Here is a 93,993-nt window from a genome sequence, read left to right as displayed (position 1 = left end):
ATCATAACAAGTAACACATGGGTAAGCCGTATGCCTTAGTAGGGCACGTACGGTTTGATGAGGGAGTAACCTCGAAAGAGGTTACTCTACTCTATACTCATACAAAAAGTTCCAAACTAAAACAACCATGTTCTCGTAGTACTTGAGTGGACTGTTTTTCGAACGATGTATCGCTAAAGTTTTCTTCGTTGCGCCCGAACAAACTAGATAAATGCTATATTTATCCCATCAAAATTTCCCTCGACTATGCTAAGCGGTAAAATTTTTCGAAGCAGATGATTAAATAAACGAAAATCCTCCTATACTTGAAAAATGGGAGGTGAAATATAATGGCTGGAACTATTTTTTTATGGTGTATGTGGGCTGTCTGGATCATAGCAACTTTTTTATTGCCAAAACAAACGCAGCCTCGTTTATTTCTAGCGATTTTTTCTTTATTGCTCATCATATTTGTTCCTTTTACTTTTTCTATTTTATTTTTAAAAATCCAATTGACAGCAGTTGTGCTTTTACTCCTTGCTTATTTAGCCATTTCGCGCTTTGATATAAGAAAAAGATTGTATAACTTCATTTCGATTTGCATTGTTTCACTAGGATATACAGGCTTTTTATTGTTTGAAATCATTGATCCCGTCTGGTTGATGCTAGATCGCCGCATCCTTATATGCGCTTATATGTTTTTGCTTATTTGGCTATTAGAAAACAAGGATATATTTTCTCAACTTAGTATGATGACTGCTGGAATGATTCATGGCGAAATCCTTTTTGCAATGATTTTATCAAAATGGGGAATGCCTTATTTAGCAGGATCCCCAGAATTTTTAGATACGCTTATGATTTCAAGTTTTCCTTTCCTCAGTTTTTATTTTTTTCGGAGACTTCCACGCATCATTTTACAAAAAATAACATTAAACAACATGAAGGGCATGAGGCATTAACTTAAAAAATAATCATGCTATTTCGCTGTTTTCGGCAATGAATACAGCATAAAATTGCTTGCAGAAAAAATAACTGTTAAAATGAAAGAGCTTCCCCTTTTCTCTAAAAGGGTTTTTCTATTTGATTCGCATTTTTTAATAAATCACTTAGGGATGCTAATCACATCATATAAATATTCTCATCATAAAATATTTAAAAATCAGTAAACAAAAGCAAATTCAGATAAAGTAGCAGGTGAAGGATGATGACAAAACCGGTAATTGCAATTGTCGGGAGACCGAATGTAGGGAAATCGACGATTTTTAACCGTATAGTAGGAGAACGAATCTCGATTGTTGAAGATATTCCAGGAGTAACGAGAGATAGAATTTATAGCTCTGCCGAATGGTTGACTCATGAATTTAATCTCATCGATACTGGTGGAATTGATATTGGTGATGAACCATTCTTGGAACAAATTCGACAACAAGCGGAAATAGCAATTGAAGAAGCAGATGTGATCATCTTTATCACAAATGGCCGTGAAGGAGTAACAACAGCAGATGAGCAGGTGGCAAAAATATTATATAGATCTAAAAAGCCCGTTGTCTTGGCTGTTAATAAAGTAGACAATCCAGAAATGCGTGATCAGATTTATGATTTTTATGCTTTGGGCTTTGGCGAACCATTTCCAATTTCAGGTGCACATGGACTAGGTTTAGGCGACCTGCTTGATGAAGCAGTAAAACATTTTCCGAATGAAGAGGCAATTGATTATAACGAAGATGTTATTAAGTTTTGTCTAATTGGACGTCCAAATGTTGGGAAGTCTTCGTTGGTGAATGCTATTTTGGGGGAAGAGCGTGTCATCGTTAGTGATATTGCCGGCACAACAAGAGATGCAATTGATTCACCTTATACATATGGAGAAAAGGAATATGTGATTATTGATACCGCTGGAATGAGAAAAAAAGGAAAAGTATATGAGAGTACAGAGAAATATAGTGTACTTCGAGCGTTAAGAGCGATTGAACGTTCAGATGTTGTACTTGTTGTATTAAACGCTGAAGAAGGAATAAGAGAACAGGATAAGAAGATAGCCGGCTATGCCGATGAAGCTGGCCGTGCTGTGATTATTGTCGTTAATAAGTGGGATACGATTGAAAAAGATGATAGAACAATGAAATTATTTGAAGAGCAGATTCGTGATCATTTTCAATTTTTAAGCTATGCACCAATCGTGTTTTTATCTGCAGTGACAAAAAAAAGATTGAAGACACTCTTGCCTGTCATTAATACTGTTAGTGAAAATCATGCAATGCGGATACAATCAAGTGTATTAAATGAAGTAATTCAAGATGCGGTCGCCATGAATCCTACACCAACTGACCGTGGAAGACGGTTGCGCATTTATTACGCTACACAGGTAGCAGTGAAGCCGCCTACGTTTGTCATTTTTGTCAATGATACCGAGCTGATGCATTTTTCCTATCAAAGGTTTTTAGAAAATCGAATACGAGATGCTTTTATGTTTGAAGGCACTCCTATTCGTATTATTGCTAGAAAAAGAAGCTAAATGTTTGTAATGAGATTTTGATGATAAATAAAGCAGGTGAAATAGTTGACGAAGCAAAAAAAAACCTTAACTGTTATCGGAGCTGGAAGCTGGGGAACAGCATTAGCGATCGTACTAGCAGATAACGGGCATGATGTACGTCTATGGGGACATAAAAAGGACCAAATAGAGGAAATAAATAATAATCATACCAATGAACACTACTTGCCAGGCATTTCATTGCCAAAAACGATCAAAGGCTATCATGCTTTAGAGAAATCATTAGAGGGAATTGATACAATTGTGCTTGCAGTTCCGACAAAAGCGATTCGTGAAGTAACAGCCAACATTGCTGCTGTTCAACAAACCCCTTTAACAGTTGTCCATGTTAGTAAAGGCATTGAACCAGACACGCATTTGCGGATTTCGGAAATGATTGAGGAGACAATGCCTTTAGAATTACTGAAAGATATTGTTGTGCTGTCCGGACCCAGCCACGCTGAAGAAGTGAGTCTGAGACATCCAACTACAGTAACTGTAGCTTCAAAAAACAGAGAGGCTGCCGAGGCGATCCAGGATATATTTATGAATCAGCATTTTCGAGTCTACACGAATCCTGATATTGTCGGAGTGGAAATTGGGGGCGCTTTGAAAAATATCATTGCATTAGCTGCAGGAGTTTCAGATGGGATTGGTTATGGGGATAATGCAAAAGCAGCACTCATGACACGTGGACTAGCCGAAATTGCACGACTCGGAATAAAAATGGGAGCTAATCCTTTTACTTTTTCAGGTCTTACTGGAATTGGAGATCTAATTGTTACTTGCACAAGTGTACATTCGCGAAATTGGCGGGCGGGGAATATGCTTGGTAAAGGAAAAACGCTTGATGAAGTGTTGAATAGTATGGGCATGGTAGTAGAAGGCGTTCGGACAACAAAGGCTGCCTACCAGCTCAGTAAGAAATATGGCGCAACAATGCCAATTACAGATGCACTCTATCATATCTTATTCAAAGACACACATCCAAAAGACGCTGTAGATCAACTCATGGGCAGAATTAAAACGCATGAAATGGAAGATTTAATGGATTTGCGGCAAGCATTTACAGATTGCAGTTCTTAACATCAATCCAGCGTCTTTGCTGGATTCTGATGAGAAGAGACTGACTTTGATGGGGGTTGTTGCCGCTATTAAATAGCGATGTATTTATGTGAGAACAAAACAGAACAAATTACTTATCTTCTTTTCATATGCTATAATATTGTTGCCTATTAATAGGCATGAACAATAGACAGATTGGGGGTTTTTAAATGTCTTTATCCATGTTCAATATGTGGGTTTCCATCTTAGGAATGGCCCTATTGTTTATTGCCTTTGTAACGATTTATGTCAGTAGATTTAAGCTTAAAAATCGAGTCTTAAAATTTTTTACAACATTTATAGCTTATATATGTTTGATTTCTGGAAGTGTAATGATGATTTATATCGTTTTTTCTGGCCCCACAAGCTAAAACTAAGCAGGCAGCGACGAGAAGAGATGGAATTGTCTAGCGGAAGTCTGTTGCTTATTAGATTAGATTGTATGACTGTTTAGAAAGGAATTTTAATAGATGGCAAGGAAAAAACATACATTAAGACGGACTTTTTTTACTTTTTTGTTTATGATTATTGTTAGCTTATTAAGCGGTTGTTTGTATCCTCAAGAGAAAAGAGTAGAAAATCAGATTCCATATGAAACACAGATTTTGTCAGTCCAAACAGCTGTTGAGGCATTTCAAAAAGACAAAGGCGGCATCCTTCCCATTAAGACGAAAGATAATGATACGTCTATCTACATGAAGTACGTAATTGATTTTCAAAAACTTGTCCCCGCCTATTTGCCGGATTACCCAGGGAACGCATATGAAAATGGCGGCCCCTTTCAATATGTTTTAATTGATGTCGAAACAGAGCCGAAAGTAAAATTATTAGATTTAAGAATAACTGAGGAGATTCGTGAATTAAGATTGCGTCTTCATACGCAAGGGTATCCTCCATTTAAGGAACAGGTAGCCAATAATGTCTATACATTAGACTACTCGCGTCTTGGCTATGAAGAGGAGCCTTATGTTGTTTCTCCATATACGAACCATCACCTGCCGTTATTAATAACGGGTTCTGGTGAAGTGCAAGTGGACTATAGCAGCGATCTTTATCTAACTTTACAAGAAAAGAACTATTCCTATCAGCCTGGTGATGATATTCGACCAATCTTGACAGATAATTCGTTCTTTGTTCCTGCTTATTCTTTGCCGTATACAATAGATGAAAAAAATGAGCCTGTCTTTATGACTAAATAAGCATAACGCTTCTTCTATTAAATATACTTATAGAAGAAGCGTTTTTTTAATTAAAACGTCTCCAATCAAATAGATTGCTTTTTTATTTCACATGACTGAAAATAAAGTGCTTTTTTAGATGAGAAAATTTTCAACTAGTCACAATTTAGATTGGTTTTAAGGCTGACTAAAATAAGATGTCGGCTGCAAGGAGACGCTGCAACAAATAAGGAACGCTTCACTATATATTCATCGCACGAAGAAAAAAGTGAACAACGATGACCCAAGACTTTGTTCTACTTCTCATTAGTCAAGGACGAATGAAAACACCTGCTAATGAAAGTTTCACTTTAAAATTTGTATGAATGAATAAAATTTTGTGGCATAACGGAATAGGACAACATCATAACATATATTGTCCAATCATTTACGGATGATGTGCCCGAGGAACTTAATGATGGGAGGGTATGCATTGGAGAAGGTGGATATTTTTAAAGATATTGCCGAGAGAACAGGCGGCGATATTTATTTAGGAGTTGTTGGTGCAGTCCGCACTGGTAAATCAACTTTTATTAAAAAGTTCATGGAACTCGTCGTATTGCCTAATATTAGCAATGAGGGAGAGCGGGTAAGAGCACAGGATGAACTACCGCAAAGTGCGGCCGGCAAAACAATTATGACGACCGAACCTAAATTCGTCCCAAATCAAGCTGCTACTGTTCAAGTGGACGAAGGCTTAGAAGTGAATGTTCGTCTCGTGGACTGTGTAGGTTATACAGTGCCAGGAGCTAAGGGATATGAAGATGAAAACGGACCACGAATGATTCATACTCCTTGGTATGAAGAACCTATTTCTTTTCATGAAGCGGCTGAAATAGGAACGAGAAAAGTGATTCAAGAACATTCGGTTTTAGGAGTTGTTGTGACAACGGATGGAACAATTGGAGAGATTCCTCGCCAGGATTATGTAGAGGCAGAGGAAAGAGTAATTGCTGAATTAAAGGAAGTAGGCAAGCCATTTATCGTAGTAATTAATTCTGCGCGGCCTCATCATTCCGAAACAGAAATGCTTCGTAATGAATTAACTGAAAAATATGATATTCCTGTTTTAGCAATGTCTGTGGAAAATATGCGGGAAGCGGATGTACTTAATGTACTGCGGGAAGCTCTCTACGAATTTCCAGTCGTTGAGGTGAATGTCAATTTGCCGAGCTGGGTGATGGTTCTCCGCGAAAATCATTGGCTGCAAGTTCATTATCAAGATGCAGTAAAGGAAACAGTAAAAGATATTAAAAGACTTCGTGATGTCGACCGTGTAGTTCATCATTTTAATGATTTTGATTTTATCGAAGATGCAGGGTTAGCTGGTGTTGACATGGGGCAAGGAATTGCAGAAATAGATCTCCACGCTCCTGACGAACTATATGATCAAGTCTTAAAAGAAATTGTTGGGGTTGAAATTCGGGGCAAGGATCATTTACTAGAGCTGATGCAAGAATTTGCACACGCAAAAGGAGAATATGATCACATTTCAGATGCAATTAAAATGGTGAGGCAAACGGGATATGGCATTGCCGCACCATCATTGGAAGATATGAGTCTTGATGAGCCTGAAATCATACGCCAAGGGGCTCGATTCGGTGTTAGACTGCGGGCTGTTGCTCCATCTATTCACATGATCAAGGTCGATGTCGAGTCAGAGTTTGCTCCAATCATTGGAACAGAAAAACAAAGTGAAGAGCTCGTTCGCTATTTGATGCAAGATTTCGAAGATGATCCGCTGTCAATTTGGAATTCTGATATATTCGGTAGAAGTTTGAGCTCCATTGTTCGCGAAGGCATCCAGGCAAAACTAGCGTTGATGCCAGAAAACGCTAGATATAAGCTAAAGGAGACGCTGGAACGAATTATTAACGAAGGATCGGGTGGGTTAATTGCAATTATTCTGTAGAAAAAATGCCAAGCATAGAGGTGCTTGGCATTTTTTTTTCGCGAACAATAGAAAACTTATGAATAAATCATGAATTAATCTTGCTAAGCGAATTTTAATATGATAATCTTTTAAACAGAAATGCTGTTAAGACAATGTTTTTCTGCATTTCATGCCTATTTTTGAGTTCAAATGTATAGAAACCGACAGAAATGTTTACAAATGTTAATAACGGAAATAGGTTAAGTAACCACACTTTCTTTGGGAGGAGGTGAATGGCATGAACAAGACAGACCTAATTAATGGTGTTGCTGAGGCAACTGAACTATCTAAGAAGGATGCAACAAAAGCAGTTGATGCTGTTTTTGATACAATTCAAAAAGCCCTATCAAATGGAGATAAAGTACAACTAATTGGTTTTGGCAACTTCGAAGTTCGCGAGCGTGCTGCAAGAAAAGGACGCAACCCGCAAACTGGAGAAGAAATTGATATCGCAGCTAGCAAGGTACCTGCATTTAAACCAGGTAAGGCGCTTAAAGACGCTGTAAAGTAGTACATACTTTTAGCGTATGGGAGGACTGTCTCAATCAGGCAGTCCTCTTCTTTTGCCCACTAATAGTACATGTGCTAAGATTAGAAATGTTATTATCTTTTTTTTATATAAAAAGTAATGAGACCCTACATCTGATAATAGAGTATATGAAAAATAACATGCTTAACGAAAAAATGTTATATTTATAAGCTTCTATAAAATAAACCACGATTTCATCAACAGTCTTAGGGGCTGAGTTAAATTCAGCAAGACATGAGACATGATTAGGAGGAAGTAGGATGTTAGAAGTGAATCGCATACAAATAGAACAAGCGGTGCGCTTAATTTTAGAAGCAATAGGAGAGGACCCAAATCGCGAAGGCTTAGTGGATACTCCTAAACGTGTCGCCAAAATGTATGAAGAAGTTTTTTCTGGATTAAAGCAAGATCCTGGGGAATATTTTGAAACAATTTTTGGTGAAGAACATGAAGAGCTTGTCTTAGTAAAGGACATTCCATTTTTCTCGATGTGTGAGCATCACCTTGTTCCTTTTTTCGGAAAGGCACATGTTGCCTACATTCCGAGAAATGGAAGAGTAACAGGCCTTAGTAAATTAGCTCGAGCTGTTGAAGCGGTTTCACGCCGTCCTCAACTACAAGAACGGATTACGTCAGTAATTGCAGATACAATCATGGAAAAATTAGATCCGCACGGCACAATGGTTGTTGTAGAAGCTGAACATATGTGTATGACTATGAGAGGCGTTAAAAAGCCAGGCGCCAAAACAGTTACTACTGCTGTTAGAGGAATATTGTCAGATAATCATCTGATGCGATCAGAAGTGCTTGCATTTATTAAAGCTTAATTTGTATGATGAGATAGAAGAGAATGAATACCAGCAAGATTATTAAGAATATTGATAGAAAAAAACGAGAAATGCAGATAACAACGATAATTAATGTTATAATGTTCACTATGCTCTTTTATCGTTTATTCAAGAAGCCGCTATCAAAAAAAATCGACATTCATTTGTCGGTATTGCCTGAAAAACTTTGCTCATGCTTGCCGGTTTTTCAGGCGATGGATAAGGTTGCGACACTGTTTGATACAACAAAGAGTAATAAATAAAGAAATGGGGATTAAGGGTCATGACTTTGCAAGCAAGCAGACAGCAAATTAGCTCAATTAAGAAAATCATCAAACAGAAAATCTCTCATGACTATATAAACAAGTTTATCAAAGCTCCTATTATAGATGAGGATTTGATCCTGTTATTCATTAATAGTCTGAATGAGCAAGAGGTTTCAAAGAAAGATGCTGAAACCTTAATTGCAACAGCCATGTTTGTTAATATTGCCCTTGATACTCATGAGCAAGTGTCGAATCATCATGGGATATTAAAGCAACGCCAGCTTACTGTTTTAGCAGGCGACTATTTTAGTGGACTTTATTATAAAATTTTAGCCGAAACAGAAAATATCCCTTTGATTCGCACGCTAGCGAAAGGCATTAAAGCTGTTAATGAGCACAAGGTTGCTGTCTATCAGCTTCAAAGTAAAGATTTGGATTGTTTTTTTCACAGTCTGCAGGAAATAGAATCTGCAATACTACGTCAATTTTGTTTGTTTTTTAATGCTTCAACAACCTACCTGCTAGGAAAAGAAATGCTATTTTTAAAAAGATTGCAGACCGAAAAAACACTTTTTATGAGAGGGGAAACGTCCATCCTATTTGAAGCGTTTAAAAAATTTGCCGTACATGCATTGCCAAGACCAAGGAAGGAAGAGCCATGGGATCAAAAACGGCTGCTGGATATCTGCGAACAGTATATTAAACATGCTAAAACCAGAGTGGATGAAGCCATGAGACATATACCCCTTCCACATCTATTACTGGTGAATCGAGTTTCTGAATTGCTTGATGATCGGCATGTAGGAAGAACGAAACTCTACGTAGAAGAGGGATAAATATGCCATCGAAAGAGGAACGTGTACATAACGTATTTGAAAAGATTTCAACTGATTACGATAAGATGAACGCTGTCATCAGCTTTCAACAACATATAAAATGGCGAAAAGATACGATGAACAGGATGTCTGTTAAAGAGGGGGCATCTGCTTTAGATGTCTGTTGCGGGACAGCTGATTGGACGATTGCTTTAGCTGAAACTGTCGGCGCTGAAGGCAAAGTAATTGGACTCGATTTTAGCAGCAACATGCTTGAGGTGGGAAAACAAAAGGTGCACCAATTAGGGCTGCAGCAAGTAGAATTAATCCAAGGAAATGCCATGGATATACCTTTTGACGATAATACCTTCGATTATGTAACGATCGGTTTTGGACTTCGAAATGTGCCTGATTATATGCATGTGCTAAAAGAAATGCACCGTGTATTAAAACCGGGGGGGATGGCTGTTTGTTTAGAAACATCTCAACCAACTTTAATAGGATATCGCCAGCTTTTTTATTTTTATTTTCGTTTTATTATGCCGATTTTTGGGAAGCTCTTTGCTAAAAGCTATAATGAATATTCATGGCTGCAAGAATCTGCACGCGAATTCCCAGACATGAAAGAGTTGGCTGGCATGTTTGAAGCCGTTGGATTTCAGCAAGTTCGCTACAAATCGTATAGTGGTGGTGCTGCGGCCACACATATTGGGATGAAGAAGAAACAACACTAGGCTGGGTGGATATGATGATGAAACTAAAAAGAATGTATTCGTATTTAAAGGCGGATATTGATTTAATAGAAAAGGAATTAAAAGCAGCTACTGAATCGGAATCAAGGCTATTGGAAGAAGCGTCGCAGCATTTACTTCAAGCTGGGGGAAAAAGAATTCGTCCAGTTTTTGTCCTCTTAGCCGCTAAATTTGGCGACTATAATATTCAAGTAATCAAACAAGTTGCGGTGGCATTAGAACTCATTCATATGGCTTCTTTAGTACACGATGATGTTATTGATGATTCCGAGCTTCGCCGCGGCCAACCAACAATTAAGGCGAAATGGGACAACAAAATAGCGATGTATGCAGGAGACTATATTTTTGCTCGTTCTTTAGAATATATAACAAAAATTGAGAATCCAACAGCACACAAGATTTTATCTAGTACGATTGTAGAGGTTTGTATTGGAGAAATTGAACAAATTAAAGATAAGTATCGATTCGATCAACATTATCGTGATTATTTGCGAAGAATAAAAAGGAAAACAGCGTTATTAATTGCCGTAAGCTGTCAACTCGGGGCAATCGCAGCAGGGGCAAGCGCAAACATACATAAAAAATTATTTGAATTCGGTTATTATGTTGGTCTATCTTATCAAATTACGGACGATATTCTTGATTTTACATCGACAGAAAAAGAGTTGGGAAAGCCGGCTGGCGATGACTTATTGCAAGGAAATATCACATTGCCCGCTTTATTTGCGATGAGAACTCCTGCTGTTAAATGTGTAATCGAACAGGTGCATGAAAAAACAACAAAAGAAGAAATGACTCATATTATTAAGTTGATTAAAGAAACGGGAGCCATTGAAAAATCCCATCAAATAAGTCAACGATATTTACAGAAAGCATTGCTTGCTTTACAAACTTTACCAGACAGGCGAGAAAAAAAGTCACTTATTGATATTGCAAATTATATCGGGAAACGTAAATACTAGCATTCTAAAAAAGAGCAGTATGATATTCATTGCCAAATATTAAAATAAGTGGTAATATTCTCGGTGGATTAATGGCAAACTTTAGATAGATATAGTAGGAGTGGTTGAAAATGGAGAAAACTTTTTTGATGGTAAAGCCAGATGGCGTACAAAGAGAATTAATTGGAGAGATTGTCTCCCGTTTTGAAAAAAAAGGTTTTCAGCTCGTCGGAGCAAAATTGATGGCGATTCCAACTGCACTAGCTGAAAAGCATTATGCAGAACATAAAGAACGTCCTTTCTTTGGAGAACTAGTTGATTTCATTACATCTGGCCCTGTTTTTGCGATGGTTTGGCAAGGTGAAAACGTGATTAGTACTGCTCGTCAAATGATGGGGGCAACAAACCCGAAAGATGCTGCAACTGGCACAGTAAGAGGGGATTTTGGAGTGACAGTTGGAAAAAATATTATCCACGGTTCAGATTCACTAGAAAGCGCTGAAAGAGAAATTGGGCTGTTCTTTAAAACCGACGAACTTGTTGATTATTCAAAATTAAACAATCAATGGATTTATTAAGAAAAATGTCTGCAAATGCAGACATTTTTTTACGTGCGCCCAGCATGGGCGCACGTATATTTATCCAAACCATAACAAAGAGAGCAGGAAGCGGGGGTATGGATTCCATCATTCATATTTAGAAGGAAAACTTATAAGTTGCTATATCCAAATTTAAGCGCTTTCCATATTGAAATTAATAAGGCTACCTCTTCTCGGTTGAGAAGCACTTTTTCGTCTATTTCGCCAAATCGAAAAGCTTGAGAATTAGCTTAGATGTTCCTTCTTTGTGAAATACCCTCATCATCATTAAAAATCCTCTCATTGGGTCTATTTGATCATTTTTTTCAAGCATTCTTTTCCTACTTTCGTTATACTTAATATATATAAATTGTGAGTCCAAATGGAGAAGGATTTCTGTCATCCCTCAAAGAAGCAAATACACTTTTTTCCGAGAATTTTTTTGTAATTGATTTGAGTAAGTTTTTTCACTATTTATCCCACATCTAACTAGCGAGTCAAGTCCCCCACCTCGGGGAGTAAGAGGAATCAGAAACGCTAGGTGTGGAATAACTGAAAATCAAATGTCCGATTGGCTCGGGTCTCAGCAGTGAGATATCGCACGAAAGATTTCGAGGACGCGCGCGATCTTAGCCTTAGTAGGGGATGAGAGAACCCCCACTAATGGAAGTTTCACTTAATCATTTATTATTGGTAGATGGAGGAACGGAAATGAATCAAGATTATGAACAATTTACGTTAAAAATAAAACAGAAAACGGGAATTGACTTGGCCTTCTATAAAGAAGCACAGATGAAACGAAGGCTCACTTCCTTATATGAGAAAAAAGGTTTTCATTCCTTCATGGACTTTTTTCAAGCAATAAATAAAGATGCACAATTAATGAATGAATTCTTAGATAGAATGACGATTAATGTTTCCGAGTTTTATCGCAATGCGAAAAGATGGGATGTGTTAGAGAAAAAAGTGCTTCCTCGTCTTTTAACGACCAAAAAAAAGTTGAAAATTTGGAGTGCAGCATCTTCAACGGGTGAAGAACCATATACGATTGCTATGATCTTATCTCATTTTATGCCATTATCAGCAATTTCAATTTTAGCGACAGATATCGATGAAAAAGCAATACAAAGAGCGAAGCTGGGCGTATATCCTGAACGGTCTCTAAATGAAGTGCCATTGGAAATAAAGAAAAAGTATTTCACAAAAGATGGCGACTTTTTTAAAGTAGATGAAAACATTCAGAAGACGGTCACTTTCCGAAAGCATAATTTGTTGGCTGATTCATACGGTTCGGGTTATGATTTAATCGTTTGTCGAAATGTGCTTATTTATTTTACAGAAGAGGCAAAGGAAGAAATTTATCATAAATTTAGTAGCGCCCTGACTTCAGGTGGTGTATTATTTGTAGGAAGTACAGAACAAATTTTTAATCCAACTGTCTATGGATTTGAAACAGAAGATACTTTTTTTTATAGAAAGATGTAAAAAAATGGAGAAAGGGACCGCTTAAGTTGTTAACCTGGTTTCTTTCTCTTTTCCATACTAATGAAAATTAGAAGAGAAAAGATTTTTTTGTCAGATAAACGATGAACCAAAAAAGAAATTATGTTATAGTGTTACATAAATCCTTTAAAGTACTGAAGGGGGAGGCAAAATGAGATACTTAACAGCAGGAGAGTCGCATGGCCCACAACTAACGACCATTATTGAGGGTTTGCCAGCTGGAATGCCATTAATAGCTGAGGATATAAATATCGAGCTTGCTAGACGACAAAAAGGCCATGGCCGGGGCCGAAGAATGCAAATTGAGAAAGATCAGGCCAACATATTAAGCGGTGTTCGACATGGATATACACTTGGATCACCGGTTACACTTGCAGTTGTAAATAACGACTGGAAACATTGGACAAAAATTATGGGAATCGAACCAATTGCCGAAGAAGCAGAGGAAGAGATAAAAAGGAAGGTCACTCGTCCTCGTCCAGGTCATGCAGATTTAATCGGGGGCATGAAATATGGGCATCGCGATATGAGGAATGTGCTTGAGCGTTCTTCCGCAAGAGAAACAACAGTTAGAGTGGCTGCAGGAGCTGTTGCCAAAAAACTGCTTAAATTATTGGGAATTGAAATTGCAGGCCATGTTACTGAAATCGGTGGCGTGCAATCAAAAGTCGATACCTATCCATCCATTAAAGAAATACAGCAAATAACAGAACAGTCGCCTGTCAGATGTTTGGATGATGAAGCAGGACAAAAAATGATGGACGCGATCGATCTTGCAAAGAAAAATGGCGACTCTATTGGTGGGATTGTAGAAGTTATTGTAGAAGGAATGCCGCCAGGAGTAGGAAGCTATGTCCATTATGATCGCAAATTAGATGCGAAGCTTGCACGGGCAATCGTTAGTATTAATGCATTTAAAGGAGTCGAATTTGGTTTAGGCTTTGAAATGGCACGAAAACCAGGCAGTGAAGTACATGATGAAATTGTTTGGAATAAAGATAACGGATACGAACGCAGTACGAATCGTTTAGGTGGATTAGAGGGAGGAATGTCAAACGGCATGCCAATCATCATCCGTGGTGTCATGAAGCCAATCCCTACTTTGTATAAACCATTAAAGAGTGTGGATATAGATTCTAAAGAAGCGTTTACTGCAAGTATCGAAAGGTCAGATAGCTGTGCTGTACCAGCTGCTAGTGTTGTTGCGGAGGCAGCAGTAGCTTGGGAACTAGCTGCTGCAATCGTCGAACAGTTCTACAGTGACCGCTTAGAAACGCTAAAAGCAACTATTGATGAATATCGCGAATATGCAGGGAAGTTTTAAGATGGAAAAAATAAAAATTAATACATTATCAAAACAATATCATGTTTATGTAGGAGCTGGCGCAATCCAGCAAGTCGACCAAGATTTACGTCACATGTTTAATCATTATTCGAAGCTCATGGTTATAACAGATGAAACAGTTCTAAGTCTGCATATAGAACAATTAAAACAAGCATTGCCTGCAAGCTTAGAGGTGCTTGTGTATGCAGTTCCAGCTAGTGAGCAAGCAAAGACATTTGCTATTTATGAGAAATGCATGACTTTTGCTTTGCAAAATGGATTGGATCGCAAATCTTGTGTTTTGGCCTTTGGCGGCGGAGTGGTCGGTGATCTTGCTGGTTTTGTTGCAGCAACATTTATGCGTGGGGTGCCATTTATACAAATTCCAACAACCATTTTAGCTCATGATAGTGCTGTTGGAGGCAAAGTGGCGATAAACCATCCACTTGGGAAAAATATGGTTGGAGCTTTTTACCAACCTGAAGCTGTTTTGTATGATACAAGCTTTTTGTCTACATTGCCGGAACGAGAAATCCGATCAGGTTTTGCAGAAGTAGTAAAGCATGCATTCATTGCTGATGAAGAGTTTTTGGAAAATTTAATGAACCAGATTACCTCTTTTGAGCAGCTTAGCGGCGAAAAACTCACGATGATTTTAAAGAGAGGAATCGAAATTAAACGCGACATTGTTAGCCAAGATGAGAAAGAGAATGGCATTCGAGCGTATTTAAATTTTGGACATACACTTGGACATGCACTTGAAACATATTTAGGCTATGGAAAAACTACCCATGGAGAAGCAGTGATGACCGGGATGATTTTCGCTTTATATCTAAGTATGAAACAATGTCAATTATCCTTTCCATTAAATAACTTTATTCAATGGATCGAAAAACTTGGCTATGACTGGAAAATTCCTTCTTCGATTGTATTTGATGAGATTATTGAGGTGATGAAAAGGGATAAAAAATCCGTTTCGCAGAAGCCTCAATTTGTTCTCTTGACCAATATTGGCCATCCGATATTGGTAGAAGTTGAGGAGCCCCTTTTAAAAGCAGCGTTCCATAACATATCCAGAACAGACTGCCAATAAGTACTCTCTTTCACTGTCCTGATTCATGCTTTCAGCAGGTGTTCCCCGTTTAAGAACGGGAAAGACAGCTAAGAAAAATAGCCAGGCGTCATGGAGTAATACATTTTTCAAAAAGTGAGAGAAAAATAGAGGAGCATTTCTTTTTTTTCTTAGTCTCTCCGTGTTGAGACTGTTCGTTTCTTGAAATTCTTTGCTTTTTTTCTCCTTTTTGAAAGCATACTAAACGAGATATAACAAAAGGGGAGATGACAATGATTCGAGGAATACGAGGGGCTACAACGGTCACTGATAATGATGAACAAGAAATTTTAAAGGCGTCAGAAGAACTAATAGGTGTATTGATTGAAAAAAATAATATTAGTCCTGATAATGTTGTTTCTGTTTTTATTTCATTAACACCAGGGCTTGACGCAGCTTTTCCAGCTAAAGCTTTAAGGATGTTCCCAAATTGGACATATGTTCCGGTTATGTGTATGCAGGAAATTCCAGTTAAGGGGAGTTTGCCTCATTGTATTAGAATCATGATGCATGTTCAGACAGAGACGAGCCAAGCTGATATTCAACATGTTTACTTGCGGGGAGCTATTTCATTACGCCCTGATTTAAGTATAAAATAACATGTTGCCTTCAAGTCTTTAGTTTTCATTTTGTGCCAAGTGGTTTAGTTTTAAGAAATTTGCGTCTTGGCTTGAAGGCAGGATAAAAGAAGCTTCCACTGATAGGAATTTCACTTTATCCCACATCTAACTGGCAGTAAGACCCCACCTCAATAGTGAGAGGAATCAGAAGTGCTAGGTGGGGGATAACTGAAAGTCAAATGTCCGATTGGTTCGGGCCGACAGGATAAGGAAAACTTCTTGAATCAACATCGCACGAAGAAAAAGTGCGCTTCTTTTTCGAGGATGTCGGTCACAAAGGCGTTGCAACAGGACAAGGAAAGCTTCGGCAGCGATACATCGCACGAAGAAAAGCGGGTTTCCTTTTCGAGGACGTTGCGACCTTAGCCTTTGTTCTACTTCCCATGAGTAGGGGATGAGAGAAAACCCCCACTCATGGAAGTTTCACTTTATAAAAAAACAGCGCAAAAAAGGAAATTGAGGTGAATAATTGTGAAATGGAAAGAACAAGTACTACCATTAAAACCTTACCAACCAGGAAAATCAATTGAAGAGGTTAGAAAAGAATTAGGGCTCGAACAAATCGTTAAGCTTGCTTCTAATGAAAATCCGTATGGACAATCACCAAAAGTACGAGAGGCATTAGCTAATATAATGTTTAATTATGCTATTTATCCTGATGGCTATGCTGCAGACTTTCGTCAAGCTTTGGCCTCTTTTTTACAGGTAGATAGTAAGCAGCTTATTTTTGGAAATGGAACGGATGAAGTAATTGAAATTATTTCCAGGTCCTTGTTAGAAGAGAATAAAAATACCGTCATGGCGGAAAGAACATTCCCGCAATATAAACATAATGCAATCTTAGATGGTGCAGAAATTAGAGAAGTTCCTATTGTAGACGGAGCACATGACCTTGAAGGAATGCTCGCTGCTATCGATGATAATACAGCAATTGTATGGTTGTGTAGTCCTAATAACCCGACAGGGACATATATTCCACAACAACAGCTGGAAGACTTTCTAGCAAAGGTGCCAAAGGATGTACTCGTTGTTTTGGATGAAGCATATCGTGAATATGTAACAGCAGATGATTATGGCGATACGATCGCATTGCTTGCACTTTATCCTAACTTAATGATTACAAGAACCTTCTCGAAAATATATGGACTTGCTGGATTCCGTGTTGGTTATGGCATTGCAGCTGAAGCTATTATAACGAAGCTCGAGTCAGTAAGGCAGCCATTTAATACAAATGTATTAGGACAACGCGCTGCTGCAATTGCACTTTCCGATCAGGATTTCGTTGCAGAATGCCGGCGCTTAAATCGAGAGGGAATGGAACGGCTCTATGCATTTTGTGATGAACATCAATTAAGCTATTATCCATCTCAAGGTAATTTTATTTTGATCGATTTTGGCTGTGATGGCGAAGTGGTCTTTCAATATTTATTAAAACAGGGCTATATTGTTCGCTCTGGTCCAGCTTTAGGTTTTCCTACGTGTGTTCGAATAACGGTAGGGAATGAAGAACAAATAACAGGGTTAATCGAAGCGATAACTCGATTTTTACAGGAAAATAAATAACGAATCTTCATTGAATTCATTTAGATCTTCACAGTGTTCAATTTCAGATGGAATGTTATGAAAGGATAAAGACCGCCATTTTTTGCGAAGTAAATTGCTTTTATAAAAATGAATTTGAAAATAACAAAAATTCCCGTATAGGAAAACTTTTATAAAGAAAGAGGAGATGGTTGCTCTTGCAAGGAAATGTTTTTATTGTTGGAATGGGGTTGATCGGAGGTTCATTAGCCCTGTCTATAAAGAGCAGGCATCCACATGCAGCCATTATCGGATATGATATTAATAATGAACAGCTTCAGTTAGCAAAAACTCTCGGTGTAATAGATGAGCAAGCTGCTTCTTTTCGAGACGCTGCTGAAAAAGCAGATGTGATCATATTAGCATGTCCTGTAAAAGAAACGGAGAAAATGATTAATCAACTTTGTCAACTCTCGTTAAAAAAAGATGTAATTGTAACAGATACTGGGAGTACGAAAGCGAAGATTATGAAAAAAGCAGTTTTGCTGAAAGAGAAAGGGATCACATTTATTGGCGGACATCCAATGGCAGGCTCCCATAAAAGCGGTGTTGCTGCTGCTAAAACGTTATTATTTGAAAATGCTTTTTATTTACTCACTCCATTTCAAGGAGAAGAAAAGGCGCAGATTGAGAAACTGAAAGTTTGGCTTGCTGGTACAAGAGCAAAAATATTAATGATAAGTCCTGAAGAACATGATCAAGTGACAGGAGTGATTAGTCATTTTCCTCACATTATCGCTGCATCCCTCGTTCATCAAGTAGAGCATGTGGAACATACTCTTCCACTGGTTACTAGGCTAGCGGCAGGAGGATTTGGAGATATTACAAGGATCGCATCTTCAAGTCCACAAATGTGGACGGAAATACTCTTACATAACCGAGAGACACTATTATCGCTTTTAGAGCATTGGAAAAAAGAGATGGGACGAGTTCGGCAGCTATTGATAGAGAAAAATGAAGCAGAGATTTCTGCTTATTTTACAAAAGCAAAAGTATTTCGCGATCAAATTCCAATTCACAAAAGAGGCGCTATTCCTTCTTTTTATGATTTATATGTCGATGTACCTGACTATCCAGGGGTGATTTCGGAAATCACAGGCTATTTAGCAGAAGAAAGGATTAGCATTACCAATATAAAAATTATCGAGACACGGGAAGATATATACGGTGTTTTAGTCATTAGTTTTCAAAATGAAAACGATCAGAGAAGAGCTATTGACTGCTTGAATCGTAATACAGACTATGAAACATTTTTACCGTAGAGAGGGTGTATTACTTTGACACAAAAGCTGTTATCGAACGTAAAAACTGCCTTGCAAGGAACGATTCCTATTCCTGGAGATAAATCCATTTCTCATCGTGCCATTATGTTTGGAGCGGCCGCACATGGAAAAACAGTCATCCACAATTTTTTAAAGGGAAATGACTGCTTAGACACGATTGCTTGTTTTCGCAAGCTTGGAGTAAAAATAGAGGATGCCGCGGATGAAATCATTGTTTATGGTAATGGATGGGAAGGACTAAAGGAACCAAAAGAAGTGTTGGATGTTGGAAACTCAGGTACATTAATTCGCCTGCTCTTGGGATATCTAGCTGGGTGTTCTTTCCATACGGTGGTAATAGGAGATGAAACGATTAGCAAGCGGCCTATGAGACGAGTTGTCAATCCGCTTCGAGAGATGGGAGCGAATATTGCTGGCCGAAATGATGGAGAGTTTACTCCGCTTTCGATTAGAGGAGGCTTGCTAAAAGGCATAGAATATGAACTGCCCGTTGCAAGTGCACAAGTTAAGTCGGCATTATTATTAGCAGGATTACAGGCACAAGGTAAAACAACGATCATAGAGCCTGAGGCAACTCGAGATCATACGGAGCATATGATTCGTCAATTCGGCGGTGCGATCGAGGTCAATGGCCAAAAGATATTAATAGAGGGTGGACAACAATTAAAAGGGACAACGGTACATGTTCCTGGAGATATTTCATCCGCAGCTTTCTTTATGGCAGCAGCCGCTGTTATGCCAAATAGTGAGATTGTGATGCCTCATGTCGGATTAAATGAGCGTAGAACAGGAATAATTGATGTTATGAGACAAATGGGAGCAAATGTAGAGGTAGTACCTGATGAAATAATTGCTTCAGAGCCGCAAGGGACAATTATCGTTCGTTCCTCTTCATTAAAGGGCATAGAAATTGGCGGTGCTATCATTCCACGCTTAATTGATGAAATTCCTATTATTGCTTTTTTGGCAACACAAGCAGAAGGAACGACTGTCATTAAAGATGCTGCAGAATTAAAAGTAAAGGAAACAAATCGAATTGACGCGGTTGTTCGTGAGCTAAAGACATTAGGTGCTCATATTGAAGCAACAGATGATGGAATGATTATTCATGGCAAAGCAGCTTTAAAAGGCGGGCATGTTCGAAGCCATCATGATCATCGAATTGGGATGATGCTAGGAATTGCAGCCCTTGCTTGTTCGGATCCTGTCTATTTAAAAGGAGCGGACGCTGTTACAATTTCTTATCCTAACTTTTTCGATCACCTTCAAAAAGTCGTACAGCCTAAGTAAGTAAAATACATTAAAAAGGCGGCTCAAAAGAATGTTACATCCTTTTGAACCGCCTTTTTACCTAACATCCCACTTTAAGTCTACTTTTACGTTGTTTTTGTCATGTTTGTTTCTTTTTCCACATAGCATGTCTTTAAAAAGATGATGTGGAGGGAGAAGCAATGACAGCATATATTATTGATAAAGCGCTGTTGCGTTCTGATAACAAAGAAAAATCGTTGCTAATACAGGACAATGTGATCCGTGAAATTAAAGACAGTTTAGCGAGATTCCCATATATACGAATGGATGTAGCAGGTTTTCGAATGGAAGCTGCTCATGTTATGTTGGATCTATCTATACCTATTGATGCCGGTGTACAAGTAATGAAAGATTACTTCATAAAACATTTTTTAAATAGTGGGTGCAGTACTCTTATAACTGCCTTCTCCATACAATATGAGTTCCAATGCAAAAGTGAATTCAAAAAAATGGAGCAAGCATTGCTGATGAGTCCAATTGATTATGTCATTGGCATAAAAATTCCAATCGAAAAACTTTCTCTTAATCTAATCCGTTTTTGCAACCGCAATAAGCTTCCGATTATTTTTGTCTGCATGAAGGATGATAGTCACTTATCTCAACTTCCATGGGGATGGATTCGAGAAGCGATGTTTCCTTATCAACCGATACTCTCACCAGTCATTGATTCAATGCTATCTGAGGAAGAAAAAAGCTTATTAATAAAAAAATGGCAAAAAATAATGCAAGTAGAAAAAATACCGCATTTATCTAACGAGCTTCCAGAACATCAGCCACTTGAGGATTCACACTTAAAAAAAATTGGATTGTATCCGAAAAGAGGAAAATTACATGTTGGTGGCGAAGTAAGTTATAATTTGTATCAGACAAACAGGAAAGTTGAAGATCAAAATAATTTTTTTTATGATAAGAAAAGATTAGCAATCATGGTTCACAAAGGAGAACTTATTAAAGTGAATCAGCATATTTGTTTCAAAGAAGGGTTTGGGGAGAAGCTATTAATTAAACGGCCTTCTCTTTTTGTTTAAGTCTACAGTGTATGTGGACAAGTCATTTCATTCAAACGAAGAAATGAATCGAAGATACCCTTTTTCCGAAGTCATTCTTCACACAGCGAATGACGCCATTTTGAATAATCTCTAAAGTACAAAGAAGGGACACTGTCAATGAATGACCATAAACGAATGATTGAATACCTTGAAATGGATCGGATCGAAGAGGCAGAGAAATGTTACAAAAGGATAAAAGAAACGGGATCCGCTGAAACCTTTTATCTGTTAGCAGCGGATTTGTCTCAATTAGGATTTCTATCATATGCAAAAGAACTATATGAACATATTCTCCACGCATACCCCGAGGAGAGTGAAATAAAAATATTGTTAGCAGAGCTTTTAGTAGAGATGGGGGAGGAAGAAAAAGCGATTCTTTATCTTGACTCCATTCAAGAAGAGGACGAATCATATCCACAGGCATTGTTGGTCTTAGCAGACCTTTATCAATTACAAGGTTTATTTGAGGTAAGTGAACAGAAGCTGTTAAAAGCAAATGAATTGCTCCCTCATGAGCCAATCATCTACTATGCACTTGGGGAATTTTATGCTTCGCAAGGCCGCTTGTTAGAAGCTGTTAGATACTATCAAAAACTCTTAGAAGAAGGACATACTTCCATCGCTGGAGCGGACTTACGTGAACGGTTAGCAGCAGCATACAGTGCAGGCGGCGCTTTTGAGGAAGCTATTCCATTTTTTGAACAGGCGCTGGAAGAAAAAACAAGTTTACAAACACTATTTGGTTTAGCAATAACAGCTTATCAGGCAAAGATGTATCCTAAGGCAATCGAAGCATTCGAGAAGCTGAAAGCTCTAGACCCTGAATATCACTCCCTTTATCGTTATTTAGCTGAAAGCTATGAACAGGAAGGAGCATTGGAAGCTTCATTAGCAGTTGTGGAGGAAGGCTTAGCAGCGGACTCATATCAAAAAGAATTATACCATTTAGGTGGAAAAATCGCGTTAAAGCTTGGCAAGAAAGAGCTTTCTGAAGATTATCATCGCCAAGCATTGGCGCTCGACCCGAGTTATTTGGAAGCCGCATTGCATCTAAATCAATTGCTTCTTTCACAAGAAAGATACGAAGAAGTGATAGAAATTATAGAGATATTAAAGCGTGAAGGAGAAACAGATCCTCAACTGCATTGGGATGCTGCTCATGCTTTTCGAATGATAGAACGTTATAAAGAGGCTTTGCAGCATTACGAATATGCGTACGAAGATTTACAGCATCATGTTGATTTTTTAATGGAATACGGATATTTTTTAAGAGAGGAAGGAGAACAGCAGAAATCATTTTACATTTTTAACCAAGTGTTAAAGCTAGATCCAGTTAATGATGAAGTGATATATTTAATACAAGAATGGGAGAATTGAGGCAATTTGAACGATTAACGAATGCGAAAACGTGCCTGCTTCAACAGTTCATTTTCATGTATGAGAAGGTCTGTATACTGCATATGTTACAGAAAGACGATAATATTTTCGAAGGCGGCATTGTGTTTTAAGTGATGACAAGGCTTGTGATCGATAATGGATTGCGAAGGAGGGATTTACTTGACCACCCCTGTGTCTGTCAACGAGAAAAAAGATTTTATCCGTTGGTTTTTGAATCATTTTCAACTAAAGAGAAGAGAATCTGTCTGGATTCTAAATTATTTAATGAGTCATGATCAGCTGATGAAAAAAGTTCATTTTGTTGAAGAAGCACAGTATTGTCCACGTGGCTTGATTATGTCTACTCATTGTGTCGACGATGTTCCATTTCGTTTTTATAAACAGCATATTATGACAACTGATGCAGAAAAATCCTTTCACGACATTCGCTTAAATCGGAATGAGGATATTTTTATTCAGTTAAACTTTCGGGGAGCATATCTTTCTCCTCACTATGTGGCAGTAATGGAGGAAAATCCCTATATGCCGGAGCGGATTGTGATCAGTGAACAAGATCGGGAGCTGGCAGAGAAGTTTTTACTAGAAAGCATGAAAAAATTTCAGAAAGAACGGCTTTTAGAAGCGATTGATCAAGCTTTAGAACGAGGAGACCGCCAAGCCTTTTATCATTTGACACAACAATTAAAGAAACTAGATTCGGAATAAACCACTTGAGATTGATGCAAGTGGTTTTTACATGCTAAAGATGAAGCACTAAAGAAGCTTTTTTCTCAACAATATAGTGTAAAACGTGTTATGATAGTAGCAATACATGTTGAGGGGTGCAAGAATGGATTGGAATAGCAAAGATATTGGTTTATATTTGCAAGAAAAGCAATATGTAGATACAGTAGTCATCCCATTATTGCCAGTGGCTTTCGGAGAAGACATGAAACAAACAGCAAGTCAGGGCGAGTTTATTCAGCTTTTGGGAAGTCACCTTGAGAGGCAATTTAAAGGCAGGCTGCTGCTGCTTCCACCTATTTCCTACTTATCGCATTTAGGAAGTGAAACGAATACAGCAGTTGTTCAACAATGGGAGACCGTTTTGAAAGCGGAAGGCTTTCAACATATTTTCTACTTAACCTCTGATGCAATGTGGAGAAATAACGAATCTGCTTTCAGGGGAAATGTTGTCTGGATGCCTGCAATTCCATTAGAACATGTGGAAGATAGCTATAAGCATTCGATAATGGAGGATCAAGTGAAGCAATTATTGAATATTTTTGTCCATCAGTGGCAAACTTCCAAATAATTCAGAAGATCGTCACATTCTTGACACGTTTGCAAACACTCTCATATTGCCTTTTATTAAAGATTGATATATCATAATAATGTCCTAGTTTGTAATTGTGCGAAAAAATGAATGTCCGATGGACTGACCTTACTGAAAGAGGGGGGAAAAGGATGAGCAAACAACCTGTAACAAGGCGGCAATTTCTTACCTATACGCTTACAGGTGTGGGGGGATTCATGGGGGCCGCTGCGTTAATGCCGATGGTCCGTTTCGCTGTTGATCCGGTGTTGAAAGGGAAGCCAAAGGGAGAATTTCGCCCAACAACGGAAAAAGTAGCAGATTTAAGCGAAGTTCCAAAGCGTGTTGACTTTTCATATGAGCAGGTCGATGCTTGGTACACATCACAGGTGACGGAGACAGCATGGGTGTACTTGAATAAAAACAAGGAAATCGTTGCACTTTCTCCAATTTGTAAGCACTTAGGCTGTGTCGTTAACTGGGAGAATAACGGTGAATTTCCAGATCAGTTCTATTGCCCTTGTCATGCAGGACTGTATACGAAAGATGGAAATAACGTACCCGGAACACCACCGCGAGGACCGTTAGATGCTTACAAGACGAAAGTAGTCGACGGTATCTTATATTTAGGGAAACCTGGGCCAAATCCATTTGTGAAGTAAAGGAGGCGTAATCATTGCTGAACAAACTGTATGACTGGGTTGACGAGCGTATTGACATTACGCCTATGTGGCGAGATATTGCTGATCACGAAGTCCCTGAGCATGTAAATCCTGCGCATCATTTTTCTGCGTTCGTTTATTGCTTTGGAGGGCTTACATTTTTTGTGACAGTAATTCAAATCCTTTCTGGAATGTTTTTAACGATGTATTACGTTCCGGATATTAAAAACGCTTGGGAATCTGTCTATTATTTACAAAATGAAGTGGCATTTGGGCAAATTGTCCGAGGAATGCACCATTGGGGCGCTAGTCTTGTTATTGTTATGATGTTTTTACATACGTTACGTGTATTTTTCCAAGGCGCATACAAGAAGCCTCGTGAACTGAATTGGATTGTTGGAGTACTTATATTCTTCGTTATGCTTGGTCTAGGCTTAACAGGGTATTTATTGCCATGGGATATGAAAGCGTTATTTGCAACAAAAGTTACGCTTAATATTGTGGAGTCTGTACCGCTAATTGGACCATATCTGAAAACACTAGTTGGCGGACACCCTGACATTATAGGAGCACAAACGATTACTCGTTTCTTTGCTATTCATGTCTTTTTCTTGCCTGCTGCATTATTAGGATTGATGGCAGCTCACTTTATCATGATTAGAAAACAAGGAATCTCTGGTCCATTGTAAAATAGTAGAATACTAAACAAAGAGAGTCATTTTATATAAAAGGAGGGGACCTAATGAAGCGCGGTAAGGGAATGAAATTTGTTGGGGACTCGCGTATTCCTGCTAAAGAGCTCCGGATGAAGAATGTTCCGAAAGATTACTCGGAATATCCAGGAAAAACAGAGGCATTCTGGCCGGACTACTTATTGAAGGAATGGATGGTTGGAGCAGTTTTCTTAATTGGCTATTTAATTTTAACAGCTGTTATTCCACCACCGCTTGAGCGGATGGCAGATCCAACGGATACGGGATATCAGGCCTTGCCTGACTGGTACTTTTTATTCCTATATCAACTGTTGAAATACTCATATGCGTCTGGTCCATATAATGTGATTGGAACGTTGGTTATTCCTGGGTTGGCATTCGGTGCCATGATGCTTGCGCCGTTTATTGATCGCGGACCTGAGCGTCATCCATTAAAGCGTCCTTTCGCAACAGGGTTTATGCTTTTGGCATTTGCTTCTATTTTTTATTTAACATGGGAAGCGGTGGATAAACATGACTGGGAGGCTGCAGCACAACAAGGGAAAATTGTAGACACAGTAGAGATTGATAAGGAAAATGAAGGCTATGAAATCTATGCAGGCCAGTCATGTATCAATTGTCATGGTGAGAATTTAGAAGGAACAGCTGCCCCAGCTCTAACTAATCTGGATTTAACAGTAGAAGAAATTGCTGATATTTCGAAGAATGGTACAGAGAGCGGAAAAATGCCTCCAGGACAATTTGAAGGGTCTGACGAAGACTTACAAAAGCTATCAGAGTTTATTGAAAGCTTAAAATCTAAATAAAATACAAAAAGCTGGCATATTTTGCCAGCTTTTTGTTCATCATTTCGTATAGAACCGTTTTTAAAACAATGACAGATTTTCTCACATTTTAAGCACATACGAAAATGTTCGTTTCTTACTAAAAAGGATGGTGAGTAGATGTATTGGATTTACACATTTTTTGGGAACAGAACGGTTTTATGGCTTCTGTTTCTTGGTAATGTTGGTGGGACGATTTATGGATATATTTGGTATAAGCCGCAATTAGCAGAAACACCAATTCACTTTATTCCATTTGTTCCAGATAGTCCTACTGCCAGTTTGTTTTTTGTCTTTGTACTTCTAGCATTTTTATTAAATAGAAATTGGCCTTTGATGGAAGCATTGGCAATCGTAACCTTATTTAAATATGGTATATGGGCAGTTGTGATGAATTTGCTGACGTTGAAAATGGCGGGATATTTGCCTTGGCAAGGTTATATGCTCATTGCTTCTCATGCAGGGATGGCTATTCAAGGATTACTGTATTCACCTTTTTATCGAATGAAGGTCAGACATTTGCTTTTTGCGGGAATTTGGACGTTACATAACGATGTCATTGACTATGTCTATATGCAATACCCTAAGTATGCAGAGCTTGACCAATTTGCCCGTGGTATTGGCTATTTCACTTTTTGGTTAAGCATTGCTTCATTAGCAGCGGCATATTACTTCTCCATTCGCAAACAGCGTGTCATTTGGAAGCTGCCGTTTCAATAAACATTTTAGGGCACACATAAGTACATAAATGATGAAATAATGGTTATACTCTTGTCTACCCTCTCATACATTTAAATCAAAGAGGTTGTCCATGTCCTTGTTGAAAAAGTATGAGAGGGGGTTATAAAGATTAAGAAATATTCGATCTTGCTTTTGGTGATAGTACTGTTGTTTGTACCATATATAGAAGTTCAAGCCGAATCCTCCCTTCAAAAGCTCGATCAGCTTGCAGATGAAGCGTTGCAAATGACGAAGATTGGACGCTATGAAGAAGCGAAAAAGCTATTAAAAATATTTGAAAAAGAATTTACAGATGCTGCCGTGAAGGAGCGGTCTTTTTCAATGGATGAACTCCGTGTTTTAACTGCGGTTCATAACCAAGCAGTTGAAGCTGTTACTAGCGTGGAAATGCTTCCAGATAAGCGAATTAATAGACTTACAACGTTTCGTCTCGTCATGGATGCATTTCTCTCAGAGTATCAGCCGCTTTGGACAGGAATGGAAGCTCCGGTTATGGAAGCATTTCAACAAATAAAAGCAGCGGCTTTGCATGATGATCAGGACGCCTATCATTTTTCTTTGAACCGTTTCTTGGAAAAATATGCGATTATTCAGCCAAGCTTAAAAATAGATCTCCCTGTAGAAAAAATGCAGCAGCTCGATGCAAAAATTATGTATATTGATCGCTATCGAGCGCAAATGTTAGAGAAAAACACTGCAGTCAAGGAACTGGAAAAATTAGAAACAGATCTTGTCAAGCTTTTCCAACAATCGGATGAAAACGAAACAGACCCATCTTTATTCCTTGTCATGATCACGACAGGCAGTATTATTTTTTTAACATTGTCTTATGTTAGTTGGCGCAAGTATAGAGGGCAGAAAGAAAAAAAAGAGCGTACAAAGCAAAAGGACGAACGATAGTGTACAGATGGAGAATGAAAAATATGCAAAAAGTCTCTCTTGAAACATATAGTTCGAATGATTTTGCCGATATAGAAAAAAGTAGTTGTCCATTGTAGTCAACTACTTTTTAGTCATGTAAAGGTTTCTTATCCTCATCTAATGTAAACCCCTCGCCAAGCACATCATGGACAACGGTGACAGAAACAAAAGCATGAGGATCGATTGCATGAATGATGTTTTTTAATCGAACAATTTCATTTTTTCCGACAACACAATACAGCACGTCTTTCTGTTGCTTAGTAAATGAACCATGTCCATGTAGGACAGTAATGCCCCTATTCATTTCTTCGAGAATTTTATCAGAAATTTCTTGGTGATATTCAGAAATAATCATTGCACCTCTTGCTGCATAAGCACCCTCCTGCATAAAGTCAATCACTCGTGCCCCAACAAAGACAGCTACAAGTGTGTACATAGCTTGGCGATAATCTAAGTAGGTGAGCAATGAAAGAAGAATCACACATGCATCAAAAAGAAACATCGTTCTTCCCATACTCCAGCCTCGATAACGATGGATAAGACGGGCGATAATATCTACTCCCCCTGTAGTACCGCCATAGCGAAAAATAATGCCCAACCCGATTCCAATAAAGATGCCCGCAAATAAAGCAGCAAGAAAAAGGTCATTTTCTAAAGGGATTGCTATTTCATAAATTTGAAAAATCCATAAGAAAATCGATACTGCTATCGTTCCAATCATCGTATACAGAAAAGCCTTAGTTCCTAAAATTTTCCACCCGACAAAAAATACAGGGATATTAAGTACAATGTTTGAAATGGCCGGATTTATTTGAAAAATAAAATACAAAAGCAGGTTAATCCCTGTAAATCCACCTTCTGCCAAATTATTTTGCATATTGAAATGGACAACTCCAAATGAAAAAATAGCTGCGCCTATTAAAATAAAGAGGATATTTTTTACCTTTAATTTAATGATTATTTTTTTCCTCCTCTCATTCATTTTATTACCTACATCAACTAGCGAGTTAAACCCCGACTTCAAGTTTTAAAGGAAGCAAAGAAGTCCAGTATTGGATGACTGAACTGAAAGTCAAATGTCTGATGGCTGCAGGATAAAGAAAGCGTATACAATGCGAGGCTTAGTTTAATCATTATATATAAACTAATTGCTTCACGCAATCTTCATGAAATTTGCAGGGCTGCTCTCACACTGGAAAATAACGCCATCCCTGTTGAGGTTTTAATTGTTTTATGCATTTATTCAAATGCTACCTGAACACTATCCTTTCATCTTATGATAATATTTTGTTAAGAAATTTGATGGTTAGACAAAAAGCTTGATTTTTTTAAATAAAATTATTTGTAAATAAAAATATAATTAGCTAACATGAAGAAGAGGAAAGAAGGGATGTTTCAATGGGATCACAAAAAACGATTCAGCAAATGCAGCAAGAAGTGGATGCATATATTAGCCAATTTAAAGAAGGTTATTTTAGTCCACTAGCAATGACTGCTCGTTTAACAGAAGAGTTAGGAGAGCTTGCAAGAGAAGTGAACCATTATTACGGAGAAAAACCAAAAAAGAAAACAGAGGCAGACGGCACTATCAAGGAAGAGCTAGGCGATCTCCTTTTTGTCCTCATTTGTATGGCCAATTCACTGCAAATTGACTTAGCTGATGCCCACCAGCAGGTGATGCAGAAATTTCAGACTAGAGATAAAGATCGCTGGACAAAGAAAGAAGGAGAGACTCACCATGAAAAAAATTAAAGTAATAATCGCAGGAGCTCGAGGCAGAATGGGAAGAGAAGCAGTAAAGCTTGTTCATGAGACGGAAAACTTTGAATTAGTCAGTGTATTGGACATTAAATATGATGGAAAAAGTTTATCTGATATTGAAGGCTTCTCACATATTGATGTTCCTATTTACACAGATGCTTTATCATGTATACATAATAGTCAAGCAGATGTTTTTGTCGACTTGACAACTCCGGCTGTCGGCTATTTTCATACAAAAATGGCGCTGGAAAATGGGGTGCGGCCTGTCGTTGGAACAACAGGCTTTACGATGGAACAGTTGGCAGAATTAAAGCACCTGGCAAATGAGAAAAAAATCGGCTGTATTATTGCGCCTAACTTTGCAATCGGGGCAGTATTAATGATGAAATTTGCCCAAATGGCAGCAAAATATTTTTCAGATGTCGAAATTATCGAAATGCACCATGATCAAAAGTTAGATGCTCCTTCTGGAACGGCAGTTAAGACAGCAGAAATGATTGCCGCAGTTCGGGAACAAAAACAGCAGGGCCATCCTGATGAAGAAGAAACACTAGCGGGAGCTCGAGGAGCCGACTACAATGGCATGCATATTCATAGTGTTCGGCTGCCAGGACTTGTTGCGCATCAGAAAGTATTATTTGGCTTGCCAGGCCAAACGCTGACAATTCGCCACGATTCCTTTAACCGAGCATCATTCATGTCTGGAGTGAAAATCTCCATTGAGACAGTTTTACATCTTGATACGCTTGTCTATGGATTAGAAAATATTTTAGATTAACAGGGAGGATAAAGATTGATGAATATTGCATTGATTGCCCATGATAAAAAGAAGGATGATATCATTCGTTTCGTACTTGCTTATCAGCATATTTTTCAAGCTCATTCTCTCTATGCTACAGGAACAACTGGCTCCTTGATTCAGGAGGCAACAGGTTTGCCTGTCCATCGCTTTCAATCTGGGCCGCTTGGAGGCGACCAAGAAATCGGTGCATTGATTGCAAAAAATGCTATTGATCTTGTGCTCTTTTTCCGTGATCCTTTAACAGCACAGCCTCATGAGCCAGATGTGTCGGCGCTCCTTCGTCTTTGCGATGTGTATTCAGTGCCATTAGCGACAAATATGGGAACAGCTGAAGTGCTAGTAAGGGGCATGGAGCGGGGCGATATTGATTGGAGAACACTGCAGCAAAGAAAGGATGGATAAAGTGAAGTCAGCAAGAATACTTGCAATTGGCGCTCATGCAGATGATGTTGAAATCGGAATGGGCGGCTCTATTTCGAAATGGACAGATGAAGGTGCGACTGTCATCATTTGCGACCTAACAGAAGCAGAATTATCTTCTAATGGCACCGTTCAACAAAGGAAAAAAGAAGCAAAAAAAGCGGCCGCAATACTTGGTGTTAAAGAACGAATTTCTTTATCAATTCCTGACCGCGGTTTATATTTACAAGAATCTTTTATAAAAGAAGTGACGGCTGTTATTCGAACATATCAGCCTCAAATCGTATTTGCACCTTACCATCTTGATCGGCATCCTGATCATGGGAATTGCAGCAGATTAGTCGAGGAAGCGTTTTTCAACGCTGGAATTCGTCATTATCAGACAGAGGGCGCACTTGATGCTTTTAAGCCCGAGCGTTTATTTTATTATATGATTAACGGCTTTCATCAGCCAGACTTTGTCATCGATATTACTGCATATATGGAGAAAAAAATTGCCGGTTTACATGCTTATGAAAGCCAATTTACAATCGGAGAACACGGTGTTACGACACCATTAACCGATGGTTATATTGAAGCGGTTTCCGCTCGTGAACGTTTATTTGGGAAAGAAGTAGGAGTGCGGTATGCAGAAGGCTTTAAGACGAAGAAACCACTGTTGCTGCGTAATCTCATAGGAGAGTCAACATGAAATTAAGAATTGGGATTATATGTTATCCTACCGTTGGGGGATCTGGGGTTGTTGCCACTGAACTAGGAAAAATGCTTGCAGAACGCGGCCACGATATTCATTTTATTACATCCAGTATGCCGTTTCGACTAAATAAGATGTATCATAATATTTTTTATCATCAAGTGGAAGTGAACCAATACTCCGTTTTTCAATATGCTCCTTATGATATTGCGTTAGCAAGCAAAATTGCAGAGGTAATTAAGAGAGAAAATTTACATATTCTTCATGCCCATTATGCAATGCCGCATGCTATTTGTGCAATCCTTGGCAAGCAAATGGCGGGAGAGAAGGTGAAAATAATTACAACTCTCCACGGTACAGATATTACAGTATTAGGATATGATCCAACGTTAACAAATGCAATCCGTTTTGGGATAGAACATTCTGATGCAGTGACTGCAGTGTCTAATGCACTAATTAATCAAACACATGCACTTATTGCACCAAATAAAAACATAGAAACAGTCTATAATTTTGTTGATGAACGTGTCTATCATCGGCGTCATGTTCAGCGTTTAAAATCGGAATATGAAATTGGAGACGACGAGAAGGTTATTATTCATGTGTCTAATTTCCGTTCTGTCAAAAGAGTACCAGATGTTGTGCGTGCGTTTTCACTAATTGCCGAACAGTTGTCCGCAAGGCTTTTACTTGTAGGGGATGGGCCTGAGATGACTATTGTTTGCCAACTAGTAAAGAAGCTGGGACTTCAAGACAAAGTACTCTTTTTAGGAAAGCAAGATAATCTTGAAGCGTTATATTCTATTAGTGATTTAATGCTGCTTTTATCTGAAAAGGAAAGCTTTGGCCTCGCTGCTTTAGAAGCGATGGCATGCGGGGTTCCTTGCATTGGTACAACGGTAGGAGGCATACCTGAAGTGATCGAGGATGGCTATAATGGCTTTCTTTGTCCTTTAGGTGATGTAGTGCAAGTGGCAGCAAAAGCGCTTATCCTATTTCAACAGCCCACCTTATTTCAAACCATTTCTAAAAACGCAATTGCCACTGTACAAGAACGGTTTCGCGGCGAAAAAATCGTTGGAAAATACGAAAGCATTTATTATAATGTGATGCAAGATTAATGTAAAGGACGTTTCTTTATGATAGCACCATTTAAGAAAGCAATACCAGTTATAGAACGTATAGAAAATGCTGGATTTGAAGCATATTTTGTTGGCGGTGCGATTCGAGATTATGTATTGAATCGCCCAATTGCAGATGTTGATATAGCAACATCTGCACTTCCAAGTGAATTGAAAGCAATCTTTTCCAAAACAGTAGATGTTGGTGTTGAACATGGAACCATTCTTATTCTCTATGACGGTGAAAGCTACGAGGCAACAACGTTTCGAACAGAATCGTCTTACCAAGATTACCGTCGGCCTACATCAGTTACTTTTGTACGGTCTTTACACGAGGATTTACAACGCCGCGATTTCACGATGAATGCTATTGCTATGACAAAGACGGGAACACTTATTGATCCATTCAATGGATATAAGGCAATTCAACAAAAGCTGATCCAAACAGTCGGCGCCCCCGAAGAGCGATTTCAAGAAGATGCACTTAGAATGATGCGGGCTATTCGTTTTGTCAGTCAGCTAGGATTTCAACTCCATGAAGAAACGAAAACAGCGTTAACTCACTTCGCACCATTATTACAGCATATTGCTGTTGAACGAATCGGGATGGAATTTTCCAAGTTGCTGGCAGGCGTCTATAAAAAAACGGCGTTTGAATTACTCATTCAGACCAAACTTTATCAGCAGCTTCCTGACTTGATAACGAAGGAAGAAGCTATAAAAAAATGTTACCAGCTCAATCTTGCTCCCCTTAATGAAATACAGATGTGGCTTTTGCTCCTGTACTTGCTAGAACTAAAAAATGCACAAGATTTTTTATGGAAATGGAAGCTTCCAGGGAAGAAAGTGAAATATCTTGTGCGTGCTTTGCTATTATTGCAGGAAAGAATGCAGCAAAATTGGTCGCTGACAAGTCTCTATTATGCTAAGGAAGAAACTGCTATTGATGTAGAAATTGTTTATCAAACTTTAAGTGGAAATTCAGTTGATCAGACAGCTAATAACATGAAAGCAAGCTTTAAGGATATGGTCATTACAGATCGAAACGAGCTCGCCGTGACAGGAAATGATGTAATGAAATGGCTTGGTAAAAGCGGAGGGCCTTGGCTAAAATCCATGCTTCAGCACATCGAAATCGCTGTCCTTCACAAACAATTAGAAAATAATAAAGATTCGATAAAGGAGTGGGTGCAGACATGCAATCTCCAATTAGAAAAAGACTGTTAGAAGCATTCACCGCCGCTGAAGGCGAATTTTTATCAGGACAAGCGTTAGCAGATATACTTCAGTGTTCACGAACAGCTGTATGGAAGCATATGGAGGAGCTTCGCAAGGAAGGATTTGAAATTGAAGCCATTCGAAAAAAAGGCTATCGCATCAATAAAATTACTGATAAAGTAACTGAAAATGAAATCCAGCTTGGCTTACATACAAATGTACTTGGGAAAGTGATTCATTATGTTGAAACAGTTGATTCAACACAAAAGGTAGCACATCAGCTTGCCCAGGATGGCTTTCCAGAAGGGACAATTGTTATTGCTGAAGAACAGAATCATGGAAGAGGAAGATTGATGAGGCAATGGCATTCTCCTAAAGCATCAGGCATTTGGATGAGTGTGATTCTACGGCCTAATCTACCACCTTTTAAAGCGCCCCAATTTACATTAATTACGGCTGCAGCTGTTGCCCAGGCAATAGCTGATACATGTTATGTAAAGCCAGAAATTAAATGGCCGAACGATATTTTGTTGAATGGCAAGAAAGTAACTGGCATCCTGACTGAACTGCAAGCAGAATCAGATAAAATTAATGCGATTATTATTGGCATAGGAATAAATGTAAATCATACAGTAGAAGATTTTCCTAAAAACCTTCGTTCAACAGCAACTTCTCTTGCAATTGCTACTGGCAAAAAGCAATTACGGGCGCAAATTGTTCAAGCAATCCTTGAAAGATTAGAAGCATACTATCAGCTTTATATAGAAAAAGGATTTGCCCCTTTAAAATTACTATGGGAAAACTTTGAAGTATCTATAGGGAAGAAAATTATCGCGCATACGATTGCTGGCAGTATTAGTGGAATTGCCAGAGGGATTTCTGAGGATGGCATCTTAAAGCTTGAGGATGAAGATGGAAAGATTCACGAAATTTATTCAGCAGATATAGAAGTTCAGTGATTTTGTTATCTTTTTGCCATATTGCATTTAACATCATCTCGTTGAAATTCAAACATTTGTTTTAACTGGATTTCCGAAAAGAATTCTCCCACTTCTAAATTGAAGGGCATAGCCCAATGAAAGTGGGAGATGAATTTTCGTGTGTAAGCCAAAATATTGTTCTATCATCAACCTATATACTATGGAAGGTTGATGACAGGAATGTGAATGCAAGTAAGAACTTGCTGAAACTAGCCATGTAGTTGGTATTTTCTCTAGGGGCAGGGACTGCCCTTATAGCTAGGTAAATATAGATAGCTAACAAAAGTAGCTAGTTCCCAAGAAGCTCCTACTTTAATCAGACCGTAAGGTCGATAAGTGGTGAGTAGTTCACAGTATAAAACAAAAAATGATAGGCAAGTGAATGCATTTTTGATATACTTTTGATGGGCGGTATCGAAAGAGCTGCACCTGTAATACAGCATATGAATAAGCATTATCTGCCTTGATCCAAATAAGGACTAGGACAGAGGACCGAAACAACTCTTAAAATGAATGTGTTCAAATGAAGGTTAAAAATAGCTCACTAATGGTGCAAAATACGTCAGAGCAATACATTTTTTTCCGAATTTTTTGAACGATCATTTAAACGAATGCTAAATCCAAAGCTTATTTGGAGTCCTTCTGTCTTTTCAGAAGGGCTCTTTTTAGCTTTTAGTACTTGTTTCGTCTCCTCTAAGAAGAAAGGGGAAAAGAAAAAATGAAGCAAACAACGGATTTTATACACATGAAAACAGCTGGTGAAAAAATCGCGATGCTTACAGCTTACGATTATCCAACAGCGAAATTAGCTGAGCAAGCAGGAGTGGACATGATTTTAGTTGGCGATTCATTAGGCATGGTCGTTCTCGGCTATGAATCAACGATTCCAGTGACGATTGATGACATGATCCACCATACTAAAGCCGTTAAAAGGGGCGCAAAAGACACATTCATTGTTACTGATATGCCATTTATGACGTATCATCTAAGTAGAGAACAAACATTGGAAGCAGCTGTTAAGCTGATGCAAATAGGCGGCGCTCATGCTGTAAAAGTAGAAGGCGGCGGTGAAGTAAATAAGATGATCAAAGCATTGACGACGGCTGGGGTCCCTGTAGTTGGACACTTAGGATTAACACCACAATCGGTCGGTGTACTTGGCGGCTATAAAGTACAAGGAAAAACTACGGCTGCAGCACAAGCACTTATAGATGATGCTTTACAGTGCCAAGAAGCAGGCGCATTTGCTTTAGTACTGGAATGCGTCCCATGGCAGCTTGCAGAACAAGTTCGCAAAATAGTAAAGATTCCAACGATTGGAATCGGTGCTGGTGCAGGTACTGACGGTCAGGTACTTGTTTTTCATGACGTAGTTTCCTATGGAGTAGAGAGAGTACCAAAGTTTGTAAAGCAATATGCTCAAGTAAACGATGAGATAAAGAAAGGAATTTCCCAGTATGTCCAGGATGTAAAAAATGGTGAATTTCCACAGCAGCAGCACACGTTTACGATGAAAACGGAGGAGCTGCAAGCTCTTTATGGAGGAGTATAAAAATGCGAGTAGTAACAACAAAGGCGGAATTACAACAGTTATTAAAAATTGAAAAAAAACAGCAAAAAACAATTGGCTTTGTACCAACAATGGGTTACCTTCATGAAGGACATCTTGCTCTCGTTAAGCATGCTTGTCAAGAAAATGACATTGTTGTCATGAGTATTTTTGTCAATCCTTTACAATTTGGGCCGAAAGAAGATTTTGATGCCTATCCTCGAAATCAAAAAAGAGATGAACAGCTTGCAGCCGATGCAGAAGTAGATTATCTTTTTGTTCCATCTGTTGAGGAAATGTATCCCTATCCGTTATCTATTAAGCTTTCAGTTGAGCAACGTGTAAATGTTCTTTGTGGTAATAACCGTCCTGGACATTTTGACGGTGTTGCTACAGTCTTAACAAAGCTTTTTCATATCATTATGCCTGATCGCGCCTACTTTGGACGTAAAGATGCTCAACAATTGGCTGTAGTGGATGGATTAATACAAGATTTAGATTTTCCAATCAAATTAGTAGGTGTCGAAACAGTCCGTGAAGCAGATGGATTGGCGAAGAGCTCACGTAATGTATATTTAACGGACACAGAAAGAAAAGAAGCTGCAGTACTTTACAAGAGCTTAAAGCAGGCCGAAAAGGCAATCTTAGAAGGTGAAAGGAAGCCTGCACAAATTATCCATCTTGTTAAAAATTGTTTGAACAAGCATACAAATGCACAAGTTGAATATGTTGAAATTTACCAATACCCAACATTGAAAGAAGCGGCTTCTCTTCACGGAATGATATTGATTGCAATTGCTGTCAGGTTCAAGAAAGCGCGATTAATCGATAACTTGATTTTGGAGATTCCATAAGCAGGCTGAATTAACTGCTGCTGTAAATAAAGATAATACAACCTTTCAAATACTATGAAGAGAGAGAAATTGGTCAAAAAGGAGAGACATACATGTTTCGAACGATGATGAATGGCAAAATCCATTGCGCAACAGTAACAGAAGCGAACTTGCATTATGTTGGCAGCATCACGATTGATGAAGATATATTAGATGCGGTGGATATGGCAGCTAACGAAAAAGTACAAGTTGTCAATAATAACAATGGTACCCGTTTTGAGACATATATCATACCTGGCGAACGAGGCAGTGGTGTTGTTTGTTTAAATGGTGCAGCTGCTAGATTAGTACAGGTGGGAGATATTGTTATTATCATCTCTTATGCATTAGTCGAAGCAGAAAAGGCTAAAGCACATCAACCAAAGATTGCACTCATGGATCAAAACAATCGTGTGAAAAAGATGATTGCTTTAGAGCCAGAAGCAACGGTTATTTAAAAAAATAAAAATCTTTATGAGACTGATGCAAAAAAGGAATCAGTCTCTTTTTTATCCCACATCTAACTGGCAGTAAGACCCTCCTCAAGAGTAAGAGGAATCAGAAGCGCTAGGTGGGGGGATAACTGAAAGTCAAATGTCCGATTGGTTCGGGCCAACAGGATAAGGAAAGCTTCTACCAGCATCGCACGAAGAAAAAGTGCTCTTCTTTTTCGAGGACGTCGCGCTTTTAGCTTAAGATCCTTTGTATAGGGGATAAGAGAAAACCCCCACTGATGGAAATTTCACTTTATCTTTTTAGGCTGTCAATACTAGCCTAACATTCTGAAAAAATATCAAGTAGAGTAATGAAGTTGCATAGTCACATAAAATATAGTTAAAAAATAGGATGCTAAGACAGTAAACGAAAAGAATGGGTTTAGAAGCAGTAGAAGAAAATGAATGTTCTATGATACACTGGAAAAGAAGAAAATTTGCATTTTTTGTCCCACATTTAACAGTTTTAAAGTCGAAGTGGCAAACAAATTCCCTGAAGTAACATTGTCCGGAAAACGTGTCCTTCTAAATCGAAGGAAACTCAATTGTTACAATAGGATAGGAAGCTTGTACGAGCAACAAATCGCACAGAAAAAACGGTTTTCTTTTTTGAGGATGTTGTGTTTTTATTTGAAATCCTATTTATAAGGATGAAAAAAATCACTACTAATGCAAGTAGACATTGCTTTTCATTGGAGGGCTGAGTATCCTCATTAGTAGAAGTGGACGAGGCAATAATCGTTCACTAATGGAAAAGGTGGAGAATGATGACACATCGCTTTGTCGTCGTTGATATAGAAACGACTGGAAATGCACCAGATAAAGGGGATCGTATTATTCAAATTTCTGCTGTCTTAATTGAAAATCAAACAATTGTGGATCAGTTTACTTCTTTTGTGAATCCGGAAATTCCAATCCCTATTTTCATTGAAGAGTTAACTGGTATTCATAGCGGCATGGTGAAAGATGCACCGCTATTTGCAGAAATTGCCCCACATCTATTTAAAATGCTCGAAAATGCAATCTTTGTAGCACATAATGTCAAGTTTGACTATTATTTTTTACAGAAAGAACTGAAGAATGCGGGTTTTGATCACTTTCAGCCTGCAAAGATGGATACAGTAGAATTAGCTTGGTTTGTTTTGCCGACTGCGGAAAGTTATAAATTGGTTGACTTGACAGAAGCATTTCAGTTTACCCATGAGCGTCCGCATCAAGCAGATAGCGACGCACTTGCTACAGCACAATTGTTCTTAATGTTTTGGCGTCAATTGGAAGAACTTCCATCCGTTACATTGGAAAAATTGTTAAAGCTATCTCATCATCTACAAAGTGATCTGTATTTATTATTACATCATATTTTACAGGAAAAAAAGACTAAAGTAGAACAAATTTCGGCAGATTTAGAAATATATCGCGGTATTGCCCTCAAAAGAAAAGGGATGACCCGCAAAACTGCTGCTGTAATAGAGACGAGCGAATATCCAAATACAAACGAAGCGAAAGAACAGCTGTTTAAAGAAAAGCTGCCGCAATTTGAATTGCGTGAAGGACAGTTTGAGATGATGGATGCTGTCTTTTCTTCCTTCGAGGACAAAAAACATGCGCTAATCGAGGCGGGAACAGGTATTGGAAAATCGTTGGGATATTTACTGCCAAGCATTTTTTATGCAATGAAACAAAAAACCCCTGTTATTGTAAGTACGCATACAATTTTATTGCAAGATCAGCTGCTGCAAAAAGAAATACAAACGCTGCACGCACTTGTTCCTTTTTCCTTTCGAACTGTGTTGTTAAAAGGACGATCCCATTATCTTCATCTGTTCAAATTTGAACAAACATTGTACGAGGCAGATGAACAGTATGATCATGTCGTAGCTAAAATGAAGATTCTTGTTTGGCTTACACAAACAACAACTGGAGATATTGACGAATTGCATTTATCAAGCGGAGGGAAATTGTTTTGGGAGCGTATTAAACATGAAGGTTGGCATGTTTCAAAGCAAAAAGACCCATGGCTTGCTTATGATTTTTATATGCATGCTCGCCAGGAGGCACAAGCGGCTGATTTAGTAATTACAAACCATGCAATGCTATTGCAAGATCTTGTGGAAAAAAATACATTTTTCCCGAACTATGATTATGCCATTATTGATGAAGCACATCATTTAGAACAAGCAGCACGCACACATTTTGCAAGCAAAATTGCTTATAGCAATAGCAAATACTTGCTTAGTCAAATAGGAATAATGGAAAAGCAGCAGTTGTTTGGCAAATTGCAATATTTATTGGATAAAAAAGGTATTTCGACTACTACGGAAGCACGAACGATCGATGAAGCAATTACTGCCTTAGAATTGGAAATGGATGATCTTTTTATGATCATGGCGCAAATAATGATGAGACATTCGAAACAGAAGCATCATAAATGCCAATTTCGGGTTGATTCTTTGTTTCGCAAAAGTAAAGAATGGCAGCCGCTCGTGGATTGTGCAGAACGTAATATAGCGTTCCTAAAACGGGTTTATACGGGAATAGCAGAAAGATTAAAAGTTGTAAAAGTAAAAGAACTAAAAGATCATGAAAAAGCATTGATAGCAGAGTGTTTCAGTTTTTTGGACCGCATTGAACAATTATCTGAACAAATATACTCCTTAATCATTTCTCCTCAGCTGACAGATGTCGTATGGGTAGAAGGAGATGCAAGGGCATTGCCAAACAGCATGGTCATTCAAGCATTGCCTGTAACGGTGAAGGAAAAATTAGAAAAGTCGTTTTTTGCCAAAAAAAAGAGTATTGTCATGACGTCTTCTACTTTAACGGTTCAGCATTCCTTTCGGTATATGCGGGAAGCAATAGGACTGCAATCATTTTCTATTCTGACAAAGCGAATTGCTTCTCCTTTTGAATATGATAAAATGGTTAAACTCCTGATTCCGAGTGAAGTGCCGGAAATTCGTGACGCTTCACAAGATGCCTACGTAGAATCACTCGCTAATCATTTAATTGGAATTGCTCAGGCAACGAAAGGGCGCATGCTCGTCCTTTTCACTTCTCATGAGATGCTGCGAAAAACATATTATTTAATTAAGGAAAGTGAGTTGCTGCATGATTTTATGCTAATTGCACAAGGCATTTCAAATGGAAGCCGTGCCCGCTTAACAAAAAACTTTCAACTATTTGAGAAAGCAATTTTATTCGGCACAAATAGTTTTTGGGAGGGGATAGATATTCCCGGAGATGATTTAAGTTGTTTGGTGATGGTTAGATTGCCTTTTACGCCCCCAGACGAGCCGATGACGGAGGCTAAACATGATTATTTAAGAAAACAAGGCGAAAATCCTTTCACAGCTAATGCACTTCCCGAAGCAATTATCCGCTTTAAACAAGGCTTTGGCCGTTTAATTAGAAGCAGTAAAGACCGGGGAATCGTGATTGTTTTTGACCGACGTATTGAAACAACGAGTTATGGCAAGGCTTTTCTCTATTCACTTCCAAAGTTAACAATTGAACGGGGATCACTAGAGGAAATGGTGGACAGCATTGAAAAATGGCTTTCTCTTTCAAGAGATTGAAAATAAAGTGAAACTTCCCTAAGTAGGGATTTTCTCTTATCTCCTATTACAAAGGATCTCAAGCTAAAAGCGCGACGTCCTCGAAAAAGAAGAGCACTTTTTCTTTATGCGATGTATCACTGCCGAAGCCTTCCTTGTCCTGTCGCAACGCTTGAGTGACCGACATCCTCGAAAAAGGAGAACACTTTTTCTTCGTGCGATGCTGATTCAAGAAGCTTTCCTTATCCTGTTGCCTCGAACCGATCGGACATTTGACTTTCAGTCATCTCCCACCTAGCGCGCTTCTGATTCTCTTACTCCTTGAGGTGGGGGTGTCTGCCCCAATTAGATGTGGGATAAAGCACGCCATGAGTGAGTGGCTTTTGCCCCCCACTCATGGTGGTGTACATGATGTGTGGACTAGAAAATATGGTCTTTTTCATCATTTTATCAGTCATTTCTTTAGTCAACTTTGTGACTTCTGAAGTTTTTGCGAAGTAAAAAGCATTCACCAGCTTTAAACCTTGCTATAATGATGTAGAAGGTTTTCTAGTACTTTTATTTTGACCATAAACAGCATCACTATGATTAACAATTTTTAGAGGAGGATTTACAGTGGAAAGTAAAGTGGAAGTTCTTTCCAGGTTGCGCATCCCACATAATGGGGATTTATACAAAGTGGTGGATGTGCTCAATCGAACGTTAAAAGAAAAAGATCTGATGTTTGGACTTGCATTAGATCCAGATGATAAAGAAACGGCTATTTTTACAATATATCGAACATAAATGAGTGATGATAGATGAAAAAATGGATCATTAGTATGATATTATTATTAGTGGTTTTAACAGGTTTTTCGATTTTTATTTACATAGAGGCAAGAAAACCAATCCAGGATGCGGAGATACTTGCCGTTCAAAAAGCGAAGGAGGTCGCTGGATTACAAACAACAGATAAGTTTTATTTATACCATGGTACCGAAACATATTTTGTTGTAATTGGGGACGATAAAAAGAAGGAAAAAAAAGTTGTGTGGATACCTGAAAAAGCAGATGAAGAAGTGATTGTGAAAAGCTATAATAAAGGTATTTCAGAAGAGCAAGCTCGGAAGAAATTGCAAGCAGAAAAAAAACCGAAAGAAATTTTAGGAATCCATTTGGGGATAGAAAAAAATATTCCGATTTGGGAAATTTCTTATTTAGATAAAAACGAGCGTTTAAATTATTATTACATTGATTTTGCTTCAGGAGACTGGTGGCGTAAAATTGAAAATTTGTAAAAGAAATGGAGGATACAATGATGGAAATCAGTTTAGCGAAAAAAATGCAATCTTTAACACCCTCTACAACGTTAGCCATTACTGCAAAAGCAAAAGAAATGAAAGCAAAAGGGATTGATGTGATCGGCTTAGGGGCGGGTGAACCTGATTTCAATACTCCAGACCATATTATTGAAGCAGCTTGTACATCTATGAAAGAAGGACAGACGAAATATACTGCATCTGGTGGATTGCCTGCACTAAAGGAGGCAATTATTGAAAAGTTCCAACACGACCAAGGTTTACAATATTCTCCTAAGGAAATAATCGTTACAAGTGGAGCGAAGCATGCCCTTTATACATTATTTCAAGTCCTGCTTAATGATGGAGATGAAGTCATCATTCCGACTCCATATTGGGTAAGCTACCCAGAGCAAGTAAAGTTAGCCGGTGGAACTCCTATCTATGTTGAAGGAAAAGAAGAAAATCAATTCAAAATCAATGCCGAACAATTAGAAAGAGCGATCACGGTCCGAACCAAAGCTGTCGTCATAAATTCTCCAAGCAACCCAACAGGAATGGTTTATACAAAGGATGAATTATATGAACTCGGTAAGGTTTGTTTGGCGCATAACATCCTCATTATTTCTGATGAAATTTATGAAAAACTTATTTATGATGAACATGTTCATTATTCAATTGCTCAACTATCTCCGGAGCTAAAAAAACAAACAGTCATTATAAATGGTGTGTCCAAATCACATTCGATGACTGGATGGCGGATTGGTTATGCAGCTGGTGAAGAGCAGATTATTAAGGCAATGACTGATTTAGCTAGTCATTCCACATCAAATCCAACAACACCTGCTCAATATGGTTCGATAGCAGCTTATCAGGGCTCACAGGAGCCGGTCGAAATAATGCGCAAAGCGTTTGAGCAAAGATTGCATCAAATATATGAAAAATTATTGGCAATCCCGGGTGTTACTTGCTTAAAGCCACAGGGAGCTTTTTATCTATTTGCAAATGTAAAAAACGCAGCAGCATTAAGTGGATTTGCATCTGTTGATCAATTCGCTGGGGCATTGTTAGAAGAAGCGAAGGTAGCCGTTATTCCAGGATCAGGCTTTGGTGCGCCAAATTATATTCGGCTTTCCTATGCAACATCCATGGAATTGTTGGAAAAAGCTGTGGAACGCATTCATTTATTTGTTGAGCAGCATAGATAAAAATAGATAGTTTTTATTTGTTATGAGGATGGAGCATGATTTCTCCATCTGCTTTTTTGAAAATGAGTTCATTGGAAGGAAGATGAAGATGAAAGTAACAATTGCAGAAGTAAAGGATTACGTAGGCAAGGAAGTGACAATAGGGGTTTGGTTAACAAATAAACGAGCAAGTGGAAAGATCGCTTTTCTTCAGCTGCGTGATGGTTCTGGATTTATGCAGGCGGTCGTAACGAAAAGTGATGTTGACGAAAGCGTCTTTCAGCAAGCGAAATCTCTTTCACAAGAAACAGCATTTTATGCTACTGGCATCATCCAAGAAGATGCACGTTCACCATTTGGCTATGAAATGCTTTTAACTAATCTTCAAGTCATTAAGGAAGCAGTAGATTTTCCGATTACTCCAAAACAGCATGGAACAGAATTTTTAATGGATCATCGTCATTTATGGCTGCGTTCTAGAAAGCAGCATGCTGTTATGAAAATTCGTAATGAAATCATTCGTGCTACTTACGAATTTTTTAATGAAAATGGTTTTGTAAAAATCGACCCTCCAATATTAACAAGTAGTGCTCCTGAAGGAACGACAGAGCTCTTTCATACGAAGTACTTTGATGAGCATGCTTATTTATCTCAAAGTGGACAGCTATACTTGGAAGCAGCGGCAATGGCCTTCGGAAAAGTATTTTCATTTGGACCAACTTTTCGTGCAGAAAAATCAAAAACTCGTCGGCATTTAATCGAATTTTGGATGATCGAACCGGAAATGGCTTTTTATGAGTTTGAAGACAGCTTAGTCGTTCAAGAACAATACGTGGCCCATATTGTGCAATCAGTCGTTAAAAATTGCCGCTTAGAGTTAGATCGTTTAGGTAGAGATGTTGCAAAACTGGAAAAAATAACGGCACCATTTCCACGTATTACATATGATGAAGCGATTGAGTTTTTACATGAAAAGGGCTTTGACGATATTCAATGGGGAGACGATTTTGGCGCTCCTCATGAAACCGCGATTGCTGAAAATAACGAGAAGCCAATTTTCATTACCCATTATCCAACTGCAATTAAGCCATTTTACATGCAGACAGCTAAAGATAGGCCAGAGGTTGCGTTATGCGCTGATCTAATTGCCCCTGAAGGCTATGGAGAGATCATTGGGGGATCTGAACGGATTCATGACTATAAGCTGATGAAACAACGCATGGAAGAACACAATTTGCCACTAGAAGCATATCAATGGTACTTAGATTTATCAAAATACGGATCAGTTCCACACTCAGGATTCGGACTTGGTTTAGAAAGAACTGTGGCATGGATTTCTGGTGTCGAACATGTTCGCGAGACAATTCCATTTCCTAGACTTTTAAATCGCCTCTACCCATAATGTTATAACGAGGCCGTTGCTAAGAACGCATTATCTTCGTGTGAGATAATGCGTTCTTCTTTCTGGAAGAGATGAATGGACGAATGTTTACAGTAATAAAGTGAGGATAGAAGTTTTATCCCACATCTAACTGGCAGTAGACCCCCACCTCGGGGAGTAAGAGGAATCAAAGAAGTCTAGGTAGGGGATAACTGCCAATAAATGTCCGATTGGTTCGGGCTGACAGAATAAGGAAAGCATCTTGAACATCGCACGAAGAAAAAGTAATCTTCTGTTTCGAGGACGCCTGCGATCTTAGCATTTGTTCTACTTCTTATCAGTGGGGGATGAAAGAAAACCCCACTGATAGAAGTGTCTCTTTATGATGTGACAAGCTGGAAGCTCCTTTTCAAAACGTCATCATGATATACTAGAGTGGAGGTGGACAAGATGAAAAAGGATATGATGGTAGCTTGGATGGAAGAAGGAATGCTAGTTGTTCCGCAAATGCTAATGGCTAATTATCATAAGCTCGGCTTAAATGAAACAGAGCTTGTCATATTGCTGCAAATATTTTCTTTCATTGAAGAAGGAAAACATTTCCCGACATTAGAGGAAATTTCAGGAAGAATGACGATATCTTCGAGTGAGTGCTCGGATATTTTACGAAGATTGATTCAGAAGCAGTGTCTGACGATTGAAGAGGGCTATTCATCAGATCATATTCGATTTGAGAGCTATTCTTTAAAACCTTTATGGCATAAATTAGTAGATGAAATGATGTTATCTAAAAAAGAAAAACAATTTGAAGAGCAGTTAAAAAATGAAGAAAACTTATATACTACATTTGAACAAGAATTTGGCAGGCCATTATCTCCACTAGAATGTGAAACGTTAGCGATGTGGGTTGACCAAGATTTCCATGATGCAGCAATGATAAAATCAGCATTAAGAGAAGCGGTAATTGCTGGAAAACTAAACTTTCGCTACATAGATAGAATTTTATTTGAATGGAAAAAGAACGGAATTAAAACGATTGAACAAGCAAGACAATACGGAAAAAAATTTCATCAACAGCGTGTAAAATCGTCTGAAGTGAAAAAAAGTTCCAATATGGTACCGTTCTACAATTGGTTGGAGCAATAGACACTTTTGTTTGAAAAGGTTGTACAAATGTTCCTTTTAAAGAACACCATAGTGTTTTTTGCACTTCGTTCTTATCGGATATTTGCACACCACGTATTTAAGAGGGGGAAATTAAGTTGCTGACGAAATCGCAAATTCGTTATTGCTTGGATGAAATGGGGAAAATGTTTCCTCATGCGCACTGTGAGCTGCATCATTCCAATCCATTCGAGCTAGTTGTTGCTGTCTCGCTTTCTGCGCAATGCACAGACGCTTTAGTCAACAAAGTAACAGCTGCATTGTTTCAAAAATATCAAAAGCCAGAAGATTATTTAGCTGTATCATTAGAGGAACTACAAAACGATATCCGTTCTATCGGACTTTTTCGCAATAAAGCCAAAAACATTCGCAATATGTCACAAATGCTTATTGAAGAATATGGCGGTATCGTGCCTAATGACCGCGATGAGTTAATGAAGCTGCCAGGGGTGGGGAGGAAAACGGCGAATGTTGTCGTGTCTGTAGCTTTTGGAACACCAGCAATTCCAGTTGATACTCATGTCGAAAGGGTAAGTAAAAGGCTGGGATTCTGTCGTTGGAAAGATAGCGTTCTTGAAGTAGAAAAAACATTAATGAAGAAAATTCCGAAAGATGAATGGTCGATCACCCATCATCGTATGATTTTTTTTGGACGTTATCATTGTAAAGCGCAAAATCCTCAATGCGAAATTTGCCCGTTATTAGAAGTTTGTCGAGAAGGAAAAAAAAGAATGAAAAGGAAAGGGTAAAATGCTGAAAAAACCGATCACAATAAATATACCTGTTGAACTACAGGATCGGTTGTTTTATAAGGAAAACCAAACAACGATTCATCATAAGGGTATCTTTGAACCTCCTTATTTTAAGGAGGAGCTGCTTTTTTATCAAGGTCTTGACCATGTGGATTATTGGAATGATTTTCACCAGGTGCTTCCACAGCTGACAGCTGAGTGGGACAAAATAGATTCAGCATTAACGGAGCTGTTTGCTTCAAGACATCCAAATAGTCAATTTCGAATGGTAGATGGCATCGCTTTATTTTTTATGTTTTTGTTCTGGAGCAATGAGGAACCAGTACACTTGCAGGGATGGATGGAAAAAACGAAGCATTATGCAGTGAAGCCTGTTAACTTAGAGGAAAGATTACAGTTTATTTTAGCCCGGCCATTTTCCTATCCTGCTTTTCGACAGCTTTCGGCTCTCATGCTTGAACAACAAAAACGCATCGCAGTGAAAAGAACAAAAGAGAAACATCTACTGAACAACAAAAAGCCGTAGCACTATTCAGTGTTTACGGCTTTTTGTATTCAATAAAGCTGCTATTCGTTGTTTTCTGTTTCTCCTGAAGGAGTATCTTCTATATTAGAAGAACCATCTTCTTGATCGCCATTATTTCCCTCATTATCATTACCAGTATTTTGTTCTTCTTCATCTTCAGGTCTAGTAATAGGCGGACCTTCAGGCACCTCTATTGTTTCATCATCTGTTTCTTCTTCTCCCTCATCATCTTCAATCAAAGGAATTGTAATACTTGTACTAGCTGGATCGCTTTGCATATCGCCATCAATAGCAGCAACTGTAAAGGTATAGGTACTGCCTCTTTCTATGCTAGTAAATACGATAGATGTATCGCTTGTTCTTCCTATTTCCGGCAATTCTGTACCATCAACGGTTCCACTAACTTCGAACTCAATATCGCCTTCATCTGGATGGCTCCATTCTAACGTAATTTCCTCACGTTCTTCATCAAAAGTAGCAGTGACATTTGACGGTGCTTCCAACGTTTCAAATGTTTCCGATACGGCTGTTGGTTCTGTTCCTTTTACAAATAGTTCGGTAGAAATGCGGTCTTTTGGTGTATAGTCACTTGGTTTTTTAGGTGGATCAGTTCCAATTTCAATAGGGACTTCAACAACACTTTTTGGCATTTTAAAATCACGTGTTTCGATATTTTGTGAAATGTGACTAAATAAATTTTTAAAGAGTTGCTGAGCAATTTTTTGATCCTTTGATTTTATTGGTGTTGCTTTCTTATCATACCCAGTCCAAATCGCTGCTGTATAGTTTGTATTATAGCCTGCAAACCATGAATCAGGAACATCTCCATTTTGAATATTGTATTCTTTTTTTTCTTTTGTAGTGTAATTAGTCGTTCCCGTTTTGCCTGCAATATGGAGTCCAGGTACATTCGCTGTTTTACCTGTACCTTTTGTTAAAACATCTTTTAACATGTCGGTAACCATATAAGCTGTATAATCTTTCATAGCACTTTTTGCTTCTGGCGCTGTTTTAATTTCTGTTTCACCATCTCGAAGAACAATTTTTACAACCGCATGCGGCTCTGTATAAATCCCATTATTTCCGAATGCTGCATATGCCCCTGCCAACTCTAGCGGCGAAGCGCCTTCTCCACCACCAATGGAATAGGATTCATACATGTTTTTAAAGTGAATACCAATGTTGGCAGCAAAATCTTTCGCTTTTTCAGGCCCAACTTCTTGAAACGCCTTTAAGGCAGGAATATTTCTTGATTTATATAATGCTTCACGAATTGACATTGGACCTTGAGACTTGTTGTCATGGTTATTGATCTTAGTCCCATCAGAATAAGTATACGGTTCATCTACGATCCGCTGGCCTGTAGACCATTTTAAATGTTCAATTGCTGGCCCATAGTCTAACAATGGCTTCACTGTCGAACCAAGCTGACGGCTTTTTAGATCAGTTGCATAATTAAACCCTCTTTTTACTTCTTGATTTCGTCCGCCCCCTAGAGCGCGAATTTCTCCTGTTCCCGTTTCGATGAGCGCAATACCCGCCTGAAATTCATCGTCAGGGAATGCCACGATCTCATTAGAGTTCAGCATTTCTTCGGTATATTGTTGGGCATTCTGATCAAGCGTTGTATAAATTTTTAATCCATCACTATAAACATTATATTTCCCTGATTTTTCTACTTCGTGAATAACATGATCGACGAAGGAGTCATATTTGTATGGAGTCCCTTTTCGTTGATCTTCACTTAATAGTGTTTGTTCTACAGGAATTTGTTTCGCTTTTTCCATCTCTTCTTTTGTGATCTTTTTATGCTTATACATTAATGACAGTACAATATTCCTGCGTTTTTCAGCATTCTCTGGATTTTTAAAAGGGTTATATCTATTTGGACTTTGCGGCATTCCGGCTATTTGGGCAATCTCATGAAGTTCTAGATCTTTCAGTTCCCTTCCATAAAAATACTTGGCAGCAGTCTCCATTCCATATATATTACCGGACATCAATATTTTGTTAACGTACATTTCAAAAATTTCTTCCTTCGTATATTTCCTCTCTAATTGAAATGCCAGCCATGCTTCCTGGGCTTTGCGTTTCAATGTTTTTTCTGGATCCAAGAAAGAATTTTTTATTACTTGTTGCGTTAGTGTACTAGCACCTTCAGATCCGTATCCGCGTGTAATATTAGCAAGCACAGCCCCGGCAAAACGAATGATATCGAGGCCGTTATGTTTGTAAAAACGAGAATCTTCAGTAGCAAGCACTGCATCCTCAAGTAATTTCGGAATTTGATCATATTCAATATAGTCGCGGTTTTCAATTGCTAGGACAGTGAACAATTCTCCGTCTTTATCGTAAAGCTCAGAAGAGACAGGATCTATCAGTAGTGCATCGTCTAGTTTAGGTGCACTGCTTGCGTAATAAGCGAACAATCCAATTCCAGAAAGAAAGCACGCTAATCCAAGAAAAAAAACGGTTAGAAAAATTCTTTTAAAAATTGTTCCTGCCTTCGTTCTTTTTTTCTTTTTTGATTTCCCTGCTTGTTGTTGGCGTCTGCGTTCTTCACGACTTTTATAATTACTAGCCATCTCGCATTCCTCTCTTTCAAAAAATCAAATCAAGGTCTCATCACCACTTTAAGTGGTTCACAATTATTTGAAACCCTCGATGTCTTCGCTCGTTATCAGAGATGAATTGCAATCTTCATAATGAGCATTCTAATCAAGAAACATTTTGGTCGCTAAGGTTTTTCTAAACGAATGAAAACCAACTACCTTTCTTGTTGACTGGTCTAGAAAAGTGTTATCTATACCCAGCCTCTTTACAGCTGTGTTTCATATGCACGTGCTCATCCATTACTTTTTTGAACGTATAAAAGTACCGAATCTAACGATATTGTCCTCTAGTATTCTCCCATTATCAATGAATAACTACTTCTACAAGCGTTAGCCTTTAGTGACATTCTATTAATTTTACTAGCCTAAAAGAATATCAAAAATTATTTTAAGCGAAAAGTTTCTGCTTGACAATTTTTAAATAATCTAAACGGGGGTGGAATCCAATCGGAATGAGATGCCCTAATGTTTCTATCTCTGTTTTTTTTATAGATTTTCGTCCACCCATCTGCATTCTTTCCCAAAAAGCAATGACATGTTTGCCTTCCAGTAAATAAATTTCTTCCAACATCACAAACCTGACAATGACGAAGCAAATGCCATCTTGTTTTATTACTTGTTTCATATGCTCCATTTGGTGTGCATGAAAATTTTTTAAAGGAAAAGATGTCTTGTTTTTTGTTTCTTTTGCTTCAAAATCAATATATTTACCTTGATACACGCCATTATAGTCTGTTGTAGAAGGCTGCTTAAAATAAGCTTCTTTTATTACCGCACTGCTTCTTTGCGGGTAATCAACATGGACAATTTGTACAGGCGTTGGTTTCTTGTAAATAACAGCAATCCCATGTTGCAAATAATACTGATTTGTTTCATTTAAATCATCCTCTAATATCATGCCGCGATTACTGTAGGACATGTTTCTAGCTGTGGAAGATATTGTTTTGTTTTCCCTTGTTGGAATGTATTTTTTCCCATTGGGATAATGTAAGCTCATGAATGATCCACCTCACAAGCTAAATTATATCATAGCAGAAAAAAAGCAAGTTAGGTGATTAAAAAATTTCCATGAAGTTTACATCAATTATTTGGACGAATAATCGTTTTGTGAAGTTTCATTTCCTTTCTTGGAAAGTAGTTCGCTTAACGTTTAAAGATTGTCGAAACAATTAGGAGCGTCACTTTCTTTGGCGAATTGCTTCTAGTTTTGTCAAGCAAGCAGGTTGTACAAAAAGAAAAGCGAATATGTATGTTGAGATATAGTGAAACTTTTATCTTTTTCTATTAAAGAATCTCAAACTAAGAACACAACGTCCTTGAAAAACAAGTACTTTCTCTTCGTGAAATGTCTTCAATGAAGCTTTTCTTGTTTTATTGCAGTGATTAATGGATTAACTTTTAATCGACCTTGCCATTGGAAACTTATTTGCAGTTGGTAGCTAGCTGAAAAATAAGGAGGAGAGTTTATTGATTTCTAAAGAAGAAATGCTTTGTAGATTGACAAACATGCAGTTGCAGATAGGAGAAGTGGAGGCAAAAATGAAAACTTTGAGCACTGGCAGGAGGGAGAGTAGACAAATAAACGAATGGAAAAGGTATTATGTAATGGAGAAGCAAATTTCTGCCTTGGAGAAAGCGCTGTTGCAAAGTTCTTTTATGACAAAACGTTCGGAAATTGTAAGAAGAAGGGATGTTAGACTTGAAGTTAGCACCTAATATTTTTAAACTATAGAAGAATACAACTTTAAAGTGGCTTGACCAGCTACTTTTTTTTGTGCGAGAAAGGATGAGGCGATTGAAGAGTAAGGAGCCATTATATCACTATACATTGGCGCTCATACAATATAATCAAGATGCGATAAGCAAAAATAAAGTCGTTAGGGAAACGAAGGAAAAGGCTGATTTCTATAAGGAGGTGCATCCTTTTGTTACCGAAGTGAGAGAAGTATGTAGGAAATGGGAACCAATGGCAATAACGTGGGTGGAAAAATATCAACCAAAGCATTTACATCCAATCCAATTAAAAAATACAGCGGAAAATATGCAATTGATTGCTGTTCAAAGTTTTTTCCCGGAAACAAGCTTAAAAAGATTTCAAAATTATGTACGATCTGTCGATTACGTTCTTAAGCGCTTATTAGAAGAATTGCATAAGGAAAAGTAGCCCCACTTCTTGATGGAGGCAGGGCAAAAGTCTGTCTTTTATGTTTCTAACATTAACATAGTAAAAATAAAAATTATTCCGCTGATGTGATAGACTTTTGTGATTCAAGCTCACGAACAATACTGCGATATTCGTTTACATTGATTTCGTTACGAATATAAGCCTGTTTTGCAAACACCAATAATTCATTCAAACTTTCAACAGCATATTGTTTTTTTTGCATAAATTTTTCTTTAAGTTCGTGAACATTCATTTCTTTTTCCCCCTTTGCCTTTTTCCTATGTTAACATAAAAATACTTATTTTCTTTTTTTAAGAAAAGTTAGACTTTCGTCACAATTATGGGTTGATTTTTCAGGGAAATTACGTTAATGGTGTTCCTTAAATAAAGTAGAGAAAGATAAAACAACATCTAAAGGGATGAATATTTAATATTTTCAATGTAAAGCTACATAGAACTTTCTCTTTAGATGTTTTTTACTCTTAGGCTTTCACCCTTTTTTTCATGGAACATATTTTAGTAGTAGTGATATTTATAGTGAAGGAGTTGAGGAAGTGAATAATCTGCCCATAAATTATCAGCAATGGAATTGGCGCCCACCTTTGGATCGATGGCCTCAGGAAGCAGCGATTGTTCATCCCCATACACCATATTATCCATCACAATTTCCGATCCACCCCCCTTACCAAGGCTATCTAGCACCTGGGCAGCCACCTAATAACGGTCAATTTTACCAACCTAATCCGTCGCCTTATCATTATGGTCATCTATCTGCACCTGACATTTTTCAAAACCCGCTTCAACAAACAAAAAAACTGCCAATGGATAAGGGGGGAAATGAGCAGCTCTATCATCCGCAAATAAATCCGTATCCAAAACCGAACTATCCTCCGAAGCCAGCATTAAGTGGATGGAGCAGTGTGATGAATTCATTTAAAACACAAGATGGGACAATTGATTTTAATAAAATGGCTAATACTGCAGGCCAAATGATGAATGCTGTTACACAGGTTTCCTCAGTATTTAAAGGGATAGGCGGACTTTTTAAAACGTAGAGGCTGCCCGAAACGTATGTGTTATATAAGGGTCTACCTTCTCTTTTTACAATGGCACTGTATGAATCGATGGAGCTGTTTTCAATCAGCAGCACAATATTTAATGGCTGGAGTAATGAAAGTGGCCAGGGAGAATGTAAACATACTTAAAAGAGTGTCCCAATTTTATTTAGGGACACCCTTCTTTTAGCAAGGTGTTTAATAAATGTCAATACTTTTTCCTTTTAACTTTGGCAACACCAAAGTAAGCAGTCCATTTGTATAGTTCGCTTTTGCACGATTTTCATCAACAGGCACGTGGAGGGGAATCGTACGAGAAGTTTTTTGATAAGACTGTTTTTTTGCAAGGGTAGTATCTGTTTGATCCTTTTTCGTCATTATTTCACGATGTTGGACGGTAATGGCTACGGATCTTTGAAAAATGTCTATTTTAATTTGGTCTTTATTGATGCCTGGCAATTTTGCTGTAATAATATATTTTTCGTCAAGATTCTGCACATCGACGGGAAATCCATTAAGGAATGGAGCATGAAAAAAATCATCGATACTTTCCATAAAACCTCGTATCGGAGGCTCCGCAAAAAAATGCTGGATGGATTCCTTCCATTGTTGAAACAGATCATGTTCGGAAGGGGGGTGTCTTTTTTCTGGCAAGTTCTCTGACATTGCCCATCACTCCTTTTCTGTTATTTATCCCACTTCAAGCTACCTCAAGAGTGAAAGTAACTTGGAATGATATGAACAATTAGGAATAAACTTCATTCACATTTCTAATTTCTCATATCGTTACTCTTTCTCTAGTAAATAACCGACTATTCGGGAATACGACAAAGAAATACGAAGAAAAAGTGCACTTCTGTTCAATGACGCTGGATTTTTATCCTTGATACGCTTTTCATTAATAAGAAAAATCGCTGCTGATGAAAGTTTAAGCTTCTACCTATTTACTCGTACTGATTTCACACTATTCGCCATTCTAATCATGATTGTCCGGGCAATGCTTGATAAGACACAGGATGGGAAAGCATCGCTAGATTTTTAAGAACGCTTGTGTCAGCTGCAATTCTCTCCATATTGCATTGATGGTAGTGTCACTTTATTCTATGTAAAATAGAAAAATAAGTATCTTGTCTATATATAATATATAGTTTGTGCTATCTTCTTTAAACAATTGAAACGTTTGTTTCTGTAAGGTTGCTAGTATCATTAGATTAGAAATAGACTTGTAAGCATCGTTGCACTGCGAACATATGTTTATTATACTAATGTTATAGAGAGGAACGGAAATAATCCTGACGATTTAACATATCTAACTGGCGAGTCAAGACCCCCATCTCGGGGAGTAAGAGGAATCAGAAGCGCTAGGTGTGGGATAACTGAAAGTCAAATGTCCGATTGTATCGGGCTGACAGGATAAGGAAAACTTCTTGAATTAGCATCGCACGAAGAAAAAGCGGTTTTCTCTTTTTTCGAGGACGTTTTGATCTTAGCCTTTGTTCTACTTCTTATCAGTAGGGTATGAGAGATCTCCACTGATGGAAGTTTCACTTTATCGTTCATGTAGGATAAATGAGGTTGGTGGTGTTCTTATGCATAAGAGGGATCGAATAGATACATTAATAGAGAGGTTAAAGCAAGATGAACATGTCGTTTACTGGAGAGAAATTGCACCTGTAGCTGCAAATACAGTTCCATTTCCAGATGATCTTGACGAAAGGATAAAAGCAGCTCTACATAAAAAGGGGGTAGAAGCGCTTTATACACATCAGTTTAGCGCCTATAAAGCTGCAACATCAGGGAAACATGTTACAGCTGTTACCCCAACAGCTTCTGGAAAAACGCTTTGTTACCATTTACCTGTTCTGAATGAAATCACTCAGGACGAGACAAGCCGTGCACTGTATCTATTTCCTACAAAAGCATTGGCCCAAGATCAGAAATCAGACTTGAATGAGTTAATTAATGAGATGGGGATTTCCATCAAAAGTTATACGTACGATGGCGATACTTCTCCTAATATACGGCAAATTGTACGTAAAGCTGGCCATGTTGTGATTACAAATCCTGATATGCTTCATACAGCGATTTTGCCTCATCATACAAAATGGATATCACTCTTTGAGAATTTAAAATACATTGTAATTGATGAACTGCATACATATCGAGGAGTATTTGGAAGCCATGTTGCAAATGTAATAAGAAGATTAAAAAGAATTTGTGCATTTTATGGCAGTAAACCAACATTTATATGCACTTCAGCAACGATTGCAAATCCTAAAGAGCTTGCAGAACAATTAACTGGTGAAGAAATCACGCTTATTTCTAATAATGGTGCTCCTAGAGGCAAAAAGCATTTTGTATTTTATAATCCGCCTCTTGTCAATCGCGCTCTGAACATAAGGAAGAGTGCAACTGTAGAGGTTAATCGTTTAGCAAAAGAATTTCTCCGTAACAATATTCAAACGATTGTTTTTGCCCGCAGTCGTGTTCGAGTAGAGGTGATTTTAAGCCATTTGCAGGATTTGATCAAAAAAGATATTGGAAATGCAACGATTCGTGGATACCGAGGAGGCTATTTACCAAAACAAAGGCGAGAAATTGAAAAAGGACTGCGAGAAGGTTCGATAATTGGTGTCGTCAGTACAAATGCCTTAGAATTAGGGGTTGATATCGGCCAATTACAAGTTTGCATCATGACAGGATACCCTGGCACAATTGCAAGTACATGGCAGCAAGCAGGAAGAGCAGGACGCAGACAAGAGGAGTCTTTAACGATCATGGTCGCATCCTCAACACCAATTGATCAGTATATTGTCCAACATCCGGCTTACTTTTTTGATAAAAATCCAGAGTCTGCCCGCATCAATCCCGATAATTTAATTATCTTAGTGGATCACGTGAAATGTGCTGCATATGAACTGCCGTTTCAAGCTGGGGATCAATTCGGAAATGAACCCGTCGAAGAAATTCTTACTTTTTTAACGGAAGAAAAGGTGCTGCATCGTAAAAGTGATAGATGGTTTTGGGCAAACGAATCTTTTCCTGCACATCAAATCAGCTTGCGGTCAGCTTCTCAAGAAAACGTTGTAATCATTGATCAAACAATTACTGGCAGCCATCAGGTGATTGGAGAAATGGATCGTTTTAGTGCAATGACCCTGCTGCATAAAGAAGCGATTTATTTACATGAGGGAACGCAATATCAAGTTGAGTTGCTTGATTGGGAAGAGAAAAAAGCGTTTGTCCGCAAAGTAAATGTCGATTATTTTACAGATGCTAACCTTGCTGTCCAATTAAAAGTGCTAGAAATCGATAAATCACTGGAAAAAGAAACGGTGGCGGTTCATTATGGAGACGTTACTGTAAATGCACTTGCCACTATTTTTAAAAAAATAAAATTATCTACATTCGAGAATATTGGCTCCGGTCCCATACATTTGCCTGAAGAAGAACTGCATACGAGCAGTACTTGGCTTACTATTAAAGTACAAGAATTTGAACTTAAAAAACTTGAACAATTACTTGGCGGCATTTCCAACCTATTTAGAAATGTGATTCCACTTATTGTGATGTGTGATCGAAATGACGTACATGTAGTCCCACAAGTAAAAGCTGTTCATCATGGGCTGCCTACGATTTTTATGTATGACCGATATCCTGGTGGAATTGGCCTCGCAAAAGAAATATTTCATCGTATAGATGAAGTAGTCGCTATGGCAAATGACCTTGTCGTACATTGTCCATGTGAAGATGGCTGCCCATCTTGTATCGGCACAGAAATAGATATACCCGAGGCCAAAAAAACATGCACCTCACTTTTGCAAAACTTCTTTGCTTGTTAGCATAATTGAATGAGAAGAAAGATATAAAGTTTTTCCCACAACTTATATACATATGTTCAAGCTAAGAATGCAATGTCCTCAAAAACTTGTGATGTACGGCTGCTGAAGCTTTGGTTATCCTGTCGTCTCGAATGAATAGAAGTGAGAGGCGAAAAAGAATCTCATTTCTAGTAAAATGAGAATGTGAAACACAGATAAAAAGTGGCTTTTATCTTTGTACAGGTTAATTGTTTTCATTTTTGCTGTATGAAAAAATGAGGTGAATCGTGATGTCACTTAAACATAAATTGAATCGTTTTAAACAGCATATTATTCCTAAAAAACAAGAACTTTTATCGGAAATGGAGATTCCCCTGCAAGAAACAAATGATATTCCATTTCTAGAAGTGTGGCAAGAAGCGAATGTTATACCTTATTATGTCGGTCATGATTATTGTTTTATTCGGGAAAAACGCTACCATATCTCAGAACAGTATGGAAAATACAGCTTTCAAGACTATATACATGTCATGCAGCAATGGGATGATTTTGTAGGAGATCACCCACTATCAGCAAAAGGATTTGCATCAAGTGATTTATTTTTTTTTGATATTGAAACAACAGGACTAGGAGGCGGGGCAGGCAATACAATTTTTTTATTAGGGTATGCTAGGTGCGTTGATCAAGAAATCATTGTGAGACAGCACTTGCTGCCAGAGCCAGGACTAGAAATTCCGCTTTACGCAAGCTTTTTAGAACAAGTTGATTATACCACCCTCGTTACTTATAATGGGAAAAGTTTTGATTGGCCGCAAGTAAAGACGCAGCATACGCTAATTCGTGAACATGTACCAAAGCTGCCTGCTTTTGGACATTTTGACTTATATCATGCAGCAAGACGATTATGGAAACACCAGCTTTCATCAGTAAAACTTGCACATGTTGAAAAAGAGATTCTTGGCATTACTAGAAAAGACGATGTTCCTGGATATTTAGCACCGATGATCTATTTTGATTTTGTAGACAGAAAAAATCCTGAAGGAATCTTAAAGATAATGGAACATAATGAAAAGGACATTTTGGCTTTAATGACTCTATACACACATTTGTCCTTACAAATTCAGCAAACTGATCCTCAGCAAACGACAGAACAAAAAGTGTTAATTGGCAAATGGTTTCAAGCGATCGGAGAGAATAAAACGGCGATTTATACTTTTCAGGAAGCCGCCAAAGCAGAAAATATCGAAGCAAAGCATCAGCTGGCTTTTTATTATAAACAGAATAAAAGATATGAAGAAGCGCGAAGACTATGGGAAGAAGTTGCGGAAAAAGGAAGTTTGTCTTTCCAAAAGCAGGCAAGCATAGAACTTGCTAAACTAATGGAACACCAATTTAAGCAAATTGATCTTGCAATTAAATGGACAGAAAAAGGAATAGCTATTGAGAAATTATCCCCAATGAAAACAAGAAAGCAGCAAGAACGTTTTATCCAGCAAGCATCTAAACGTTTAAACAGATTACAAAAAAAGTCTGCCAAAAGGGGATGAATCATTATCAATGCTAGGAATGTCAAGTTTTTTAGTCTCTCCATTAGGAAAGAAAATATGAAGTAAAGTATCGTAAAAGAAAGCCACTTTTTTTTGCGATCTACGTTAAGAAGATATCCTTATGATGTAGACCAAGCAATGAGAAAGTTAGAGGGTGAAAAAGCTTATTTCCTTTTCGAAGTGAAAGTGGGAAATAGACAAATTGATTATTTCCTGGGCAAGCGCAAAAAGCGACGATTTCTTTCTCTATTTTAAAAAAGAGTGTCGACTCTTGAAAAAACAGAAGGAGAAAATACGATAGCGTATGTCTGGTTAAAATACATCAATAGTTGGGTTCAAAAATAGGTTTTTTCATTAGTACATGTTGTATAGAAAAGTCATAGGCTATTATTGAATCTGATAAATCTGTCATGAAAGGAGAACAAAATAATGTATTCTCACTGTGGACCGACTGTTCTGCCTGCTGTTGTACATCCAACTAAATGCTGTGTTAATAATACGTATCAAAAATTTATTGTTCCACATATACATCCAAGCCATACAACAAATGTAAATCACACTCTTTATCAACATCAACATTATTTCCCTCATACAGAATCTGCTGTAAGTGATGTGAAGAGTCAACATTTGCTGTGTGGGCCTAGACCGAAGTGTCCTCCGTATGGATGGGGCAGGTAAAAAAAGGTTGTCGTATTAAATGTCATGCAAGGGTGAATAGTTTATATCACCCTTGTTTTATTTTAAACTGCCACTAATGATGAGGAAGTGTTTATGTGAAAAAAGTCGCCTTCGTTACAGGATATAAACCTTATGAGATCGGTATATTTAAAAATACACAACCGGAAGTTTATTATATTAAAAAAGCAATTGAAAAGGAATTAAAACAATTATGCGAAGAAGGTTTGGAATGGGTTATTATTTCTGGTCAATTAGGTACAGAGCTTTGGGCTGCAGAAGTTGTAATGGAGCTTCAAGCGGAGTATAGACAGCTCAAGCTAGCTGTGTTAACCCCATTTCTAGACCAAGAAAAGAGATGGAATGAGGACAACCAATCACTGTATGAAACCGTTATTGCCCATGCTGATTATGTGGATGCTATTTCAAAACGCCCTTACGAAGGGCCGCAGCAATTTCGCAACAAAAATAATTTTTTACTGCAAAAAAGCGATTGTCTTGTTATTGTCTATGATGAGGAGCATGAGGGACATGTAAAATACTTATTAGAAAGCGCTAAAAAACAACAGTATCATGCTGATTATACAATTCATATGATTGATTTTTATAGCTTGCAAATGATTGCTGAGGAAGAAGCATGGATGAAGGAGCTTCAACAAGATACAAGTATGTGAGCATTTTGTGAACAATTTATCCCACATCTAACTGGCAAAATCAAGCCCCCCATTTTGGTAGTAAGAGAAATAAAAGAAGTCTAAGTAGGGGTAACTGAAAGCTAAATGTCCGATTGGTTCGAGCCGACAGGATAAGGAAAGCTTCGGCAGTGTTTCATCGCACGAAGAAAAAGGAAGAAAAAGCGGGTTTCCTTTTTCGAGGACGACGCGCTTTTAGCTTGAGATCCTTTGTATAGGGGATGAAGAAAACCCCCACTCATGGAAGCTTCAATTTATTTTTTAAACAATACGGCAGAAAATCATTTGAAAAATGGAGATGAAAATTGACAAAACAACGTTTTTTTGAAAGAATACTATATAAGGTTTTGTAAATGTTGAGGTGATGTCTTGGATGTTATCTGATAAAATAAATTTAACAGCAAAAGATATTTTGGAAAAAGAATTTAAAACAAGTATGCGTGGGTATAATCAAGAAGAAGTGGATAAGTATTTAGATCTTATCATTCAGGATTATGAAAGTTTTTATCAAATAGTTGAAGAACTAAAACAGGAAAATGCTCGTTTAAAAAAATCAGCGGAAGAAACAGTGCGCCGCCAGCCTCCACAGCCGGCAGGTACAACAAATTTTGATATTTTAAAACGGTTATCAAATTTAGAGAAGCATGTTTTCGGCAATAAATTGTATGAGTGAGGAATCCTCTATTTTTAAATGGAGGAGTATGAGTTCTGTCTAATTTTGTTAAAGAAGTTAAATGATTACCCTTGATATATTGAATGCTTTTGCATATAATAGATCTTTGGGAAGTGAAAATAACGTTTGGGTAATCGCTGCGGCAGCAATGCCGTAGAGGAAAGTCCATGCTCGCACGGTGCTGAGATGCCCGTAGTGTTCGTGCCTAGCCAAATCATAAGCTAGGGCAGTCTGGTTTTATTACTGGATTGACGGCAGAAAAAACACCTAAGTTCTTTGGAATATGGTGTCAGTATCTTGAAAGTGCCACAGTGACGAAGCTTTGAAAGAAATTTCAAAGGTGGAACGAGGTAAACCCCGCGAGCGAGAAACTCAAATAATGGTAGAGGCATTCTTCCTGAGGAATTCAACAATGGAAGAGACAGGCTGACTTTTCAACCTGTAGATAGATGATTACCGCCGGAGTACGAGATTATCCTATATCGCTTGAAGTACAATGGAACAGAACATGGCTTATAAAACGTTATTTTAGGACAAACTAACAACAAATGCTCTCCTTAAAAAAAGGAGAGCATTTGTTGTTAGATTTCTACATATATAAAACGGTTAGCATTAGGCTTGCTATTTACTGGGCACGTGAGGGCACATGGAAGCATTACTTACATAAATAGAAAAATATATCATTCGAAAGACAAATGCATGTACCGTTCAACGGATTTCTCATATATACTGTTCAATTTTTTTTGCCAATCAGAAGATTGAGAAAAATGTTATCTCTTATCTTCATAAATACTTATTGCTTTTGATTTCACTTGAATTCAGGTTTATAATCGTCGATTAAATATGGGATATAGGGAGGTAAAGATGGGAAATTATACAATAGTCGCAACTGCTGCGATGGGGCTAGAAGCATTGGTTGCAAAGGAAGTAAGGGATCTTGGCTATGAATGTCAAGTGGATAATGGAAAGATTGTTTTTCAAGGAGATGAAAAAGCAATTGCCCGCTGTAATTTATGGCTGCGAACAGCGGATAGAGTGAAAATCATCATAGGTTCATTTAAGGCCACTACTTTTGATCAGCTTTTTGAACAGACAAAGGCGTTGGCTTGGGAAAATTTTTTACCTGAAAATGCAACTTTTCCTGTGCAGGGTAAATCTGTGAAATCAACGCTTTATAGCGTATCTGATTGCCAAGGCATTGTGAAGAAAGCGATTGTCAACCGTTTACAATCAAGCTATCGGCGACATACTTGGCTAGAGGAAACGGGGCCGCTTTTTAAAATTGAAGTAGCTCTTTTAAAGGACATTGTTACTTTAACACTAGATACGAGTGGTGCTGGGCTGCATAAACGCGGTTATCGGGTTGGACAAGGGGAGGCGCCAATCAAGGAAACATTAGCTGCTGCTCTAGTTCAGCTTACGAATTGGCATCCTGATCGACCTTTTATTGATCCCGTTTGCGGTTCTGGGACTATTGCGATAGAAGCTGCTCTTTTAGGACAAAATATTGCTCCAGGATTCAACCGTTCTTTTGTCTCAGAAACATGGCCATGGATACATAGGGAAATATGGGATGAAGCAAGGCAAGAAGCAGAGGATTTAGCAAATTATGATCAACCGCTTACGATTCAAGGGTCAGATATTGATCATCACATGGTTGAAATTTCTAAAGCAAATGCAAGTGAAGCAGGATTAAGTGATTTAATTGATTTTAAACAGATGCAGGTAAAAGACCTTCGCTCACATTTGGAATATGGCGTTATTGTTGGCAATCCACCATATGGGGAGAGAATCGGAGATCGACCCCAAGTAGAACAACTGTATAAAGATATGGGAACAACTTTCGCTAAACTCGAAACATGGTCTATTTATATTTTGACTGCATATGAAGCGTTTGAAAAATGCTACGGAAAAAAAGCAACAAAAAAACGCAAGCTATTCAATGGTTTTTTACGAACAGATTTATACCAATATTGGGGGCCAAGGCCTCCAAGGCAACAGTAATATAGGTGAATAAAGCTCCTTCCCTCTGTATATAATGAATATCATATCTATTCAAAAAGGGCTGAAACAGGGCCGAACTTTTTGAACTAATCGAACAGAGAAGGAGTTTTCTAATGGGAAGATCAATGATGGAATTCGAACGTATTTTAAAAGCACTTCACCATACTGCACAAATATTACAACAAGACGCCGAACAATCCGAAGCTGCAGCTGTACGACTTGGTGAAGCACAATTATCTTTTCAACAAGCGATGGACTATGTGTTAAAACAAGGGAATCTTTATTAGGTTATTATTTTCTTCGCAGCTACTAGTTAGAAGCAAACTTGAAAAAACGGATATGTAAGAACATGAGGGTAACCTTAGTGAAAGGTTACCCTCCATGTATTTTTAATGTGACAAATTCCCACTGAACAGATTTTGTTTATAAATGTACAGATATGGCTTATACCCACCGCATTTCGGCTTATAAGAGTAGACTCTGTAAATAACTGCAGCAACTTGGCTTATAAAAACGTTATTTCGGCTTATAACCGCAGCGACCGCTTATACCTGAATAGATTTGACTTATAATGGACACATTTCACTAGAACTATATCAACAGACACATTCTGGATTGAATGAGGAGGAAAAGTAAAGAATGCAGCAGTCATTGCCGTTTCCTATTACAAAAGCAAATTCTTTTTATCAAAGTATGGCAAATTGGATTGCCGATGTATTTTATGATATTTTACCAGAAAAAGGTTTCGAATTAAGAGATGAACAAATATTTATGGCTTTTCAATTAGAAAAAGCCTTTAAGGATAAGAAGGTGATATTTGCTGAGGCAGGTGTTGGAACTGGAAAAACGATCGTTTATCTTCTTTATGCACTTAGCTACGCACGATACGTTGGCAAGCCGGCAATCATTGCTTGTGCGGACGAAACGCTTATTGAGCAGCTTGTAAAAAAAGAGGGTGACATTCAAAAATTAGAGAAAGCTCTAAATCTCGAAATCGATGTTAGACTTGCCAAATCAAGAGATCAATATGTATGTTTAAAAAAACTAGAACGTGCGATGTTGGATTCTGACGATGCATGGTTAAAAAACGTCTATGCTAAGATTCCAGATTTCGTCTATCAAACGCATTCTATGACAAGCTACGAAAAGTATGGGGATCGAAAGGATTATCCTTTATTAACAGAGAAGGAATGGCAGCGTATTTCCTGGGACTCATTACAAGATTGTTTTACTTGTGATATTCGTCACCGATGTGGTCAAACATTACATCGGGATGCTTATCGCAAAGCAACTGATTTTATTATTTGTTCTCAAGATTTCTATATGGAACATATTTGGACGAAAGAATCTCGAAAGCGTGAAGGGCAGTTGCCGCTACTGCCTGAGGAAAGCTGTGTTGTATTTGATGAAGGGCATTTATTAGAATTTGCTAGTCAAAAAGCAATGACCTATCGGATCAAGGTGCAGACAGTTGAAACTTTACTGACTAATTTCATGCAAAACGACATGCGTGAAGAGACACTGAATTTGATTGAGCAAGTACTAGAGTTAAATAACATTTGGTTTCAATTGCTCATGAAAGCAACAGTACCAGTGGATGGCTCCAATCGACTGAAACTGAAAAAAACACCATCAATCATTAATGTAACAAAGCAGCTATACGATAGCATACAGCAGTTAACAGAAGCACTTGTTTTTGAATCTGAACTATTTCAAATTGATCATTATGATTTACATATTGTGGAGGAATATTTAGAGCAAATGCTATATTCCCTGCAACTCCTAATTGTAGAGAATAAAGGGATTCATTGGATGGAGGAGGAAGGAGAAGAACGAACACTTGTCATGATGCCGAGATTAGTCGAAGAAGTATTAGAAGAAAAAGTATTCTCGAAAAAGATTCCCTTTATTTTCTCTTCTGCAACATTATCAACAGACAATAATTTTACATATTTAGCCCAAAGCCTTGGCATTCATGAATATGAAAGTTTTTCTGTTGATTCGCCATTCGATTATGAGAAGCAAATGGAGGTTTATCTACATAAAAATAAGGAAAGTAAAGTTGAAAAGTGGGACACATTTATAGATATCATGCTTGCAGCTGGCGGGCGGACTTTAGTACTTTTTCGTTCTGAAGCAGACATGATGGCATTTCAAGCATATGCCAAAGAAAAGCAAGTCCATCAACTTGTTCTATTATTTGAAGGAGAAAGAGAAATAAGCAATCTTGTCAAGCAGTTTCAAGAACAGGAAGAAACAGTTCTGTGTGCGTATCACCTTTGGGAGGGGCTGGACATTCCTGGATCAACCTTGTCTAATGTTATAATCGATTCTTTGCCATACCCACCATCTGATCCAGTTTTTGAAGCAAAGCGAAGCGGGTACTCATCTCCATTTACAGAAGTGGACATTCCTTACATGCTTTTAAAGCTTCGACAAGGAATGGGACGGTTAATTCGAACGTCAACAGATACTGGCACCATTCATCTTTGGTTGACGGAGTACGAAAGCACGGTGCTTTTGCCAACGATACAAACATCATTTTTTAAAGCAGCTCAATTTGTATCATCATGACTATCTTTTTAACTGTAAAATATGGTAAAATTTCAGTATAATGCAGTTTTTAGATTTAATGAATGGAGGTTAGTACATGGAAGAGCAAATAAAAGAAATCGAAAAAGCATTTTTAACCTATGTAAAAAAAATGAGTGCTTATCAGGAAGCACTCGCATTAATATATTGGGATTTAAGAACAGGCGCTCCTAAAAAAGGAATTGGTCAACGTTCCCAAGTCATCGGCCTTTTGTCATCTGAAGTATTCCAGATGTCAACATCAGAGGAAATGGCAGCATTTATAGCAAATTTATCTGGTGCAGAAAATGAGCTGTCTGACATAACAAAGAAGACGCTACAAGAATGTAAGAAGGAATACGATCGCAATAAAAAAATTCCTCGTGAAGAGTATGAAGAATATGTTGTCTTACAATCTCAAGCAGAGAGTGTTTGGGAGGAAGCACGCGAAAAAAGTGATTTTAGCCTATTTCAGCCTTATCTGGAAAAGCTAGTGGCATTTAATAAAAAGTTTATTGACTATTGGGGATACGAAGGCAATAAGTATAATACACTGCTTGATATGTATGAACCTGGTGTGACGGTTGAGATGCTGGATCAAGTATTTGGACAGCTGCGCGAAGAAATTGTTGCGCTCGTAAAAGAAATTGCTGCTTCGCCGAATAAACCAGATACATCATTTTTGCATAAGCCATTCCCTAAAGAACAACAAAAAGCATTTAGTTTAAAAGTGATTGAAAAGTTGGGCTATGATTTTCAAGCTGGCCGCTTAGACGACACTGTTCATCCTTTTGCTATCGGTATTAATCCTGGTGATGTACGAATTACAACAAGATATGACGAGAACGATTGGCGTATGGCAGTATTCGGTACAATTCATGAATGTGGGCATGCACTTTACGAACAGCATATCTCTAAAGAATTGATTGGCACACCGCTTTGTACTGGAACGTCAATGGGAATTCATGAATCACAATCTTTATTCTATGAAAATATACTTGGCAGAGACTACTCTTTCTGGAAGCATCATTATGATAGCTTAAAAGCTCATGCAGCAGGTCAATTTGATCATGTCTCTCTTGAAGAATTTTATCGTGGAATCAACGAATCAAAAGCTTCATTGATTCGCATAGAGGCAGATGAATTAACGTATCCACTTCATATCATTATTCGCTATGAAATCGAAAAAGGTTTATTTAATGATGAGATTGAGGTGAAAGATTTACCAAAGATTTGGAATGACAAATACGAAGAGTATTTAGGCATTAGGCCAACAACCGATAAAGAAGGCGTCCTTCAAGATGTTCATTGGGCCGGCGGCAGTTTTGGCTATTTTCCATCTTATGCACTTGGCTATATGTATGCAATGCAATTTAAAAATAAAATGCTAGAGGATCTGCCTCATTATGATGAACTTCTAGAGAACGGGGATTATGGTCCGATTCGTGAATGGTTATCAAACCATATTCACCAGTACGGCAAACTAAAAAAACCATTGGAAATTTTAGAGAGTGTCACTGGTGAGGGATTGAATGCTAGTCATTTGATTACATATCTAAAAGATAAATTTCAAAAAATTTATCGTTTATAGATGCAATTTCTTGTATCATCATGGACTACTAGCACTTACGAAGAAAGGGTGGCACAATCGATTGCCATCCTTTTTTATAAAGGGAAAGGGGGATGCATTTGCCACAAGTAATGGTCATTATCGCAGCTTTATGCTGGGGTTTTATAGCTGTGTTTGTTAAAAAACTAACAAGCTATGGTTTTACAGAAATGGAAATTGTCACGATAAGAACAACGAGCGCACTTATTCTAACAATCCCACTTGTACTAGTACAAAAAGATCCAACAATATTAAAGATAAGTCCCAAACATATACCATATTTTTTTGGAACAGGAGTGTTAAGCATTGCTTTTTTTAACTGGTGTTATTTTACCGCAATGAACAAAATGTCGATTTCATTGGCAGTGATGTTATTGTATACATCTCCGGCATTTGTCGCGATTCTTTCAGTCTTTTTTTTAAAAGAACATATGAATCAACGTAAAATAGCAGCTATTGCTGCAACAATCATTGGCTGTTCTATGATTGCGCTGGCAGGCGGCTCTACGGATAATGAGTGGAGCTTTATCGGATTTATGATTGGGCTCGGAGCAGGTTTGGGATATGCATTGTATAGTATTTTTGGAAAATTAGCGCTTCAATATTATGAATCTTTTACGATTACTTTCTATACATTTGTCGTTGCGACAGCCTGTTTGCTTCCTTTTTTTCCGTTTTGGAAAAAACTGCATGGCCTGCCTTTGGAAGCGTGGGTATATATGATTGGACTAGGATTTGTTCCAACTGTACTAGCTTACTTGCTTTATACTGTCGGGCTTCGAAAGATGGAAAGCAGCAAAGCGGCAATTTTAGCAACCGTTGAACCGATTGCTGCAGTAATGGTAGGAGTGCTTTTATTTTCAGAAACAATTTTACTTGTACAAGTAATTGGCGCTCTCTTTATTTTATCTTCAGTAGTCATTGTAAGTAATGTAAGAAAGCCAAGCCAACAATGGTACGAAAAGAGAACTAGCTAGAAATATTGTGAAAAAGGGGACACAAAAGACGGATTATCGTTCTTTTGTGTCCCCCAAAATGCTGATTCATTTTACTACCACAATTTAAACCCTTTCGAACCAGGAGGTCCGTCTTGAATCATTTCCATAATCGGAACTGTATAAGCAATTAAAATTAATGCTACTAAAATAGTTACCCAAATTTTCCAGTTTTCAAATACCATCGGTGTACGCTCTGCCTTATCAGCAACTTCTGCAACTGGAAATTCCTCTTCACCTTTTGGAGCAAAGAATGTGAGATTGATAAAGATAATAATCATTAAGATAATACCTAGAAAGAGGATAGAACCGCCAATTGCTTGTGCAACTTGATAAGGAATCCAATCTATTGCTTGTGGTGCATCTCCATAAGTTGAAAATGAAGAACGGCGCGGAGCTCCTAATAAACCTGCAATGTGCATAGCGCTTGACATAATGAGCATCCCGACTCCCCAAACAATTCCTTGAATGATAGCAAGTTGATTCATTGCTTTCGTTAAGACACGGCCTGTTAAATGGGGTACTAGCCAATAAGTAATACCAAAAAAAGTTAGGATGACTGCTGTAGCGACAGTTAAATGAAAATGGCCGGTTACCCAAATGGTATTGTGAACGACTTGGTTCATTTGAAATGAAGCGTTAATAATTCCTCCAGCGCCTCCAGGAATAAAGGCGATCATTCCGATAAACGGAACAACGAAGCGTGCATCTTTCCAAGGCAGCATTTTAAACCAACCAAAGAGGCCAGTTGCACCTTTAGAGCGTCCAAACATTTCAAAGTTGGCAAACAGAGAAAATGCAGTCATTAAAGATGGAATAACAACTAAGAATGTAAGTACCACCTGAATATATTTCCAAAAGGCATCAATGCCTGGCTCTGTAAGCTGATGGTGCAGTCCAACTGGTATTGAAAAAAGTAAGAAAAGAATAAACGATAGCCTTGCCATTGAATCAGAGAACATTTTACCGCCGATTACTTTAGGAATAATGACATACCAAGCCATATAAGCTGGCAATAACCAGAAGTATACAAGCGGGTGGCCGAAATACCAGAATAAAGTGCGGGTCACGAGCACATTAACGGTATCAATCCAACCGAGAGACCATGGAAGCAATTGGAATAAGACAGATACTGCAACTCCAAGCGTTGCCACAAACCACATCAACATATTAATCACAGTCATAAACGTTAATATCGGACTTGGTTTGCCAGGATTTGCCTTTCGCCATCTTACATAGTTGGCAATCATGGCGCCTCCACCAATCCAGCTTCCAACGATGACAAGCGTTAAGCCAAGATAAAATAACGCGTGTGCTTGTAATGGTGCATAGAACGTATAAAGAACACTTGCTTCATTTAATAAAATCATAATCGTTGTCATGATCGTTCCAACTGTCATGACAACAAAACCAATCCATCCTGCTATTCTTGCTTTTTTCGTAAATGTTCCAGAAGTTCGGCTAACAGCAGCGAATTGAAAGCCCATAATGAAAAACGTTGTTAAGACAAGTCCCAATAAAACACCATGTGTTGTAAGTACTTGGTAATAATCAATGCCTAAAGGGAGCTCAAAACGACCTGAACGAACGAGTGTTTGTAAAAGTCCAGCTAAGCCGCCCAATGCTAACGCAATAAACGCAACATACAGATGTGCCATCGCAAGCTTCCCATCACGGCGATCTACTTTTATCATCGTTTGTGACATCTTAGTCCACCACCTTAATCATGGATTTCATTGTGTGATGACCTACTCCACAATATTCATTGCAAACAGTAAGGAATTCACCTGTTTTATTCATGGTTGTCACATACTCACTAATATATCCTGGCTCTAGCATCATATTGATATTTGTCCCAGCAATTTGAAATCCATGGATCACATCTTTTGTTGTTGCAATAATTTTTACGCGTGAATTTTTTGGTATCTCTACTTCTCCAGGATCATAATAAAAGGCAGAAGCTACAACGACAAGCTCATAGTCCCAATCTTTTCCTTCTACTTTTTTTAAACCTGGTTCATCGAATGGTGCTGTTTCTGATACTAATTCTGGATCTATAAATGCTTTTGCTGATGGCGGCTGATGTCCTTGATGAAAGGCACCAATGCCTACGACAATAAGAAAGACAATAAGTGAACCTGTACCAAATATAAGCCACCATTTTTCATACTTATGAATATGCATGAAATGTTCGACTCCTCTCCATTAAAAACGAATTGAAAATAATATAAATACACCTACCCAGGCAACAATAAGAAAGATGCCGAGGGAAAAAACAGAAATCAACGTACCTTTTAATGATGATGACTCTTCTACTTTCACGTTTGCCTTTTGATTAAGCGGTGTCTTAGCCAAAAAAATCACTCCTTTCCAAAAATAAACATAGACAAATAATGTTATTAACACCATCATAAGGATGGAAACTATCCTTATCTGTGATAAAAATCACTTTATACCATTTATATTGTGAAGAATGTGTGAAAGGGCTTTTATAACAAGCAACATACTTATCAAAGTGTGAGAAACGTAATGGGAAGTGAGTAATGATGCCTATTCATTCATTCGTTCTCAATAGAAAAAGCGAAAAACTTAAAATAGCTGTTTTTTACAATTCCCCTACAATGAAAAACAAGATGAGCGAGGACAAAATAATAAGCTTCATTGCTAGGCATTATTACTTATGTAAAAGTAGAATAATGAAGCAGTAGGTAAAAAAAGAAGGGAAACCATTTATTTTGTGGTTTTCCCTTCTTTTTTAGACAGCGAATGTATTGTTTTCTTTTTGCAGTTCAAGCATTAACACAACTGTAAGTGTACCAATGTTTTCAAGCTTTACTGGAAGACGAAGCGCCTTATCGAATCCGTATAGTTTTGTGTCGCCTACAATGACAGTTGGAGGCGTTATATCAATGGTTACTCCTTTTTGTGACACAAATGTAGATAAATTACCAGCAATCATATTGCCGAGCTCGCCAGCAAAGGAATCAAGCATCTCATTACTGATTGGCATTCCGAACATAGCAGCGCCAACCTGTGAAAAAAGCTCCTCATCGCCATCGAAAAGAATTCTTCCACGAATGTTTCCTGTTACTCCAATTAAGACACTCATTGTTTCTTGATTAAATGGTGCTGTGACAAGAGTCGGCTGATCAACAACAACTGGTATTGGCAAAACTGTTTTCAATGAATCTATTGCACTATTCAGCATAATTGTAACATGTTCATTTAGTGACATATTCCTAACACCCCTCAATTAGTCCTAATAAAAATGATACCATAATAATAGTAATAAAGATATAAGTTAATTGTGAATAAAAGAAGAAATTTAGGAAAAAATAACAGTAATATGTCGTAAAGGGATGTCAAAATGGCTAAAATAATTTCTATTGGTACGGGAATTCCTCCCTATCATATCTCTCAAGATATGGCGATGGAATTTGCTCGCCGCCAGTTTTCCTCTTCATTTAAGGATATTGAACGGCTGTTAAAAGTATTTGTAAATAGTGAGATTTCATCTCGAAACCTTGTTAAACCGGTAGATTGGTATGGTGAGAAACGTACATTCGCAGAGAAAAACGACATTTTTTTGTATGAAGCAGTACACCTTGGCAAGAAAGCAATTCAACAATGCATGGCAGCTAACCCATCTATCTCTTATGAAGAAATTGAAGCGATCTTCATGATTAACACAACAGGAATAGCCACTCCAAGTTTAGATGCATATATCATGAACCACCTGCCTTTTTCATCAAATTTGAAAAGAATTCCAATATGGGGCCTTGGTTGTGCTGGTGGTGCTTCAGGTCTATCTAGAGCAGGGGAGTATTGTAAGGCATTTCCAAACGCTAAAGTATTAGTCTTATCTATTGAATTGTGCAGTTTAACATTTCAAAAGGATGATGTATCGAAAAGCAACTTAATTGGAACTTCTTTATTTGGGGATGGTGCCGCTTGTGCATTAGTTGTTGGTGATGAGGCAGGACAGAATTGGACAACAAAAACGTATCCAACAATCATTTGTTCACAATCAACATTCATGAAAGATACGTTGGATGTAATGGGGTGGAGGCTGCAAGATACTGGTCTGCATGTTGTTTTTTCAAAAAATATTCCTTCCATTGTAAAGCAATGGCTAAGACCAATGATTGATAAATTATTGCAGCAATACCACATCACAATTCATGATATTGCTCATTTTATTGCTCATCCTGGAGGAAAAAAAGTCATTCAAGCATATGAAGAAGCTTTAGGGTTGACTAAGACAATGACGAGTGATGCGAAAGAAGTGTTGAAAGCATATGGGAATATGTCATCTGCAACCATTTTTTATGTTTTACAACGCTTTTTATTGAAAGATATTTCACAAGGAGATTGGGGGGTTGCAACAGCATTGGGCCCGGGTTTTAGTTCCGAATTATTGCTGTTGAAATGGCAATGACATTTTTTTATTTATTTTTGTGTCTCATTGTTGCTCAAAGGCTGACGGAATTATGGATCGCGAGAAGAAATGAACAGTGGATGAAGGAGAAAGGAGCACGAGAATTTGGGCAAAGTCATTATCCATTGATGATTTTGGTCCATTGCAGCTTTTTCATTTTTTTAGTATTAGAAGTACTGCTTTTAAATAAACAGCTAACTGGATTAAGCTATATCTTTTTTACACTCTTTCTGATGGCACAGCTTGTTCGGATTTGGATTATCGCTACATTAGGCAAGTATTGGAATACGAAAATTATTGTCCTTCCTAATACTTCTCTTGTCGCAAAGGGACCGTATAAATATATGAAACATCCCAATTATCTGATAGTGACAATTGAATTTATCCTAATTCCACTTATGTTTCACGCATATTATACACTTATCCTTTTTTCACTATTAAACATGGTTATTTTGCGAGTCAGAATTCCTTTAGAGGAAAAAGTGTTAAGAGAATGGACAAATCAGGAAGATGGGATTATTTGAACTACTCACCACTTAACACCCTTACGGGTTGTTTGAAGTGGGAGATTCCTAAGTACGGGATTCTTAAACAGACAATTCCGCTCTATCAAAGACCATGTACAGTTGACATGCAAGATCGGGGTGAACGATCAACACTTCAAGTGCAGCTCTTACTACATACTAATTGTGAGTGCCGCTTTTCGGTAACATATATTTGAAATATCGTTTACTTTAGAAAATGGATTACGGTGAAAGCACATCGTAATCTTTACACGATTTAAAAATAATGTGGAAAAATAAAAAAATCATTTGAAAATGATTATCGTTGATGATACTATAAAAATGAATATGATTCTCACTATCATAGATATAAAATGCGTGGCTAAAAACTAGTTTGTTCATTATATAACTTCCAAAGTGAAGTCGGACTTTTTTTAAAAAATAAGTAGACAAAATCATAAAGGGTGGTAAAATCAAATGGTATGGCTATTCGTAATTCTCACAGTCGTTGTATACAGCTTGTTAATGAAAGTTGTATTCAACAATATTTTACAACCGATTAAGATAGAAAAAAAGGAACAAAAACATGCAATAGAAGAGCAAAACCATCGGCTTGTTCTTTTAAATCAACCAAGATAATCTATCCAAATGAAACTTAAAAACGTTCGCTTATGAAGCGGGCGTTTTTTTTATGATAGGAAAAATCAGTGAATTCAGGTAAAATAGGAGCATATTAATATGACAGGGAGAATGGAAGCAACATGACGACAATAAGGGATTTAACGATAGCGAATAGGTATACAGAAAAAGCGCTTCAAATGTATGAGCGTTTTCGAGTAGTAGGCGACAATGAGCGAGCGGAAAAGATGGAGAAGTTATTGAAAAAGCTTCATGAAAATACACTTATTATTGCATTTAGCGGCCATTTTTCTGCAGGGAAGTCTACAATGATCAATACACTGATTGGGAGTAACATTTTACCATCGAGCCCAATTCCGACTAGTGCTAATCTCGTTCGCATTCAGCGGGCAGAAAACGAGTATGCAACAGTCTATTACGATAACGATGCACCACTTCGATTTGAAGCTCCTTATGATTTTCAAAAGGTGAAGGAATATTGCAAAGATGGCGATGTCAACGAAATTGAAATCGGGCACGTTCATACTGCTCTTCCAGCAGGTATTACGCTAATGGATACACCAGGAGTCGATTCTACAGATGACGCTCATCGAATTGCTACAGAATCTGCTATTCATTTGGCAGATATTGTATTTTATGTCATGGATTATAATCATGTTCAATCCGAACTGAATTTTACCTATACGAAGGAACTGCTTGAACATGGAGCGCAGCTATACTTAATTATTAATCAAATTGATAAACACCGGGAAGAGGAGCTATCTTTTCAAACATTCAAACAGTCAGTTCACACCTCTTTTTCCTCTTGGAATGTGGCTCCAGTTGACATTTTTTATACAACTTTGAAGGAGCCGAATCATCCCGATAACCAGTACGAAGATGTAAAAGGTTTAGTAAATTCTGTACTGCATCAGCAAGAAAAATGGATGAAAATAACGGTACAAGCTGCTTTTAAACGGTTAGAAAGCGAGCATGGCAAATGGCTTCAAGATCAAGAGGAAGAGGAAGCAGCACCATATGAGGAGTTGTTGGGTAAACGTAATGAAGAAGAAAAATCACAATTGCTATGGAAAGAACAGCAGTTAATAGCAGATAAACAGGAGCTCGAAGAAAAAGGTGCAATCTGGAAAAAAAGCTTTGAAGAAAAACGCCTGCAAGTGATAGAAAGTGCCTATTTGATGCCATATCAAACGAGAGAGCTGGCTGAGCAATATTTAACAAGTGTCCAGCCTGACTTTAAGGTTGGTTTCTTATTTGGAAAAAAGAAGACTAAACAAGAGCGTGAAACTCGTTTAACTGCATTCTTGGATGATTTGCAGAAGCAAGTTGAATCACAGCTGGAATGGCACCTCAGACAATTTGTTTCTGAAAGGCTGCTGGAGGCAGGGATATATCAAGAGGAGCTGCAGGTAGAAGCGCAGCAGTTGAGGGTAGAAGTGAAAAAGGACTTATTGGAAAGTGCGGTAAAGCAAGGTGCACGAATAAGTGGAGAATACGTACTGCACTATTGTGAAGAGGTAAGAAGACAGCTGCTGCAATTAGCAATCCGGAAAAGCGATGAACTGAAAGAAAAGGCGCTGGCACTGTTAGAATCACAAATAGCGATAAAAATACAGCAATTAGATACTGAGCTAATTAGAATACAGCCAGCAGCGAATGCGATTCGTTCGCTACAAGAAATAGCATGCTTGTGGCAAGAAAAAAGAAATTATTCACCAACTCAAACTGAGGCTGCAAAAGCATATGAAGCAATGCAAGCAGAATGGCGCAAAGAAAAGCAAAACATTAGAATTTTTACTGAAGAACAGCATGATACACAACAGCATAAGGAGAAACAGCTTGCAATTGTTAGAGAAATTGATGATATGAGTGAGCAAACAAATAGAGTACCGCTTTCGAAGGTGGTAAATGTATTAGAAGAAGCCGTTTCTTTATTCAATCATATCAATGGTTTTCAGCGCTTAACGGCACATTTAATTCAAAAGCTCGATAGATTAAAAAACCAAGCCTTCACGATATCGCTTTTTGGTGCATTTAGTGCAGGTAAATCGTCTTTTGCTAATGCACTTTTAGGAGAAAAAGTGCTGCCTGTATCACCAAACCCGACGACTGCGGCAATTAACCGTATTTGTCCGCCAAATCAAACATATATCCACGGAACGGCAGCAGTACATTTGAAATCAGAAGCACAAATGTTAGAGGATTTAAGACGGTCGCTTCAACTGTTTCAAATGGATTGCTATACATTATCCGAAGCTTATGAGAAAGTGCCAACGATACTAAATCAACATAACGTTGAAGGGAAGGAAAAGGTTCACTTGGCCTTTTTACAAGCATTTCACAGTGGTTACCTTCAATTCGGAAAAAAGCTTGGTACAACGATCGTTGCAAATCTTGAACAATTCCAAGGCTTTGTTGCTCATGAATCACAATCTTGTTTTGTCGAAGCAATTGATTTGTACTATGATTCTCCATTGACGAAAAAAGGTATTACGTTAGTGGACACACCTGGAGCGGATTCTATCAATGCTAGGCATACAGATGTTGCTTTTGAATATATAAAAAATGCAGATGCAATTTTATTTGTTACCTATTATAATCACGCCTTTTCAAAGGCTGATCGCGAATTTTTGATGCAGCTGGGGCGAGTGAAGGATGCGTTTGAGCTCGATAAAATGTTCTTTATTATAAATGCAATTGATTTAGCGGAATCGCAAGATGATCTAACAGCAGTGCTCACATATGTAAATGAACAGCTATCGTCTTACGGCATTCGCTTTCCACGGCTTTTCGGCGTATCAAGTTTGTTAGCCTTAAATGAAAAAACAAGGGCCGAATCACAGTTAGCATCATTTGAGCAATCATTCTATCCTTTTTTAGAAAAAGATTTGACAGACATGGCCATTCAATCTGCCGAAGCAGAAATTCATCGTGGTTTATCGATGTTGGAAACATATATTGCTGCAGCAAATGAAAGCCAGGAACAGAAAGAGTTGAAACGGGCACTCCTGCAGCAAAAGCAAAGCGCGGTTATAAATAGATTAGAACAGATGTCTATTTCACTCCTTGCTGCAAAGATGCAGCAGGAATTACAGGAATTAATTTTTTATATAAAGCAGCGGGCCTTTTATCGTTTTCCTGATTTTTTTAGAGAAGCTTTTAACCCTTCCGTGTTGCAAACTAGTCATAAGCAGGCGTTAAGATCAGCACTTACGGAGCTTTTAACATCATTTGGTTTTGAATTCTCACAAGAACTGCGTGCAACCTCTTTACGTATCGAAAAGCTTATCCAAACGATGATGCAGCAGCAATTTATTCAATATGAAAAAGAACTACAAGCAATTCAAGATCATTTAACGTTTACAGCTTTTGAAATGGAAAGCATAGAGACGCCGTCGTTCCCACCAGCTTTTACAAACATTGCCTTGCAGCCTTTAGAACAGTCTTTCAAGTATTTTAAAAACGCGAAGTCTTTTTTTGAAAAAAATGAAAAGCAATATATGCAAGCAGATTTAGAGCAGTTATTATCGCCCTTGGCAGATGCTTATTTAGAGGAACAGTCGACAATGATAACGGCTCACTATGAAACAATGATTGAACATGCATTTCAACAGTTGATTGTTGGAATGAAGGCTGATTGTACAGAACAGTTTGCAGGCTGGTTGGATGCTTTAGTGAAAACTGAAAATGTTGATGAATGGGTGAAAGTCTACGATTTAATAACGGAAAAAATGAACAATTAGCATGAAAATAATTAGTTAGATATTGATATAATTAGAAGTAAAGAAGGATGTGATGTGATGATGAAATATATAAAGGAAAAAGAATGGCTAAGGGAACAGCTTGGCACTGCATCTGTTTGTGTAATCGATTGTCGTTTTCAACTAGGCAGTCCAAATGCAGGCAGAGAGGCATATGAACAAGATCATATCCCAGGCGCTGTCTATCTTGATCTCGAAAAAGAATTATCTGGTAAAGTGCAGTCTCATGGAGGCAGACATCCGCTTCCTGATCTACGTGTATTCAAAGCGGTGATTGAAAAAGCGGGAATTGATAATAAGAAGCCAGTCATTGTCTACGATGGGGGAGAAGGCTGCTTTGCTGCTCGTTGTTGGTGGCTGCTTACTTATCTTGGACATCCAAGTGTTTTTATATTGGATGGGGGATACCAAGAATGGAAAAACGCAAATTTTCCAATTACTACAGAAATTCCAAATCCTCAAGCTGTATCGTTCAAGATAAATGTGCAATCAACGATGCTTGCCAACTTTGATTTGGTTAAGAAAGTGACGGAAGTAGGCGGCGCAGCACTTATTGATTCACGAGCACGTGAACGGTTTTTAGGTTTAGAGGAACCGATAGACCGAATCCCTGGTCATATCCCAACAGCGTGCAACATTGTATGGATGGAAGCAATAGAAGGAGGAAAGTGGAAAAATGTAGAACTGCAAGCACAGCGTTTTTCGGCATTTTCAAAAACAGAGCCAATTATCGTCTACTGTGGTTCAGGCGTTTCAGCTGCACCCAATGTGCTTGCTCTAAAAGCAGCTGGCTATGAAAATGTGAAGCTTTATATTGGAAGTTATTCAGACTGGATTTCATATGAAGAGAATCCGGTCGAAACAGGGGAGTAAATATATTAGACTTATAAATTTATAGAAAAAGCAAAGGAAAGTGTTTTTCTACTATACATGAAGCCATGTAAGAGAGAGTAAATCATCTATAAGGTAACCCACCTATTGACCAATCATAGGTGGGTTTATTAAGAGAGGAGGAAGTTTTCTATTCTGTTTTTAAATCATTTAACAGATTTAATTCATATAGGAAAGCCTTTCGATATACTTGTTGTTCTTTCATTGCTTCTTGCAGCGTAGAGAGGGAGACTCATTTAATAATGAAGCATCTCCTTTTTCATTGTTGTTGTCACGATCCAAGAGATTGAGGAGGAATGTATATACGAGCAGCAAGATAGAATAGTTATCTACATAAGTGAGACTGATTGCACGTCCGCCTTTACCCCCTTGGGCGCTCGAATGAACAGATGGTGTTGGTGCATTTGCAATTTTCTCTATTATGTCCTCTGGAATACCTAGCTCTGCTAATTCAGTATGCTTGCTCTTTCGCTCAACCATTCCACTTCTTTCTATTGGACGTTTTCATTGTTATCTATCATTTTTTATCTTTATCAATACAAGCTTTAGAATCATTGTCATCACCGCTTTGTGCGTTGTTCGTTTGACACGTCTTGTTTCTGTTTACAGCAACAGCGTTAGCATCACCACCGACAGCAACGTTTACAATACTTTCAGCCATAAACATAGTGGCTTCGATAGTAGCATTGGCATCACCGCCATTTGCTTCAGCATAAGCATATTGATTCGTCGTATTTGTATTGTTTTGATCTGCAGTAACAGTGTTTTCATCATTATCTTTCTTTTTACGAGGGTGTTTGCGGCAAGGGCAATCATCTTTACATTTCTTTTTTGGATGGTAATTATCGTCTTTCCATTTTTTATAATGGCCATGATCCTCTTCCCAATATTCATCATAGTAGGTCATTATTTTTCACCTCCTTAGTTATTAATAGATTATGATTGAGTGTTATCTTCTGCTTTGGCGTTTGTACGAGACGATTCGTTTGTTTTTTATCATCATTTTCTAGAGATCTAAACTGGATAAATCTATATCTAATATTGTTTTTCCATCAAACTTAACTTTTATTTTCTTATCTTCTTCGATAGCTTCTACTACCGGATGATCCTCCTTTAATACATTGTTTAGTTTTGCTTTGTCAATGAGGTTATTATTTGCTAGTAAATCTTCAAGATTTACATTTTCTATCGTCTGTTGTATATTACTGCTTAATTTATTCATGATATTTCCTAATCCAAGATTTAGCTGATTAAGTAGTTCCCTCATTTGTTCTTCACTAAGGTCAGATTCATTCTGAAATGAGTTTATTTTAAAATCTCCATTTGACTTCTTCACCATTTCTCCTTCACCTCCTTACTTTCTCTATACTGTATGGAAGAGTTGAATAAACTGTTTACGCTCTTATCTTAGGAAATTCGCATATTTTAATAGAATTCGAAATAAATAGCTGTCCCCATCCGCTAGATTCCCATTGTTTTAGTCTAGATTCAAGATGATCTAATGGAAAAACTTTATTCACATTTAATGGAACTATTTAGACAACATAACTTAGTTATAGGATGAAGACAAAGTATATTGAGTAAAAATATATCTGTTTTCAGGAGTTAGATTCTAACACTTTCTAAAAAAACGCAAGTAATCCCACCTATTGATCGACCATAGGTGGGGCATAAAGAAGGAAGATTGTTATTCTGTTTTTAAATCATTTAACAAACTCACTGTATCTAGGAAAGATTTTCGATAATTCTGTTGTTCTTTCATTGCTGTTTGCAGTGTAGAGAGGAGAGACTCGTTTAATAATGCAGTTTCTTCTTTTTCATTATGTTTATCACGATCTAAGAGATTGAGGAGGAAGGTGTAAACGAGCAGTAAAGTAGAATAATTATCAACATAAGTGAGACTAATTGCACGTCCGCCTTTACCTCCTTGGGCACTCGAATGAACAGAAGGTGTTGGTGCCTTTTCCACTTTCTCTATTATGTCCTCTGGAATACCTAGCTCTGCTAATTCAATATGCTTGCTTTTTTCGCTCAACCATTTCACTCCTTTCTATTGGACGTTTACATTGATAGACATTTACATGATTGTTTTCTCCATTTACTTTTTATCTTTATTAGTACATGCTTTAGAATCATTATCATCACCACTTTGTGCGTTGTTCGTTTGACACGTCTTGTTTCTGTTTACGGCAACAGCGTCAGCATCACCACCGACAGCAACGTTTACAATGCTTTCAGCCATAAATAAAGCGGTATTGAGGGTAGCATTGGCATCACCGCCATTTGCTTCAGCATAAGCATATTGATCCGTCGTATTTGTATTGTTTTGATCTGCAGCAACATTGTTTTTATCATGATCAAAATCGTGCTTTTCATGAGGGGGCATGCAGCAATGACTTTCGTCTTTATATTTCCTTTTTGGATCGTGATGATATTCGTCCTTCCATTTTTTAAAGTGGTCATCATCTTTCCAATGTTCGTCATAGTAATTCATTATTTTTTCACCTCCTTAGATACTAATAGATGATGAATAAATATTTATCTTCTGCTTTATTATTTATACGAGACGATTCGTTTGTTTTTGATTATCATTTTTTTAGGTCTTCTACATTGGGCAAATCAAATTCTAATAATGTTTCTCCATCCAAATTCACTTTAATTTTCCCATCTTGTTTTAAGGTTTCTACTACCGGACGATCCTTTAGTACTTTTTTTAATTTTGTTTTTTCAACGCTATTTTTTTCCATCAAGTTATCAGCATTCACATCTTCCATCACCCGATGTAAATTGCCGTTAATTTTGTTCATCATTTTTCCCAGTCCGTGATTCAGCTGACCAAGGAACTCATTCATTTGTTCTTTTTTAATGTTAGAGTCATTCCCAAAAGAGTTTATTTTAAAATCTCCATTTGATTTCTTAACCATTTCGCCTTCACCTCCTTACTTTCTCTATACTGTATGGGGAGATTGAACAAACTGTTTACGCTCTTATCTTAGGAAATTCGCATATTTTATAAAATTCTAAGTAAATAGCTGTATCCATCCGCTATTTCACATTATTTTTTAACTATATTGTAATTAAATCGATGATTCACCTTTGCCAAATTGCCAGTATTCAAAATAATCGAATGTTAATTTTTATCCGCATTTAGGCGAAACAGTTTAGCCCTTCTATGACTTTCGTTTATAGGATAAGACTTATTCGTCAGTAAACATGTAGTTCTCAAGGGCATTGAAATTTAACACTTCCTAAAAAACGTAAATAATCCCACCTACTGAACGGCCATAGGTGGGGAATGATATAAAAAAGGAAGATTGTTATTCTGTTTTTAAATCATTTAACAAATCCACTGCATCTAGGAAAGATTTTCGATAAGCCTGTTGTTCTTTCATTGCTGTTTGCAGCGTAGAGAGGAGAGACTCGTTTAATAATGCAGTTTCTCCTTTTTCATTGTTTTTATCATGATCCAAGAGATGAAGGAGGAAGGTATAAACGAGAAGCAAAGCAGAATAGTTATCGACATAAGTGAGACTGATTGCACGTCCACCTTTACCCCCTTGGGCGCTCGAATGAACAGAAGGTGTTGGTGCCTCTTCCACTTTCTCTATTATGTCCTCTGGAATACCTAGCTCTGCTAATTTAGTATACTTGCTCTTTTCACTCACCATTTCACTCCTTTCTATTGGAGGGTTGCATTGATAGACATTTACATGATCGTTTTATCCATTATTTTTTATCTTTATTGATACACGTTCTAGCATCATTGTCATCGCCGCTTTGAGCGTTGTTCGTTTGACAAGTTTTGTTTCTGTTTACGGCAACAGCATCAGCATCACCGCCGACAGCGACGTTCACAATTCTTTCTGCTGCAAACATAGCGGCATTAATAGCAGCATCTGCATTGCCGCCATTTGCTTCAGCAAAAGCATATTGATTCGTCGTATTTGTATTGTTTTGATCTGCAACAACAACGTTTTCATCTTTATCCTCTTTCTTTTTCCGAGGATGTTTCCAAGAATGACAATCGTCTTTATGTTTCTTTTTTGGATAATCGTCTTTCCACTTTTTATAGTGGTTATATTCATTTTCCCAATGTTCGTCATAGTAATTCATTATTTTACATCTCCTTAGATATTAATAGATGATGAATAAATGTTATTTTCTGCTTTGGCACTGTACGGGACGATTCGTTTGTTTTTTAATGATCGTTTTCTTGAGGTTCTACATTGGATAAATCAAGGTCTAATAATGTTTCTCCATCCAAATTCACTTTAATTTTCCCATTTTGTTTTAACGTTTCTACTACCGGACGATTATTTACTTCATTTTTTAAGTTTGCTTTGTCATCACCATTTTTCCCCATCGAATTATTGGAATTTTCTTGCATCACTTGATGTAAATTGCCGCCCATTTTGTTCATCATTTTTCCTAGTCCGTGATTCAGCTGACTAAGCAGCTCATTCATTTGTTCTTTGCTAAGGTTAGAGTCATTTCCATAAGATTTTCCATTTATATTCATATTAATGTCCTCATTCTCGTTATGATTCGATTTTTTTACCATTTACCTTCACCTCCTTATTTTCTCTATACTATATGGAATGATAAACAAACTGTTTACGCTCTTATCTTAGGGAATTCGCATATTTTAATAGAATTCTAGGTAAGAAACGATAAGCATTGTAGAAAATCCACTGTCGTCTTTGTTCAAAAAAACGTATTTGGATAATTAGATGAAGAAGTTATCCCTCTATGAATAGTTTGTTTATTCCATAGAATGGCAGGCTAGTTATAAAATTTGAAGACTTTATCCCACATCTAACTAGCAGTAAGACCCCCACCTCAAGAGTAAGAGGAATCAGAAGCGCTGGGTGGGGGATAACTGAAAGTCAAATGTCCGATTGGTTCAACTAACCATGAGTGGGGATGAGAGAAAACCCCCACTCATGGAAGTTTCACTTTATCATATTTTCATATAAACGTGAAAACTCCCCACCAAAATGTGCGATCTCATAGGTAGGGAGTTTTTATAAAGGAGTAAGTTTGTTATTTATTTTTAGTCATTTCATCAGTTCACTGCATCCAGGAAAGATTTTCGATAAGCCTGTTCTTCTTTCACTGCTGTCTGCAGTTTGTAGAGAGGAGAAACTCGTTCAATAAGACGGTTTCTCCTTTTCTATTACGTTTACACGATCCAAGAGATGAAGGAGTAAGGTATTGACGAGCATCGTTATCCCACATAAATGTGGCTGATTACACATCCACACATAGCTCTTTAGGTGACTGGTATGATGAGGTGGTGTGGTATATTTTTAACTATCATTTGAACGTTTTCATTTATATTATTTTTTCTTCTTATCTTTGTTGACACATGATTGAGAATCATTGTCATTACCGCTTTGAGCGTTGTTGCTTTGACAAGTTTTGTTTCTGTTTACGGCAACAGCGTTAGCATCACCACCGACAGCGACGTTCACAATTCTTTCTGCTGCAAACATAGCGGCATTAATGGTAGCATCTGCATTACCGCCATTTGCTTCCGCAAAAGCATATTGATTCGTAGTGTTTGTATTGTTTTGATTTGCATCAACCATGTTATTATCATTATCTTTTTTTCTACGTCGATGCTTAACGCAATCGTCTTTGCCTTTTTTATGATGATGGAAATCTTCCCAATGTTCGTCATAGTAATTCATTATTCTTCACCTCCTTAGTTAATAATAGTTTATGAATGAATGTTATTTTCTGCTTTGGCATTTGTACGAGACGATTCGTTTGTTTTTTAATCATCATTATCTTGGGATTCTACATTGGATAAATCAAGGTCTAATAATGTTTCTCCATCAAAATTAACTTTAATTTTCCCATCTTGTTTTAAGGTTTCTACCACCGGACGATCCTTTGCTATTTTTTTTAAGTTTGCTATGTCAGCGCTATTTTTATCCATCAAGTGATTGGTATTCGCATCTTGCATCACCTGATGTAAATTTCCGCCCATTTTGTTCATCATTTTTTCCAATCCGTAATTCAGCTTGCCAAACATATTATTCATTTGTTCATTGCTAAGGTTAGAGTCTTTGTCGAAAGACTTTCCATTTAGATTAATATTAAAGTTCTCATTCTCGTTGTTATTTGATTTTTTAACCATACCTTCACCTCCTTATCTTCTTTTTACTATATGGAAGGATCAAACATACTGTTTACGCTCTTATCTTAGGAAGTTCGCATATTTTAATGAATTCTAGGTAAAGAAAAGATAAGAATTGTAAGAAAATCCACTTTCGTCTTTCACCTAAAAGAACGTATTAGGATAATCCGATGACGATATTAGCTTTATTTATCCCATATCTAACTAGCGAGTCAAGACCCCCACTTCGGGGAGTAAGAGGAATCAGAAGCGCTAGGTGTGGGATAACTGAAAGTCAAATGTCCGATTGGTTCAGGCCGACAGGATAAGGAAAGTTTCTTGAATCAACATCGCACGAAGAAAAAGTGCTCTTCTTTTTCGAGGATGTTGCGATCTTATTCTACTTCTTATCAGTGGGGGATAAGAGAACCCTCCCCACTGATGGAAGTTTCACTTTATTAATGGTCATGAAGAAGTCAACACCCTATCATTTAGCTTATCTACTTTAGGACGGCAGCTAATTAGAAGATGTTACACTCTATATACTCTCTCATAAACGTGAACAATCCCCGCCTAATATGTGATCTCATAGGTGGGGAATTTTTATTAAGGAGTAAGTTTGTTATTTATTTTTAGTTATTTCATTAGTTCAATACATCTAGGAAAGATTTTCGATAGCCTGTTTTTCTTTCATTGTTGTCTGCAGTGTGTAGAGAGGAGAAACCGTTCAATAAGACGGTTTCTCCTTTTTTATCACGATTCAAGAGATGAAGGATGAAGGTATAAACGAGCATCGTTAGCAAACATAAATAAATGTGGCTGATTGCACGTCCACCTATAGCTCCTTGGGTGACTGGTATAATGAGATGGTGTTGGTGTATTTTCTAACGATCATTTGGACGTTTCATTTACATTATTTTTTCTTTATTGATACATGATTTAGCATTTTTTCTTTTCTTCTTTTTTGACACATGATTCAGCATTATTGTCATCACCGCTTTGAGCGTTGTTGCTTTGACAAGTTTTGTTTCTATTTACAGCAACAGCGTCAGCATCACCACCAACAGCGACGTTCACAATTCTTCCTGCTGCAAATGCTTCTGCAGTAAAGGTAGCAGTTGCATTGCCGCCATTTGCTTCCGCAAAAGCATATTGATTTGTAGTATTTGTATTGTTTTGTTCTGCATTAACAACGTTATTATCATTATCTTCTTTTCTACGTCTATGCTTATTGCAATCGTCTTTGCCTTTTTTATGATGATGGAAATCTTCCCATTGTTCGTCATAGTAATTCATTATTCTTTCACCTCCTTAGATAGTAATAGTTTATGAATGAATGCTATTTTCTGCTTTGGCATTTGTACGAGACGATTCGTTTGTTTTTTAATGATCGTTTTCTAGGGCGTCTACATTGGATAGATCAATGTCTAATAATGTTTCACCATCCAACTTAACCTTCATTTTCCCATCTTGTTTTAAGGTTTCTACTACCGGACGATCCTTTGCTGCTTTAAATTTTACTTTGTCAGCGCTATTTTTTTCCATCAAGTGATTATTCGTATCTTGTATCACCTGATGTAAATTGACACCCATTTTGTTCATCATTTTTCCGAGTCCGTGATTCAACTGAGTAAGCAACTCATTCATTTCTTCTTTGCTGAGTTTAGAATCTTTGTCGAAAGGCTTTCCATTTAGATTAATATTAAAGCTCTCTTTTTCGTTGTTATATGATTTTTTAACCATACCATCACCTCCTTCTCCTTATCTTCTTTTTACTATATGGAAGGATCGAACAAACTGTTTACGCTCTTATCTTAGGAAGTTCGCATATTTTTAATAGAATACTAAAACTTAGCAGCCATTTATCCCACGTCTAATTGGCAAGTCAAGACGATCGCTTCAAGCGTAAGAGACGGGCACGAAATTCAATTATCCGAATGATATTCTAGACTGTAGGATTTAAAAATTCTTATCATATGAAGAAAAAATGATTTCCTTTTTCTAGGTCGTTACTGGAAGGGGGCTCCCGTAACATATAATCAGATTCCTCTTTCTGCAGCAAAGATAGTGTATTGTTATAAATCTCTTTCGATTCGTCGACCAAATACATGATCGTACAAAATGATGCTAGATCTGCTATAATAAGGTGAAATAGATTGGAGTTGTTAAGATGGATAATAAGCAATCTCTCATGATTGTAGATGGAATGTCATTATTATTCAGAGGTTTTTACGCTACAGCATCCCGGGGCTATATCATGAAAACAAGATCAGGACTTCCGACTAATGCTGTGTATGGATTTATTAAATATTTATGGGATGCAATGAATACATTTAAGCCAACACATTTACTATGCTGTTGGGATATGGGGAATAAAACGTTTCGAAATGACCTTTATAGCGAATATAAGGCTAATAGAATGGCTCCACCACCTGAGTTAGTGCCACAATTTGAGCTTGTCAAAGATGTCGTTGCAAGTCTTGATATTCCTAATGTCGGTATGGAAGGGTTTGAGGCTGACGATTGTATCGGTACACTTGTTCGGATGTGTAGTGATAAGATTTACATACAAATTTTAACTGGAGACGCCGATAGCTTGCAATTAATTAACGAGCGAACGGAATCGATTCTTATGAAAAGAGGAATGTCTCATTACAAGGTGTATACTCCGGAGAAATTATATCAAGAAAAACGATTGAGACCACGGCAAATCATTGATTTAAAAGGTCTAATGGGTGATGCGAGTGATTGTTATCCAGGTGTTAAAGGAATTGGAGAAAAAACAGCATTGAAATTATTGTATGAGTATGATACGGTTGATAACATTTTAGCAAATCTTTCATCCCTCCCTAAAGGAATTCGCCATAAGATAGAGGCACATTTTGATATGCTCCAACTATCATTGCAATTAGCAGAGATACGCTGTGACGTACCAATTCAATTAAATTTAGCTGATTGTAAAATAACAATTAATAAACAGAAAATGCAGCAGCAGTTTGAGAAACTTGAATTTCATCATTTATTCGCACAAATCAGCTAGCTATAAGAAATGACTATAAACGTCTGCTATACAATCTCATTTGCAGACTAATGATCATATATGCTGAGTTTGTAATGGACTATCATCAAATGGAGAGAGTAGATGTTGAAAACCACTAATAGTCTGGAAGACTTTTTAATATTTTTAGAGGACAAAGGCTTTAAGTTTCAAGAGGATGTAATTGCTTTTATTTATTTTGGAAAACGATATACGGAATTGCCAGATCACCTTATCATCATTGCAATCGAGTTTACTTTAAAAAGTCAAATAAAATTTGACGGCAGTTTTTATCTTTCACTCTTAGAAGCAATAAAAGAAAAAAAGATTAATAGCCGTAAAGAAGCTTATCATTTTGTAAAAGAGATTGGGCTAGCTATTTAGTTTTAAGCGGGTTCGTATCTAGTTGATGTCAAGTTGAGTAATTATTACTTCCGTCAGCTTGTACTGACGGAAGAATGACGATTTTTTCGGTATTTCATGCATCTAATAATCATTTAACATAATGGCTTTCTTTGCTAAGGCATCAGCATTTTTATTTTGTTTGCTTGGAATCCACTTGATAAAAAATAAATCGAACTGTTTAGATAATGCCAGTGCCTCATCTAAAAGCAAGCGATATTTTTCATTTTTTGCATATTCTTTTTCAATTGCACTGACAACTGCTTGAGAATCAGTGCGGACAGAAACGGACGTTATCTTTTGCTCCAAACATATTTGAAGCCCTTTAATAAGTGCAATGTATTCAGCCTCATGATTGTCCTTCAAGCCAATTGGAATAGCATATTGTTTCACGCTGCCATGTATTTTCAGGAAAATACCTGCCCCACTCCAGCCAGAGTCGCCAGCACTAGCCCCATCAATATACAGTTCAATCATTTTGTACCCCCTTCAAATAAAACAGCCTTTATATAAAAATAGTTAAAAACTTGAGGAGGGGAGTTTGCAAATGCTGCAATAACGAATCTCCCCTGTAAGGCAGCCATTATTTTTCTGGAAATTTTTTAGCAAGATAGAAAAATGGTGTATCAATCACTGCAACAAGAAACTTCAGTAGATACGTGGTCAGGAAAATTTCAAACCAAATTGGTGCAGGAAATTGACCGATAAATGCTACTGAAGTAAAAATGAATGTATCCAATAATTGACTAATCATCGTACTGCCATTATTGCGAATCCAAAAGTGTGAATCTTTAGGGAATTTTTTTCTTAAATAGGAAAAAATATGAACATCTGCAAATTGTCCTAAAAGGTAAGCAAGTAAGCTGCCGGCAGCAATTCTTGGAATCATATTAAAGATTGTTTCTAACGATTCTTGGGCTTTATCATCAGGACCTGGTTCAAATACGAGCGCCATTTGCATAAGAAGCGTCATCGTGAGCAACGTAAAAAAACCAATCCATACTGCTTTTTTAGCTTCTTCCTTCCCATATCGTTCATTAATAATATCGGTAACGAGAAAAGCTGTTCCATACATCGCATTTCCTAACGTAGCAGTTAAGCCAAAGATTTCGATTGTTTTTACTACTTGCAAATTTGCAATCACGGTCGAAAAACCAATCCAAACAAAAAGGCCTGTCTTTCCAAAAATGCGATACATTGCCAATACAATAATGAAGTTGACTAAAACAAAAATAAGACCAAACCATTCATTAAACATTTGTTTCCTCCTGTAGTTTTGATAACGCGGGAGTTCTCGAACCGCGTAAGGATTTATGAAATTGACAATGTCCATTATAGCGGTCAAAGCTTTATTGAACAACCCTAGATAAGATAAATAAAAAAATAAAGTGAGAATGAGAATGGAGGAGAGGAGATGGGGGAACAACAAAAAGGCTGACGTTCACACATCAGCCTTGCGCATTTTATCATTATTATTATTGTGGATTTTTCTCTACATTTGCAGCTTGTGGACCACGGTTTCCTTCAACAATTTCAAAAGTTACTGATTCGCCTTCTTCTAACGTTTTGAAGCCTTCACCTTGGATAGCAGTAAAGTGTACGAATACATCGTCTCCGCCTTCAACTTCAATAAATCCGTAACCTTTTTCATTGTTAAACCATTTTACTTTACCGTTTTGCATATTTCTTAATCCTCCTAGATCTTAAAAGCACAAAGTGCTAAGAAAAAATATTGTTCATTAAACGGAAGATATTTCAGCTTTAAAAAACTGGAAAATAAATTCAACTTAATGATAGGTACAATATACACTAAACAATAGCTATAGTCAAGGATACACAATGCTTTTCACGTTATTTTTTGTTGTATTCCATATTTTTCAAATTAGGAAGCGGACTTATGGCATATTTTGCTTATAAATAAAAGGCGAAAACAAGAATAAATGCGGTTTTCCCTATGTCTGTATGATATTTTAAGAGCAAGTAACGGTCTTTTCCGTCAAATTTAGTTTATCCCACAGTGAAATGGCAGTAAAAATACCATCAGTTAAAGAGGAATGAGAAGGTTTAGAGAGGGAACGACCGAAAAAAGTACATGATAAGGAAAACCTCTAGTAGCAGCATCGTACGAAAAAAAAAGATTTACTTTTTGCTTGTGATTCTTGTACGAGGATGAGCGAATTGCACCATCTTATAATCAGTAAAGCATGCAAAACGGTGTAATAGTGACGTTTACTTGTTTATTTATGCCAACTATAGTACACTTTTAATCATTACCGCAATTATTTTATTGGGGGGTATGGAATGCCAACACCAAGTATGGAAGATTATATCGAGCAAATTTATTTACTCATTGAAAATAAAGGCTATGCACGCGTTTCAGATATTGCTCAAGCTCTCTCTGTTCATCCATCGTCTGTTACAAAAATGGTACAAAAGCTGGATAAGGATGAATACCTTGTTTATGAAAAATATCGTGGTCTTACTTTAACCCCGAAAGGGAAAAAAATCGGCAAGCGTCTCGTAGATCGCCATGATTTACTAGAAAAGTTTCTTAAAATCATCGGAGTAAAAAAAGAGAACATCTATGAAGATGTAGAGGGAATAGAACACCACCTAAGTTGGAACTCTATTGATCGCATTGGCGACTTGGTTCAATTCTTCGAAGAAGATCCTACCCGAAAAAACGCATTAAAATTACTACAAGAACGCAATGAAAAGAAAAAGCAAGAAGATTTGCCGCAATGATACCTTTATATCGCTGCTAACATTACTTATCTTGAGAGCGCGTTCAAAGCGAGAAACAGATAATCAATATTCGAAAACGTTGTAAGGAACGGATGCCGTTCAACATGAATAGCAAAAAAGCAAGCTGGCACTGGCAATTTATTAGTGTCCTTACTAAAGGAAGGCATAGTAAAAGGATGGAATCATCGGAATCATCCTTTTGTTATGTCTTTATTTTGATCTTCTCGTTCTTTGAGGAGACCTTTCTGGGTTTCATCTGCCAGCAACACCACGCAACATACAATTCAATTATAAAGTAACTTTTATCATCATTATTTCCATATATATTTAAAAATCTTGCTTTAGAGTAAAGAGATCAAAGAAGAATGATTTTCTCTCTCACCTTTAGCGTCTATTCTATGTCTATTGATTTGAGTCAACAGGATAGGAAGACTTCTTGAAAACATCGCACGAAGAAAAAATCCCTCCTCTTTTCTGATACATTCCGTTTTTTGAGCTAGTACTTCTGTATTTGGTGTTGAAAGAAAAATTTAAAAGTTGTGCAGTTTTTAAAAATCAATGCAGGGAAAATAGGGTGAACGTGGAAATCATCTTATAGTGTACCATTTAATGCATTACTAACGTTGAAATAATATAAGAAAAATTTTTATACGGGAGGAATGGAATGAAACAGTTTTCATGGAGTGAAGAAACGAAAATCCAATGGAATATGCGGGCTGATTATTGGCATAAACATAGTATCGAAATGTGGGATCAAGGCAGCCGTAAAGACATTATTCCGTTTTTCCGACAGCATGTTCCGATTGGCCATTCCATTGCTGACTTAGGGTGTGGGGATGGCTACGGTTCTTTTCTATTTTGGAAAGAAGGATACGATGTAACAGGAATGGATATTTCCGAAGAGATGGTGAAAATTGCGAAAAAACATGAGCAATTGGGGTTGGCATTTGTCCTTGGAGATCTTAACAATCCGCCATTTTCAGACAATCAATTCGATGGGATCGTTGCAATTAATTCATTGGAATGGGTGGAACAGCCATTACATGCATTAAATGAGTGCAAACGAATTGTCAAACCTAATGGCTGTGCATGCTTCGGTATTCTCGGACCGACAGCGCAGCCGCGAAAGAATAGTTATGCAAGATTAACCGGTGAACATGTTATTTGTAATACAATGATGCCTTGGGAGTTTGAAGCATTGGCAGTTGATCATGGCTGGGAGAAAATCGCCGAACATGGCGTCTATAAACGAGGGGTTGCTTCTCAGCATTTACAAGGGCTATCTCGCGAATTAAAGCAAGCGCTTACTTTTCTAACTCTTTTCATGATGAAGAATATCGGGAAGGAAGTGTAGCCAGATGAATAATCAGCGCTACTCCATTCAAGAATTTGTTCAACAAACAAAACAGAAAGATAAACATCAAGGCATATTTGAATTAGAAACACCCCGTTTCTTGGAAGTGAATTTAAATGGGCAAATTTGGGCAAAAATGGGGACAATGGTGGCTTACCATGGTGAGATAAAGTTTGAACGAGAAGGAATCTTAGAGCACGGTTTCGGAAGATTGTTTAAAAAAGCTTTTACAGGTGAAGGTACGCCTTTAATGAAGGCAACAGGTAAAGGAAAGCTGTACTTAGCCGAACAAGGAAAGAAGATATCGATTCTTTCCTTGCAACATGATGCTCTGTTTGTTAATGGCAATAATCTTCTATCCTTTGAACCATCTATTCATTGGGATATCAAGCTCATGCGCAAAATTGCCGGTATGGTTGCTGGCGGCTTGTTTAATGTTCGGCTGGAGGGGAATGGGTTAGTCGCTATTACAACCTATTATGAACCACTTACATTAATCGTTACACCAGACAGCCCTGTTTTTACAGACCCAAATGCAACAGTCGCTTGGTCAGGAAGTTTGCAGCCAGATTTTGCAACAGATATTTCTTTCAAGACTTTTTTAGGAAGAGGCAGCGGCGAATCGATCCAAATGAAGTTTGTCGGCGAAGGTTTCGTTGTCGTGCAGCCGCTTGAGGAAGCTTACTTTTCAGAAGAGCCCAGCAAATCTTGAAAAGATGTATGCTAAACTAACATTCCTTCGGCAAGCGTGATACAATAGAATAGCATTAGGATGCACGTTTCTCTTACTTCTTTTCATTAGCTGAATACATATCATAGTGGAGGTCAAATATGAAAACAGACATTGAAATTGCCCAACAAGCTACCATTGTTCCGATTAAAGACATTGCCGCAAAGATGGCATTAACAGAAGCTGATTTTGACTACTATGGAAAATATAAAGCAAAGCTAACCTATGATAAAATCGAGTCTTTGCAGCAAGAGCCTGATGGCAAGATTATATTAGTGACTGCGATTAATCCAACTGCTGCCGGCGAAGGGAAGTCAACAGTGACAGTTGGTTTAGGAGACGCTCTCAACCGTTTAGGGAAAAAGACGATGATTGCCCTTCGCGAACCATCTCTTGGACCAACGATGGGAATTAAAGGTGGAGCGACAGGCGGCGGCTATGCCCAAGCGTTGCCAATGGAAGATATCAACCTTCATTTTACAGGCGATTTACATGCGATAACAACTGCGAACAATGCCCTTGCAGCTCTACTTGATAATCATTTGCAACAAGGCAATGAACTGCACATTGATCAACGTCGCGTTGTCTGGAAACGAGCGGTTGATTTAAATGATCGAGCGTTGAGACAAGTGGTCATTGGTTTAGGAGGTCCATTCCAAGGAGTTCCACGACAAGATGGCTTTGATATTACCGTTGCTTCAGAAGTGATGGCCGTCTTATGTTTAGCTACAGATCTACAAGATCTAAAAAAGAGGCTATCTCGAATGGTAATCGCTTACAATGTGGAAAAAAAGCCTGTTACTGTTGGTGATTTAGGTGTTGAAGGCGCCTTAACTTTATTATTAAAAGATGCGCTGCGGCCTAATCTTGTTCAAACATTAGAACAAACACCTGCTCTCGTACATGGCGGCCCTTTTGCAAATATTGCTCATGGCTGCAATAGTATTATGGCAACAAAAACTGCTGCTAAATTAGCAGATTATGTCGTAACCGAAGCAGGTTTTGGTGCAGATTTAGGTGCGGAAAAATTCTTGAATATAAAAGCGAGATCCGGAAATTTAAAACCGGCTGCCGTTGTCATTGTTGCGACAATCCGTGCTTTGAAAATGCATGGCGGTGTTGGAAAAGATGAATTGAATCAAGAAAACATACAAGCTTTAGAGAACGGTCTCGCAAATATTAAAAAACATGTAGAAACGATTGAAGCATTCGGACTTCCTTATGTCGTAGGCATCAACCGCTTCACAGCTGATACAGAAGCAGAAATCGCTGCCCTGCAAAAGTGGTGTGAAACGCATGACATTCCAGTTGCATTAACAGAAGTATGGGAAAAAGGCGGAGAAGGCGGGCTGGATCTTGCTGAAAAAGTATTACAAGTGATCGAAGAGAA

General features: G+C 37.7%; 96 protein-coding genes and 1 other RNA gene (1 of these 97 cut by a window edge). 72 read left to right on the top strand and 25 right to left on the bottom strand.

Annotation, left to right across the window (positions count from 1 at the left end; translation table 11 throughout):
• The first annotated feature begins 329 nt into the window (after positions 1 to 329).
• From J2S08_RS10210 to ypjB, 29 genes are all read left to right on the top strand, one after another.
• A complete protein-coding gene (locus J2S08_RS10210; protein ID WP_307229190.1) occupies positions 330 to 938 on the top strand; it encodes a YphA family membrane protein in 609 nt (202 codons plus the stop codon).
• A gap of 245 nt (positions 939 to 1,183) precedes the next feature.
• Positions 1,184 to 2,494, top strand: coding sequence for a ribosome biogenesis GTPase Der (gene der / locus J2S08_RS10205; protein ID WP_307229197.1), 1,311 nt, complete (start codon positions 1,184 to 1,186; stop codon positions 2,492 to 2,494).
• A gap of 45 nt (positions 2,495 to 2,539) precedes the next feature.
• A complete protein-coding gene (locus J2S08_RS10200) occupies positions 2,540 to 3,598 on the top strand; it encodes an NAD(P)H-dependent glycerol-3-phosphate dehydrogenase (RefSeq protein WP_307229188.1) in 1,059 nt (352 codons plus the stop codon).
• Positions 3,599 to 3,786: 188 nt separating this feature from the next.
• On the top strand, positions 3,787 to 3,987 hold the full coding sequence (locus J2S08_RS10195; RefSeq protein ID WP_307229185.1) for a DUF2768 domain-containing protein: 201 nt from the start codon (positions 3,787 to 3,789) through the stop codon (positions 3,985 to 3,987).
• 99 nt (positions 3,988 to 4,086) lie between these two features.
• On the top strand, positions 4,087 to 4,815 hold the full coding sequence (locus tag J2S08_RS10190) for a hypothetical protein (protein WP_307229183.1): 729 nt from the start codon (positions 4,087 to 4,089) through the stop codon (positions 4,813 to 4,815).
• A 451-nt stretch (positions 4,816 to 5,266) separates the two neighbouring features.
• Entirely contained in the window at positions 5,267 to 6,745 is a 1,479-nt protein-coding gene (gene spoIVA, locus J2S08_RS10185; RefSeq protein ID WP_307229181.1) for a stage IV sporulation protein A, read from the top strand.
• A gap of 259 nt (positions 6,746 to 7,004) precedes the next feature.
• The gene (locus J2S08_RS10180) at positions 7,005 to 7,277 is read left to right on the top strand and encodes an HU family DNA-binding protein (protein WP_307229179.1); all 273 of its coding nucleotides are present in this window, start codon (positions 7,005 to 7,007) and stop codon (positions 7,275 to 7,277) included.
• Between the two features lie 278 nt (positions 7,278 to 7,555).
• A complete protein-coding gene (gene folE / locus J2S08_RS10175; RefSeq protein ID WP_307229177.1) occupies positions 7,556 to 8,122 on the top strand; it encodes a GTP cyclohydrolase I FolE in 567 nt (188 codons plus the stop codon).
• A gap of 23 nt (positions 8,123 to 8,145) precedes the next feature.
• Positions 8,146 to 8,385 carry a hypothetical protein gene (locus J2S08_RS10170; protein WP_307229175.1) on the top strand — a complete coding sequence of 80 codons (240 nt, stop codon included), beginning with the start codon at positions 8,146 to 8,148 and terminating at the stop codon, positions 8,383 to 8,385.
• 20 nt (positions 8,386 to 8,405) lie between these two features.
• Complete coding sequence (locus J2S08_RS10165) at positions 8,406 to 9,224, top strand: heptaprenyl diphosphate synthase component 1 (protein ID WP_307229173.1); 819 nt, start codon at positions 8,406 to 8,408, stop codon at positions 9,222 to 9,224.
• Positions 9,225 to 9,226: 2 nt separating this feature from the next.
• The gene (locus J2S08_RS10160) at positions 9,227 to 9,937 is read left to right on the top strand and encodes a demethylmenaquinone methyltransferase (RefSeq protein WP_307229171.1); all 711 of its coding nucleotides are present in this window, start codon (positions 9,227 to 9,229) and stop codon (positions 9,935 to 9,937) included.
• Positions 9,938 to 9,954: 17 nt separating this feature from the next.
• Entirely contained in the window at positions 9,955 to 10,917 is a 963-nt protein-coding gene (gene hepT / locus J2S08_RS10155; RefSeq protein WP_307229169.1) for a heptaprenyl diphosphate synthase component II, read from the top strand.
• Between the two features lie 110 nt (positions 10,918 to 11,027).
• Positions 11,028 to 11,474 carry a nucleoside-diphosphate kinase gene (gene ndk / locus J2S08_RS10150; RefSeq protein ID WP_307229168.1) on the top strand — a complete coding sequence of 149 codons (447 nt, stop codon included), beginning with the start codon at positions 11,028 to 11,030 and terminating at the stop codon, positions 11,472 to 11,474.
• Positions 11,475 to 12,185: 711 nt separating this feature from the next.
• Positions 12,186 to 12,959 carry a CheR family methyltransferase gene (locus tag J2S08_RS10145; protein ID WP_307229166.1) on the top strand — a complete coding sequence of 258 codons (774 nt, stop codon included), beginning with the start codon at positions 12,186 to 12,188 and terminating at the stop codon, positions 12,957 to 12,959.
• Between the two features lie 169 nt (positions 12,960 to 13,128).
• A complete protein-coding gene (gene aroC / locus J2S08_RS10140) occupies positions 13,129 to 14,301 on the top strand; it encodes a chorismate synthase (protein WP_307229164.1) in 1,173 nt (390 codons plus the stop codon).
• A 1-nt stretch (position 14,302) separates the two neighbouring features.
• Entirely contained in the window at positions 14,303 to 15,394 is a 1,092-nt protein-coding gene (aroB, locus tag J2S08_RS10135) for a 3-dehydroquinate synthase (protein ID WP_307229162.1), read from the top strand.
• Positions 15,395 to 15,645: 251 nt separating this feature from the next.
• Positions 15,646 to 16,011 carry a chorismate mutase gene (gene aroH, locus J2S08_RS10130; protein WP_307229160.1) on the top strand — a complete coding sequence of 122 codons (366 nt, stop codon included), beginning with the start codon at positions 15,646 to 15,648 and terminating at the stop codon, positions 16,009 to 16,011.
• A gap of 492 nt (positions 16,012 to 16,503) precedes the next feature.
• Positions 16,504 to 17,595 (top strand): histidinol-phosphate transaminase, encoded by a 1,092-nt coding sequence (gene hisC, locus J2S08_RS10125; RefSeq protein WP_307229158.1) that lies wholly within the window; start codon positions 16,504 to 16,506, stop codon positions 17,593 to 17,595.
• 176 nt (positions 17,596 to 17,771) lie between these two features.
• Positions 17,772 to 18,875, top strand: coding sequence for a prephenate dehydrogenase (locus J2S08_RS10120; protein ID WP_307229156.1), 1,104 nt, complete (start codon positions 17,772 to 17,774; stop codon positions 18,873 to 18,875).
• A 15-nt stretch (positions 18,876 to 18,890) separates the two neighbouring features.
• Positions 18,891 to 20,186, top strand: coding sequence for a 3-phosphoshikimate 1-carboxyvinyltransferase (aroA, locus tag J2S08_RS10115; protein WP_307229154.1), 1,296 nt, complete (start codon positions 18,891 to 18,893; stop codon positions 20,184 to 20,186).
• Between the two features lie 161 nt (positions 20,187 to 20,347).
• Positions 20,348 to 21,235: a hypothetical protein gene (locus J2S08_RS10110; RefSeq protein ID WP_307229153.1), complete on the top strand. Its 888-nt coding sequence runs from the start codon at positions 20,348 to 20,350 to the stop codon at positions 21,233 to 21,235.
• Between the two features lie 138 nt (positions 21,236 to 21,373).
• On the top strand, positions 21,374 to 22,633 hold the full coding sequence (locus J2S08_RS10105) for a tetratricopeptide repeat protein (RefSeq protein WP_307229151.1): 1,260 nt from the start codon (positions 21,374 to 21,376) through the stop codon (positions 22,631 to 22,633).
• Between the two features lie 180 nt (positions 22,634 to 22,813).
• Complete coding sequence (locus J2S08_RS10100) at positions 22,814 to 23,359, top strand: ReoY family proteolytic degradation factor (protein ID WP_307229149.1); 546 nt, start codon at positions 22,814 to 22,816, stop codon at positions 23,357 to 23,359.
• Between the two features lie 124 nt (positions 23,360 to 23,483).
• Positions 23,484 to 23,948 carry a YpiF family protein gene (locus tag J2S08_RS10095; RefSeq protein WP_307229147.1) on the top strand — a complete coding sequence of 155 codons (465 nt, stop codon included), beginning with the start codon at positions 23,484 to 23,486 and terminating at the stop codon, positions 23,946 to 23,948.
• Positions 23,949 to 24,100: 152 nt separating this feature from the next.
• A complete protein-coding gene (locus J2S08_RS10090) occupies positions 24,101 to 24,610 on the top strand; it encodes a QcrA and Rieske domain-containing protein (protein ID WP_307229145.1) in 510 nt (169 codons plus the stop codon).
• Between the two features lie 14 nt (positions 24,611 to 24,624).
• On the top strand, positions 24,625 to 25,299 hold the full coding sequence (gene qcrB / locus J2S08_RS10085) for a menaquinol-cytochrome c reductase cytochrome b subunit (protein WP_307229143.1): 675 nt from the start codon (positions 24,625 to 24,627) through the stop codon (positions 25,297 to 25,299).
• A gap of 53 nt (positions 25,300 to 25,352) precedes the next feature.
• Positions 25,353 to 26,129, top strand: coding sequence for a menaquinol-cytochrome c reductase cytochrome b/c subunit (locus J2S08_RS10080; protein ID WP_307229141.1), 777 nt, complete (start codon positions 25,353 to 25,355; stop codon positions 26,127 to 26,129).
• A gap of 138 nt (positions 26,130 to 26,267) precedes the next feature.
• The gene (lhaT, locus tag J2S08_RS10075) at positions 26,268 to 26,867 is read left to right on the top strand and encodes a lipoprotein heptaprenylglyceryl N-acetyltransferase LhaT (protein ID WP_307229139.1); all 600 of its coding nucleotides are present in this window, start codon (positions 26,268 to 26,270) and stop codon (positions 26,865 to 26,867) included.
• A 168-nt stretch (positions 26,868 to 27,035) separates the two neighbouring features.
• Positions 27,036 to 27,788 (top strand): sporulation protein YpjB, encoded by a 753-nt coding sequence (gene ypjB / locus J2S08_RS10070; RefSeq protein ID WP_307229137.1) that lies wholly within the window; start codon positions 27,036 to 27,038, stop codon positions 27,786 to 27,788.
• Positions 27,789 to 27,897: 109 nt separating this feature from the next.
• Here the strand turns inward: ypjB and J2S08_RS10065 are convergent, their stop codons facing one another.
• The gene (locus J2S08_RS10065; protein WP_307229135.1) at positions 27,898 to 28,791 is read right to left on the bottom strand and encodes a YitT family protein; all 894 of its coding nucleotides are present in this window, start codon (positions 28,789 to 28,791) and stop codon (positions 27,898 to 27,900) included.
• A 416-nt stretch (positions 28,792 to 29,207) separates the two neighbouring features.
• On the opposite strand from J2S08_RS10065, the gene J2S08_RS10060 reads away from it, so the two are divergent.
• From J2S08_RS10060 to J2S08_RS09975, 18 genes are all read left to right on the top strand, one after another.
• Positions 29,208 to 29,561: a nucleotide pyrophosphohydrolase gene (locus J2S08_RS10060; RefSeq protein ID WP_307229133.1), complete on the top strand. Its 354-nt coding sequence runs from the start codon at positions 29,208 to 29,210 to the stop codon at positions 29,559 to 29,561.
• On the top strand, positions 29,548 to 30,348 hold the full coding sequence (dapB, locus tag J2S08_RS10055; RefSeq protein ID WP_307229131.1) for a 4-hydroxy-tetrahydrodipicolinate reductase: 801 nt from the start codon (positions 29,548 to 29,550) through the stop codon (positions 30,346 to 30,348). The genes J2S08_RS10060 and dapB overlap by 14 nt, the downstream gene beginning before the upstream one ends.
• Positions 30,349 to 30,366: 18 nt before the next feature.
• On the top strand, positions 30,367 to 30,774 hold the full coding sequence (gene mgsA, locus J2S08_RS10050; protein ID WP_307229129.1) for a methylglyoxal synthase: 408 nt from the start codon (positions 30,367 to 30,369) through the stop codon (positions 30,772 to 30,774).
• Between the two features lies 1 nt (position 30,775).
• The gene (gene bshB1, locus J2S08_RS10045; RefSeq protein WP_370875661.1) at positions 30,776 to 31,483 is read left to right on the top strand and encodes a bacillithiol biosynthesis deacetylase BshB1; all 708 of its coding nucleotides are present in this window, start codon (positions 30,776 to 30,778) and stop codon (positions 31,481 to 31,483) included.
• The gene (gene bshA, locus J2S08_RS10040) at positions 31,480 to 32,607 is read left to right on the top strand and encodes an N-acetyl-alpha-D-glucosaminyl L-malate synthase BshA (protein ID WP_307229127.1); all 1,128 of its coding nucleotides are present in this window, start codon (positions 31,480 to 31,482) and stop codon (positions 32,605 to 32,607) included. Before bshB1 ends, bshA begins: the two co-directional genes overlap by 4 nt.
• Before the next feature lie 18 nt (positions 32,608 to 32,625).
• Entirely contained in the window at positions 32,626 to 33,834 is a 1,209-nt protein-coding gene (locus J2S08_RS10035; RefSeq protein WP_307229125.1) for a CCA tRNA nucleotidyltransferase, read from the top strand.
• Positions 33,804 to 34,784, top strand: a complete 981-nt coding sequence (locus J2S08_RS10030) for a biotin--[acetyl-CoA-carboxylase] ligase (RefSeq protein ID WP_307229123.1) — start codon at positions 33,804 to 33,806, stop codon at positions 34,782 to 34,784. The genes J2S08_RS10035 and J2S08_RS10030 overlap by 31 nt, the downstream gene beginning before the upstream one ends.
• A gap of 739 nt (positions 34,785 to 35,523) precedes the next feature.
• Positions 35,524 to 36,357 carry a 3-methyl-2-oxobutanoate hydroxymethyltransferase gene (gene panB / locus J2S08_RS10025; RefSeq protein WP_307229121.1) on the top strand — a complete coding sequence of 278 codons (834 nt, stop codon included), beginning with the start codon at positions 35,524 to 35,526 and terminating at the stop codon, positions 36,355 to 36,357.
• Positions 36,358 to 36,359: 2 nt separating this feature from the next.
• Positions 36,360 to 37,208: a pantoate--beta-alanine ligase gene (gene panC / locus J2S08_RS10020; protein WP_307229119.1), complete on the top strand. Its 849-nt coding sequence runs from the start codon at positions 36,360 to 36,362 to the stop codon at positions 37,206 to 37,208.
• Positions 37,209 to 37,300: 92 nt separating this feature from the next.
• A complete protein-coding gene (gene panD, locus J2S08_RS10015) occupies positions 37,301 to 37,684 on the top strand; it encodes an aspartate 1-decarboxylase (protein ID WP_307229117.1) in 384 nt (127 codons plus the stop codon).
• Positions 37,685 to 38,487: 803 nt separating this feature from the next.
• Positions 38,488 to 41,295 (top strand): ATP-dependent DNA helicase DinG, encoded by a 2,808-nt coding sequence (gene dinG / locus J2S08_RS10010; RefSeq protein ID WP_307229115.1) that lies wholly within the window; start codon positions 38,488 to 38,490, stop codon positions 41,293 to 41,295.
• 594 nt (positions 41,296 to 41,889) lie between these two features.
• Positions 41,890 to 42,060: a YpmA family protein gene (locus tag J2S08_RS10005; protein ID WP_307229114.1), complete on the top strand. Its 171-nt coding sequence runs from the start codon at positions 41,890 to 41,892 to the stop codon at positions 42,058 to 42,060.
• A 14-nt stretch (positions 42,061 to 42,074) separates the two neighbouring features.
• The gene (locus tag J2S08_RS10000; protein ID WP_307229112.1) at positions 42,075 to 42,551 is read left to right on the top strand and encodes a cell wall elongation regulator TseB-like domain-containing protein; all 477 of its coding nucleotides are present in this window, start codon (positions 42,075 to 42,077) and stop codon (positions 42,549 to 42,551) included.
• Between the two features lie 26 nt (positions 42,552 to 42,577).
• The gene (locus J2S08_RS09995) at positions 42,578 to 43,759 is read left to right on the top strand and encodes a pyridoxal phosphate-dependent aminotransferase (protein ID WP_307229193.1); all 1,182 of its coding nucleotides are present in this window, start codon (positions 42,578 to 42,580) and stop codon (positions 43,757 to 43,759) included.
• An 88-nt stretch (positions 43,760 to 43,847) separates the two neighbouring features.
• Entirely contained in the window at positions 43,848 to 45,140 is a 1,293-nt protein-coding gene (asnS, locus tag J2S08_RS09990; RefSeq protein WP_307229110.1) for an asparagine--tRNA ligase, read from the top strand.
• A 429-nt stretch (positions 45,141 to 45,569) separates the two neighbouring features.
• Positions 45,570 to 46,265, top strand: coding sequence for a DnaD domain-containing protein (locus tag J2S08_RS09985; protein WP_307229107.1), 696 nt, complete (start codon positions 45,570 to 45,572; stop codon positions 46,263 to 46,265).
• Positions 46,266 to 46,381: 116 nt separating this feature from the next.
• Positions 46,382 to 47,032 carry an endonuclease III gene (nth, locus tag J2S08_RS09980; RefSeq protein ID WP_307229106.1) on the top strand — a complete coding sequence of 217 codons (651 nt, stop codon included), beginning with the start codon at positions 46,382 to 46,384 and terminating at the stop codon, positions 47,030 to 47,032.
• A gap of 1 nt (position 47,033) precedes the next feature.
• A complete protein-coding gene (locus tag J2S08_RS09975; RefSeq protein ID WP_307229104.1) occupies positions 47,034 to 47,561 on the top strand; it encodes a YpoC family protein in 528 nt (175 codons plus the stop codon).
• 41 nt (positions 47,562 to 47,602) lie between these two features.
• On the opposite strand, the gene J2S08_RS09970 is transcribed toward J2S08_RS09975, so the two are convergent.
• Together J2S08_RS09970 and recU are read right to left on the bottom strand one after the other, a co-directional pair.
• Positions 47,603 to 50,146 (bottom strand): penicillin-binding protein 1A, encoded by a 2,544-nt coding sequence (locus J2S08_RS09970; RefSeq protein ID WP_307229102.1) that lies wholly within the window; start codon positions 50,144 to 50,146, stop codon positions 47,603 to 47,605.
• Between the two features lie 415 nt (positions 50,147 to 50,561).
• On the bottom strand, positions 50,562 to 51,170 hold the full coding sequence (gene recU, locus J2S08_RS09965) for a Holliday junction resolvase RecU (RefSeq protein WP_307229100.1): 609 nt from the start codon (positions 51,168 to 51,170) through the stop codon (positions 50,562 to 50,564).
• A gap of 470 nt (positions 51,171 to 51,640) precedes the next feature.
• On the opposite strand from recU, the gene J2S08_RS09960 reads away from it, so the two are divergent.
• Positions 51,641 to 51,889: a hypothetical protein gene (locus J2S08_RS09960; RefSeq protein WP_307229098.1), complete on the top strand. Its 249-nt coding sequence runs from the start codon at positions 51,641 to 51,643 to the stop codon at positions 51,887 to 51,889.
• A gap of 79 nt (positions 51,890 to 51,968) precedes the next feature.
• Complete coding sequence (locus J2S08_RS09955; RefSeq protein WP_307229096.1) at positions 51,969 to 52,337, top strand: YppE family protein; 369 nt, start codon at positions 51,969 to 51,971, stop codon at positions 52,335 to 52,337.
• Positions 52,338 to 52,410: 73 nt separating this feature from the next.
• Here the strand turns inward: J2S08_RS09955 and yppF are convergent, their stop codons facing one another.
• A complete protein-coding gene (gene yppF, locus J2S08_RS09950; protein WP_307229094.1) occupies positions 52,411 to 52,590 on the bottom strand; it encodes a YppF family protein in 180 nt (59 codons plus the stop codon).
• A gap of 301 nt (positions 52,591 to 52,891) precedes the next feature.
• Here yppF and J2S08_RS09945 point away from each other — a divergent pair, with 301 nt between their 5' ends.
• Positions 52,892 to 53,392: a YppG family protein gene (locus J2S08_RS09945; protein WP_307229092.1), complete on the top strand. Its 501-nt coding sequence runs from the start codon at positions 52,892 to 52,894 to the stop codon at positions 53,390 to 53,392.
• A 198-nt stretch (positions 53,393 to 53,590) separates the two neighbouring features.
• On the opposite strand, the gene J2S08_RS09940 is transcribed toward J2S08_RS09945, so the two are convergent.
• On the bottom strand, positions 53,591 to 54,058 hold the full coding sequence (locus J2S08_RS09940; RefSeq protein WP_307229091.1) for an Hsp20/alpha crystallin family protein: 468 nt from the start codon (positions 54,056 to 54,058) through the stop codon (positions 53,591 to 53,593).
• 923 nt (positions 54,059 to 54,981) lie between these two features.
• Here J2S08_RS09940 and J2S08_RS09935 point away from each other — a divergent pair.
• The 11 genes from J2S08_RS09935 to J2S08_RS09885 all read left to right on the top strand — a co-directional run bounded on the left by J2S08_RS09935 (position 54,982) and on the right by J2S08_RS09885 (position 67,961).
• Positions 54,982 to 57,234 (top strand): DEAD/DEAH box helicase, encoded by a 2,253-nt coding sequence (locus J2S08_RS09935; RefSeq protein ID WP_307229089.1) that lies wholly within the window; start codon positions 54,982 to 54,984, stop codon positions 57,232 to 57,234.
• 269 nt (positions 57,235 to 57,503) lie between these two features.
• The gene (locus tag J2S08_RS09930; RefSeq protein ID WP_307229087.1) at positions 57,504 to 58,760 is read left to right on the top strand and encodes a ribonuclease H-like domain-containing protein; all 1,257 of its coding nucleotides are present in this window, start codon (positions 57,504 to 57,506) and stop codon (positions 58,758 to 58,760) included.
• A 429-nt stretch (positions 58,761 to 59,189) separates the two neighbouring features.
• Positions 59,190 to 59,438: a spore coat protein gene (locus J2S08_RS09925; protein ID WP_307229084.1), complete on the top strand. Its 249-nt coding sequence runs from the start codon at positions 59,190 to 59,192 to the stop codon at positions 59,436 to 59,438.
• A 95-nt stretch (positions 59,439 to 59,533) separates the two neighbouring features.
• Positions 59,534 to 60,109, top strand: coding sequence for an SLOG family protein (locus J2S08_RS09920; RefSeq protein WP_307229082.1), 576 nt, complete (start codon positions 59,534 to 59,536; stop codon positions 60,107 to 60,109).
• A gap of 391 nt (positions 60,110 to 60,500) precedes the next feature.
• Positions 60,501 to 60,800 (top strand): cell division regulator GpsB, encoded by a 300-nt coding sequence (gene gpsB / locus J2S08_RS09915; RefSeq protein ID WP_307229080.1) that lies wholly within the window; start codon positions 60,501 to 60,503, stop codon positions 60,798 to 60,800.
• Between the two features lie 122 nt (positions 60,801 to 60,922).
• An RNA gene (rnpB, locus tag J2S08_RS09910) (RNase P RNA component class B) lies at positions 60,923 to 61,321 on the top strand.
• 343 nt (positions 61,322 to 61,664) lie between these two features.
• Complete coding sequence (locus J2S08_RS09905) at positions 61,665 to 62,804, top strand: THUMP domain-containing class I SAM-dependent RNA methyltransferase (RefSeq protein ID WP_307229078.1); 1,140 nt, start codon at positions 61,665 to 61,667, stop codon at positions 62,802 to 62,804.
• Between the two features lie 113 nt (positions 62,805 to 62,917).
• The gene (locus J2S08_RS09900; protein ID WP_307229076.1) at positions 62,918 to 63,091 is read left to right on the top strand and encodes a hypothetical protein; all 174 of its coding nucleotides are present in this window, start codon (positions 62,918 to 62,920) and stop codon (positions 63,089 to 63,091) included.
• Positions 63,092 to 63,443: 352 nt separating this feature from the next.
• Positions 63,444 to 65,378, top strand: coding sequence for an ATP-dependent DNA helicase (locus J2S08_RS09895; protein WP_307229074.1), 1,935 nt, complete (start codon positions 63,444 to 63,446; stop codon positions 65,376 to 65,378).
• A 76-nt stretch (positions 65,379 to 65,454) separates the two neighbouring features.
• Positions 65,455 to 66,966: a carboxypeptidase M32 gene (locus tag J2S08_RS09890; RefSeq protein ID WP_307229072.1), complete on the top strand. Its 1,512-nt coding sequence runs from the start codon at positions 65,455 to 65,457 to the stop codon at positions 66,964 to 66,966.
• 92 nt (positions 66,967 to 67,058) lie between these two features.
• The gene (locus tag J2S08_RS09885; protein ID WP_307229070.1) at positions 67,059 to 67,961 is read left to right on the top strand and encodes a DMT family transporter; all 903 of its coding nucleotides are present in this window, start codon (positions 67,059 to 67,061) and stop codon (positions 67,959 to 67,961) included.
• A gap of 74 nt (positions 67,962 to 68,035) precedes the next feature.
• Here the strand turns inward: J2S08_RS09885 and J2S08_RS09880 are convergent, their stop codons facing one another.
• The 4 genes from J2S08_RS09880 to J2S08_RS09865 all read right to left on the bottom strand — a co-directional run bounded on the left by J2S08_RS09880 (position 68,036) and on the right by J2S08_RS09865 (position 71,214).
• A complete protein-coding gene (locus J2S08_RS09880) occupies positions 68,036 to 69,685 on the bottom strand; it encodes a b(o/a)3-type cytochrome-c oxidase subunit 1 (RefSeq protein ID WP_307229068.1) in 1,650 nt (549 codons plus the stop codon).
• A gap of 1 nt (position 69,686) precedes the next feature.
• Complete coding sequence (locus tag J2S08_RS09875) at positions 69,687 to 70,163, bottom strand: cytochrome c oxidase subunit II (RefSeq protein ID WP_307229067.1); 477 nt, start codon at positions 70,161 to 70,163, stop codon at positions 69,687 to 69,689.
• A 21-nt stretch (positions 70,164 to 70,184) separates the two neighbouring features.
• Positions 70,185 to 70,343 carry a cytochrome c oxidase subunit 2A gene (locus J2S08_RS09870; RefSeq protein ID WP_370875664.1) on the bottom strand — a complete coding sequence of 53 codons (159 nt, stop codon included), beginning with the start codon at positions 70,341 to 70,343 and terminating at the stop codon, positions 70,185 to 70,187.
• A gap of 391 nt (positions 70,344 to 70,734) precedes the next feature.
• Entirely contained in the window at positions 70,735 to 71,214 is a 480-nt protein-coding gene (locus J2S08_RS09865; RefSeq protein WP_307229063.1) for a chemotaxis protein CheX, read from the bottom strand.
• Positions 71,215 to 71,346: 132 nt separating this feature from the next.
• Here J2S08_RS09865 and J2S08_RS09860 point away from each other — a divergent pair, with 132 nt between their 5' ends.
• The 5 genes from J2S08_RS09860 (at position 71,347) to J2S08_RS09840 (ending at position 78,193) form a co-directional block, all read left to right on the top strand.
• Positions 71,347 to 72,417 (top strand): type III polyketide synthase, encoded by a 1,071-nt coding sequence (locus J2S08_RS09860; RefSeq protein WP_307229061.1) that lies wholly within the window; start codon positions 71,347 to 71,349, stop codon positions 72,415 to 72,417.
• A complete protein-coding gene (locus J2S08_RS09855) occupies positions 72,414 to 72,941 on the top strand; it encodes an isoprenylcysteine carboxyl methyltransferase family protein (protein ID WP_307229060.1) in 528 nt (175 codons plus the stop codon). The genes J2S08_RS09860 and J2S08_RS09855 overlap by 4 nt, the downstream gene beginning before the upstream one ends.
• A 456-nt stretch (positions 72,942 to 73,397) precedes the next feature.
• Positions 73,398 to 73,559, top strand: coding sequence for a hypothetical protein (locus tag J2S08_RS09850; protein WP_307229058.1), 162 nt, complete (start codon positions 73,398 to 73,400; stop codon positions 73,557 to 73,559).
• 122 nt (positions 73,560 to 73,681) lie between these two features.
• Positions 73,682 to 77,302, top strand: a complete 3,621-nt coding sequence (locus tag J2S08_RS09845) for a dynamin family protein (protein WP_307229056.1) — start codon at positions 73,682 to 73,684, stop codon at positions 77,300 to 77,302.
• 57 nt (positions 77,303 to 77,359) lie between these two features.
• A complete protein-coding gene (locus J2S08_RS09840; RefSeq protein ID WP_307229054.1) occupies positions 77,360 to 78,193 on the top strand; it encodes a sulfurtransferase in 834 nt (277 codons plus the stop codon).
• Positions 78,194 to 78,412: 219 nt separating this feature from the next.
• Here J2S08_RS09840 and J2S08_RS09835 read toward each other — a convergent pair whose 3' ends face one another.
• From J2S08_RS09835 to J2S08_RS09775, 13 genes are all read right to left on the bottom strand, one after another.
• Positions 78,413 to 78,691 carry a hypothetical protein gene (locus J2S08_RS09835; protein ID WP_307229052.1) on the bottom strand — a complete coding sequence of 93 codons (279 nt, stop codon included), beginning with the start codon at positions 78,689 to 78,691 and terminating at the stop codon, positions 78,413 to 78,415.
• Between the two features lie 37 nt (positions 78,692 to 78,728).
• Positions 78,729 to 79,118: a hypothetical protein gene (locus J2S08_RS09830; protein WP_307229051.1), complete on the bottom strand. Its 390-nt coding sequence runs from the start codon at positions 79,116 to 79,118 to the stop codon at positions 78,729 to 78,731.
• 99 nt (positions 79,119 to 79,217) lie between these two features.
• Positions 79,218 to 79,550 carry a hypothetical protein gene (locus tag J2S08_RS09825; protein WP_307229049.1) on the bottom strand — a complete coding sequence of 111 codons (333 nt, stop codon included), beginning with the start codon at positions 79,548 to 79,550 and terminating at the stop codon, positions 79,218 to 79,220.
• Between the two features lie 348 nt (positions 79,551 to 79,898).
• A complete protein-coding gene (locus tag J2S08_RS09820; RefSeq protein WP_307229047.1) occupies positions 79,899 to 80,246 on the bottom strand; it encodes a hypothetical protein in 348 nt (115 codons plus the stop codon).
• Positions 80,247 to 80,309: 63 nt separating this feature from the next.
• Complete coding sequence (locus tag J2S08_RS09815) at positions 80,310 to 80,705, bottom strand: hypothetical protein (RefSeq protein WP_307229045.1); 396 nt, start codon at positions 80,703 to 80,705, stop codon at positions 80,310 to 80,312.
• 94 nt (positions 80,706 to 80,799) lie between these two features.
• Entirely contained in the window at positions 80,800 to 81,135 is a 336-nt protein-coding gene (locus tag J2S08_RS09810; RefSeq protein WP_307229043.1) for a hypothetical protein, read from the bottom strand.
• Positions 81,136 to 81,528: 393 nt separating this feature from the next.
• Positions 81,529 to 81,876: a hypothetical protein gene (locus tag J2S08_RS09805; protein WP_307229042.1), complete on the bottom strand. Its 348-nt coding sequence runs from the start codon at positions 81,874 to 81,876 to the stop codon at positions 81,529 to 81,531.
• 61 nt (positions 81,877 to 81,937) lie between these two features.
• Complete coding sequence (locus tag J2S08_RS09800) at positions 81,938 to 82,324, bottom strand: hypothetical protein (protein ID WP_307229040.1); 387 nt, start codon at positions 82,322 to 82,324, stop codon at positions 81,938 to 81,940.
• An 85-nt stretch (positions 82,325 to 82,409) separates the two neighbouring features.
• Positions 82,410 to 82,772, bottom strand: coding sequence for a hypothetical protein (locus J2S08_RS09795; RefSeq protein ID WP_307229038.1), 363 nt, complete (start codon positions 82,770 to 82,772; stop codon positions 82,410 to 82,412).
• 778 nt (positions 82,773 to 83,550) lie between these two features.
• Positions 83,551 to 83,904 (bottom strand): hypothetical protein, encoded by a 354-nt coding sequence (locus tag J2S08_RS09790; protein WP_307229036.1) that lies wholly within the window; start codon positions 83,902 to 83,904, stop codon positions 83,551 to 83,553.
• An 86-nt stretch (positions 83,905 to 83,990) separates the two neighbouring features.
• Positions 83,991 to 84,356 (bottom strand): hypothetical protein, encoded by a 366-nt coding sequence (locus J2S08_RS09785; protein WP_307229034.1) that lies wholly within the window; start codon positions 84,354 to 84,356, stop codon positions 83,991 to 83,993.
• Positions 84,357 to 85,274: 918 nt separating this feature from the next.
• Positions 85,275 to 85,631, bottom strand: coding sequence for a hypothetical protein (locus J2S08_RS09780; RefSeq protein WP_307229032.1), 357 nt, complete (start codon positions 85,629 to 85,631; stop codon positions 85,275 to 85,277).
• An 87-nt stretch (positions 85,632 to 85,718) separates the two neighbouring features.
• Positions 85,719 to 86,078 carry a hypothetical protein gene (locus J2S08_RS09775; RefSeq protein WP_307229029.1) on the bottom strand — a complete coding sequence of 120 codons (360 nt, stop codon included), beginning with the start codon at positions 86,076 to 86,078 and terminating at the stop codon, positions 85,719 to 85,721.
• Positions 86,079 to 86,505: 427 nt separating this feature from the next.
• On the opposite strand from J2S08_RS09775, the gene J2S08_RS09770 reads away from it, so the two are divergent.
• Together J2S08_RS09770 and J2S08_RS09765 are read left to right on the top strand one after the other, a co-directional pair.
• Positions 86,506 to 87,375 (top strand): 5'-3' exonuclease, encoded by an 870-nt coding sequence (locus tag J2S08_RS09770; protein WP_307229027.1) that lies wholly within the window; start codon positions 86,506 to 86,508, stop codon positions 87,373 to 87,375.
• 102 nt (positions 87,376 to 87,477) lie between these two features.
• Positions 87,478 to 87,756, top strand: coding sequence for a DUF6123 family protein (locus J2S08_RS09765; RefSeq protein WP_307229025.1), 279 nt, complete (start codon positions 87,478 to 87,480; stop codon positions 87,754 to 87,756).
• Between the two features lie 102 nt (positions 87,757 to 87,858).
• On the opposite strand, the gene J2S08_RS09760 is transcribed toward J2S08_RS09765, so the two are convergent.
• The 3 genes from J2S08_RS09760 to cspD form a co-directional block, all read right to left on the bottom strand.
• Positions 87,859 to 88,251, bottom strand: coding sequence for a reverse transcriptase-like protein (locus J2S08_RS09760; RefSeq protein WP_307229023.1), 393 nt, complete (start codon positions 88,249 to 88,251; stop codon positions 87,859 to 87,861).
• Between the two features lie 106 nt (positions 88,252 to 88,357).
• A complete protein-coding gene (locus J2S08_RS09755) occupies positions 88,358 to 89,032 on the bottom strand; it encodes a queuosine precursor transporter (protein WP_307229021.1) in 675 nt (224 codons plus the stop codon).
• Between the two features lie 217 nt (positions 89,033 to 89,249).
• A complete protein-coding gene (gene cspD / locus J2S08_RS09750) occupies positions 89,250 to 89,456 on the bottom strand; it encodes a cold-shock protein CspD (protein WP_307229019.1) in 207 nt (68 codons plus the stop codon).
• Positions 89,457 to 90,075: 619 nt separating this feature from the next.
• On the opposite strand from cspD, the gene mntR reads away from it, so the two are divergent.
• From mntR to J2S08_RS09730, 4 genes are all read left to right on the top strand, one after another.
• Positions 90,076 to 90,519 (top strand): transcriptional regulator MntR, encoded by a 444-nt coding sequence (gene mntR, locus J2S08_RS09745; protein WP_307229016.1) that lies wholly within the window; start codon positions 90,076 to 90,078, stop codon positions 90,517 to 90,519.
• Positions 90,520 to 91,183: 664 nt separating this feature from the next.
• Complete coding sequence (locus J2S08_RS09740; RefSeq protein WP_307229014.1) at positions 91,184 to 91,873, top strand: class I SAM-dependent methyltransferase; 690 nt, start codon at positions 91,184 to 91,186, stop codon at positions 91,871 to 91,873.
• Positions 91,874 to 91,877: 4 nt separating this feature from the next.
• Positions 91,878 to 92,585, top strand: a complete 708-nt coding sequence (locus J2S08_RS09735) for an AIM24 family protein (protein WP_307229012.1) — start codon at positions 91,878 to 91,880, stop codon at positions 92,583 to 92,585.
• A gap of 119 nt (positions 92,586 to 92,704) precedes the next feature.
• Positions 92,705 to 93,993, top strand: partial view of a formate--tetrahydrofolate ligase gene (locus J2S08_RS09730; protein ID WP_307229010.1) — the 5' portion only. It continues 382 nt past the right edge of the window; the window shows 1,289 of its 1,671 coding nt (coding positions 1-1,289); its start codon is at positions 92,705 to 92,707; its stop codon lies off the right edge, out of view.

It is taken from the genome of Bacillus chungangensis (assembly GCF_030812995.1).
GTDB classification, from domain to species: domain Bacteria; phylum Bacillota; class Bacilli; order Bacillales; family Bacillaceae_C; genus Bacillus_CF; species Bacillus_CF chungangensis.
This window is presented reverse-complemented; position numbering and strand designations above follow the sequence as displayed.

Bases quoted from the DNA above. Each gene is read 5' to 3' on its own strand.
- J2S08_RS09880 (WP_307229068.1), bottom strand. From the start codon at position 69,685: ATGTCACAAACGATGATAAAAGTAGATCGCCGTGATGGGAAGCTTGCG.
- J2S08_RS10190 (WP_307229183.1), top strand. From the start codon at position 4,087: ATGGCAAGGAAAAAACATACATTAAGACGGACTTTTTTTACTTTTTTG.
- J2S08_RS09985 (WP_307229107.1), top strand. From the start codon at position 45,570: ATGAAAAAGGATATGATGGTAGCTTGGATGGAAGAAGGAATGCTAGTT.
- dinG (WP_307229115.1), top strand. From the start codon at position 38,488: ATGACACATCGCTTTGTCGTCGTTGATATAGAAACGACTGGAAATGCA.
- J2S08_RS09800 (WP_307229040.1), bottom strand. From the start codon at position 82,324: ATGAATTACTATGACGAACATTGGGAAAATGAATATAACCACTATAAA.
- J2S08_RS09785 (WP_307229034.1), bottom strand. From the start codon at position 84,356: ATGGTTAAAAAATCAAATAACAACGAGAATGAGAACTTTAATATTAAT.
- J2S08_RS10080 (WP_307229141.1), top strand. From the start codon at position 25,353: ATGAAGCGCGGTAAGGGAATGAAATTTGTTGGGGACTCGCGTATTCCT.
- J2S08_RS09855 (WP_307229060.1), top strand. From the start codon at position 72,414: ATGACATTTTTTTATTTATTTTTGTGTCTCATTGTTGCTCAAAGGCTG.
- J2S08_RS09780 (WP_307229032.1), bottom strand. From the start codon at position 85,631: ATGAATTACTATGACGAACAATGGGAAGATTTCCATCATCATAAAAAA.
- J2S08_RS09825 (WP_307229049.1), bottom strand. From the start codon at position 79,550: ATGGTGAAGAAGTCAAATGGAGATTTTAAAATAAACTCATTTCAGAAT.
- yppF (WP_307229094.1), bottom strand. From the start codon at position 52,590: ATGAATGTTCACGAACTTAAAGAAAAATTTATGCAAAAAAAACAATAT.
- J2S08_RS10145 (WP_307229166.1), top strand. From the start codon at position 12,186: ATGAATCAAGATTATGAACAATTTACGTTAAAAATAAAACAGAAAACG.
- J2S08_RS09940 (WP_307229091.1), bottom strand. From the start codon at position 54,058: ATGTCAGAGAACTTGCCAGAAAAAAGACACCCCCCTTCCGAACATGAT.
- ndk (WP_307229168.1), top strand. From the start codon at position 11,028: ATGGAGAAAACTTTTTTGATGGTAAAGCCAGATGGCGTACAAAGAGAA.
- J2S08_RS09905 (WP_307229078.1), top strand. From the start codon at position 61,665: ATGGGAAATTATACAATAGTCGCAACTGCTGCGATGGGGCTAGAAGCA.
- J2S08_RS09840 (WP_307229054.1), top strand. From the start codon at position 77,360: ATGATGAAATATATAAAGGAAAAAGAATGGCTAAGGGAACAGCTTGGC.
- J2S08_RS09740 (WP_307229014.1), top strand. From the start codon at position 91,184: ATGAAACAGTTTTCATGGAGTGAAGAAACGAAAATCCAATGGAATATG.
- J2S08_RS09925 (WP_307229084.1), top strand. From the start codon at position 59,190: ATGTATTCTCACTGTGGACCGACTGTTCTGCCTGCTGTTGTACATCCA.
- J2S08_RS10105 (WP_307229151.1), top strand. From the start codon at position 21,374: ATGAATGACCATAAACGAATGATTGAATACCTTGAAATGGATCGGATC.
- mntR (WP_307229016.1), top strand. From the start codon at position 90,076: ATGCCAACACCAAGTATGGAAGATTATATCGAGCAAATTTATTTACTC.
- panB (WP_307229121.1), top strand. From the start codon at position 35,524: ATGAAGCAAACAACGGATTTTATACACATGAAAACAGCTGGTGAAAAA.
- panD (WP_307229117.1), top strand. From the start codon at position 37,301: ATGTTTCGAACGATGATGAATGGCAAAATCCATTGCGCAACAGTAACA.
- aroC (WP_307229164.1), top strand. From the start codon at position 13,129: ATGAGATACTTAACAGCAGGAGAGTCGCATGGCCCACAACTAACGACC.
- cspD (WP_307229019.1), bottom strand. From the start codon at position 89,456: ATGCAAAACGGTAAAGTAAAATGGTTTAACAATGAAAAAGGTTACGGA.
- J2S08_RS10030 (WP_307229123.1), top strand. From the start codon at position 33,804: ATGCAATCTCCAATTAGAAAAAGACTGTTAGAAGCATTCACCGCCGCT.
- panC (WP_307229119.1), top strand. From the start codon at position 36,360: ATGCGAGTAGTAACAACAAAGGCGGAATTACAACAGTTATTAAAAATT.
- J2S08_RS10160 (WP_307229171.1), top strand. From the start codon at position 9,227: ATGCCATCGAAAGAGGAACGTGTACATAACGTATTTGAAAAGATTTCA.
- lhaT (WP_307229139.1), top strand. From the start codon at position 26,268: ATGTATTGGATTTACACATTTTTTGGGAACAGAACGGTTTTATGGCTT.
- J2S08_RS09775 (WP_307229029.1), bottom strand. From the start codon at position 86,078: ATGGTTAAAAAATCATATAACAACGAAAAAGAGAGCTTTAATATTAAT.
- J2S08_RS09850 (WP_307229058.1), top strand. From the start codon at position 73,398: ATGGTATGGCTATTCGTAATTCTCACAGTCGTTGTATACAGCTTGTTA.
- J2S08_RS09815 (WP_307229045.1), bottom strand. From the start codon at position 80,705: ATGAATTACTATGACGAACATTGGAAAGATGATGACCACTTTAAAAAA.
- folE (WP_307229177.1), top strand. From the start codon at position 7,556: ATGTTAGAAGTGAATCGCATACAAATAGAACAAGCGGTGCGCTTAATT.
- J2S08_RS09895 (WP_307229074.1), top strand. From the start codon at position 63,444: ATGCAGCAGTCATTGCCGTTTCCTATTACAAAAGCAAATTCTTTTTAT.
- recU (WP_307229100.1), bottom strand. From the start codon at position 51,170: ATGAGCTTACATTATCCCAATGGGAAAAAATACATTCCAACAAGGGAA.
- J2S08_RS10195 (WP_307229185.1), top strand. From the start codon at position 3,787: ATGTCTTTATCCATGTTCAATATGTGGGTTTCCATCTTAGGAATGGCC.
- J2S08_RS09760 (WP_307229023.1), bottom strand. From the start codon at position 88,251: ATGATTGAACTGTATATTGATGGGGCTAGTGCTGGCGACTCTGGCTGG.
- J2S08_RS09975 (WP_307229104.1), top strand. From the start codon at position 47,034: ATGCTGAAAAAACCGATCACAATAAATATACCTGTTGAACTACAGGAT.
- J2S08_RS10090 (WP_307229145.1), top strand. From the start codon at position 24,101: ATGAGCAAACAACCTGTAACAAGGCGGCAATTTCTTACCTATACGCTT.
- J2S08_RS09970 (WP_307229102.1), bottom strand. From the start codon at position 50,146: ATGGCTAGTAATTATAAAAGTCGTGAAGAACGCAGACGCCAACAACAA.
- J2S08_RS09830 (WP_307229051.1), bottom strand. From the start codon at position 79,118: ATGACCTACTATGATGAATATTGGGAAGAGGATCATGGCCATTATAAA.
- aroB (WP_307229162.1), top strand. From the start codon at position 14,303: ATGGAAAAAATAAAAATTAATACATTATCAAAACAATATCATGTTTAT.
- J2S08_RS10095 (WP_307229147.1), top strand. From the start codon at position 23,484: ATGGATTGGAATAGCAAAGATATTGGTTTATATTTGCAAGAAAAGCAA.
- J2S08_RS10060 (WP_307229133.1), top strand. From the start codon at position 29,208: ATGGGATCACAAAAAACGATTCAGCAAATGCAGCAAGAAGTGGATGCA.
- J2S08_RS10170 (WP_307229175.1), top strand. From the start codon at position 8,146: ATGAATACCAGCAAGATTATTAAGAATATTGATAGAAAAAAACGAGAA.
- J2S08_RS10035 (WP_307229125.1), top strand. From the start codon at position 32,626: ATGATAGCACCATTTAAGAAAGCAATACCAGTTATAGAACGTATAGAA.
- J2S08_RS09790 (WP_307229036.1), bottom strand. From the start codon at position 83,904: ATGAATTACTATGACGAACATTGGGAAGATTTCCATCATCATAAAAAA.
- J2S08_RS09845 (WP_307229056.1), top strand. From the start codon at position 73,682: ATGACGACAATAAGGGATTTAACGATAGCGAATAGGTATACAGAAAAA.
- J2S08_RS09875 (WP_307229067.1), bottom strand. From the start codon at position 70,163: ATGCATATTCATAAGTATGAAAAATGGTGGCTTATATTTGGTACAGGT.
- J2S08_RS09865 (WP_307229063.1), bottom strand. From the start codon at position 71,214: ATGTCACTAAATGAACATGTTACAATTATGCTGAATAGTGCAATAGAT.
- dapB (WP_307229131.1), top strand. From the start codon at position 29,548: ATGAAAAAAATTAAAGTAATAATCGCAGGAGCTCGAGGCAGAATGGGA.
- asnS (WP_307229110.1), top strand. From the start codon at position 43,848: ATGAAAGTAACAATTGCAGAAGTAAAGGATTACGTAGGCAAGGAAGTG.
- J2S08_RS10110 (WP_307229153.1), top strand. From the start codon at position 20,348: ATGACAGCATATATTATTGATAAAGCGCTGTTGCGTTCTGATAACAAA.
- J2S08_RS10065 (WP_307229135.1), bottom strand. From the start codon at position 28,791: ATGAATGAGAGGAGGAAAAAAATAATCATTAAATTAAAGGTAAAAAAT.
- gpsB (WP_307229080.1), top strand. From the start codon at position 60,501: ATGTTATCTGATAAAATAAATTTAACAGCAAAAGATATTTTGGAAAAA.
- J2S08_RS09755 (WP_307229021.1), bottom strand. From the start codon at position 89,032: ATGTTTAATGAATGGTTTGGTCTTATTTTTGTTTTAGTCAACTTCATT.
- J2S08_RS10180 (WP_307229179.1), top strand. From the start codon at position 7,005: ATGAACAAGACAGACCTAATTAATGGTGTTGCTGAGGCAACTGAACTA.
- aroH (WP_307229160.1), top strand. From the start codon at position 15,646: ATGATTCGAGGAATACGAGGGGCTACAACGGTCACTGATAATGATGAA.
- J2S08_RS10210 (WP_307229190.1), top strand. From the start codon at position 330: ATGGCTGGAACTATTTTTTTATGGTGTATGTGGGCTGTCTGGATCATA.
- hepT (WP_307229169.1), top strand. From the start codon at position 9,955: ATGAAACTAAAAAGAATGTATTCGTATTTAAAGGCGGATATTGATTTA.
- J2S08_RS09860 (WP_307229061.1), top strand. From the start codon at position 71,347: ATGGCTAAAATAATTTCTATTGGTACGGGAATTCCTCCCTATCATATC.
- J2S08_RS09900 (WP_307229076.1), top strand. From the start codon at position 62,918: ATGGGAAGATCAATGATGGAATTCGAACGTATTTTAAAAGCACTTCAC.
- J2S08_RS09835 (WP_307229052.1), bottom strand. From the start codon at position 78,691: ATGGTTGAGCGAAAGAGCAAGCATACTGAATTAGCAGAGCTAGGTATT.
- J2S08_RS09795 (WP_307229038.1), bottom strand. From the start codon at position 82,772: ATGGTAAAAAAATCGAATCATAACGAGAATGAGGACATTAATATGAAT.
- J2S08_RS09810 (WP_307229043.1), bottom strand. From the start codon at position 81,135: ATGGTTAAGAAATCAAATGGAGATTTTAAAATAAACTCTTTTGGGAAT.
- der (WP_307229197.1), top strand. From the start codon at position 1,184: ATGACAAAACCGGTAATTGCAATTGTCGGGAGACCGAATGTAGGGAAA.
- J2S08_RS10000 (WP_307229112.1), top strand. From the start codon at position 42,075: ATGAAAAAATGGATCATTAGTATGATATTATTATTAGTGGTTTTAACA.
- J2S08_RS09935 (WP_307229089.1), top strand. From the start codon at position 54,982: ATGCATAAGAGGGATCGAATAGATACATTAATAGAGAGGTTAAAGCAA.
- J2S08_RS10165 (WP_307229173.1), top strand. From the start codon at position 8,406: ATGACTTTGCAAGCAAGCAGACAGCAAATTAGCTCAATTAAGAAAATC.
- bshA (WP_307229127.1), top strand. From the start codon at position 31,480: ATGAAATTAAGAATTGGGATTATATGTTATCCTACCGTTGGGGGATCT.
- J2S08_RS09765 (WP_307229025.1), top strand. From the start codon at position 87,478: ATGTTGAAAACCACTAATAGTCTGGAAGACTTTTTAATATTTTTAGAG.
- J2S08_RS09890 (WP_307229072.1), top strand. From the start codon at position 65,455: ATGGAAGAGCAAATAAAAGAAATCGAAAAAGCATTTTTAACCTATGTA.
- J2S08_RS09770 (WP_307229027.1), top strand. From the start codon at position 86,506: ATGGATAATAAGCAATCTCTCATGATTGTAGATGGAATGTCATTATTA.
- J2S08_RS09930 (WP_307229087.1), top strand. From the start codon at position 57,504: ATGTCACTTAAACATAAATTGAATCGTTTTAAACAGCATATTATTCCT.
- J2S08_RS09735 (WP_307229012.1), top strand. From the start codon at position 91,878: ATGAATAATCAGCGCTACTCCATTCAAGAATTTGTTCAACAAACAAAA.
- mgsA (WP_307229129.1), top strand. From the start codon at position 30,367: ATGAATATTGCATTGATTGCCCATGATAAAAAGAAGGATGATATCATT.
- J2S08_RS09885 (WP_307229070.1), top strand. From the start codon at position 67,059: ATGCATTTGCCACAAGTAATGGTCATTATCGCAGCTTTATGCTGGGGT.